Here is a 115343-nt window from a genome sequence, read left to right on the forward strand (position 1 = left end):
GATGAAGTTGCAAAGCAACCTCTCCTTCAAGAATAGCAAATATAAAAATAATTATAATCAAATAATAGGATTTTAAGACAGTACCTCAAAGCTCATAACTCACAGCTAATAACTACAAGCTTTTCTCCACCATTCTCATTATAGAATCACTATCATTTAGCTCCGCTACTTCCGAGAGTGGAATCCATTTTAAATCAGTTGATTCTGAAGAAACAATTAAATCCTCATTCATATCTGCTTCCAACAAAAACCTAACGTCGAAGTGTAAATGTACTGGAATTCCTTTTCGTTCTGGAATTAAATGAATATCAATATCAAAAATTTCAGGATTTAATACCTTAATATTTTTCAAGCCTGTTTCCTCCTCTGCTTCTTTCAAGGCAACATTTAAAACATCTGAGTCGCCATCACAATGTCCCCCCGTCTGAAACCATTGATTCAACTTTTTATGGTGCGTCAATAAAGTATATTGATGAGATTTATCCAGAATCCATGCAGAACCTGTAACATGTCCAATCATTAAATAACGCTCAAAACAAGAAGGGTTTTCCTTTACGAAAGAAATAATTTCTTCATGAAATTTAGATTCCGTTGCATTAAACGGCTGATAGTTTTCTAGCAATTGAAGTAATTGATTTCTGTGCATAGCGTTGATAGATTATGGTAATGTTTCAGAGCTCAAAGGTCTAAAAAATATCTTTTAAAAATAGCCATTGAGCGAAAAATTAAATACTGGGATTATTACTTTCTTACTTTTATGTCAAAATCTCAATTCACAATATTTTAAACACTCAACAATGAAAAAGTTATTTTTAGGCATCTGCTTTGCACTTTCGCTTTCAGCTACGGCACAAGTTCGTTTACCACAACCAAGTCCTGCGGCATCGGTTGTACAAACTGTAGGCACAACCGACATCAGTATTAAGTATTCTCGCCCAAGTTTGAAAGGTCGTGAAGTTTTTGGAGGCGTTGTAGCCTTCGATAAAGTGTGGCGTACAGGAGCAAACGTTGCTACACAAATTACTTTATCAAATGAGATTAGTTTAGGCGGACAAAAAGTAGCGGCAGGCACCTATTCTGTTTTCTCGATTCCAACGAAAGGTGACTGGACTTTGATTTTGAACAAAGACATTACAGCAACGGAACAAAGTTATTCACCAGAAAAAGACGCTTTGCGTACTTCAGTTAAAGTTGTTTCAAATGCTAAAACAGAATCTTTCACGATTGATTTCAGTGATGTTACAGATAGCACAGCCAATTTGAATATCTATTGGGCAGATAAAAAAGCAATCGCTCCTATCGCAATTGAAACTTCAAAAATGACAGAAAACGCTATCAATAAAGCGATTACTGACAATTCAAATTCGATGCGTGTAGCGGCTGAATTCTTTTTAGGAAAAGGAAAATTAAACCAAGCGTTAACTGCTGTAAATTCATCTATCGCAGGCGTTGAAACTTTCCGTAATGTTTGGGTAAAAGCACAAATTTTAGCGAAATCAAGTAATTATGCAGAGGCTTTTCCGTTAGCACAAAAAGCTTTGGCTTTAGGAAGTACAGACACTTCTGGTTCATTTAGTTTCATGAAAGATGCTATCGAAAAAGGTATTGCAGATTACAGAGCAAAATTACCAGTAGCGGCTCCTGTAACTTCAAAGAAGAAAAAAGCGATGTAGTTTTGGGTTTAAGCTTTCGGATGTCGGATTTCAGTAAGAAGGCTTTCCATGAAGAAAATCAACTAATAATTATCTCATTGCGGTTTTCTTCGGTTTTTTAATCCAAAATGTATCAAAAAGATAGGTTCTAGATACTAAAAGTATCTAGAACCTATCTTTTTTACGCAAAATACCGTAAGAATTACTCTCTATCCTATTTAAATCACGCAATTTCCCGCAAAAAATACTCGTCAGGCATTCTCAAAGTATCGACAACCTCTCTCCGAGGTAGGAAAAGCTATCTCATTAATACGGCTTTCCAAGTCGTAAAAAGTTTTTCCCAAATAACCTTAAAAATAAAAATCTCCACTTCTCATATATGTTCATAATGTATTTATAACTATTTTAATCGTTTCAAAAGCACACTTGAATAAATTCAAAATACTATTACTAAATTCACTAATAATATTTTAATTCAATGTTACAATGGACGACTTAAAAGAAAATAAGAATACGACAGAAGCATATGATAGAAATAGGAATTATGTCAACATCTCTAATGCAATGAGCGGTGCAAATGGTTACTACTGTATTGGCTGTGGTGCAGAAATGGTTGCACACAAGCCAATCTCGAAGATATCACCATATTTTAGACATCACCCAAAATTTGTTAATATTGAACGCCTTTGCACTTGGTCTGATGAATCTACTCGACACAAAAAAGCAAAAGATATTTTACAAGCAAAAAAATCTATTAAAGTACCAAAAGTTATAAAATACCCACCAGATGGAAATGGCCCTAGATATATAATACAGGAATCAAAATTTATCAAAGCATACAGCGTTGAAATTGAACTGAGTTTTTACGAAGATAGTAATGGAAATGTAAAATGGGAACGATTAAATAACTCTGAAAAATCATCTACAAAAAACTTTTTAATCCGTCCAGATGTAGCATTTTTTGATAGTAATGGAAAACCTATATTACTTATTGAAATTGATGTTACTCATAAAATTAAGGATGAAAAATGGCTGAAAATAAAACGTTTAGGTATTGATACTGTTGAGGTTAAAATACCTAGAGATAGCGAAGAATCAATTATTGAATGTTTTGATAGAACAACTTTTACTAAATGGATCTTTAACAATGAAGAACAAAACACCTCTTATTTTTCAATTTCCTCATCATTTGGAAAAAGAGTATCAACAACTGATGAATTCACAGGAGGAATTCATGAAGAAACTTTCAAGTGCCGAAGAAGCCAAATTGGAAACCTTATACGAGCATTTGAGCGATGCTTGGAACAAGAATCATACATCTCAATTAAACAACGACTTGAACTTGAAATACTTGAAGTTGAGAACAATACAGAACGAGAGAGTAAACAATTGCGAGAACTTCAAGGAGAATTTGAAGCAAGAATTAAAGGAGAGTTTGAAGATGAGGAAGAAGAGTTTAGAGGAAGATACGAAAATTTTCGAGCAGAAGAAGTCAGAGTGGAAGGACTGTATAATGAAGAACAGAGCAAGTTTGAAATTGAAACAAAAAGAATCAATTCCGAAACAAGAGAACTTGAAAAGTCAATTAAATCAGTTGAATCTCTCATTAGAGAGTATCAAGATGAAATTAGACAAATTACGGAAGATTCACAAACCATTAATAGACGAAGAGAGGACTTTAGAGGATGCCAAGAAGAAATTGAAACAAGAAGAGAAGAGCTTAGAAAAAGAAGAAAAGATATTCAATCAGAACAAAATGACATTGAAGAAGAGGAGTTTAGAGCTGAAAGAGAATTTGTTAGAAGAAGAGAAGAACTTAGCCAATCTTTTACTACAAGAAGAGATTCCTTACCAACAGAGTATGAAAAGCTTAGAACTCAGCTTAGAGAAAGAATGGATGAAAAAGAAAGAACCTTACGACCTGATTTTGCAAGAGAAGCAAGTCGAATCAGCGAAAGCTTTGATGAAAGTAAAGCAAGACTCATTGAAGGAATTAGGAGAAGAGATGGTAAAGTTGTACCCGAACTTAGACAGCGATTTGAAGGACTTCTTAATCTTGATGCAACCATCAGAGATATTGAACAAATTAAGGCGTATGGAAAAAGAGTGCGAAGAGCGGAAGAATGCTTTGAACAGAAAAATTGGAAAGCTTGGGAAGGCTGGTAAAGACTTAGAGGCATTCCTAGAAGAAATGGATAAAAATAATTATATATGATAATTAGACTAAATATGTTAAAATAGATTGCCTGATAAAGTCTTTTTTAATGGCAATCTATTATTTTTATTCACGGCTTGGAAAGCCGTGTTACTTTTTCAAATACGTAATCAATACTTTTCTAATATCATTGCGGATGTCGTTTGTGTCTTTATCGTCTGGTTCAATGATGTTTTTTACTGCTGGATTTTGAGCGGTCAAGTAGCCAAAATTGGTTTCTTTTCCTTCAATCAAAAACTTCGGCATCATTACTTGATATTCTTTATTAAGGTCCAATGCTTTGCCATCAATCAACCATTGTTTCGTTCCAGCATCATCCTGACTGATTTTATCCCATTGCAAATAACCGCCATTGCCTTTGTTTTGTAAACCTGTGTCTAAAATTTTAGCTAACAAACTTCCTTGTAGTTTTACTTCCACAATCTTACCTCCAAAAGGCAAGACACGCATAATATCCAATTGCGTAATTGCACCTACCAATTGATCGTCAATTCTCACAGAACCACTATTAAAAATCGAGCAATCTACGGGTTGAGTAGCGGCGGCAGTCATCGCTTTAGCAATTAAATCGCCCAAGTTTGTATGGCTATTTCGCATGGTAGTTTCTCTACCATCCAAAGGGATTTTTACCGTAGTCACCACATCATTTTTATTCAAACCAGCTTTTATCATGGCTTCGTCCAGAATATCCTCCCATTTTTTTACCACTACAGCTACTTCGGCATCATCTTTAATCTGCTCATTTATGGCACGTAATTCACTCTTCATCGTCAGAGATTTCGTTTTTGTATCAAAAGTCAATCGGTGAATATAAACCGTTTTAGCATTGGCATCGGCTTTGGCAATTACTACGTTTCCTTCTTTGAAAAGCATATTGTCGTGGTCGTGTCCGCCCATCAAAAGCTTTACTTCTGGTAACATTTTCGCCAATTTTTCATCATCTACTTTGTTGAGATGCGTAATCGCAACTACAAAATCGCATTGAGGCTTTAAGCTTTCATAAGCCTTTTTTGAGGCTTCAAAGAAATCATCATAATGCACAAAATCTTTTTGATTAGAAGGTACAACTACCGAAAACATTCCCATTTTTACTTCTTTACCTACTGTATTTTTAAAAGTAAGAGTGACAGTTTTAGGAAATGGAATACTCTTTCCATCAACATTTTTGGCAAAAGGCGAAAGCGTTCCTTTGTTGTTTTGCAAAGCATTACTTGCCAACCATTGAAATTTAGATTCGTCAATTCTTCTTTGTAAATCGGCTTCGTCAATATCAAATTCGTGGTTGCCCAAACCAACCCAATCAAAACCCACGGCATTCATAGCTTCCACCATTTGGCGACCTTTGATACTTTTGCCTTCATATTTGAAAGTAGCAATCAAAGAAGGATTCAAAAAATCCCCCGAAAGTAGCGTAATGGTATTCGGATTTTCCTGCAATAATTCCTTTCTGACCGTAGCCACACGAGCCATACCGCCCACTTTTCCACCTTCCAAAGGTGAAATTTCATAGACATCATTCAAATGTAAAAAAGTAACATTGACAATATTCTCAGAAGATTGCAGAGAAGTACTTTGAGAAGTTTTGCAGGAAGTAAAAATACTGGTAGCAAGTACGAGTAAGAGTAATATTTTTTTCATGGTTTGATAGATTATGAAAATGGAATCAAATATTTACACAAGATAATCAACATTATAAAACGAGCGTTTGAAATTCATTGCAGTTTAAGCAATAGCCCAAAATATATAGTAGCAACTAATCAAAAAATGTAGCGGTAACTCTTGCAGTTACCGTTTGCAAAAAGTAATGAAACAATAAACGGTAACCGTAAAGGTTCCGCTACAACAAATTTTTCTTTTAGATAGCATGAGCTATTTACTTATGTTAAACGAGATGAAATCTTACAATCATTCAATCACTAACTCACTCATTCACAATTGTTTTACTAAACAAACTAATCACCCAAGCAAACACAATTACCAATACACAGCCAATCACATTTAGCCAAAGGAAAGCTGTTAAATCTATCCACCAAGCGTAAATCACAAATACTTCTGCCAATAAAGCCGCCCAGAAAACAGCGTCTCCTTTGATAAATTTGAAGTAAAAAGCTACTAAAAATACACCTAAAATAGTTCCGTAAAACCATGAACCTAAAATGTTTACAGCCTCTATCAAACTACCAATATTTGCCGTGAATTGTGCCACAATGATACAAACAATTCCCCAGCCTAAAGTCACTAATTTAGAAGCGTTTACATAGTGTTTTTCGGTATCTTCTTTATGAATCATTCTTTGATAAATGTCCACAATCGTACAAGAAGTAAGCGAGCTAAACGCCGAAGCCATCGCCCCCATCGAAGCCAATAAAATTACCGCAATCAACAAACCGACCATACCTTGTGGCAAGTACTTGGTGACGAAAGAAAGGAAAATATAATTTGTGTCGTTGGTATTGGCATCAGGATTTGTTTTTAGCATCAAATCTTTTACTTCACTTCTTAATTTATTCGCTTTTTTGTCGGCTGCTAAAGCTTTTGCTTTCAAAGTTTCAAGCTTTTGAGCATTGAGTGCTTTTGTCTTTAAAGTACTGGCATTTTCATCTGTTTTAAGAACGGCATAGAGTTCTTCTACTGCTTTTTTCTTTTCAGTAAAAACTTCAGTATTTTTCTTGACTAATGTCTTATAAGCTGCCGTTTGTTCTACTTTTCCTAATTCAGTTTTGTTGAAAAAAAGCGGTGCTTCATGGAATTGATAAAACACAAAAACCAATGAACCTACGAGTAAAATCAAAAATTGCATTGGAATTTTAAAAATCCCATTCATCAATAAACCTAAACGACTTTCTCCAACAGATTCACCTGATAAATAACGACTTACCTGCGATTGGTCTGTACCAAAGTAGGATAATTGTAAGAAAAAACCACCAATCAAACCCGACCAAACGTTATAGCGATTGTTTAAATCAAATTTCCAATCAATCACATTTAGTTTGTCCATTTTGCCTGCTACTTTCAACGTATCTACAAAACCCATTTCTGTCGGCAATAAATGAACGACCATATAACCTGCCAAAAACATTCCAATCATCACTACCAACATTTGTTGCATTTGCGTGTAAGAAATTGTTTTTGAACCGCCGTACATACAGTAAATCGTCACAACAATTCCCGTGACAATATTTGTCCAATACAGATTCCACCCTAAAATAGTGGAAAGAATAATTGAAGGAGCGGCAATGGTTACGCCAGTAGATAAAGCTCGTGGAATCAAGAAAAGGAAAGAAGCCATTACCCTGGTTTTTAGGTCGAAACGACCTTCCAGAAATTCATAAGCCGTAAAAACTTTTAATTTTTTGAAGATGGGAATAAAAGTGATGGAAAGTACAATCATCGCTAAAGGCAAACCAAAGTAAAATTGTACAAAACGCATTCCGTCGATATAGGCTTGTCCGGGTGCAGATAAAAAAGTAATGGCACTTGCCTGTGTTGCCATTACCGAAAGCGTAACGTGATACCAAGGCATTTGGCGGTCTGCCAATAAATATCCTTCAATATTCTGTTCCTGAAATCGACCTTTCCAAAGTCCAAAACCAATAATCGTTCCTAAGGTTAAAATCAGTACCAGCCAATCAGTATTTCCCATATAAATTTTAAATAATTAAGCTTTTAAAAGAGGGTTAGAGAATTACTTTGTTTTACCAAGCAATTCTGTTCAACCTAAAACGGCAAATTAAGCCCACAATTTCTACTTAGTTGAAGTATTCGCTAAAGAGATAAAATAGGATAATCATCAACACCAGATTCCCGACAACTATCCAGTAGAGTTGTTTCCATGATTTGATGAATGGAGGCAAAGATTTATCTTTTTGTTGCATGTTTTGTGATTGAATCAGTATTGACTTTATAATTTTTAACTTAAAACCTGAACAAAGGTCGTAATAATTTCATTAAAGCTTGAAGGTTAAATTTAAGGACAAACGAAGCTATTTTCTAGCATTTAATGTTAAAAAGATAATCAAGGGAAGTAATCATTAGAGGAGTACAAATTTATCTTAAACATTGTTTAAAATAATTATTATTACACCATTTCAATAAACAACTGAAAGTCAGCAGATTAATTGAAAACATTTTCTATGCTGAAAATTATTACACTTTTTTTGAGTTTTTTTTCAAGAAAAGTTTGCAAATAAAAAATCGGCTTCCTAATTTTGCACCTCCAAAACGCAAGCGGGCGTGGTGGAATTGGTAGACATACCAGACTTAGGATCTGGCGCCGTGAGGCATGGGGGTTCGAGTCCCTCCGCCCGTACTCATTCAAAGCCCTCTCAACCGATACGGTTTTGAGGGCTTTTTTGATTTCTGATTGTTGATTTCGGAATGCGGATTTACGAAAATCAGACAAACTGAAATTTACTAATATTAAAATCTGAAATCCGCATTCCAAAATCCGAATTCATAAAGATGAACATTTCTCTCGAAAAAAGTACCCCAGTTAACGCCCGTTTGGTCGTATCTATTTCTGAGGCTGATTATAAGCCACAAGTCGATAAAAACCTTAAAGACTACCGTAAGCGTGCCAACATCAAAGGATTCCGTCCAGGAATGGTACCTATGCAAATGGTACAAAAAATGTTTGGTAAATCTATTTTAATCGACGAAATCAATTCTGTTTTAGGTAAAGCTGTTCCTAACTATATCAAAGAAAACAATTTGAGTTTAGTAGGTGACCCAATGCCATTGAATGAATTTGAAAATCCAATTGATTGGGATACTCAAACTGAATTTAGCTTTTCTTATGATTTAGGTTTAGCTGGAGAATTCACAGTTGATTTCGAAAAAATTCCAACAATCAGTACTTATGAAATCGAAGCAACTGAAAAGGAAGTTGAAGAAACTATCGAGAATTTGAAACAAAATTCTGGAGAGCAAATTCACCCAGATTCAGTTGAAGATGGTGATATGCTTTTTGGTGTTTTCACACAAGGAGAATGGACTGAAAAATCTGCGATTCCTTTCAAAGCTATCAAAGAAGAAGCCAAAGCTACTTTTATTGGAGCTACAATTGGTACAACAGTAACGTTTGATATTCAAGCTACTTTTGTTGATGAAAAATCAATTGAATTGGCTACAGGTAATAAAACTGGTTTAACTGGAGAAGTAACTTTCGCTATTGAAGATATTACTCGCAATGCTCCCGCTGAATTGAATCAAGCATTTTTTGATAAAGTTTTAGGTGAAGGTAAAGTAAGTTCTGAAGAAGAATTCCGTAAAGAAATTTTGGAAATCATCAAATCAAACTACAAACGTGAAGCTGAATATTTATTAAGAATTGATGCTGAGAAAGCTTTATTAGAAAACGTTTCTATCGAATTGCCAGAAGAATTTTTACGTAAATGGTTAATCCAAGTAAACGAAGGAAAATTCACACCTGAGCAAATTGACGCTGATTTTGAAAACGTTAAGAAAGACATTCGTTTGAACTTAATTAAAAACGAAGTAGCTACGCAAAACGAAATCAAAGTTGAATATCCAGAAGTTCTTGAAAGAACGAAAGAAATGATTCGTGGTCAATTCGGAATGTATGCACCTGCAGATAACAGCATGGACGAAATGATTGAACGTATCGCTAACGGTTATTTAACTGATAAAAATAAGCAAGATAACTTCATGAAAATGTTCAATGAAGTATATGCCGCTAAAGTTTCTGAGGTAATTGTTTCTAAAGTAAAAACTGAAAGCAAAAACATCACTGTAGATGAGTTCAAACAAGTAGTTGGAGCGTAATCTATTCCAGAATTAGTGAATTGTGATTGAGTGATTTTTTTCACTAATATCAATTCAACAAAAAAATCCCGCAAGGTCAACCTCTGCGGGATTTTTTGTTTTTATCACATCTTAAACACTACATACTCATAAACTTTAAACTCATAAACTACTAAAATCCTATTTTCTCTCGTTGTTGTTGGCTTTGAATAAGCCTGTAGGCTTCAACCAATACACGTTCTTCAAACTTACTTCGCCAGTAGTCAGATTCTTTCTTGAGTTTTTCTATTTCAAGCTTTAGTTGTTCTGTTTCACTTTCTGTATGAAGCATTATTTTCGGAGTAATTACTTCTTCTCCAAAAAGCTCCAACACATTAATATCCAATAAATTGGCTATTTTCTGAGCTCTGTTGATAGTCAGTTCCGTTTTACTTCTTTCAATATCGCCAAAAGCGGTTGTTGAGATTTGTAAAAGCTCTGCCATGTTCTCCTGAGAGTATCCTTTTAGCAGACGAGCTTGTCGTATTTTTTCTCCAATTTTCATAATTATCATCTTTTCTGATAAATTCTCTGTAAAACTGACAAGAATTATTTCATAGTTTTTGCATCTTTGCTGTCGAAGATTTTTTGAATAACACCAAAAATAATCTGATAAGTTTCAAATTTATTGCTAGAACTATTTGAGGTTTTTGAAAGTTATTAAGAAAGCATTCAGGTAATTTCCAGCTTACAGAATTGCTAAAATGGTTTATTTGATTTAATTTACCAACCGACATATTTTCAATTTTATAAAATAACGTTATGTTTCCAAAAGAATTAAGTTCAGAAGAATTCAGAAAATACGCCGTACACCACAGAGGTTTGAACGGTTTGGCAGTTGACCAGTACATGAATCAGGCAAATAATATCGGAGGTACTAGTCGTCCATTCATTGAAGATATGACTCAGTACATCATCGAAGAACGCCCAATGCGTTTTGCACAGATTGATGTTTTTTCACGCTTAATCATGGATAGAATTATCTTCATGGGTGTTCCTGTGGATGATTATATGGCGAATATCATTGTTGCTCAGATGTTGTTTATGGAATCTACGGATGCTAAGAAAGACATCATGATGTACATCAACTCGCCGGGTGGTTCTGTGTATGCAGGTTTAGGTATTTATGATACAATGCACTACATCCGTCCAGACGTTTCTACGATTTGTACTTCGTTGGCGGCTTCAATGGGTGCAGTATTATTGGCTGGTGGTACAGCAGGTAAACGTTCTGCATTGCCACATGCACGTATTATGATTCACCAACCTTCAGGTGGAGCGCAAGGACAATCTCGTGATATTGAAATCACTGCTCGTGAAATCGTTAAAATTCGTAAAGAATTATATGAAATCTTGGCTCATCACTCAGGAAAATCTTTTGAAGAAATCGAAAGAGATTCAGACCGTGATTACTGGATGCGTGCAGAAGAAGCAAAAGAATACGGTTTAATCGACGAAGTATTGACAAGAGTATAAAATCTTGAACAAAGAAGTAACATTAAATTAGCGTATCACAAAAAATGCTTATTACTTCCAGAAAAGTAGTAAGCATTTTTTGTTTTTAAATCAGTAATTTTACCACGGAAATAATGAAGGCACAATTTTGTGTGTAAAGATATGAGACAACAGCAAGCCCATTGCGTCCTTTGTGGACGAAAACAAAATGAAGTACCTTTATTAATGGAAGGTATGGATGGACACGTGTGTAACGAATGTGTAACGCAAGCTTACCAAGTAGTTCAGCAAGAATTGAATCCTGAAAAGAATAAAAAAAGTAAGAATAGTAAAGCACCAGCACCAAAATTCAATTTGGTGAAACCCATTGAAATGAAAAAGTATATTGATCAATACGTGATTGGTCAGTTTGAAGCAAAAAAACATCTTTGTGTTGCCGTTTACAATCATTACAAACGTTTGATGCAACATGATACCAAAACCATCCAAGACGATATTCAGATTGAAAAATCAAATATTATTATGGTTGGTGAAACTGGAACTGGAAAAACATACATGGCAAAAACCATTGCTAGAATGTTAGAAGTACCTTTTTGTATTGCTGATGCAACCGTGATTACTGAAGCGGGTTATGTTGGTGAAGACGTAGAAAGTATTTTGACTCGTTTACTTCAAGCGGCAGACTATGATGTAGAAAAAGCAGAAATGGGTATCGTTTTTATTGATGAGATTGATAAAATTGCTCGTAAATCTGATAATCCATCTATTACTCGTGATGTTTCTGGTGAAGGCGTTCAGCAAGCTTTATTGAAATTATTAGAAGGTGCCGTAGTGAACTGTCCTCCTCAAGGTGGAAGAAAACACCCAGACCAAAAAATGATTGCCGTAAATACTGAAAATATTCTCTTTATTTGTGGTGGTGCTTTCGACGGAATCAAACGTCATATTTCAAAACGTTTAAATACTCGTCCAATTGGTTTTAGTTCAGATGATACTTTCTTGGATATGTTTGAGGAAGAAAATGTAATGAAATTCGTTACTTCTCAAGATTTAAAATCATTTGGTTTAATTCCTGAATTGTTAGGTCGTTTGCCAGTAGTTACTTACTTAGACCCACTCGACCACGAAACATTACTTTCGATTCTAACAGAACCTAAAAATGCTATTACTAAACAATACCATAAATTATTCAAAATGGAAGGTATTGATTTAGAATTTGAAAAACCAGCATTAGAATACATCGTTAGTCAAGCGATGGAATATAAATTAGGTGCAAGAGGTTTACGTTCAATCTGTGAATCAATCATTACTGATGCCATGTTTGAACTTCCTTCACAAACAGAAATCAAAGAATTTAAAATTTCACTTGAGTATGCTCGTCAAAAATTTGAACGAACAGTTTTTCATCAAATGAAAAAAGCAGCTTAAATAACTACTCCCAGAAAAAGCCCAAAATGATGATTTGGGCTTTTTCTTTAGCAATTAATTTATTCTTCCAGCGTTTCTTAACAAAAAAAACCTAGTATTATGCAAACAATTAGACTAACTTTTGCCAGCATCATTGCTGTATTTGTAGCTGTTTCTTGTACTTCACAGAAGGCTGTAATTTCCCAAAATCAAGCTGAAAAAGCTACCATTGAAATCGCTAAAATTGAACCTCAAAGCAATACTTCAATGATTGAGGCGGCACCCAAAAAACAAAGCCCAGCCATGTATGCTTCTACTGCTGAAGTAATACAAATTGACGAAGCTAATCAAGAAACTATCAACGAAGTAAAAAAAGAAAAAATCAATGCAATTTTAGAGAAAGTCATTGCCCAAAAAAGCGAGAACAAAACAGTAACCACGCACAAAGCTAATTTTGTAGAGAAACTAATTATCAAAAAATTAGAAAAGAAAATGAAAAAATCAGCACAACCTGTTGATTTTCATAGCTGGAATCCGTTCTTGAAACTTGGGGTAATACTTTTAGGAATTGGTATCATCTTAGCCATTGTTGGCTTAGGAACAGTCGGTGGACTTGCTGCCTTCATTGGTATCTTATTTACTATTTTAGGAATTTTACAGGAAGTATAATCTTCTTAAATCTGCCATTCCTCATAATTTCTTTGTCGGATAAAGTTTTTTTTACCAAATTCGGTCTTTCTTGAAACTATTTATTCACGACCTTATGTCTTTTTTCGACAAGTTGAAATATGTTTTCCGTGGCAACACTCCTACCATCGAAAATACAAATATAGCGATACCAATCGCAGAAGAAGTATCTTCAAATGAAACGTTGGTGACAGTTACTCAACCTGCACCAACGTTTTTACATCCTATCAGTGACCAACCCGATTGGCTAATCAACGAAGATATTCTTCGAGACGAAGGCGTTATTTTCGGACTTTCGGGTTCTAATCCTGAAGAAAAGGTTTCTATTATTCGTCATTACTTCTCGCAACAAACTGCCGAAACCGATAAAGTGATTGCTCAACACCAAGAAGAAATTGGTGAGCTAAATTATTGGATTAATGAAAAAGAAAGCTTGGTAAAGGAAATTGAACTACAAATTCAAACGCTTAAAAACCAAGAATTCACAGAGCAACATCATTTATTAAGAACCGTTGTCGGCTTAACGCTTGCTACTGGCATTGCGGTTGGCAATTATTATCTTATCCGAGAATCTTTACAAGGACAATTTCAAGAAAGTACTTTTATTGCCCTCGGTGTGTTTTTAGCTGGGATGTTCAACCTTTTTGGTAGAATTTCTTTCTTGCACGACGAAAGCAAAGAAAGTACTTGGAAAAGATTATTGGAAGAAGTAGGTATGCCTTTGGCGGCTTCATTCTTTGTTTTTGCACAAATCTACGCTTCAAAACCTCCTCTTCAAGCTTGGGCTTTATTCGCTTTTATCTTCTTTTTATTTATGTTTTCAGGGAAATTATTCTTAGGAAATCTTACGATTTTCAAAGATGATTTTAGCATTTTCCAAAAGCGAAACCAATTGTATAAAGACAAAATCAAGAAAGTAGCAGAATGGGAAGCAGATATTGAAAAACATAAAGCTGAAATCGAAAAGTATCGTCAGAAAAAGCAAGATATTTTACCAGAACTCACCAGATTAAGTACTATCAATCTAAAGCTAAAAGCCCAAAGAGATATGCTGATTAAAGTATTTGAAAGTGAATATCATTTGGCACAGAACTATCGAAACAAATTGAATAACAATCAAGTGAAAACAATTTTAGGAGAAGAAGAATTGTAGTAGGAGTTGTGAATGGCGAGTGAAGAATGGTGAGTTAAAATACTGAACTCAAAAGTGACAATTTAAGTACAAAAAAGCTATTTTATTGAATGAATGATTTTTCATGTATAATAATTGGGGGTTTTACAGAAAAGTATAAGCGTAATAGAAATTATCAATATATTTTGATAGCATTAACATTGCTCTTATTTATACTTTCATGGTTCTTAGACAATTACGGTTATCCCGAAATATTAATAACCATTGCTATTAGCTGTCTATTTTTAGTCTTACTAATAAGTAGCATGCTTGACACAAACGATATCAGAAGTTACGTACAAAAAGGGGAAATTATTTTTGAAGAAGATTATATTGTAGCGGCAGGAATTAAGTATTCTATCTTAAATACAAAAAAAATAATTGTTGATATTTGGGATTACACTCAAAGTCGTGGGCGAGGGTTAAATAGTACCAATTTATATAATAGAATAACACTCATTCCATTGGAGGGACATGAACTTGAATGTCAATTCCATATAGAAAACAAAAGCAAATTTTCTAAAATATTTGATAGACTTCATACCTATCAAAAAAATGGAATGAAGGTCTTTATCATGACTTAAACATAGACAACTTATAGTTAGTAAAAGCCATAACGTACTACAATGAACAACGAAAACAAAGAACAAACACATACCGAAAATTACGATTTTCAACATGGCTATCATGGTGGTTTGGAATCGGTGGATAGAAATACTTATGAAGGTTATCTTTCTTCTCAGGTAAATTTCGAATGGCTTTCTCGTCAACTGAATGAGAAAAAGCAAGAACTAAGCGATTTAGAAAAAGTAATCGAACATATTAAGGCTCGCTCTAAAGAAGCTTTTGATGCACTACAAGCAAGAATTTTGAATGTAAATTTAGCTGGTAAAAATAGAGACCGTCTTGAAAATCAGTTAAACGAAAATCAAGAAGCGGCTAATACTTTACTCGAAAAAAGAAAAGCTGTTGCGCATAAATACTCTTTGTTTGCAGGGATTATTTACTTCTTGGCTGGGGTATCTTTTGTAGCGGGCGATTTAATTATCTCGCACGAAATCGTTGCTTATGCCCTTAACATTCGTAATAATTTTGAAGCTTGGTCTTTTGCAGTTGGCTTGGCAATGCTTTCTATTTTATTAAAACCTGCTTACGAACGTTTGATTGAATCGCCTTATAACGATGCAAACTCGCAACACTCTAAGAAAGTATATGTTTGGTTTAAAAGTATTACGGTAGTTTTTGCCGTAGCAACGCTCTTTATTTTAGGTTGGTTTAGGTACGAAGCCTACAAGACTGATAAAATGAAAGAGGGCGTAAACAAATCTATCAAACAATTACAAAACCAAAGCTTCGACCCGTTGAACCCGACGGCTCCCCTACCCGCTAATATTACTCGACAAATTGATGAAAAACTAAAGACTTTCGACCAACTGAATGAGAAATTGGTGAATAGTCCTTGGGCATTGACATCGTTTGTGTTGTCGGGTATTTTATTTGCTTTGGCTGGTGCTATTTGTTTGGGAATTGCATTTCCTGTTTTACAATGTTATTGGTCGAAATGGTTGCAGATTGACCCACGTTTGAAACGTTTAAAGAAAGAGAAACTACAATTGGTGACGCAATTACAAGAAGTTGAAAAAGACTTGGCAGAACAAATTGTTCAAAAGAATATCTTTGAAAACGATTTACAATTATTACCAAGCTTTGAATCTTTGGAAATTCAGAAGAAAAACCTTTTGGAGGAAATCAAAGAGATTGAACGTGAAACTCGTTTGGCAGAAACAGACTCAAGAATTGGTGCTTACAACGATGGTTTCGGTAAAGGTTCGATGGTGAGAGAGGTGATTAATAGCGATGAAGTAAATCAATTTGTAAGAGACATCTATTTCGACACGGCTACGCTGGCAAGTAAAGCAAAGGCTTCTTCGGCTGGTGGCGACAAAGCGATTTTCTCTAAACGTCCAAACCTTCGTCCACATCAACAATTACGCAAATTGATTTCTGAGGATTTTCAAGAAGAGTAGCTTTCTAATTTGAAAATTTGATGATTTGAAGATTTGAAAATGGAAGGACTTTTTAATTTGAAAATTTGAAGATTTGAAAATGAAATGGCTTGGTGATTTGAAGATTTGAGAATTTGAAGATTTGAAAATATTACTAAAAATGGATTGAATTCAAAAATCACAATTAATTAAATCACTCAATCACTTACTCACAATTCATTAAATCACTAACTCACAACTCACTAAATCACTAACTCACAATTCACTAACTCACTCAATGACCATAAAGATAGCCCACACTGAAGCAGAGGTTCGCAAATGTTGGTATGTAATTAGTTTACTTCGTCCACATCTTACGGAAGATGTTTTTGTAGAAACAGCTGTCCAAATGTTTAGTGAGGGTTATCAATTAGCTTATATTGAAAAAGATGATGAAGTAGTTTCTGCCATTGGTTTCAGGTATTTGCAGATGCTTTATAATGGTAAACAAATTTATATCGACGACCTCACTACTTCTGATAAAGTAAGAGGCGAAGGCTATGGAACTGCTTTGTTAGACTATGTAATAGATTTAGCCAAAGCCAACAACTACGATTGTGTCACCCTAGATTCTGGACCAACCCGCCATACGGCACATCGTTTATACCTCAACAAAGGCTTTCAGATTAGTAGCCATCATTTTGTGAAGAAGTTGTAAAATAGTTATAAATCGGCATTTTATACTCTTCAATCCTTCTTTCTTGTCAGGAATAACTAAATTTGTCTATATTTATTAGTACAACCAGTTCGACAATGGAAATTTTTGGCACAGATAATCATAAAATTATTCACGGAGATGCTTTGACAGCTTTACAAACACAAGTAGCAGATAATTCTGTTGACTTGATTTTTGCTGACCCTCCTTACAATATTGGAAAAAACTTTAGTGGACATATTGAGAAATGGGCAACGGAAGAAGCTTATTTAGATTGGTGCTATGAATGGATTGACCTTTGTTTAAAAAAACTCAAGCCTAATGGTAGTTTTTATGTAATGACTGCTACTCAGTTTATGCCTTTTTTTGATATTTATTTACGTAAAAAATTAGATATTTTATCAAGGGTTGTTTGGAGTTATGATAGCTCTGGAGTACAAGCCAAAAAGTATTTTGGGTCAATGTATGAACCTATTCTTTTTTGTGTGAAAGATAAAAATAACTATACTTTCAATGCCAATGATATTTTGGTAGAAGCTAAAACAGGAGCTAAAAGAAAGCTAATTGACTACCGTAAAGCTATTCCAACGGTTTATAATTCAGAGAAAGTCCCTGGTAATGTTTGGGAATTTCCAAGAGTTCGCTACCGAATGGATGAATACGAAAATCATCCTACACAAAAACCAATCGCATTACTCGAACGTATCATCAAAGCAAGTTCAAACGAAAACGATTTAGTTTTAGACCCCTTCTCTGGCACTTTTACTACTTGTGCTGTAGCTAAAACATTGAACAGAAAATGTATTGGTATTGAATTACAAGAAGAATATATTAAGATCGGATTAAGAAGACTTCAATTAGCCAAAGAATATAAGGGAGAAAAACTCCTAAAAGAAGTGAGAACTTTTGAAACAGAAAGATTAACAAAAAACTACAACTTAACACTCTTTGAAGAACCCAATGGAACACCTATTCACGACTAATATTAAGACAATCCTTAATCATAAATTCGGGGAACATGCTAATGATATTTTCAACAATAGTCATCTAATTCAATACATTAATTTAAAAACTCGTTCTGCCAATAAGGGTTCAAAGGCTCGCTCTAGTTTTGCTAACCTCTACGCCATTTACGTTATTCTGGAAGATTACATCGCCAAAAACTTTGAATCAACAAATACTTATTCAGAATATGAAGGAGCTGAATTCAGTAAGCTATTCACCCGTCAAAGAGAACTACCTTTTGGCAGTAAACTTCAAAATCATGCCCTCAATAATCGCATGAATGCCGAATTTCAAAAGTATTTTCCAAACGATGAAATCATTCCCATTTTAAGAAATCATGAAACCAATAGGTATTGGATTAATGAAAATCTACTTAAAGTAAGAGTGGGTATCGAAACATATAATCTAGCTGCTGTTATTCTTGAAATTATTGATGAATACATCAAAACAAAACAAGATGCTTTTCAACGTTTTGTAGATGTTTGTGAGGAATTGCAAGCAATAGAAAATTCAAAACCACAAGAAGTAATTGATTTCATTAATAGCTTATTAGCTCCAAATGTTGATGCAAGGCTTTTTGAAATAGTAAGCTATTCTATTTTAAAATATTATTATCAAGACCAAACAATATTCTGGGGTTTTGATATAGATAAACTCACAAAAGAAAATTTAAAGCTTTATAAAACTGGAAGAACGAATGCAAATGACGGTGGGATTGATTTTGTCATGCGTCCGCTGGGTCGTTTTTTTCAAGTAACTGAAACGCTTGATTTTAAGAAGTATTTTCTCGATATAGATAAAATACAGAAGTTCCCGATAAGTTTTGTTATTAAATCTGATGAATCTGTTGATGTTATCTCAAGCAAAATAGAAGAGAATGCACACAAAATATATTTAGTAAAAGCAATTATTGATAAGTATATGAACTGTATTGAAGAAATAATCAATATCCCAATACTTAAACAACGCTTTGCAGATACCATTAAAATGGGCTATCTTAATAATGTGTTGAACGAAGTTATTACCCAAAGTAAGGTAGAATTTAATTACAGTGAAATAACATCAATTAGAGAACCTGAATAATAAAATAATGTTGATTTTGATGCTATTTTTACAAAGCACTTTCTACCACAACCAATAAACCAACCAAAACCCTCTACAGTCATGTCAACTACCTCAGAATCAGGGCAAGCTAAGAACCTTGCTAATTTGGAAATCCTTATTTCTTATTGTATTAATTTTGAAGAGCGTTATAATCCTTCTCGTGAGGATTTGAAAATTGCTAATTTGCAGGCTTTGCTGACTAAAACGAAGGCGGCTTTGGCTGAACATTCGCTTAAAGTGGTGGCTCAAAATCATGCAATTAGTCAACGACAAGAGGCTTTTGCTCCTTTAAAGTCATTATCAACTAAGTTAGTGAATGCTTTCAGAATATCTGGCGTGGATGACCTAACTGTTGCAAGGGCAAAAGCTATTAACCGCAAAATTCAAGGAAAAAAGGCTTTATCTACCCTTAAAAGAATGAAAAAAGAAACGCCTGAAGAGCCTATCGTAACTATCTCTACTTCGCAACAGAGTTATAATTACTTGGTTGAACATTTAGATGCACTGGTACGTCTTCTTGCAGCTCATTCTGAGTACAATCCCCATGAAGTTCCTTTACAGATTCCTACTTTGAAGGACTACATCAATCAATTAAAAGCTTGCAACTTGGCTGTAATGAACGCCCATGTAGCATACGAGGGCAGTCGCTCGACAAAAAATATCTTGTTATATCATGATAAAACGGGCTTATTGGATATTGCTTTGGACGTAAAAGCCTATATCAAGGTCATCTTTGGTGTGAAGAGCTACGAATACGGATTAATTAAGGGCATATCTTTCAAAAGAAGGGACATCTAGGGCAATCCTGAGTACCGCAATAAAACTATTCCCTACATCTTAGTCAATATTAGCTAGTGATATTAGATTTATTCATCTGTCATTTAGATTTATGGCTTGGGCTTTTAGATATATGATTGGGGATTTAAGATTTAGAGCTTAGGCTTTGAGATATGTTATTGAGGCTTTGAGATTTAGAGCTTGTGCTTTTGAATATACTATTGTGGCTTTTAGATTTAGAATTTGGTCTTTAAGAATTATTATTGTGGCTTTTAGATTTAGAGCTTTGGCTTTTAAATATATCAGTGTGGCTTTGAGATTTACCCTTCCGTCAATCATAAATCATAGAGAATAAGCGTTAGTAAGCCGATTGTCGTTCAGATATTTTACAGGATAAAATGTCAATTTACTGTTCAATCTTCGTTAAATTAGAGTGTGATTTGTGTTAAACCAATAAATAAACCTAAATATGGGAATTTTAAATGCTATAATGGGTAATTCATCAGAGGTATCGGCTGATAAAATTGCACATGAATTTGAACCGATTTTAATAGAAGGAGAAGTAATTGTAAAATCCTTCAAGCTTATCAGAGATATGTTTGTGTTTACCAACAAACGATTGATTTTGGTGGATAAACAAGGGCTGACAGGCTCAAAAATCGACTTTATGACCATTCCATATCATTCGATTAACTATTTTACCAAACGTAGTGCGAGTTTATTAGACCTTGATGCCGAGATATTGATTTGGATAAAAGGGGCATCGCAACCTATTCAGCGAGATTTCAGAAAAGGTGAAAATATAAATGATGTTTATAAAGCACTAAGTACTTATGTATTAGCGTAAAGAGGTATAAACTTCAAAATAATCCCGCAAAGTTGAGCATAACTTTGTGGGATTATTTTTATAATAATACCATTTCCCATCGAAAAGCAATAATTTTGTAAGATTAGCATAAATTTAAACCATACAATGACCCAAACTGAAACGCAATACAGAGAGATTATTGCAATTTGCAAAGCCTTATTTCAAAAGAAAAATAAAGATTACGGTACATCTTGGCGTATTTTGCGTTTACCAAGCCTAACTGACCAAATATTTATCAAAGCACAAAGAATACGTTCTATTCAAGAAAAAGGAACACAGAAAATTGAAGACGGAATAGAAGGTGAATTCATTGGAATTATCAATTACTGCATCATTGCTTTGATTCAAAAAGAATTAGGAGCTTCTACCAAAATGGAATTTACCGAAGCAGAAATTAGTGAATTATATGATGCACAAGTAGAGAAAACTTTGGCTTTACAAAAAGATAAAAATCATGATTATGGCGAAGCTTGGCGAGATATGCGAGTAAGTTCGATGACGGATTTAATCTTGATGAAAATATTTAGAACAAAACAAATCGAAGATAATCAAGGTGTTACGTTGGTTTCGGAAGGCGTAGAAGCAAATTATCAAGATATGATGAATTATGCGATATTCTGTATGATTCATTTGAAGTTCGGAGCGTAAACAAGAGCTGTCAGCCTTGAGCTATCAGCTTTCAGCATTGAGGTAATTTAGTTTATCAATCACTAATTCACCATTCACTCAATCACAACTATACAATGAAGTTAATTGCACATTTCTCTAGACTGTTTGTCGGCATTATCTTTATCTTTTCGGGACTCATCAAGTTAAATGACCCCGTTGGAACACAAATTAAATTAGAAGAATACTTCGATGTATTTGCCACAGATTTCCCATTCATGGCAGGCTTCTGGGAATTTTGGATTCCTTATGCTTTATTGATTTCCATCTTTCTTTGTGCTTTAGAATTAGTACTTGGAGTATGTTTGTTGGTGCAATATAAGCTCAAAACGGCTTCATGGATTTTACTTGCCACAGTGATTTTCTTTGGTTTCCTAACATTTTACTCGGCTTACTACAACAAAGTAACTGATTGCGGATGTTTTGGAGAAACTATTAAGTTAAAACCTTGGACGTCATTCATCAAAGACATGGTTTTACTCTTTTTTATCCTAATTATTTTATGGCAACGTAAAGTATTTGCGGATAAAAAGACAGGTGTATTGGTGGCTGCTTCGGTAGTTTTCTCAATTGCTTTGGGTGTGTATGCTGTAAAATATTTACCTCCTTACGATGGACTTCCTTATGCAGTAGGACAAGATATTGCTAAAAACATGAAGCCTTCTGCTCCCTTACAATTCAAATATATTTATGAAAAAGGAGGCGAAACATTGGAATTAGACCAAATGCCAACCGATACAACTTATCATTTTAAAGAAATGGTCACGCTGAATCAGGATGAAGCGAAAGCTAAAATTACAGATTACAACATTTGGAAAGATGGCGATTCTACAGATTATAAAGCAGAAAGCTTTGTAGGCAAAAAACTAATGATTGTGATTCCAGTCATCAAAAAAGCAAATACTGCACATCTTGATGCAATCAGAACCTTAGCAAAAAGCCTTGAAGGTTCAGAGGTAAAAGTGTGGTTATTGAGTGCTTCCAACGAAGAAGAAGTAAATAATTTCAGACATGAATATCAATTAGCGATTCCAAGTTATAGTTCAGATACCAAAGTATTAAAAACTATTGCCAGAGCAAATCCAACTATTTGGTTATTGGATAATGGCATTGTAAAAGGTAAGTGGGCACATAGCAGCACGCCAGATAAAAACGAAATTTTAGAATCTTTAAAGTAAAAAGAAGGCTAATCAAGCATGAAAAATATTTTTCTAATAGGAATGCCCTCGTCAGGAAAAAGTACTTTGGGCAGACATCTCGCTAAACGCATTGATTATAAGTTTATCGACATGGACGAATTGATAGAAAAACAGGAATTAATGAGCGTCCAAGAAATATTTAAGTACAAAGGCGAAGATTATTTCAGACAAGTAGAAAGTAAAGTACTCAAAGAAATCCCTGTTGACCAAAAGTTAGTCATTGCCACTGGCGGAGGCGTTCCTTGCTTTTTTGATAACATAGATTACATCAAAGCAAATGGAACAAGTATCTTTCTAAACGTTCAGCCAGAAGATTTATTAAAGAGAATTCAGAAATCAGACATTAATCATCGGCCATTAATTAATAGAAATACTTCGGAAGAATCTCTTTTAAAGAATTTACAAGAACGTTGTGCTTATCGTTTACCATTTTACCAGCAAGCAGATATTCAAATTGATGGAAATATAGATGTAGATCAACTTTTATGGATTTTAGATGAAATAGAAGAAAAGTAAAGCCCCTAAAAACAAAAAGCGATTGAAGGAATTCCCTCAATCGCTTTTTTATTAACATTCCCCCTAACACTAACTTTAAACTAATATGTAAATGACGAAGGTAAAGAAGGAAGTTTTACATCGTAATCTTCGTCAGACTTTGGTTTTTTAAACAAAGCTCTGAAAGTATTAGCCATGTAGAAAATATCCTCTACTTTACTCTTAGCAATTCTCATCATGTATTGGTTTACTCCTGCGCCAATAATGCTATTGAATACATTACGTAATAATACCAACTCCTCCTCGTGTTCACAGAAGTTTTTCACAACATACATTGTAAAGCCACGGTCACGTTCGCTTGAATTATAAAGTATTAAGTTGAAGTCCATTTCTTTGATGAATGAAACAACCTTATTCTTAGAAAAATCATAAAACATATTTTTTGAATCAACCAATGAATCTAAGATTTCAACTTCATTATTGGTTATATATAGGTTATCTGTAACCTGTTGGATTTGAGTTTCTACTGTCATATCATTAAGTATTTATATCGTTTATTTGTGTACTTTCACTTAATTAATGGTTGAATTTTACGATTTAGTATAACATTTACAAGTATTTATACTTATTTTTTTCAAAGACTGATTTCTCTCATAAAAAGTCAAAAATCAACATTTTAGTGAAAAATACGATTCGTATAAAAAGAGGTTCAAAACAAAAATCAATCAGAAAAGTACAATTTATCAAAAGTGATTCATCGGAAGAGTACTTTTAAAAAAAGAGAGGTCTTTTTCTTAAAAAGGGCATTACTAGAAGATGTTTTTTGGGAAAAAACAATAATTTGGCTTAAAAACTGTGCTTTTTTAAGCTAAAGAGCTAAGGTTTAATATTTTAAGGTTTTAAGAAAAAAAATGCTAGAATCAATAAATCTAGTTGCAAAAACCAACAAATAAGATTTTCGTCTTTTTTTTTTACCCTTTCGTCTCATTATCAAAATTTTGTCAAGAAAGGGAGATAATTTTAAAAAATAACAAAGAGAAGTTTCTACTGACGTACAACAAATATCATTGTGAAAAGGCTTTTTGATAAGTAAGTGAAAGAGAAGCACATTTAGTACTTGCTTATCAGAGAGTAAAAGTAAAATATTAAAAAGCATCAAGTTGCATCTTGAAAATATTCAATTCGACAAAAAGCTCAGATGAGCATTTTATATAATCTTAATTGAGAAGTTTAAAGAGGTTTCATAGCAAAGCCACTCCGATATTCGGGGTGGCTTTCTTTTTGAATCAATATATTGGGAGAAATTTATAACATAACAATATCATCAGCATTGGCAACTAAAAAATTCTGTGTTTTTAGATTGGCAGTAATTACTTCAGACGATTCTCTGGCACGGGCAATCGCAATGACGTTTTTCTTTTCATCTAAAATTTCAAATACTTCTGCTTTTTCAAAAACACCAATTACTTTTTTGATACCTACTGCTAAAAGACTTTTTCGGTTTTCAAGTGCTAAACCTGCACCCGCATCTACTTGTACTTTTCCAGCAATTAAACTTCCAGAAGCTAACCATTTCTGACGAGCATTTAAAGCTACTTTCTGAGCGGCAAAACTTGTTCCGTTTTTATTTTCAATGGCTTTCAACATGCCGTCTTCGGATTTCATACCAAAAATAACGACTCTCGTTCCCATTCGTGTAGCCAAACGAGTGTAAGTGAGTTTTGAAATCATTCCTCCTAAACCTAAAGACGATTTATCATCATTTGCCAAACCTAAAACAGAAGCATCAACTTTTGGAATAAATGGAATGATGTTTTTCTCAGCATCTAATAAACCGCCTACAGAAGTACACAACAATAAAGTATCAGCCCCAAAACCTGTGGCAATTAAAGTGGCCAATTCGTCATTATCAGAAAATTTTAACTCCAGATTACTTACTACGTCGTTTTCGTTAGCAATTGGAATGATGCCATTGTCCCAAAGTTCTTGGTAGGTTTCTTTTAATTGTAAAAATTGATTCCTGTTGGAAAAATGATGTCTCTCACACAAACTTTGAGCTACGATAATACCATATTTAGAGAAGTACTGAGTATATTTTGCTAACAGTAAGGGATTTCCGATGGCAGCCGCCGCTTTGCGTTCGGCGATGGTTCCTTTGTATTTTTTGATAAAACTCTTTCCAGCTCCTACAGCTCCAGAAGAAACCATAACAACCTGATAATCATTGTTTAAAACAGCAACTTGGCGAGCGATTTCTTGTAAAATTTCTTCGTTCAATTCTCCAGACTTATGCGTAATTGAAGCCGTTCCGAATTTAATGACAATAATTGGTTTGGACATTTTTAAAAGTAAGCGAAATCGCTTTTGCTAAAATGAGTAATTTCAAAACTGAGGTAATTCAGCCACAAAATTACAACATTCTCAATCTTTAACAATTGAGTAACCAAATTAATCTATAGGTTTAGGCTTTTTAAATAAGTGTTTCAAATCGGCTTCGGCAAAATGACAACGTATTTCCAAAGCTTTCTTCAATGTCTTCACATAATCCGCTCTTGAAATTTCAATGGCACCGAAACGCCTGACATTATCATTAATAAACTGAGTATCCAATAACAAAAATCCTTGAGTTTTCAGAATTTCCATCAAATAGTGAAAAGCAATTTTAGAACCCTCTGGTTCTTTGTAAAACATTGATTCTCCGAAAAAAGCACCACCAATCGAAACACCATACAAACCACCAATTAAACGGTTTTCGATATACGTTTCAACAGAGTAAGCCAAGCCCATTTTGTTCAAATCGCAATAAGCCTCTACGATTTCCTCTGAAATCCAAGTTTCTTCATCTCCTTTTCTGGGCAAAGCACAATTACGCATTACGCCTTCAAAATCATTATTAATTCTAATTTCAAATTGCTTTTTATTCAATACAGGTTTTAAAGATTTTGGTGGCTTGTAAGTATCAATAGGAATGATTGCCCTAGGGTCTGGCGAATACCAATACAAAGTACCATCGGTGTCTGCCATCGGGAAAATTCCATTCATGTAGCCATAGATTAAATCATCGGCTGTAAGTTTATTCGTATTTACTTTTGGGGAAATAGACATTTTCCTTATTTTTTCTATTTAAAGATTTTGAAAGATTCTTTCTTACAGAAAAAAACTTCAATAAAACAAGATTAATTAAGTACTAATCAAAAACAAAGTTGTGATGATAACATTACTTTCATAATAAGTAAACAAAAACATCATAATTGCTAGCCAATTTTAATTAATAAAACTTTAAAATCCAAATCAAGTTGATTATTTGCCCCCATCGAGCATTATAAAATAACCGTAAATATCATTGTACAAAAAACCTCTCAAAAAGCTTCAAACAACAATATTTTAGTTTTTTTTCATTAAGTTTTCATAAAATTGAAAAAATATATTGCATCTTAAATTTAGTTTTGGTAAACTTTGCACGATTGTTCGTTTTCAAGTGTTTTAAACTCGAATAAGTACTCAAGCAAAAAATGATTTACGAAGTAAAATTCATATCATACTCATATTCTCCAATGCCTATTTTTAGGCGTTCATTCTTCCGCAGGGTCTGATGCCCTGACATATTTCTATTTGCCCATGTGGCAAATCTTTTCACTCCTTTTACATTTTGTTATATTCAATAATCTGAGGCTCGTTTTAGAGTCAGGGTTTATTATCATCTTGTTTTTCTAATTAAAACAATTTTTAAGCTAAATCTTAAAGTGGAAAAATTATCAGCTTCTGAGGTTTTAACCAACGATTATACGGTTCAAGTCGCTACGACTGAACACATTCACCTTGCCGAGGCAATTTGCCTTGAGATGGAAGAGTCAGCAAAAGCTCGTGGAACGGGCATTGCAAAACGTTCTCCACAATATCTACGTGACAAAATCAACGAAGGCAAAGCCATCATTGCGACTGACTCAGTAGGCGATTTTATTGGTTTTTGCTATGTTGAAACTTGGGAACATGGAAAATTCGTAGCCAATTCGGGCTTAATCGTAAAGCCAGAATGGAGAAAATATGGCGTAGCCAAAGCCGTAAAAGCAAGAGCTTTTGAATTATCAAGAACTCGTTATCCTGATGCAAAAATCATCGGTATTACTACGTCATTGGCAGTAATGAAAATCAACTCTGAGTTGGGATACGAACCCACAACTTTCAGTGAGTTACCAGTAAATGATGCTTTCTGGAAAGGCTGCCAGTCTTGCGTAAATTATGACGTACTTACTCGTACCGACCGTAAACACTGTTTATGTACAGGCATGATTTTCGACCCAGAATGGGAACGCAAAAAAGCCTTGAAAGAGCAAGAGGAAATTTCTTCTGAAGAAAGTGTAATGATTGAAGAAAACGCACATGAACCATGGAATTTCTTGAAAGACGTAAAAGTATTAGAACGCCTTAAAAGCATTAAAGAAAAAATGTTTTTGAAAATGGCTGAGAGAAGAGCTAATAAGTTGATTGCTAATAGAGATTAACCACTATTCCTACTGCAAAAGAAGTAGATTTTAGTATCTTTATTAGTAGATATTCAAAATAAAATCGTACTCAATATGATAAAGACTTCAGCAGTGCCATTGAATAGCAGTTATAATTTGACAATTCCGAATAACTATATTGGAAAAAAAATTGAAATTATAATTTATGCTCTTGATGAAGTAGAAGAACAAACTACTTTACCAACAAAAACAAAGCTTTCAGAGAAATACAGAGGCATACTCAGTAAAGAGCAAGGCGAAAATTTGGATAGTCATATTTCTAAAATGCGTGGGGAATAGAACGGTAAAACCGTTTCTTATTTATCATAAATAACCAAAAAGATTATAGTAACATCAAAGTTTTAAAAATTGTTATTCCTTATAAATTGTAGAAAATTGACTAAGCTGTTTTTCTCGTGCCAGTTTGGGATTTTGAAAATAGTAGGTAGAAGATTCAGAAAATAGTTGCTCGTAATTTAATAGTAATTGGCATAGTACTAATAACACCAACAAAGTTAAATAAAATGGCATATCTAACATCTTTTAATTATGGTAAACTTTGTAAGGAATTACAACTTAAAGATAATTTCAAAATAACACTTGAAGTTTTTTTAGAGCATATATTTAACGACAAAGCTTTTTTCTACATCTTCAATAAGTTGGAGTTAGAGTATCTCTTTAAATACAGAAAATTATTAGCTGATACGGATGAATTTGTATTGAAATATTACAAGGATATTCCAAATAAGGAAGATAATAAAGTTTGGGTTTTTAATAAAGGAGGTAGAACTAAATATCATTTAAGTTTAAATTGCAATCATTTAACAAATGATTTTGTTGATTTCGGAATTCCTATAGATATTAGAAAAAAGGGAAATGACGCTATTGACGAATATAGAAATTGGTTTTCAACCCAAGGATATGCTCAACAATTTAAAGAACAAAAAATAAGCAAGCAAGATATTATTGAAGCATTCAATAGCAAATACACTAAGTTAGGTTATTCGCCAATACAAGATGGTTCAAATTTGTTAGTTCTCGAATTGAAAAACTCAGGAACTGACTATGTCGAGCAGCAACAAGATGTTGATATGTTAATACTTGAATTAAATGAACTCTTACTTCTGTATCGTAATGCTTTTCCTGGACAAGGTGATAGGATAATTGCCAAACATAACTATCTCAGGAATAAAACAGATGAAGAAATTACAAAAAAAATGAAAGAAATTTTTAATGGTAATTTTTCTGGTGAAAAAGACAAATTGGAAGACCTTAGAAAACGCTTTAAACAAGCACATGAAATCACTTTTAAAATAACCCAAAAATTGATAAATTACTTTAAATGGACATATAACCTAAATGGAAAAAGTTTTGACCCAACTACCTTAGAAAATTTTGGTTTAGTTTGCTGTAAATCTTGTTCTTCTTTACAAAATTTAATTTCAATTAAAGAACTGTAAAATAGAAAATAAATTTCAAAATAATAAAACAAGAACTAAACCTTGTACAATTTTAAGATTTTTTCTCAAACAAATATAAATTCAAACCAGTATTTCTAAAAGGCATAACCCTTTTTCAATCATAAATCAAAATTTAGCATATCGCCAAAAGCGTATTGCTTAGAGCAAAAAATGAGTAAACCAAAAGTAATCTTAGCATTTAGTGGAGGGCTTGATACCTCTTTTTGTGTAAAATATTTAGCAGACGATTGTGGTTATGAAGTACATTCTGCCCTTGTTGATACAGGTGGATTTAGTGCTGAGGAGCTAAAAGACATTGAAACAAAAGCTTATGGACTCGGAGTGGCAAGTCACGTAACTTTAGATGTTGTAGAAAAATATTACAATGATTGTATCCGCTACATGGTATATGGAAATGTATTGAAAAACAATACTTATCCACTTTCTGTATCGGCTGAAAGAGTTTTTCAAGCAACGGCTGTGGCTGAATATGCCAATAAAATTGGTGCAAAAGCGATTGCCCACGGAAGTACTGGTGCAGGAAACGACCAAGTGCGTTTTGATGTGGTTTTCCAAATCATGGTACCTGATTGTAAAGTAATCACTCCTATCCGTGATATGAAATTATCTCGTGAAGCTGAAATTGATTACTTAAAAGCAAAAGGTGTTGTTCGTGACTGGACAAAATCTGCTTACTCTATCAATAAAGGATTGTGGGGAACTTCAGTAGGTGGAAAAGAAACGCTTACTTCTTATGGTTATTTACCAGAATCTGCTTGGCCAACACAGGTAACGGCAACTGGCGAAGAAACTGTAAAATTACATTTTGAAAAAGGTGAATTAGTAGGTATCAATGATGAAACATTAACGCCTGTTCAAGCCATTCGTAAATTGACGGAAATCGCTGCTCCTTATGGCGTTGGTCGTGATATTCACGTGGGCGATACCATTATCGGTATTAAAGGAAGAGTTGGTTTTGAGGCGGCAGCTCCATTATTAATCATCAAAGCTCATCATCTTTTAGAGAAACATACGCTTACAAAACAACAATTGTACTGGAAACAAACTTTAGGAGAAACTTACGGAACGATGCTTCACGAAGGACAATTCTTAGAGCCAGTAATGCGTAATTTCGAGACTTTCTTGGCTGATACGCAATCAAATGTTTCTGGAACAGTACAAATTCATTTAGCTCCATATCGTTATCAATTATTAGGAATTGAATCTAAATTTGATTTAATGTCGTCTATTTTTGGTTCTTATGGTGAAATGAACAATACTTGGACTGGCGATGATGTAAGAGGTTTCTCCAAAATTGTTTCTAACCAAACAATGATTCATAGAAAAGTTACTGAGGCAGGTTTATAGGAGTTTAAAGTTCATGAGTTTATAAGCTTATGAGTTTATAAGCTTATGAGAAAATGAGTATCGTTTCTATTATTAAAATACTTCTTCCCTAAACTTAAATTGTATGCAGAACTACAAAGACTTAAAAGTATGGCAAAAATCACACTTGAAGGTTTTAAAGGTATATCAGCTTACCAATAATTTTCCGAAGAATGAAATCTATGGATTAGTAAGTCAATACCGACGTAGTGCTGTTTCTGTATCAGCAAATTTAGTTGAAGGTTGTGGTAAATTTACGTCAAACGATATTGCTAACTTTTTTCAAGTAGCATTAGGCTCTCTTCATGAAACAGAATATTATAATCTACTTAGTAGAGATTTAGCATATATTTCTGAACATGATTACAAACTTATGGATGAACAACTAAGAGAAATTAAAGCAATGCTCATAGCTTTAATTAAAACAGTTAGAAATAAATAAAGATGTTTAAGGATTAATTTATCTGTAAAAATGGTAGTCTAACGAATAAATAGACTACCATTTTTTACACATAAACGTTAAACTCATAGACTCATAAACTTAAAATGAAAGTAGGCATAATCGGCGGTGCGGGATATACAGGAGGAGAATTATTAAGAATCCTGATTCATCACCCAGCAGTAGAAATTGTTTTTGTTAATTCAAAATCACAGGCAGGCAAACCTGTTTATAGTACTCATACTGATTTATTAGGAGATACTGATTTACTCTTTTCAGACGACCTTCATACAGATATTGATGTTGCTTTCCTTTGTTCAGGACATGGTGAGTCGAAGAAATTCTTGGAAGCAAATCCTTCTTTCAAAGGTATTAAAATCGTTGATTTAAGTACTGATTACCGTGACCAATCGGAGGGTTTTGTGTATGGTTTAGCAGAATTACAAAGAGAGAAAATCAAATCTGCTCAACACATTGCCAACCCAGGATGTTTTGCTACTTCAATTGAATTAGCATTATTGCCTTTGGCAGAGGCTGGAATTTTAACTGATGATATTCACATTTCGGCAGTTACGGGTTCAACTGGGGCGGGTCAAAGTTTATCGGCTACCAGTCATTTTTCTTGGAGAAATAATAACATTTCTATTTATAAAGCCTTTACACATCAGCATTTACAAGAAATTGGCATGGTGGTAAATACTTTACAAAGCGATTTCGACCAAAGTTTTAATTTTATTCCATATCGTGGAAATTTCACTCGTGGTATCATGGCGAATGTTTACACAAGCTTTGATGGCACTTTGGAAGATGCTAAAAAATTGTATAAAAAATATTACGAAACACATCCATTTACGCACATTAGCGATAAACCTGTGGACGTAAAACAAGTGGTAAACACCAATAAATGCCTTATTTCTTTAGAAGTACATAATGGCAATTTATTGATTTCGAGTATTATTGATAACCTAACGAAGGGAGCTTCAGGACAAGCCGTTCAAAACATGAATTTGATGTTTGGTCTTGATGAAAAAACTGGTTTAGGTTTAAAATCGGTAGGTTTCTAAACTACCGATTTTTTAATCATCATTTTTTATAATCCTTCATCAATCAATGTATAAAATCCTAACCTTTATTTTAATTACTGTTTCATTTATTTTTCCAAGTGCTGCACAAGAGATAAAACCATTAAGCAAGAAACCATATAGTCGCAAAGGGGAATATTATTTCTTTTGGGGATATAATCGTTCGGAATATGCCAAATCAGACATTACTTTTAGAGGTAAAGGTTACGATTTTACACTCCATAATGCTACGGCTAGAGATTTACCAATTCCTTTTAGTGCAGACGTTTATTTTGATATTACCAGATTATCAGTTCCTCAATATAATATTCGTTATGGTTACTTTTTTAGTGACCATTGGAGTATTTCGATTGGCTCAGACCACATGAAATATGTGATGGATGACAACCAAGTACTTGAAGTATCAGGACATATTTCAGCACAGGTTTCAGACCCATCAATTACGGTGAATCCTGAATATGTTGGAGATTTCAATCGTACTCCGAAATTGATTCGTCCAGAAGATTTTTTGCATTACGAACATACCGACGGTTTCAATTACTTGCATTTGGAACTTGACCGCTACGACCGCTTATGGAAAGCAAAAAACAATATTCAAGGCATTGATTGGTTAGTGGGTGTGGGTGCAGGAACAATTATTCCGAGAACAGATTCACACTTATTTACGATTGGACGAAACAACCATTTCAATTTTGCAGGTTATGGTGTTTCCTTGAAAACAGGTTTACGATTCGACCTTTCACGAAGGTTCTTTTTGCAGACAGATTTAAAAGGTGGTTTCACCAGATTAAATCATGTTAAGACAACTGGAAGAGACAGTGACTATGCTCAACAAAGTATTTGGTTCGGAGAATTTTATGGTGTTTTGGGCTATAAATTCGGCAAGAATAGGGCAAAGTAATTTAGCTAACAGCTTTGAGCATTGAGCAAAAGTATTAGTATAATAAGACATTTATTCTTTAACAATAAAAAGCTTTTACTGACAGCTCAAAGCTGACAGCTCGAAGCTTATCGCTAACAATGAATCTTTTTAATGTATATCCTCTTTACGACATCACGCCTGTAAAAGCAAAAGGTAGCTATTTATGGGATAAAAATGGTGTTGAGTATCTTGACCTTTACGGCGGTCATGCAGTAATTTCTATCGGACATTCGCATCCGTATTATGTAGAAAAACTCACTGAACAATTACAAAATATTGGCTTCTATTCTAACTCTGTGAATATTCCTATTCAAAGTGAATTGGCTGAAAAATTAGGAAAACTTTCTGGTTGTGAAGAGTACGATTTATTCCTTTGTAATTCTGGAGCAGAAGCGAATGAAAACGCTTTGAAAGTAGCTTCTTTCTTCAACGGACGTAAAAAAGTAATTGCTTTTTCCAAAGCATTTCACGGAAGAACGGCTGGAGCGGTTGCTGTTACCGACAATAAAGCGATTGTTGCTCCTATCAATTACGATGAACACGTTACTTTCCTCCCATTCAACGATGCTGAAACACTTACAGCGAACGTAACAGAAGAAACTTGTGCAGTAATTATCGAAGGTATTCAGGGCGTAGGCGGAATCAATGTGGCTTCTGATGAATTCTTGAAAGCCGCTCGTGAAGCTTGCGACAAAACGGGTGCAATCTTGATTTTGGATTCTGTACAGTGCGGATATGGTCGTTCGGGAAAATTCTTCTCTCACCAATTCTCAGGCATCAAACCAGATTTGATTACCACAGCCAAAGGAATGGGCAATGGCTTCCCGATTGGTGGCGTATTTATTGCACCCAAATTCAAAGCAAAACATGGAATGTTAGGCACAACTTTCGGTGGAAATCACTTAGCTTGTGCGGCGGCTGTGGCGGTGTTGGATGTAATGAAAGAAGAAGCTTTGATAGAAAATGCCGCTAAAATGGGCGAGTATTTATTTGAAAAACTAAGCAAATTAGAAGGCATCAAAGAATTACGTGGACGTGGATTGATGATTGGTATCGAGTTTGAACAACCCGTAGATAAAATCAGAGATTCTTTACTTTTTGAACATCATATTTTCTGTGGTTATGCTGGCAAACATACTTTGCGTTTGTTACCAAGTCTTGCCATTACACAAAAAGAATGTGATACTTTCTTGCAAGCTTTAGAAGAAGTTATTTCGGTAACGGCTTAGTCAGTATTTTACTCAAAATTAAGAGGCTTAAACAAAATACTTATAATGTTTTGTTTAAGCCTTTTTTGATTCATGCTATTAGTGATTGAAAAATGACTAAAATATCTTAATTTTAAAAAGCTAAAAACTTAGTCAGCACTCCCTTTAAAACAACAAAAAGACCATGTCAACTACTACCGAAACGGGACATGCTATTAATGTCCGTAATTTTTTTGACCTCATCAATGTTTGTAAAGCTTTTGGTAGCCAATACCAGCCTAGCAAAACCGCAATTCAAATTCCGGCTTTAGAGGTAACGCTTGCTCAAGCACAAACTGCTCTCAATGAAGTCATCAAATACAATACTGCTTATAATGTTGCGATTAATGCACGATTTGAACTCTTCAAAAACAATAAAACTTTAGCTACGAGACTCGTAAATGCTTTTGAGAACTCAGATGCTCCTACCGAAACGAAGAAAGATTTGAAAGGATTCAACAGAAAATTACAAGGTAAAAAAGCAAGTGAAAGGAAAAATAAAGACATTGAAGAGGATGCTCAAAATCCAAAGACAAAAACAGTTTCGTCTATCCAACTCTCCTACACTAATCAAGTAGAACATCTTCGTGCCTTGCTGAGTATCCTATCCAGCGAGACAAGTTATGCCCCCAATGAAGTAGCGCTACAAGTAAATACTATTCAGGAATTGTTGACCAATCAAATGGCAGCGAATGAACAGGTTTCATCCTGTTTTGTAGCTATAAGTAACGCTCGACTGACAAGAGATAGAATTTTGTATGGAGCAGAAACAGGCTTGTGTTCACTAAGTCTTCATGTAAAAAAATATGTAAAATCCATCTTTGGAAGCACTAGCCAAGAATACAAACAATTGAGTAGGATAACATTCAATGTGATTAAGAAATAAAAGATTAAGGGCTAAGTAAAAAAGAAATGGGGCTACTTAGGAAAGAAATATTATTACACTGAAAAGAAATAGAGCTACTTGGAAAAGAAATGTTATTACTCAAAAAGGATATAGAGCTGCTTGGAAAAGAAATGTTACTACTCAAAAAGGAAATAGAGCTACTTGGAAAAGAAATATTACTACTCATAAAAGAAAGAGAGCTACTTGGAAAAGGGAGCTTAATATTATATCCTTAGTTCTCAGCTAATATTTTAGAAAGGATTGAACTCCAACGCTCTACTTCCTCCAAATTATCTTGGTTTTCATCAACCTTTCTTTCTTCTGAACAAAGTCTGGATAGTCTTTCGTAAGTTCTTCTATTAATGGAACAACTCTCTTTCCAACAACAAATCTGTTGATTTTCAGGCTCACTAGTTTCTCCACGAAAATGCCTAGAGAGTAATATATAATCAATTTTTTTCATGCAAAAATGAAAAATAAAGGACTGCTTGCAAAGTTGAAATTTGAAGATACTACAACAATAGACTAAAGCTTGACAAATAAGTAACAAAATTTGAACAAAAATTATTAAAAGTATTATAAACTTTAATGGAATATTGAAGCTCAATTCTTTACAGGAAGCTACTACCTTAGAAACAACAAAACAAATGATAATCAATTACTTACCATACAAAAAAGTATCTCTTCAAATTAAAAAATACAAAGATTATAGTCCAATATTTAGCTAACACTCAGTCGATTAAGCATAAATGCACAAAGTACATCATCATTCACATTTTGATATTAGCCAATAAAGTAATTATTTTGCGTTTCTTTTGGGTTCCCTAGAATCTATCAGAAGATTAGTATCACATTGTAATTTCTTTATCAAAAACCTTGTCTTTGATGCTTTGGAGCTGATAGATAGCGAAAAACAATAACTTAATATTTAAAAATGGCATTAATTACCAAAATCAGAGAAAAGTCGGGGATTGCGGCGGCGGCAATCGCCATCAGTTTAATTCTCTTTCTTATCGGAGGAGACATTTTTCAAGGTCGTTCAAGTTTCTTCGGCGGTGCAAAAGACGCAGTTGGTGAAATCGGAGGAGAAACGATTAAATACCAAGATTTTCAAAATAAAGTTGACGAAATTACGCAACAATACCAACAACAGTCTGGTCGTAGCCCTGGAGAACAAGAAGTATCGATGATTCGTGACCAAGTTTGGAATCAATACATCTTGGATTTAGCTTATGGCAAAGAATACGAAACATTAGGACTTACAGTTTCTCCTGCTGAATTGGTTGATATGGTTCAAGGAACAAATATTCACCCTTCAGTTCGTCAGCAATTTACAAATCCACAAACAGGACAGTTCGATAAGAATTATGTAATTCAGTTTTTGAAAAACTTCAAAACACTTCCTGCAGCACAACAACAAGCTTGGGTTAATTTTGAGAAATCATTGAGCCAAGACCGTTTGAGATTAAAGTATGAAAACCTTTTGAAGATGTCAACATATACAACAAATGTTGAAGCTCAAAAAGACTATGTTGCACAAACGTCAAAAGTAGATGCACGTTATTTGTACGTACCATTCTATTCGGTAGCAGACTCTACGATTAAAGTAACAGATGCTCAGTTAGAAGAATATTTATCATCGCACAAAGATTTATTCCAAGGACAAACTACACGTTCTATTCAGTACGTAACGTTCCCAGTTATTCCTTCTAAATTAGATACTGCATCTTTCTACAACGATTTAAAGCGTTTGGCGAAAGAATTAGCGATTGCTAAAAATGATTCGGCATTTGCGATGATGAATTCGGATGTTAAAACTCCTTATTATTCAACATTAGCAGAAATTCCTGAAGCTGTAAAAGGACAGTTAGGAAACATGACTCCAGGAGGTATTTATGGCCCATTCAAAAATGGTTTGACTTACTCAATCTATAAATACGGCGGTATCCAAAAAGATTCTTTATTCACAGTTCGTGCTAGTCATATCTTAATCAATGCTCCAAAAGATGCTTCTGATTCAGTAAAAGCAACAGCTCGTAAGCGTGCAGAAGGTATTTTAGCACAAATTAAAGGTGGAGCAAGCTTTGAAGCAATGGCTCAACAATTTGGTACTGATGGAACTGCACAACAAGGAGGAGATTTAGGTTACTTCAAAAACAATGGTGGAATGGTAAAACCATTTGAAAACGCTGTTTTCGCTTTCTCTGGAACAGGTTTATTGCCAAGTATTGTTGAAACTGATTTTGGTTACCACATCGTAAAAGTAACAGAAGCTAAGACAAACACTCGTTATAAATTAGCCGCTATCAACCGCACGATTGCACCAAGTCAATCTACAATGGATGAAGTATTGCGTAAAGCAGATGCTTTTGCAGCAGAAAATACTACGAAAGAAGCTTTTGAAGCAAGTTTGAAAAAAGACAAAACATTGTTGATGCTTCGTGGAGATAGAATTCCAGAAGGAGCGTCAAGTTTCAATAACTTACAAAATGCACGTGACATTGTTCGTTGGGCATTTAATGATGATACTAAAGTAGGTTCGGTTTCAGATGTCTTCCAAAATGATAACCAATACATTGTTGCTTTAGTAACAGGAAGTACTGATAAAGAAAAAGTGAAAGTAGATGATTTCAGAGAAGAATTAACAGCAAGAGTTAAAGGAGATTTGAAAGCAGAACAAATTGAGAAAAAATTAGCGGGCATTTCAGGTACTTTAGAGCAAATCGCTCAGAAATACGGAGCAGGAGCTTTAGTAGAAACGGCAACTGATATTACTTTAGCACAAGGTGTATTAACTAGTGCAGGTGCAGATCCAACAGCAATTGGTAAAGCATTCGGTTTGAAAGTAGGAAAACGTTCTAAGCCTTTCAAAGGCGAAGGTGGTGTTTTCATTATGGAAACAACTAAATCTACTCCAGCACCAGCAATAGCGGATTTAACACTTTATAAAAACACAGCAAAAATGATGGCAGGACAAAGAACATCATTCTATATCAACGAAGCAATCAAAGAAAATGCGAAAGTGGTTGATAACAGAGCTAAGTTCTTTTAGTCAATATGAAAGCAACAAAAAAAGCACTTCTTCGGGAGTGCTTTTTTTGTTTGAGATGATTATGTTGAAAATAAAATCTTTTCAGGTAAACCTACGTTAGTAGGTTATCAATTTATTTATTAAACCAATTTTCAAATGACACATTTAAAATTTACTGTATTATCTTTTTTACTTATATTTTTAATCTTTAGTTGTAAAGACGACAAAGCTACAGTTACGCTCAAAACTAAAACAGAAAATCTTACAAGTACAGTTTGGCAAGTACAATCAGCTTCGGCCTCTGGGGGATTGGTTGTTGTTTATTCAAGAGATCAAGCAAGTAACGGTTATGATTTATCGAAAGTAAGACTAAGCTTTAAAACGAATGGAACAGTTACTGCGATTGATAACAATGGAAATACCTCAAGCAATGGTACTTGGAAATTCACAAATAATGAAGCAACAATTGAAATTACAGGTATAAATGTAGCAGGACTAAGTGCTGGAAGCCTAACTGTGGTTCAACTTACTGATAAAAATTTCGATTTCAACAGCAAAGCTTCTTTTCCACAATTAGGCATTTCAGATGTTGATGCTACAGTAAAAATGACTCCAGCACCATAAATTAATTATAAATCCCCCAATTGCGGACGCATTACAATTTCTTCTAAAACAGTAGTCACTGGCAAAGCATTGGCTGCCCAAATTACATCTGCAATATCATCAGAGGCGATAAATCTTTCTGTGGGTAATTCTACACCAGCCCAAGAGTTGGTAAAAGTTGCCCCCGGAAGGATACTTGTAACACGCACACCATGAGGTTTTAATTCTTCTCTTAATACTTTGCTCATTCCCAACATCGCAAATTTAGAGATACAATACGAACCACCATTTGTATAAGCTACAATACTTGCTACTGAACAAATATTGAAAATATAACCTGCTTTTTTATCAATCATATCTTGAACTAAAGCCCTTGTAAGATGATAAGCACTGTATAAATTGGTTTCAATCATGGCTTCCAAAGTACCCTCAGCTTCGTTATGAATTTGTCCAGGTAAAAAGAAACCAGTATTATTAACCAGTATATCCACTTGCGAAACGGAAGCTTTTACAAAATCAGCAAAAGCTAATACTTCTGTTTTTTTAGATAAATCAGCTTTGAAAAAAAGTACATTTTCAGGAAACTGTTCATCGTTGGTTCTTGCACAAGTAATCACTTTGAAGCCTTCATTGGCAAACTTATTGACGATGGCTCTGCCAATACCTTTTGTACCACCTGTTACTACTATCGTTTTGTTCATTATCTTTGTTATATTATGTCTAAATTTAAAAATGATTTAATCGTAAAAAGGTTTAAACATTTTTCTTAGCTAAGTAATTTCAATCGTGAAAAACCTCAACAAAGAATGTCTATAATAGGTAAATATTTTATTTTCTTAGGAAAACTCTTCACAAATAGAGAAAAATTCAAAGTATATACAAGATTAACTATTGATGAAGCCGTACAAATTGGGATTGGCTCATTATTAATTGTTTCAATTGTTTCTTTCTTTTTAGGTGCAGTTACTTGTGTACAAACTGCGGCTAATTTAGATAACCCATTTGTTCCACATTATATCATTAGTTTAATTGTTCGAGACTCAACCATTCTTGAATTCGCTCCAACCATTACAGGAATTGTTTTAGCAGGAAAAGTAGGTTCAAATATCGCTGGTGAACTAGGAACAATGAGGATAACAGAACAAATTGACGCATTAGAAGTAATGGGAATTAACTCTACTTCTTATTTGGTACTCCCAAAAGTAATTGCTTCAATCATAGTTTTCCCGATGTTAGTTACTTTAGCCGCATTTCTTTCTATTTATGGCGGTTATTTAGCGGGTTGGTTAACAGGGGCAATTTCTCCACAAGAATATATTCAAGGTATTCAGTTTGAATTTAATGCATCCAATGTTCCTTTTGCTTTAATCAAATCTGTTGTTTTTGCCTTTTTGATAGTCTCTATTTCCGCTTTCAAAGGTTACTTCACTGGCGGTGGTGCTTTAGAAGTTGGTCAAGCAAGTACAGCTGCCGTTACAAATAGTTGTATTGCTGTTTTGATTGCAGACTATTTATTAGCACAATTGCTAGTAACCGCTTAATATTCAAATTAGCTTGAGTGACAATTTTTCACTCAAGCTAATTTACTTCTACTTCTCCCCTATCGTCAACAAATCCACTAATTTTACCGCTTCAATCGCTTCCGCAACATCATGAACACGTAAAATATTTGCACCTTTCATTAAAGCAATCGTATTCAAAACAGTAGTAGCATTAAGTGCTTCGTTGGCTGTGATGTTAAGCTTTCTCCAAATCATTGATTTTCTGGATACTCCTACCAACATCGGGCAGTTCATTACTTCAAAATCTTTTAAATGATTTAATAATATATAATTTTGGTCGGCTGTTTTAGCAAATCCAAAACCTAAATCAATAATAATATCTTTTTGACCGAATTGGCGTAATTGCGATACTTTCTGTTGTAAATCGTCCAGAACATCAACTACTAAATCGTCATAATCCGTCATTTGTTGCATGGTTTCAGGAGTGCCTCTGCTGTGCATCAATACATAAGGTATATTTAAACTGGCTACAGTTTCAAACATTTTATCATCCAATAATCCGCCTGAAACATCATTCACCATAACGGCACCAGCTTCAACACATTTTGAAGCTATTTCCGAACGAAAAGTATCAATAGAAATTAACGCTTCTGGAAAACGTTTTAAAATACTTTCAACTACAGGAATTACTCTTGATAATTCTTCTTCAGCACCAACTGGTCTAGCACCTGGTCTGGTCGAATGGCCACCAATATCTAAAAAAGTAGCTCCTGCTGAAAGCATTTTTTCAACCTGAATCAATACTTTCGACAAATCATCATAACGACTATTCGCATAAAATGAATCGGGAGTAATATTTAAAATACCCATGATTTTAGGTACAGACAAATCAATAAGTTGACCACTACAATTGATGTTCATATATTTTTATTGAAATATTTTAAGGATTTAAGCCTTCAAAGATAAATAAATTGTAGCGTCATACTTGTTTCAAAATACAAAGCCTTGAAGATAATATTTCTCTTCTGTGAATTTTATCAGAATAGGAATTCAAAAAATATAAATTATCTTTCCAGTATTTAATCAATCAGCATTCATCATGAAACTAAAACTATTCTTTGCTCTCTTTCTGGGACTTATCAATGTTACATTTTCCCAAAGCAAAATCAAAGCCATCAAAGCTGGCAAATTGATTGACGTGATTTCAGGAGAAATACTTAAAAATCAAATCATTTTGATTGATAGCAATACCATCGTTGGAATTGGTTCAAACATCAGCATTCCTAAAAATGCAGAAATTATTAATTTGAGTAATGCAACAGTTTTACCAGGTTTGATAGATTGTCATACCCATATCACAAGTCAGCCAAGTGGTGATTATTATGCCGATATTTTCAGAAAAACGCCAATGGATTATGCCGTTACCGCTCATATTTTTACGAAAAGAACTTTAGAAGCTGGTTTTACCGCTTGTAGAGATGTCGGTGCTGCGGCTTTTGTGGACGTTGCTTTAAGAAATGCGATTAATAATGGTGAAATTGTTGGGCCAAGATTAAAAGTCGCTACTTTGTTTATTGGTTCTACTGGTAGTCATGGAGACTTGAATGGATTTTCACCTTTTTTATCATCCCAATTTCCTAAACAAATGTCTGGCGTTGCCGATGGTGTGGATGAACTCCGAAAACAAGTCCGTTACAACGTAAAGTACGGAGCAGATGTCATTAAATTTGGAGCAAGTGCTGGGGTTTTATCAGAAGAAGAAAGCGTCGGTGCGCCACAATACACTCAGGAAGAAATGAATACCATTGTAGAAGAAGCCAAAGTTTGGGGACGAAAAACTTGTGCTCATGCTCATGGTGCAGAAGCCATAAAAATGGCTGTAAAAGCAGGTGTTGCTTCAATAGAACATGGAAGTTTTGTTGATGAAGAAGGCATACAACTCATGAAAAAGTACGGCACTTACTTAGTTGCTGATATTTATAATGATGATTATATTTTGAGTGAATATGGGAAATTGGGTTATCCACAAAAAATCATTGAAAAAGAAAGATTGGTAGGAAGGCTACAAAGAGAAAATTTTGAAAAAGCCGCTAAAGCTGGCGTAAAAATAGCTTTCGGCTCGGATGCAGGTGTGTATCCACATGGTTGGAATGCCAAACAGTTTTTTTATATGGTAAAATTCGGACTAAGTCCTATTCAAGCTATTCAAGCAGCTACTATTAATGCTGCAGATTTATTGGATTGGAAAGATAAAATCGGGTCAATTACCAATGGTAAATTTGCTGACATCATAGCTGTTGAGGGCAATCCACTAGAGAATATTACAAGTTTAGAAAAAGTAAAATTTGTAATGAAAGACGGTGTCGTTTACAAAAATGAAATCAAAAAATAAACAAAAAAAGCTTTCTGCAATTTACTATTAGCGTATGTAGAAAGCTTTTTAATAACACTGAGTAGTAATATATACTCAATATATGTTAAAGGAAAGCCGAAATTAAAAGTATTCCTTGTTATATAGAACCAATTACAATAATTTAGCATTTAACTTTTAACGTTAAAACATTTTTATTCTTACAAGCGAATATATTAACACATGTTCACTTTTGCTGACTATCTCTATCCTTTTTCATGTATTACCTCGACTATTTTATCAATGAAATATGTAAAAATCTTTCAGCTATTGGCATTGTCATTGCGCTGATAACTTTTCCGTATTTAAAAAGTAAAAATAAGTCTAATATATTCCTATCATCTTATTTTTTGGTTTCTGCAATTTATGCGTTACTTCATTATAACTTAATTAATAACGGTAATCCTAATATTGTTGCCTCACTATATGCTACAACTGCTCCTTTAATATATCTGTTTCGTCCGCTTTCTTACTGGTATGTGCGGTCGATGATTACCAAAAAGATTGAATTCAAGCACTGGGATTATCTACTTATTCTTCCTTCATTATTATATGTGATAGATATTACACCTTACTCACTTACTTCTTTTGATTATAAACTAAAAATTGCTCATTTAATCATTGAAGACCAAAATAATATATTTAGATATCCAGTAACATATTTCGGGACACCTCAATTTCACTTTAATTTCAGACCAATTTTCAGTTTGACTGTTTCTATAGCAGAAGTGATTATGCTCTATAAACATTTTAGAGATAACCCAAATCATAAAGTTAATTTCCCGACTACTTATCGCTGGTTATGGACTTTTTCCATAATTGGTTTTATGATTACGTTGGCATTATCATTGCTATCTATTTCAATCAACAGTCTAAATCATCAGATAAAAATCAGCTATGATAATGCTGTTATCTTAGCGAATGCGACTAATTTCTTATTCTTGAGTTTAAACATTTCAGTATTCCTATTTCCCAAAATACTTTATGGTTTGTACAACGAATCAGAGCAAGAAAGGTTAAATAACTATCCTGAAATAATAGTAGCCCATAACAAATCTGATGACTATGTAAAAGCCTCATTCAAAATAGAGGAAACTAGGTTATCTGAAATAGAAGTAATGATTCAAAATTACTTTGTTCAGGAAAAACCTTATTTAGATGATAGCTTCAGTATTAATAAACTCTCTGAATCACTAAATATTCCAATTCATCACCTTAGTTATTTTTTTAATTATTATCTTTCAAAGAAATTCTCTGATTATAAAAATGAATGGCGAGTAAATTATGCCATTCAATTATTAAAAGAAGGTATTTTAAAAAAATACACTATCGAACAGCTTTATCAAGAAGCTGGATTTTCCACAAAAAGTAATTTCTACAGAGTATTCCGACTACACACCGGTAAAACACCAATTGAATTTTTGGAAGAGATTAACTCCTAATACACACTTCATTAAGCCTTAATATTAAACTTACAAAACAGAAATTAAACACTTCACCTAGAAGTGTTTAACAGTTGTTTCGCTAAAAGAGCATTTACTGATATTGAAATTTTATTAGTTAATATTAAAATATATCAATATGTTTAGACCTATTTCTCTCAATTGCTGTAAATAGAATCAGAGAATAACTAATGTATTACATGGAATATTTAAAAAATGAAATTGTCAGGATTGTGTACATCATAGGCATAATTGTGGCTATTTTTAGCTTCCCATATTTAAAGAGTAAAAATAAAGCTAACATATTTTTATCCCTTCATTTTCTTACGATGGGTATTTTTGCTTTGTATTACCTTAGTGCTTTAAAAAATAAAAATGAATTTTTGATTTCATTTTTCTATGGCATAATTCTTCCAATATCATTACTGACTCGTCCTTTTGCTTACTGGTATGTAAAATTCATGCTTCTGAAAAAAATACGCTTCAATAAATGGGATTTACTTATTGTCTTGCCCGGATTATTATGTTTTATTGACATTATTCCACAGTTATTTTCATCAAATGAGCACAAACATCAAATTGCAAAATTGATTTTAGAAGATATAAATAATATTTTCATTTATACTCCTACCTACTTTTTTAACTTTAAATTTTACTTTGTCTTAAGACCCTTCCTAAATTTAACTTTAAGTGTTGCACAATTATATTTACTCTACAGGCATCTTAAAAGTCATTCTTTTCAGAAAATAATATTCACATCTACCATCAAATGGTTATGGATTTTTTCAATTCTGAGTGTTCTACTTACAATTACTTTAACTACACTTACGATATTATTCAGTAATAATTATAAGCTATCTGAAAATATTGGACTTTTTTTTAATGATTTGATGGATTATGCCATTTTTGTATATTTCATATTAAACATTTCTATCTTCTTTTTTCCAAGAGTTTTATATGGAATTTCTGATGAAGGAGAGGAACTTTTTATTGAAGAGAAACTGACTGAAGTAAAAACCGAAAAAAGTAATAAACCAAATTTTAAGTTAGACGATGCTAAACTAGCGGAAATAAACTCAATCATTGAGAATTACTTTTTGCACGACAAACCCTATCTTAATGATAACTTTACTATTATTGAGCTTTCAGAATCCTTAAATATTCCTATTCATCATCTTAGTTATTACTTCAATTATCATCTTTCCAAGAAGTTTTCTGATTATAAAAATGAGTGGCGGATTAACTATGCCATTCAATTATTGAAAGACGGTATTTTAAAAAAATATACAATAGACCAATTGTATCATGAAGCTGGTTTCTCTACAAAAAGTAATTTTTACAGAGTATTTAGATTACACACTGGAAAGACTCCCATCGAATTTTTAGAAGATTTAAAGCATTAACTTAGGTTTATCAGTACTCTATGTAAATCTTACACTCTTTTTAGAGAAGCAATTATATTTTGAATGTATTTCCAATATTCTCCATTTTTCCAAAAAAAGCGTCAAATTTGTTCCAAAAAATGGATAATTGGTTCTGTTTTCTAAAATACTACTAAAACATACTTCTTCAGTTGATGTTTTGATGCCTATTACTCCAATATTTGCATAGGCGTATATCAAATGTCAATTTTCCCAATGCCTCAATTGAGCTACTTAGGTAAATAAAAAATATATTACTAACATACCCAAATAAATATACCGTTCAATTATACTTTGCTTAAAGTATCATCTATAAGTTACATCTTATCATATAAAGATTTTTACGTCGATGTTAAGCACTATAACCACTTTAGATATTGAATCAGTTGAAATCCTAGCGATTAAAATAACTGAAGAACTCTTGAAAGGAAAAAATACTTTCAAATCAGAAACGATTGCATTGAAAGTTAAAATTAAAGTGGGAATCCTTAGAACCATCTCACATCAGAGACTTTCTATGAATCAAGAAAAACGTAAAAAACACCTTAAATCTAACCAAGCTTTACATCAAATAAGTCATTAAAATTCTACGATACAAGACAAAAACAATCCGTCTAAGAAAAAAGCCCTTAGCTTTGTTTAAAGCTAAGGGCTAATTATTTTCAAGCGAAAATTATCTTAATAAGACTTTGCAAAGATTACTCTCTTCGACGAAGGGTTACCCGTCAAGATACATTTACCTTCTTCTTCAACAGCCTCTAAAGGGATACAACGAATAGTAGCTTTCGTTAGCTCTTTGATTTTCTCTTCTGTTTCAGGAGTTCCATCCCAGTGTGCCGCAATAAAGCCAGGATTCTCTTCTAAAATCTTTGTAAACTCATCCCAAGTATCTACTTGATGAGTATTCTCAAATCTAAAGTTTAAAGCTCTTTGATAAATATTTGTTTGAATATCTTCAAGAAGATTACTTACAGTTTCAACGATTTCGCTGATTGCATAAGTTTTTTTCTCTTTAGTATCTCTACGAGCTACCTCTACAGTACCATTTGCCAAATCTCTTGCACCAATCGCTAATCTTATAGGTACACCTTTCAATTCATATTCAGCAAATTTAAAACCTGGAGATTGTTTATCAGAATGATCAAATTTAACAGAGATTCCTTTTTTCTTTAATTCAGCTACAATTGGTAAAACTGTTTCAGAAATTAAATTCAATTGTTCTTCCCCTTTAAAAATTGGCACAATTACTACTTGAATAGGTGCTAATTTTGGCGGAAGTATTAACCCTTCATCATCTGAATGAGCCATAATTAATGCTCCCATTAAACGAGTAGAAACGCCCCAAGAAGTACCCCAAACATAATCTTGTTTGTTTTCTTTAGATACAAATTTCACATCAAATGCTTTTGCAAAATTTTGTCCTAAAAAGTGTGAAGTTCCTGCTTGTAATGCTTTACCATCTTGCATCATTGCCTCGATACAATAGGTATCTTCTGCACCTGCAAAACGTTCATTAGCTGTTTTCTTTCCACGAATTACTGGCACTGCCATAAATTCTTCTGCAAAAGTAGCGTACACATGTAACATTTGCTCGGTTTCTGCAATTGCTTCTTCACGAGTAGCGTGTGCTGTGTGGCCTTCCTGCCAAAGGAATTCTGCGGTACGAAGGAAAAGACGAGTACGCATTTCCCAACGAACAACGTTTGCCCATTGATTGATTAACAAAGGTAAATCACGATAAGACTGAATCCAGTTTTTATAAGTACTCCAGATAATTGCTTCACTGGTAGGACGAACGATTAGTTCCTCCTCAAGTTTAGCTTCAGGATCAACCATTAATTTCCCAGGCTTATCTGGATTATTTTTTAAACGATAGTGAGTTACAACGGCACATTCTTTGGCGAATCCTTCAGCATTTTTTTCTTCTGCCTCAAACAAACTTTTTGGGACAAACAAAGGGAAGTACGCATTGGTATGTCCAGTTTCTTTAAACATATCGTCTAAAGCACGTTGCATTTTCTCCCAGATTGAATAGCCATAAGGTTTTATTACCATGCAACCACGCACAGCAGAATTTTCGGCTAAATCAGCCCTTTTCACGAGTTCGTTATACCACTCAGAATAATTTTCGCTACGTTTTGGTAGGCTTTTGCTCATTTCGTATAAATTGGTAATTGAAAAAATAAATAATTATTCGCCATTATTTACGTTCTTGAATAGGGGTAATTATTTCGTTAATTGTCATGTATAAAATGGCTAATTTTGCCAAATACAATCTCATTATCAATATTTTATATTGAAACTTTCCAAGAAATAATTTTGTTAATGACGTAGCTAACTTGTTGCAAAGATAAGTTTTTGTTGTAAGTTTGACACAAAAATTAAGCTGATTGTTTCTTGTTTTTAGTTTCTCGTCTGGTTTTCCAGTGTTTAGTACTAAAATCATCTACCTAAATCATTAACAAGAATCTTAAACGATAAAAGACATGAACATTCTAAAATCCATCAAACTCTTCTCAGCCTTAGTGTTGTCAAGTGTCGTTTGGGGATGTAGCTCCTCAAAACAAGTCGCAAATTCGTCTTCTTCAGGGGTCTATGATGATCTCTACGCTTCTGCTAGTGAAGCTCGCCCTGCTTCATTATTAAGCAAAGAAAGTTTGTATTATTCTGAAACTGAAGAAGAATATGCAAATCGTAATCCTGAATACAGAAATAATAACAATAACACCCAAAGTACTGATGAGTATTATTCTCAAAATTGGATGAACTCTCGTAGTTATTACCAAAATCAAACACCTTACAGTAATTACAACAATTACAATAATTATGGTGTAAACAATTGGTATAACAACCCAGGCATAACATTTGGTTTAGGCTATGGATATAGTGCTTGGAGTCCATTTGGTTATGGTTATAGCCCGTATTCGTCACCTTATGCCTACGATTCTTGGGCATTCGGAGGTAACCGTTGGGGATATGGTTTGTACTCTAGCTTTGGCTACAGTCCTTGGGGATATAACTCTTTCGCTTACAGTCCATTCGGCTACAGTGGCTATTATGATCCTTGGGGATATAATTATTATGGTGGCAGAGGCTACGGAAATACTTACGTGTATAATAATTATGGTTATGGCTCAGTGGTTACAGGTGCTAACAGCGGATATTCAAATGGTGGTTATACAGCTCCTGTAAAACGTACTCGTGAGTCTTACTCTCAGTCGTCTTACAATGGCAACTTTAATAACAACAATAGTGCTTCTGGTAGCCAAAGAGGTGCAAGAACAAATTCAAGTTATTCAAGTAATAACAATGATGGATATTATTCACGACCACAAAGAGCTACGAATTACAATTCATCAAGTTCGTCTGGAAGTAATACATCAACTAATCGTAGTACTAACAATAGTTCTTGGAACTGGTCTAATAATAACTCTTCATCGAACAATGCTAGCAGAACAACTACAAACACTTCATCTTGGGGAGGTTCTTCAAGTGGTGGCTCTAGTGGTGGAAGTAGCAGTGGAGGATCAAGTTCTGGCGGATCTCGTGGTCCACGTTAATAAATCATTTCAGCATTCATGATTCACAATAAGCCTCACAGAGATGTACTTTGTGGGGCTTTTTAACGTTTTCATGAAAATATTCTTCAAAAGAAATGAGGGCATTTGTAATTATGGCTGTCTTATATTTATCTTACTGATTAGTTTACTTAATTTCGATTGAATTGTTTATCCAATAAAGCAATAACATCTTAAAAATTATTAGATATGAAAATCCCTATTCGTCTAATTTCTGCATTATCGATTTTTACAATTTTATCGGCAAATGCACAAGACAATAATTTCGACGCTTTAGCAAAATTATTCGGACAAACCGCTCCTACTGGTTCGGCACGTTTTCAGGCATTAGGAGGAAATCATGCTGCCTTAGGAGCAGACATTGGCTCTGCCTCAGGAAACCCAGCAGGTTTAGGCTTTTATACTCGTTCTGAATTTAACTTCACTCCTGCTTTTCAAAATACTTCAAATAATTCCAATTATATCAGCACCAATACAAAATCAAGTGAAAGTAATTTCAACATTGCTAATATCGGTGTTGTATTTGGTGGAAGTCAGCCTCAGTACAAAGAAGGTTGGAGAGGTTCTTGGTCAATTAACTATTCTCGCCAAAATACATTTTACAATAATATCAAGTTTGGTGATAGAAATAATACAAGTTCAATAGCCGATGCTTTTGCCCAACAAGTAAGTAGAGAAGCCAGTGACTATAACTTAGGCGTAAGTGATTTTGTTGATGCGGTTGTACAAGCACCAAATTTTGATTTAACTAGAAATCTCTACTATTGGTCGTTTTTAATTAGCCCTGACCAAAATAATTCACAAAATTTTAAGGCAACAGAACAATCTTTCATTTCAGACCAAAAATATTCATTCGAATCAACTGGACGTTCAAGCCAATGGACTATTGCTTATGGTGGCACACCTAATGAAAAAACATATATTGGTTTCTCTTTAGGCATTCCAAGTTTTAGATATGAAACACGTTCACAATACAGCGAACAGTATGTTAACAATACTGCTTTCAACGGACTTACTCAATCAAAATTTTATTCAACAAGTGGTAGTGGGATTAATTTAACCTTTGGAGCAATCGTCAAACCAAATGAAATGATTCGTTTTGGTGCATCTATCACAACCCCTACTTGGTATGATGTTGATGAAACATTAAGTTCAAGCCTAAAAGCAGATGTAAATAGTGCTAATGCAGGAAAAGCTGGCTTGGGAGTCGTATTACCAAACGGAACGGACAGTGAAACGGTTGGAATTATTAACCGCTTAAAAAGCTCAGGGTATGGGATTCTGGAAAAAGATGGTTCTCGCTATTTAACGAATGTTCCTTTATTGACAACTACTCCATTTAGCGATAACTATCAATTAAGAACTCCATTAAAAGCAAACATTGGTATAGCTCTTTTCTTTGCTAAAAAAGGTTTTGTTTCGGCAGATGTTGAGTATTTAGCTTATACAAGTACTAAAATGAGTACTACAACCAATGACCAATATTTAGCTGATGATTTGGATTACTATACTCAAAAATTGCGAAGAGATTTAAAAAATGTTTTCAATTTAAAAGTTGGAGCTGAATATAGACTAATGAGTATGGTAAGTTTAAGAGCTGGTGTAAATTATCAACCTAGTCCATATTCATTTAATTATGACCAAGGTTCAAATGCCATCAATCGTTCTACGTTAATTTATTCAGCAGGACTTGGTTTTCGAACTAGCGATTTTTATGTTGATTTCACTGGATTATATGCAGAAACGACTCAAGCATTTAATCCTTATGTTTTGAATAATACAAAAAGCTTTAGTTCAGCCATTATCAACAATAGTTATTTGAAAGGTGTTGTTAGCTTTGGAATATTTTTCTAAGCACATCTTTTCAATAAAAAAGGTCTTTACTCGATGAGTAAAGACCTTTTTTATTGAAAAATCAGTATGACTATTTTTTCTTAACCAATTCCTTAACTTTTGCTGCTCTACCTTGTTTGCCACGTAGATAGAATAATCTAGCACGACGAACTTTACCTCTACGCAATACTTCGATTTTATCGATGTTTGGTGATAATAAAGGGAAGATTTTCTCAACACCGATACCGTTTGAAATTTTACGTACTGTAAACATTTCACCAGCACCGCTATTACGACGTTGGATTACAGTTCCTTGGAATACCTGAATACGTTCTTTAGCACCTTCACGGATTTTGATAGAAACATTGATGGTATCACCTGCTGAAAACTCGGGCAATTCTGCACGGCGTGCAGCATTTTCAGCTTCTACGAATTTAATTAACTCGTTCATTTCTTGATTATTTTGCTGTTAAATTCTTAAATAATTTATCCAAAAGACAACCAGCGGTAACTTTAAAGGTCTGATAAACAATTGCTTGCTTCATACAGATTGCCCAGCCACATAATTGCTCTTTAATTGGGGTGCAAAGTTAAGGAGATTTTTCTAAATAGCAATATTGAAATTTAAAAATTATCCATAAAAAAAGAGTCAGACTTCATCATAATGAAATCTAACTCTTTTTTTGAGTTTAGGGTTTATGAGTTAAAAGTTTAAAGTACAATAATGCAATAGAATTATTTACTATAGCTTTTCATAAGCTTTAAACTAAATGAATACTAAAACTAAACTCCTCAATCCTAAACTTTAAACTCATAAACTCTAAACTCATAAACTACTATAAATATTGATTTGCATTAGCTGCGTTCAAATCTTCAAAAGCTAATTTTAAACGGCTTACAAAAGTATCTTCGCCTTTACGTAACCAAACACGTGGATCGTAATATTTCTTATTTGGTGAATCTTCTCCTTCTGGGTTACCAATTTGTCCTTGTAAATAACCTTCTTTCGCTTTGTAGTATCCTAAAATACCTTCCCAGAATGCCCATTGTAAATCTGTATCAATGTTCATTTTGATAGCTCCATAAGAAAGTGCTTCACGAATTTCCTCACGAGAAGAACCAGAACCACCGTGGAATACGAAGTTGATTGGTTTCTCAGCAGTTAAACTGAATTTTTCTTTCACAAATTCCTGAGAATTATGAAGAATTACTGGAGACAATTTCACGTTACCTGGTTTATAAACACCATGTACGTTTCCGAAAGCAGCAGCAATTGTGAAACGGTGAGAAATTTTGCTCAATTCTTCATAAGCATAAGCTACTTCAGAAGGTTGAGTATATAATTTTGAAGAATCAACGTCCGAGTTATCAACACCATCTTCTTCTCCGCCTGTTACACCTAATTCAATTTCTAGCGTCATGCCTAATTTAGCCATTCTCTCAAGATATGTTTTACAGATTTCGATGTTCTCTTCGATTGGTTCTTCAGAAAGGTCAATCATGTGTGAAGAGAATAATGGCTTACCATGTAAAGCATAAAACTTCTCGCCAGCGTCCAACAAACCGTCTAACCAAGGTAACAATTTCTTAGCACAGTGGTCAGTATGTAAAATTACCTGAACACCATAAACTTCTGCTAATTGGTGAACGTGGTGAGCACCTGAAATAGCACCTGCAATTGAAGCTTCTTGTTTTCCGTTTGGTAATGATTTACCTGCGTAAAACTGAGCACCTCCGTTTGAAAACTGAACAATAACTGGTGAATTTACGGCTTTTGCTGCTTCTAAAACGCCATTTACTGTATCTGTTCCCGTAACGTTTACGGCTGGTAAAGCAAACTGGTGCTTTTTAGCGATTTCGAAGAGCTCTTGCACTGCATCTCCGTGCAATACACCTTTTTGAGAAGATAAACTTGACATAGTTTAATTTTTTCTTGTTAAAAACTTATTTCAACTGATTTTTTGGATAAAAGAACCCAAAAATAATTATTTTAATTGGCTTTGTTAAGTTTTACAAAATAATATTTGGCTATTAATCATTTTTTCAAACTTTTATATAAAACCAATAAAATGGTATCAATACAAATATACAAATGAAATATCGTTTTTACAGTTTTCCAATAAGTACTTCATTGTCAAAGACCGAATGTTAAAAAATCTTAATATTAATCATTTCAAAAATACTAAATCTCGTCGCTCGTTCTCAACAAAACATTAATTGCACAAACGATGAAAATATTTCTTTTACTTTTTTGCTTTTTTTTTGAAATCACTAATCTTTTCGCTCAGAAACTTCCTGATAAAAAAACAGGAGATACTTCGCTGTCTTACTTTACAAATGACTGGCAAAACCCGAAATATACATTTTCATGAAGGAAGTTATATTACGTTCAAATCATTTTCCACGAAGAAAAAGCAACACCTTAAAATTATCGAATTGACCGATAGTTCCTTTTTGTACTTTCCTTACGAAAACCAACATTCTATTTTTGACCTTCAAGAAGTAAAATTCAAGGATATAAAAAAGATTTATGCTGGTGGAAAAAAAGAAGTGCTAGGCATGAAAGGCGTGAGTGCTTTAGGTGGTGCAGGTGTTTTCCTTATTGCATTTGATGTTTTGAACCAAATCAGTAAACCTTCTGTAAAGATAAATTCCACCATTGCTATCATTAGTGCCAGTTTAATTGGCGTAAGTTATATCATCAATACGCTACAACATCCTGTTTACAGAATCAATAATAAACACTCTTTAAAACTCTACCATATCGAAAACCCTAAATTACATCCTTAAAAATACTTTTTAATGGCCATCGGAAAATCTGGAATAGCAATTTCAGGCTCTTGGATTTCGGGATGCCAAAGTTTTTCCCATTCAAAACTATAAAAACCTTTGTAGCCACCTTTTGATAAAACTTTCACAGCCTCCGCAATTGGAGCTTCGCCTTTGCCCAGAAGTACGTATTCTTCTTTGCCATTCAATAAATTGGCATCTTTGATATGCGTATGGCGAATGTATGGATGAAGTTTTTGATAGACGAAAGTTGGGCTTTCTTTCGTAATCGACCACATATTGAAAATATCCCAAACCATTCCAACATTGGGATGTTCTGAGGCTTTCATGATTTTCAAGAGTAAATCCGTCTGAATTACTTTTCCGTGAGATTCCAATAATACCGAAACAGACGAACCTTTGGCGTAATCGCCAAGCTCCAACAAGCCTTTGATGATTAAATCTATCGTTTGGGCTTCGTCTTGGTCTTTGGGCAAATCATTGGGAAATACTCTGATAAAAGGACAATCTAATTTTGCAGCTAAATCAATAAAGCGTTTGGCTTCGTCCAATTGTGTTTTTCTTTTACTTAAATCTGCATGATGCAATTCTGCTGAAGAACCCAAATCAACAATTTTTAGCTTGTTATCGGCTACTTTTCTCTTAGTTTCAGCAATATTGAAGGAAGAAAACTCTGGACATTTAGTTAAATCCAATTGCTTTTGAATACCTCTTATTTCAATGCCATCATAAGCATTATCAACTGCGTATTTCAGAATGGTATCAAAAGACCAATTCGGACAACCTAAAGTTGAAAACGACAATAAGGGTTTTGCTTTTTTGAAATCCAAAGAAGTTTCAAGCATCGCCAAACTGGCAAAAGCTAAAGTATTTTTAAGAAAAGTACGTCGTGAGTTTGGATTCATGAGTCTTTAATTGTGAGTTAGTGAGTTGTGAATTAATGTTTTTTTGAAACTCATTTACAATGAAAGTACTTTCTTGTCACAACTTTCATAATCTATTTAATTTCTTGATTCTTACGTCTAATCTCTTGCTTCTTACAACCTCATTGCCTTCATCTGTTTTACCGCATAATCAACCGCCCGTGCGGTAAGTGCCATATAAGTAAGTGATGGATTTTGTGTGGCAGTGGAAGTCATACACGCACCATCCGTTACAAATACATTTTTACACGTATGAAGCTGATTCCATTTGTTCAACAAAGAAGTTTTTGGGCCTTTTCCCATTCTTACGCCACCCATTTCATGATTTTCTGAACCAGGCATTCGATGAGTTTCATGCAACTGAATGTTGGTAAAACCAGCTTTAGTGTACATTTCAGCAAATTGTTCATGAAAATCTTTCATCATTTTGCGGTCGTTTTCATCAAACTTTACAGAAATTCTTAACTGCGGAATGCCGTACTTGTCTTTCAAATTTTTATCTAAACTTACCGTACTTTCTTCTTTCGGAATCGTTTCGCCCATCATGTGCGAGCCGACTTGCCATAAGCCTAAATCATTGCTCAATAATTTACTTTTCAAGTTTTCACCCATTTCATCATAAGGTTGAACGGGATTGCGAGAAGCTGAAAAACCTGCTGCGTAGCCTCTTAAAAAATCAGTTTCTTGCTTAAAAACATTTCTAAATCTTGGCACGTAGCTTGCATTCGGTCTTCTCCCATCGGTAGTTGAATCTAAATATCCATCATACTCTGCTGAAATTCTACCTTGATAGGTATGAAAAGCGATAAACTTTCCCAACAAACCATTATCGTTTCCTAAACCATTAGGGAAACGATTTGACGTAGAATTCAATAAAATCAGGTTTGAATTGATAGCTGAGGCATTCAAGAAAATGATTTTTGCATAAAATTCTATCATCTCTCCAGAAAGAGCATCTATTACCCTTACGCCTATGGCTTTGCCTTTTTTATCATCATAAATAATTGAATGTACAACAGAATGCGGACGTAATGTAAAGTTTCCCGTTTTTTCAGCCCATGGTAAAGTAGAAGAATTACTGCTAAAGTATCCACCAAGTGGGCAACCTCTTTCGCACATCGTGCGGTGCTGACATTTACTTCTTCCTTGTTTTTGATGAATCGCTTTGGTTTCGGTAAGATGTGCAGCCCTGCCAATAATTACATGACGACCTTTTCCGTAATTTTTTGATACTTGTTGTTTAAAATGTTTTTCAACACAAGACATTTCGTGCGGAGCTAGAAATTCGCCATCTGGTAATTCGGGCAAAGCGTCTTTATTGCCTGTAATTCCAACAAATTTTTCTACATAACTATACCAAGGTGTAATATCGGCGTAACGAATGGGCCAATCTACCGCAAAACCATCACGGGCTGGGCCTTCAAAATCAAAATCACTCCAACGTTGGGTTTGTCTTGCCCAAAGCAGTGACCTTCCTCCTACTTGGTAGCCACGCATCCAAGTAAAAGGAGCATCCTGAACATATTCTTGTTCGGCATCTTTCACTAAAAAATGTAAAGTACTTTCTCCAAAAATATAATGACTTTTAGGAATTTTATATTCATCATGAAGAGCCAAAGGAATTTTTCCATGATGTGGAAATTCCCAAGGATTCATCATGGCTGTAGGATAATCCGAAATGTGCTTTACGTCTCTTCCTCTTTCCAAGACTAAAGTTTTCAAGCCTTTCTCTGTCAATTCTTTAGCTGCCCAACCTCCACTAATGCCTGAACCAATTACGATGGCATCGAAAGTATTTTTCTTTTGACTTTCTATATTTATGTATGTCATAAACTGAACTGAAAAATTATAATTTAAAAAGCTATTTTTTAGGTTTAACTACTTAAAACTAAGCAATAGATTTCTTATCTTTATCCTGCTAAGTTAATCTACTTTTTTGATGCAACGTTCTGCATTAAGTCCTTGTCTTACAGAATAACTACTCCCCCGTTTACGCTCAGAATAATCTCGTCATCAGTTAAACGATAACTACTTGCTATTTCCCGAAAATTTATGCGGTAATTTTTTCATTAAAGATTTTCCCTAATCCACTGAAATGCAGAAAATTTTATTGTTTAGTATCCTTTTCGTGTCTTTGAATTTCAGCAGTTTTGCACAAACTGACTGTACAAATATTGGTTTTGAACTAGGAAGTATAAGTGGTTGGACTGTTACGACTGGTAAAATAACGAATGGAGGAACTTCTACCATTTACGGCCCCGAAGAACCTGGATATATGTATCAAATCACCAACATTGGCAGCGGAAATGACCCTAAAGTAACGAACGAAAAAATTCTGATGGTTGCTCCAGGAAGTAATTTTGCTATTCGACTAGGAAATACTGATGATGCAAATTCAGGAGGGTTTTATCATCGTTTAAAAACTTCTTTTATAGTTACACAGGACAATTCTTTGTTTCAATACAAATTTGCGGTTGTACTTCAAAATGACAATAACCATTCTGACGCTCAGAAACCTAGGTTCAATATTCAAATTACAGACGAAAACGGTAATCCATTAAATTGTAGCAACTTTAATATTCAACTGTCACGGTCTGGAACAGCTTCAAATTTTAGTATCCAAAGCTATAACAATAGTGGAAATATTGAATACCGAAACTGGACTATTGGTTCAATTAACCTACTGAGTTATCTTGGTAAAAAAATTAACATAGAAGTAACTGCTCATGGCTGTACCGAAAGAAGACATTTTGGCTATGCCTATTTTGATGCACAATGTTTAAAATCGGAAGTAAAGCCAACGGCAGCTTGTCCTGATGAAAATGGTTATATGGTATTGAGTGCCCCAAGCGGTTTTGAAAAATATACTTGGAGTAATGGCGAAACAACTTCTTCAATCAAAGTACTAGCCAAGTTAGGCGATAAGTATTCTGTGAAAATATTGCCTCTATCAAGTTTAGATGCTTCTTGTGAATTAAAACTTGATTATACCATCAAGTATCAACATCCTTACAATAACATCAATGCCAAAATTTGTGAAGGAGAAAAATATAAATTAGGAACTAGGGAATATACAACCAGTGGTACTTTTATCGAAAATATACAAAGAACTGACATTTGCGACAGTACGGTTACTTTGAATCTTACCGTAAATCCGCTTCTTACCAAAAGTCAAGAAATCGCTATTTGTGCTGGAACGACCTTTAAAGTTGGCTCTGAAATTTATAATGTTACTGGTTTATACACAACAATCATTAAAAATGTAAATCAATGCGACAGTGTTATTACGACCAATCTAAAAGTAATAGATTTTGATGTAACGCTCCAAAATCAGGATTTTGATATTCTTTCAGGAGATAGTGTGTTACTGAAAGCCATCGTTTTAACAACTGGTAATTACTCCTACACTTGGCAACCTGCTTTAGATTTAAGCTGTGCTTATTGTGCTGAAACTTGGGCAAAACCTAGCACAAGCAGACAATACACAGTTTATGTAAGTAGCCTAGATGGCAAACCATGCGAGAAAGTAAAAGTGGCTAATATTTCAGTAAGAAATTGTGGTTTGGTATTTATTCCTGACGCTTTTTCGCCCAATAATGATGGTAAAAATGACACTTTCTATGCTTTTGCCTCAGGCTGTGTAAAACAAATTAAAAACATGAAAGTATTTGATAGATGGGGCGAAGTAATTTTCTGGAAAGAAAACATTACTCCTTCAACAGCATCAAATGGTTGGGATGGTACTTTTAATGGTTTACCAGCCGACGTTGGTATTTATGCGTATAATGTAGAAGTAGAATTGAATGATGGGACAAGTTACACTACACAAGGAAGTATAACACTTATGAGATAACACTTCATTAATTCCATTTTAATCGGCAATATGTTACCATAATTACTAGTAGTTTTTGCCTATTTTATAGGCACATTGAGTATTTTAAGGCTTTTTTATTCCTTATAATTAGTATCAGAAGTAATTAATTCTTACTTTGTTTTACTAATTAATCGCAAGCGTCGTCGTACTTATTTGGTTTTTAGCTAAAAAGACGACCATTATCCAATTTTAATACACATGAAAAAATTACTCCTTACTGGAATAATTGGGCTAAAACTGTGCACTTCGTTTTCCCAAGTCATTTTCGAACCTCTTCAGTATCATTGTTTCAAAAGTAATGAGCCTTTAAAAATTGACGGTAAACTTTCTGAGTCTTCTTGGCAAAAAGCAAAATGGACAAGTCTTTTTATTGACATTGAAGGCGACAAAAAGCCAAAACCTCTGCAAGCCACAAAAGCCAAAATGTTATGGGACGATAAGTATTTGTACATCGCTGCCGAGTTAGAAGAGAAACATATTTGGGCTTATCAAAACAAAAAAGACCAGATAGTTTTTCTTGAAAATGATTTTGAAGTTTTTATTGACCCAGATGGAGACGCTCATAACTATTTTGAATTAGAAGTAAATGCTATCAATAACACTTTTGATTTATTCCTTCCGAAACCTTACAGAAATGGTGGAAATGCACTTATTAATTGGGACATAAAAAACCTAAAAACGGCTGTAAATATTGAAGGAACATTAAACAACGCCAATGATACAGACAAACATTGGACGGTAGAAATAGCCATTCCCTTTTCTTCAATAAGTTTAGACAATAATCTCTTAAAACCTCAAGATTTATCTTATTGGCGTATCAATTTCTCAAGAGTAGAATGGAATCACGATGTAAAGGCGGGGAAATACAGTCGCCAGAAAAATGCAAATGGTGAAGGTTTTTTACCAGAGTACAATTGGGTTTGGTCATATCAGGGAAAAATAGATATGCACATGCCAGAAAACTGGGGTTACTTGGTATTTGCTGATAAAAAAGTAGGTGCTGAAGATTTCGATTTCCCTTTGCCAAACATTGAAAAAGTAAAGCAAATTGCTTGGGATATTTATCACAAACAAAAAGCCTATTTCGCAAAAAATCAGCACTATGCTAAAGATTTGGCACTTTTAGAACTTGACACGAATCTCCAGCAAAGTAAAGCATTCATTCAAAATATTGACTTAGAAGCCACCAGTCAAACATTTTTAATCAGTATTGTTGACAAAGAAGGATTGAACAAAATTACACTCAATCAGGACAGCCTACTCAAGACAAGTAAAAACAAGTCTTTATAATTGTATCTTCTTCAACAATAAGTTATAATATGGAAAAACGTACCTTTTTAAAACAAATGGGTTTAGGTGTACTCGCAGCTGGTCAAAGTACCAATTTGCTGAATGCTCATCCTTTAATTCCTGCCAAAAATAGTAGTCAATTAAAAAATTGGGTTTGGATAAATCCAGACCATAAAGAAACTGAAACAGTATTAATTGAGCGTTATAAAAAATACAAGGCACACGGTATTACAGGAATTTTCTTTGAAGCTGACGACGAAAAACACTTTACCATCGCTAAAAAACAAGGACTGACTACTCATCGTTGGATTTGGACTTTGAATCGTGGCGAAGAAAGTCTTTTGAAAGCACATCCAGAATGGTATGCAATCAACAGAAAAGGCGAATCTTGTGCAACCAATCCTCCTTACGTAAATTATTACCGTTGGCTTTGCCCTTCTCGTCCAGAAGTACGTGATTACTTAGAAAAAGCAGTTAAAACAGAATTGAGTAAACCTTATGTAGATGGTATTCATTTAGACTACGTGCGTTACTCGGATGTGATTTTAGCCGTAAATCTTTGGCAAGTGTATGGCATCAAACAAAATCAAGAATTACCTGAGTACGATTTCTGTTACTGTGATGTTTGCCAAGCAAAATTCAAGGAATTAAAAGGAATCGACATCAGAACTTTAGAAAACCCTGACCAAAATTTATCTTGGCGTAAGTTTAGATATGATAATGTTACTCGTCTGGTAAATCATTTGGCTAAAACTGCTTCAAGTTTCAAAAAGCCAATTACCGCTGCCGTTTTTCCAACACCAGAAGTAGCCAAAAGAATTGTTCGACAAGACTGGGTAAATTGGAATCTATCAGCAATTTGTCCGATGATTTATCATAAATTTTATAAAGAAGATGTAAGTTGGATTGGCGATGCCGTAGAAGAAGGCGTTAAAGCATTGCATGGGAAATTTCCATTATATGCTGGTTTGTATTTACCAGATTTTGATAATAATGACGAAATTGTTCAAGGTATAAAATTAGCCATTAAAAATGGTGCAGCAGGTATTTCGCTATTCGGAAATGTAAATGATGACGTTCTAAAAGCCTTAGTAAAAGGCACAAGCAAAGCATAAAATTCGGAAATATCAATAAAGAAACGGGCAAAAGTAATATTTTTGCCCGTTTTAGTTCAATATAAAATATATTTCTTAGCCTTTTAACAACTTTTTTCTACTTACTATACTCGTACTTCGCAACTATAAAAAAGAATACTCCTCAGGATAAGTTTTGTCATTGCAAATAGTATTCCTTTTATTTAAATTGCCTTGATTTATTTTCAGGTTTTATATCAAAGCAAAAACTGTCAACTGCTTTAACAACTTCAAATAAGCCATTTGGCAAAGGAAGTACCTTCACTTTAAAGTTACCTTACTGAAATAATAGGCTGAATCTTTGATAAATACAAAAATAATCGTACATTAAATCACCTTTTTCCAAATATGATTCTTACTAACTATAAAGTTATTTATTGTACATAAATACCACTATGAAAACTAAAATACTATTTGTTGAAGACGACGTTGTTTTGAGGAACAATTACGTTGAAATTCTAGAATTATTTGATTTTACCGTCATTCCTGCGGAAGATGGCGTTGAAGCAATGGAAATACTTCAACATCATGACTTCGATGTAATTGTTTCTGATATAAGAATGCCCCGCATGAACGGTTTAGTTTTTCTGAAAAATGTCCGTGCTGATGTAAAATTAGTTAATACTCCATTCATTTTACTTTCTGCTCATGCCGAAAATACCGACTATGAAAATGGCATTAAAAGTGGTGCTAACGAGTACCTCACCAAACCAATCAGAGGTAAAGACCTTGTAAACGCTATTCAAAACGTAATAGCTGTAGTGTAATAATTTATTTAGGGTTAAAAAATCTATGTTATCATGCCTTCTAAATGATAAAATAATCACTAATAACCAATGGAAGATAGTCGAATTCCTTCAAATGAAATCCTTCGTTTAGCAGCCTTGAAGGAATTGAATATACTAGATACTCCTGCCGAACAAGATTTTGAAGATATTGTTACACTCGCTATTCAGATAAGTGGAGCTTCCATCGCTATAATTAGCCTGATGGATTCGAACAGACAGTGGTTCAAAGCTAAAATTGGTACAGATTTATGTGAAATATCAAGAAAAGACTCCTTCTGTGAACACATGATTCAAAACGATTCTTTTCTAATCGTTGAAGATACTACAGCAGATGAGCGTTTTAAAAATAATAAATTCGTTACTGGTTCACCCAATGTTCTTTTTTACCTTGGTGTGCCCATCAAAAACCAACAAGGTTATATTTTAGGCTCTTTATGTATTCTTCATTCAAAAAAATTAGCGTTAAATCATCAACAAATCAAGAGTTTAGAGATACTGGCTCGCCAAGCTGCATCGCTTTTTAATAAAAAGTCTGAATTAATTTATTCCGAAAAAATACTTTCAACGTATGTTAATAATACCTTAGATTCCATCATTTTATTAGACAAGGATAAGAAAATCATTGATTCAAATAAAGTATTTCAAGAAAGAGCTAAAAAACTACTCAATAAAGAATATCGCAAAGGCGAAAGTATTTTTGAATACTCACATCCATCTATCCATCCTCTTATTGAAAAATATTTTGCAATAGCAATCCTTGGAGAAGAAGTAGAAACTGAACTTTTCATCCCCTTTCAAACCGCTCAAAATTGGTACAAAGTATTATTTATTCCTTCTAAAAGCTTGTCCGATGAAGTAGTCGGTGTTGTAATTACACTAACTAACATAACCAAGCAAAAAAAATACGAAAAACAGTTACAAGCACTGAATGAGGAGCTTAACTTTCATTACACCAATTCGCCTTTGGCGGTGATAAAATGGGATAGTGATTTAATCATAAAAAGCTGGTCGGGACAAGCTGAAGTAATTTTCGGCTGGGAAGCATCAGAGATTGTAGAAAAATCATTTAATGAAATCAATTTGATTCATGAAAGTGATTTAGAGCATGTAAAGGTTTACGCCGATGAAATGCTCAGTGGAACGATTAGCAGATTAACATCCAAGAATAAAAATATTACAAAATCAGGTGAAGTCATTTATTGTAATTGGCACAATTCAATTTTGATGGACGAAAATGGGAAAGTTATTTCTATTATATCCTTGGTTGAAAACGTTACCGATGTTATCAACATCACGAAAGCCTTGGAAATAAAAACCAATAATTATGAAGCCCTCATTAACAGTACTGATGATATAATTTGGAGTATCGACACGGATTATCTATTAATGACAGCCAATAATGCTTTTATTCAAAATTTATTGGCTGATTCAGGAGAGTTATATCGTATTGGCGATTCTGTCTTTAAGGAGAGCATACCTGAAGCTATTTCGATTTTCTGGAAAGAAATTTATGATAGAATATTTCTTGGGAAAAGTTTTGCTACAAACTTTTCTGTTCCGAATTCCAATCCTAATGTACCCGATAAGAGCTTTGAAATAAAAGCAAATCCAATTTTCAAAAACAATGTTGTTGTAGCTGCGGCTTTGTCTTTGAGTGATGTTTCTGAAAAAAGAATAGCCGAACAAAAACTTTCGGAATCTGAAGCAAACCTTCAAGCTATTTTTGAAACAACCGACACTGGTTATATCCTTATCAATAAAAGTTTAGAAGTATTATCATTCAATAAAATCGCTAATGATATTTCTTCCCAAAACTTTTTTAATGTTGGTAAAGTACCTACAAATGGTACTCCAATATTAGATTACTTCCCAATTGAAAGAAGACCCATTCTTCAAAAAATGATGCAAGAAGTACTAAATGGGAAAAGGCTGGAATATGAAATTTCATTTCTACAACCCAATAATACTACCAATTGGTATTTTGTAAGATTATATCCAATTCTCAGCAAAAAAGACCAAAATTATGGCTTAGTAATGGCTTTATCAGACATTACAGAGCGTAAACTAGCCAATGAACAGCTAAAACAAAGTGAAATGATGTTTAGTGATTTGGCAAAAAACTCTCCAGGTATTGTTTTCCAATTTTGTGTTGAACCCGACGGCTCTTCTTATTTTTCTTACATCAGCGATAAAGGAAAGAAAACTTTCGGTTTTCAGGTAAATGATAAAAATTGGCAGCAAAATGGTAGAATTAATCAAAAAGAAAGAAATGCTTTTTTTGAATCAATTAATCAGGCAATTATTCATCAAAAAGACTGGAACTATGAAGGTGAAATGGAAACAAAAGATGGTAAAAGGAAGTGGTTTCAAGGCTTAGCAAGTCCAACCATCAAAGACGGTAAAATTATTTATAACGGCATTTCATTGGATATTACCGAGCGAAAAATTGCGGAGGAAGACCGCAAAAATTTAAGAAAACTGGAACTCTCACTGGCAAAAGAAAAGGAAATTAATAACCTAAAATCAAGGTTTATTTCATTGACTTCGCATGAATTTAGAACACCGATTACAGCCATTGTATCAAGTGTGGATATATTAGACATACATTCAATCAAGATTGGTAATCAAGAATTACAAAGTAAAATTAAAGAACATATTAACAAAATTTTATTCCAAACTAGCAGACTAGACACGATGTTGAAGGATATTTTGACCATTGAGAAAACAGCTGGCGGAAAAATATTAGTAAAACCACAACCACTTGACCTACATAAATTTTTGTACGACCTAAATGAACAGTATTACGTTGACAGAAAAGATGGAAGAAAGTTAAAGTTAATACTGCCTGAAAAAATCAGGGAAATCATGACAGATCCTTCATTGCTAAGCCATGTAATTAGCAATTTAATCAATAATGCCTTCAAATATTCGATAAAAGCACAAAACCCTGAATTACTTGTTGAATACCATACTGATTTTTATAGCATTACTATAAAAGACTATGGAATTGGGATTCCGCTGGAGGAGCAAGAACATTTATTTGAAACATTTTTTAGGGCAAATAATGTACAAAATATTGAAGGGACAGGACTTGGATTAACAATCACAAAAGAATTTACGCAAAAACTAGGTGGAAATTTGAGCTTTATCAGTAAGCCATTTGAAGGAAGTGCTTTTACAATCAAGCTTCCTTACAATTTGTAGTTTTTAAGAAGCCAACTTTGCTGGAATTTTTAAAGTAACCTCAAACATATTTTGGTTGGTACTTACTTCTAAACTTCCTTTTTGTTTCTCAACCCATTCTTTTACAATATATAAACCCAAACCAGAACCATTCATATCTTTGGAATGATGTGCCTGGAAAAAAGGCTTTATCATACTCGTACTCATTGTATAATTACCTTTATAATGATTTTTAATATTTATTACTATCATCTCATTTTCAAAGTAATTATTTGAGGTAATTTCAAATTTAGGATCTGAATACTGAATAACATTTTGTAGTAATTCTGTTATCATTTGTTCGAGCGATTCTCTATCAAAAGCAAATAAGTAAAAATCTTCTCCTTGAATATTAAAATCAAACTGACTATTGGTGCTATTTTTCAAAAAATCAAAAATACCACGCTGTAAGTCTCCAACATTTAATTTAGATTTATTGGTATTGCCCCAAGGACTTATTCCATTTACTAATTGATTATGCCATAATAACTTACGAGTTACCCTCAACATTCTTTGCCCTGAAACCTGAATTGCTTTTACGATATTACTAGCATCTGCCATATCATTTTGGCTAATCATTTCTTCAAGGAGCTTTCCGAAATTAATAATTCCATTCAGAGGAGTAAGATATTCATGTGTAGAAATTTTATAGAAAACATCAATGGCATTTTTCTTTGTTTCAATCTCAGCATTTACTCTTTTTGCTGAACTTATTTCTATTCTAGCTTGTATGGTTTCAATTAAATCCTTAGAACTGTAGGGTTTTGTCAAAAAATCATCAGCACCTAAATTCATCCCTTTCCTTTTATCTGTCAAATCAGCTAAGCCAGACAAAAAAATAAAAGGTAAATTGATAAACCCTTTTGATTGTCTAATAGCTCTAAGAACATCAAACCCGTCCATAGAATCTAGCATTATATCACAAACTACTAAATCAGGATTAATCTCTTCAATCAGTAAAATGCCATCTTTACTACTGTTAGCTACAAAACATTCGTAGCCATGTAAACTCAGAATCAAGCTAGTATTTTCTGCAAGAAGCAAATCATCTTCAATAAGTACTATCTTAGACATATTTTCAATTGTTTATTCAGTAGATTATTCAACCATTTTGGGTTAAAGCTCATTCTCATTATGGAAAGAATTAGTTTCAATAATTTTCGGAACCGATACTTTAACACAGCTTACTAAAAATAATAAAATTATCTCTTTATTACTATTTGTGATACTACTTTTTTACAAGTTATTATTATTAAACTAAAAAATGAAAAGTATCTAATAATCAACAATTTGGAATCTCTCAATTTAGCAACAACAACAATAAAGTACAATATAATATTTCAAAAGTTCAACGCTAATACCAACTCTAAAAATATTTTGTATTAAAACAATACATCCCTTCCATTAAGATAACGAAAGGGATGTATTAGTAATGGAATTTAGCTAATCAAACGGTAGCTTTGAAATATTCATTTGCTTCTAAAATCACCTCATAAAGTATTTCTTTCCCTACAGGTTTGGGAAGATACTTTAGAATTTCAGCATGTGGTGCATTTTTTCTAAAAATAGTATAATCGCTTGCTGAAACTACAACTACTAATATTTTCTTATCTCTAAATTCTAAGTAATGATTTGCTAAATACTCTAAAAATTCATAGCCATCCATTACAGGCATATTCAAATCTAGCAAGACAACGATTTTATCATGTGTTGTTTCTCTAAGAAACTCAACAGCTTCTTGACCATCAGTAGCCTCAGCAAATGGAACGTCATAAGTCTGTAAATACTTTCTCATCAAAAAACGATTGAGGTGCTCATCGTCAACAATTAAAGTTATGGCGTTATTAAACATATTAATATGTGCTAGTTCAAAATCGAATACTAGTTTTGGTTAATGATAGACGATAAAATAATTCTAATAAAGTTTATATTTTTTATATCTAAACCCTTAATTTATAAAATTAATACTTTTGGAGAAACTGTATTAGAACATTTGAATGTAAGAAAACTAACAAAAATCATATTTATCATTTTTATTTCTAAACAAATGATTTTTTTGAGTTTTTATAGTTTCCGAACTTTGTTTCTATACAAAGAATAAGCCGCAATCTTCATTCCATTTTTTTAGAAATCTAGGTATCTTATCCAATCTCTTTGAAATAAACAATTATAACTAAGATTAGTTAAACATTTCAATCAAAACTACTCTTTTACCAAAGGCAAAAATAACATTTGTTAATTCAAATGCTACTCCTCATCTAAAATCTTTCTCACTATTTCATCATTTTGATGATGAAAATTTCTAAAGCCAAGAAAAGTAAAGCCGCAATGATAAAATACTTCCAAAGTGCTACACCAAAATTCTGCTCCTTAAAAGTACTTACAAAATCAGCATCATCTAATCTATCAAAAACCTGAATATTCTTCTTCTGAGCTAGAAGGTTTCTCAATTCAGACACACTGTAAAAATCCATCATAGATTCTTTGTGGTCGTGATTGAATGCCAACACTTTTTGTACTTTTCCAGCTAAAAGCAATTCATAATATCCCGATTCTAGTAATTGGTTTTCATTTAATTGATTCGCTTTGGGCAATTCAATCGTTAACACATTTCCTACTAAATGCTGTACGGGAATAAACTCCATTTTGTTGCGTTTCAATGTAAAAATGGGTTGACGAACATTTACTTCAGCTTTTACTTCATCCAAAACAACTGAAATTGTATTTGATTCAAAGGAGAAAGCCGTTTGCTCTTGTACTACGCTTTGTGCCGCAATTTTATACATAATGGGTACAAACAAAGCATTTCTGGCAAATTCGCCAAATTGAACATCCAAGGGTGCGCCTAACAGATATACTCGTCCACTAGCAACCATAGAAACCGTTAAAAAAGGTTGATTGTTTCTAAAATTCAATAATTTTTCGCCTACAGCTTGCCAAGTAATTATGGCATTCTGATTAGGCATTTGTATCATTTCCTTTTGTGTAGAATTATCAAAAATATCTACAAAAAATGATGAAGATTTCACAGGTTCAGCCAATGGCGTTGCTTCAGCAGTAATTGATTTTTTATCCTGAATATTTCTTATATTGAATGCACTCAAAAAGCCATTGTAACTACTTAAATCAGGTGATTGATTCGGAATGAGCATCAAACTTCCTCCCGATTTCACAAAATCTTCTAAAGCTAATTTCATCGAACCTTCAATAATTGGTAGTCCTTCTAAAATGATAAAATCAACTGTTTTAAAAAGACCAACATCAACGTTTGAAGCCGCATAATTCCTGTAAGCAAAAACACTATCGTTCGCAAAAACCGCAGGCAAATATTTTCCAGCAGTATTTTGTCCTGACAAATGTAAAACCTTAATTTTCGGAGCTACATTCAACACAAAGAAATAATCGTTATCAAAAGTAATGGGCGTATCATCAAACGAAATATTTGCTTTTTTAAAGCCTTTACCTTGAATATTAAAAGAGAAAGTATCCACCGTTGAAGATTTTGCAGGAATAGTAGCAATCGTTGACGAAACCTGAACACCATCAATCAATAATTTTACGGGTAAATTTTCAACGGTATTTTCACCCGTGTTAAATAACTTGACCGACAATTGATTCACCTGCATTTCACGCACAAAAGGCGTATTCAACCAAACAGAATCCACAAAAACATTTTGAATTGCTTTTGATTGAACTGGCACTAAAAAAAGCCTATCGGTTGAATCTAAACTAAGTTTTGATAAATTTCCTGCGGTAGATTTTTGAAAATCTGAAAACCATATATATTGATTTCCACCTTGTGAATTATGCTTAGACGCTAGATTTTTCTGGCGATTTAATACTTGTTCTAAAGTACGTGGACTATGCGTAAACTTGATGGAAGTAGTGCGTTCTTTGATTTGCTGCGTATTACCAACAGCATGTTCATCGGCAGAGAAATCATTGGTAATTAATTGTAATTGAGAACCTTGTGGGAATGAAAGTAGAAGTTCTTCTACTTTATTAATAGCTTTATCGAGATACGTTTTTTTATCTAATTCGTTCTGCATCGACAATGAATTATCAATGTATAAACTACTTATTCCTCCTACTTTTATTCCAACACCTGTTTTAGACGGAAAAAAAGGTTGTGCAAAAGCCAGTACCAAAGCGATGATAAAAGCCATCCTCGCAGCCATAATTAGCAAATGCTTTAGCTTACGAAATGACGAAGTAGTTGTATTAACAGCCCTCAAAAAAGCCACATTGGTAAAATATACTTTCTTGGTTCTTCTAAAATTAAAGAGGTGAATAATCAAGGGAATCGCAGCGGCTAAAAGTCCCCAAAGGAAAAATGGATATAGAAATTGCATGAAAAAGTTCTTCGTTTTGTTCAAGTCACGCTAAAATAATGAGCTCTTGAAATTTCATTAATGTATAAAACTACAAAAAAAAGCCATCATTGATTAAATCAACGATGGCTAATTCAAGATTTGTATAACAATCTGTTCTCGAAAAATAGAAATTCAAAAGATTATCTATTTTCTAACGAGATATTTCTAGAATTTCAAATTCTAATTTACCAGCAGGTGCTTGAATTTCAGCAGTATCTCCCACTGATTTCCCGAATAACCCTTTTCCAAATGGTGATGAATTAGAGATTTTACCAGCTTTCAAATCAGCTTCTTCTTCCGACACGATAGTATAAACTACTTCCATCCCATTTTTCTTATTCTTGATTTTTACTTTTGATAAAATCGAAACTTTTGAAGTATCAATATTAGTTTCATCCAATACACGAGCATTGGCAACGATTTCTTCCATTTTAGAAATCTTCAATTCTAATAAACCTTGTGCATCTTTTGCGGCGTCGTACTCCGCATTTTCACTTAAATCTCCTTTATCACGAGCTTCAGCAATTTGCTTTGCCATATCCGAACGCCCCTGCAATTTTAAGTATTGCAATTCAGATTTTAATTCCTCAAATTTTTCAGGAGTATAATACTGTACTTTTGCCATTGTTTTATTTTTTACAAAGTGATTCAGTAAATTGAGGTAAAATCATAGATAAGGCTACTATCACTTTTTAGCTACAATTACTGCATATCACTTCTTTGAGTTGATACAAAAAAAATTACTGACATCGCTGCCAGCAAGTGAAATTCTTATTCTGAAAATATTTACTCAAACTCTTTACAAACAAAAAGAACGGCTTTCGACCGTTCTACAAGATTTTTTATGACCTTTGCAGAAATTTCGAAGCTAATTAAAACTGCTTGATTGAATCTTTCGTTGCATATTTTACTGAATTGAGCTAGCAAAGATAATAAAACAGATTTCGATTTCAAAGAGAAATTTCAAATTGTGTTTTTTTTAGAAAATTTATATTGAATTCACGAAGTACTAAGAAATAAGCTAAAAGTATCAAGCACCAATAATTTATATTCAACGATTTTCCTTGATAAGAAATACTACTTAAAAACAAAAAAAGCCATTTTAAACAGCCTTTACGCTGATAAAACTGATCTTAATCTAATGAAAATAATCTTTATGGGTACTCCCGACTTTGCCGTTGAGAGTTTAAGAATTTTAGTTGAAAATAACTGTAATGTTGTAGCAGTCATTACTGCACCAGATAAACCGATTGGTCGTGGATTAAAAATGGGAATGTCAGCCGTGAAAGAGTACGTTTTGGCGAACGCTCCACATATCCCAATTTTACAGCCCGAAAAATTAAAAAATCCTGATTTTTTAGAAGAACTAAAAAGTTATGAAGCCGATTTACAGATTGTAGTAGCTTTCAGAATGCTTCCTGAAGCCGTTTGGACAATGCCAAAATTGGGTACTTTCAATTTACATGGTTCGCTTTTACCACAATATCGTGGGGCTGCTCCTATCAACTGGGCAATTATCAATGGCGAAAAAGAAACAGGCGTAACTACTTTTTTCTTGAAACATGAAATTGATACTGGTTCAATTATTTTTCAAGAACATGAGCCAATTGCTGAAACGGATAATGTTGGCGATGTTTACGTCCGTTTGATGCACATTGGTGCAAATTTGGTTTTAAAAACCGTGAGAGCCATCGAAGCGGGAGATTATCCTCAAGAGCCACAAGTAGAATCTGATGAGATAAAACACGCTCCGAAAATTTTTAAAGAAACTTGTGAAATTGATTGGACAAAGTCTGTGAAGTCCGTTTATGATTTCATCCGTGGACTTTCGCCTTACCCTGCCGCTTGGACTACTTTGAATGGAAAGGTTTGTAAAATCTATCGCACCTCAAAACTAAGCGACGAAAGTATTCAGTTTGAAGAAGCCTTTAAAAGTGATGGCAAAAAATACTTGTACTTCAAATGTGCCGACGGCTATTTAGCTATTGAAGAACTACAATTAGAAGGCAAAAAACGCATGGGAATTGAGGAGTTTTTGAGAGGGTATAGGTTGTAATGAGATTGTAAGACTTTAGGACTTTAGGACTTTAAGATTTTTGTTCTCTATTATCACCTCCTAAATTTGACAATTAATATACTTTATACAGCAAAGTTGTCAATTTTTAGGAGGTGATATTTATATCAACGATTCTCCAACTTGTACCATTGAAGATTTTTTAATAATTCACGTCTATTCAGCTTTTGCTGAGAAGCCATTTTTGGGGAATAATACTTCTCTAAATAATCTAATACTACTTTTTCAGATTCTCCTAAATCCCATAGTTTATGGTTTTTCTGCATCCACCTGATTTTATCTTTCCAGCCTTCACGAGTAAAACGGTGTTGCTGAATCAACTGTGTATTATGGCAAGCTGTGCATTGTGCCTTTACCATCATCAAATTGGCATCGTTGATTAAGCCTGTTTCTGAATCAATCGTCAATGAATCAGACACATTTAAGTTTGGAGTGCGGAGTGCGGAATGAGGAGTATTAATTTTAATTTCTTCTGACTGCTTGAAGGCAAGAAAAGTAATCAGTATCGTTCCGACTAATATATATACATTAATAATTTTCATCTTGATCTGATTTACACGATTTTCACCGCAATTCTATGACAAGCATTATTCAAATATCCGCCCGGATTCCATTGTGGAATTACCATGGGTTGCGTAATTCCTTTACTATCGGTTGCCTTTACCCATACTTCAAAATAGCCTTTTTGTGAAAAATCCAAGGCTAAAGACCAATGTTGCCAAGCCAAACGATTTTTGGGAGCCTCCAAATTACATTTCTTCCAAGTAACGCCATAATCAATCGAAAGCGATACTTCTTTTACTTCCAAATCACCTGCCCAAGCGTGTCCACGCAATGTAAGCGTTTTGCCAGCATCAATTACTGCTCCCGTTTTAGGATAAGTAATCAAAGATTTCACTGGCATCGCTCCGATAATTTTGAAATTTTCGGGTGTTTCAGCTAATTTTTCTCCCGGTTCAATCGGATGAATCGGTACTCTGTAACTATGACCACTCATTTTTTCGCCATCGTGTTCTTTGTTTCTGACCACAATTTTATCTAACCATTTTCCAGAAACCGATGCAGGCCAACCACCAATCACCAAACGAAGTGGAAAACCATGTTCCAAGGGAATGTCTTTGCCATTCACCGCCCAAGCAATGAGCGTTTCATCTTCTAAGGCTTTTTTAATGGGTACTCCTCTCGAAATAACCGACTTATTTGGTGTTCTACTCAAATGAATGTCTTTGCCATAATAACCGATATAAACGGCATCGTCTTTCAAACCAACATCTGCTAAAATATCTTTTAGGCGAACGCCTGTCCATTCTGCACAACTTACTGCTCCTTGCTCCCACTGGTTTCCAGACGTTTGTGGAAAATATCCCGAACGTCCATTTCCGCCACATTCTAAAGTAAGTTGATAAGTATAATGTTTAAATTTCTCCTTTAACTCTTTGATTTTGAATGTTTTTGTCGTTTTTACAGATTCTCCACCGATAGTCAAAGTCCAAGTATTAATATCGATATTGCCTTCTGGAATCAAGCCGTTATTACGAATAAACATTTTTTCCACTGGCGTTACTTTATCGTCTAATAAATGTGGGGGTGTTTCAACGTTCCAAGGTTTATCAGAAAGAATAATCAATTCTTTATTTTTCCAGTCGGGCAAAGTACCTTCAGCTGGTTTTAATAAAATTTGAGGAGTTTTTTGGGCAAAAGGAACGTTGGGAATGATTAATCCCAACAAGGTAGAATAAGTGCTTTTCTTTAAAAAGTCTCGTCTGTCTTGAATCATTTTTTTATTGTTAATTTGTCTTACAATAATGTACTAAAGTTTAAATCGACATTTTTAGCAAATCAGGTGGTTTGATTCTTCACTACAAAGTTGACTTATTTTAACATATTTAAGGCAAGATATTCAGTAAAATTAGTATTTCTATCTGCTTTTGGTACTTTAGCCTTTTAAAACAGAAACAACATTTAATATGAAAATATACAAAACTAAACAAGGAATTATTGTAGAATCGGCTGATAAATTTTATTTATCTACTGAAAGTAATTGGGATGTTTATGTAAATCGTGATGATTTATACGAACAAATAAGCAAAGAAATAGCAACACTTACAAGTATTGAATGGACTAAAAATGACATTCTTGCCCCAATTAGTCAACAAGAAATTTGGGCATCTGGTGTGACTTATATGCCTAGCCGTGAAGCTAGAATTGAAGAATCAAAAGATGCTGGTGGTGGGGATTTTTATGCTCGTGTATATGATGCCGAACGCCCAGAGATTTTCTTTAAATCATCTGCCAGTCGTTGTGTAGGAACAAACGATTTTGTCCGTATTCGTAAAGATTCAGCTTGGAATATTCCTGAACCAGAATTGACGCTTTTTGCTACTTCAAGTGGAAAAATTGTAGGTTATACCGCAGGAAATGACATGAGTTCGAGAGATATTGAAGGCGAAAATCCATTGTATTTACCTCAAGCCAAAAGTTATGACAAAGCCGCTGCCATTGGGCCTTGTTTGTATGTAACAGAAGGAGAAATTAGTCCTGAAACTTTAATTTCACTAGAGATTTTAAGAGATAATGTTTCACAATTTCAAGGAAGTATTGCCATCAATCGCATGAAACGTAAACATGATGAATTGATTTCATTCTTGTTCAGAGAGATGTCTTTCCCACACGGAGCATATTTGATGACAGGAACAGGCGTTGTGCCACCAAATGAGTTTACTTTAGCTGTTGGCGACGTAATCAATATTACGATTGAAGGAATTGGAACATTGACGAATACTGTGGAGCAAAAAGCGTAAAATTTTGTTTACTTGGTAGATTCTGACGGAATCTACCAAGTAAACTTCTACAAAAACATTTCCTGCAAAGCCTTCCAAAGGGCTTTTTTCTTTTCTACATCATTCTGCAATTCACTCAAAGCATCTGAAAACAAAAAGCGAATGTTTTTTATTTCTTTGGTTTGATACGAATTAAGGGGAATCTCAAGCTTTATTTGCTGTAAAGCCACCCCAAAAGTGATAAAATGACTGATTAGGTTCTGAGAAAAAGCCGTTCTAGCATTCATCTGGCTCAAATCTGCCAAGCGAACTAAATCCACCTGATTAAGATTTAATTTCACTGCCGTAAGGATTTTCCCCAATAAAGCTTGGTCTGCATCGCTACAATCATCTACCAAAATAACCACTCTATGGTTGGGTACAAAATGTAAAAGTTCTTGTACTTTTTCAACTTTTACTTCCGCTACAACTTGTTCTGCAATCGGTGCTACAATCAGTTTTTTTTCTATAGATACTTCATCTTTTTGCACAGTTTTTTCAGGAATTACATACAATTGTTCTCCTGCAAAAAGTTGTTGAAAAAGTATGGCATTATTCTCAGGCATTATCTCCTACAATTAACATTTTAACAAAAACTTCCCTACAAATTTTAAGCAATCTTCTGGCTCTTCAACCATTCCCATGTGTCCTACTTCATCAAGAATTGAAGATGAGAAAAATTTAGGAACCATAATTTGTGCTTTGGCATCTGCTGGGTTCACACTTTTATCTTTTTCCCCGATAATAAACATCACTGGGCAACGCAAAGATTTTAATACATGCTTACGGTCGGGACGGTCACGCATGGCTGTCATACCAGCAATCAATGCTTCTACAGGCAAGGTTGAAGTAGCTTCAATATGCTTTTGAATAATTTCAGGATACTTCTTTGCAAAAGCTTCCGCATACAAATTAGGTGTTGATACTTTGATAAAAGCTTCAGCACCATGAGTTTTCAAAAACTCAACATTCTTGTCTCTAGCGGCCTTTTTTTCATCCGAATCTGCAAAAGCCGTAGAATGAAAAAGCCCTAAACCCAATACTTTCTCTGGATATTTCTCAGCAAAAGCTAAAGCAATATAACCACCCATTGAATGACCAATGATAACACATTTTTCAAATCCTTTTGAAGTAACTTCTTTTTCAACAAAATCGGCATAATCTTCAATGGATTTCAAATTACTCAGTCGTGCATATTCTGGAACAATCATGTAAAAATCCTTCTGTAAAAAAGGTACATAACCACTCCAAATGGTAGCATCTTCACCAAAACCGTGTAATAATACAACTGCTTTTTTCATAATATTCATTCACGAATCTCAACACAAAAAAGGTTTCATTCGTTTTATTTTAATGATTTTTTGGGATTTCTCTCCCTCTAAATTTTAGTAAAAATCCAAGTAAACACACCACCAAACTTCCAAAAAACAATATACTTAACCACTGATTATAATATATGATAGCAAACATACATACGACAGACAAAACGAGGGCAATTAAGGGGAAATATGGGTAAAATGGTGCCATAAATGGGCGGTCAAGTGTTGGTTCTTTTTTACGCAAAGCTAATAAACTCAACATACTCATCGCATACATTACCACAGCACCCAAACCCGACATGATGATAATTTTATCAGTCGTTCCCGTAAAAATAGCGATTGCTCCTACAAAGCCCCCTGCAATCAAAGCCCAATGTGGCGTATGATATTTTCTGTTGACAACTGATAAAAATTTAGGCAAATAACCCGCACGAGCTAAAGCAAAGATTTGTCGAGAGTAACTAATCGTGTTACAATGAAACGAAGCAATCAAACCAAAGAGTCCTAAACTAGCAAATATTTTCGAAAGACTATTATTTTTCCCCAAAGCCATTGAAAGTGTTTCGGGCAAAGGATAGTCAATATTACTTAAAGTTCGCCAATCGCCAACGCCTCCGCTTAAAATCATTACACCCAAAGCCAAAATCACTAAAGTAATAATACTTGAAATATAAGCTTTTGGAATGGTAGTTCGTGGTTCTTTTACTTCTTCTGCTACCATTGCTACGCCTTCAATCGCTACAAAAAACCATATAGCAAAAGGTATTCCAGCAAAAACACTATTCGCAGTAACCGTCGGAGGATTATGTGCCAAAAAGTTTTCTGTTTTATAAAAAGGAAAAATAACCGCAATGAAAATTATTAATTCTACAACAGACAAAATTGTAACAAACAGGGAAAAGCGGGCAGATTCTTTAATGCCGAAAAGATTAATCGTGATAAAAATCACATACATCCCAATAGCCGTTGGCACAACTGGAATAGCGGGATGTAAAAAATGCACATAGCTTCCTAAAGCATAAGCGATAGCTGGAGGTGCTAATAAAAAATCAACCAAAGTGGCAAAACCAGCGATAAAACCTCCTACTCTTCCAAAAGCACGATGAGCGTAATCAAAAGCACCACCCGCATGAGGAATAGAAGTAGTGAGCTCTGTATAAGAAAAAATAAAAGTAAGGTACATCACCGTTACCAATAAAGTAGCGATTAAAAAACCAATTGTTCCAGATGAAGCCCAGCCATAATTCCAGCCAAAATATTCACCCGAAATCACTAGCCCCACTGCAATTGCCCATAATTGAGTGGTGTTAATTACTTTCTTTAAGGTTGGTTGATAATTTTCGGCAATCGGATGAGGGCTGTCGGTTGTCGGCATAAGTTTATAATATTAATAAGGATTAAAATATTGATGAATTGATGAATTGATGAATTGATGAATTGTGATTAGAAAATAGTCTCAAGTAATCTTGAAAAATTAGTTTATACTTACAAATTACTCTATTGATATTCAGATACTTAATCTAAAAATTCAGCACTCACAACTCAGCACTCATACTTAATGCTGTTTATATTTAATAATATGCTTCAATATATCTTAAATGAAGCCTTTCATGGATGATAATTCCTTTAAAATAAGGTCAATTTATAAAAATTGATGACCGAAAGCTGACAACTGACAGCCATTTTACAATTGGCAATTAAACAAATATACAAAAGGCTCAGAGAATCTCTGAGCCTTTTGTATTAAATTCTAAATAGATAATGCCTCTTACTAAGCTGTTACTTTCAGAATACTTATCAGTTTGTCCACTACATAATCAATCTCTTCTACCGTATTATATTTTGAAAACGAAAATCTCACAGAAGGTCTTTCAGGAGAAACATTCAAAGCTGTTAAAACGTGTGAGCCAATATCAGAACCGCTTGTACAAGCACTTCCGCCCGAAGCTGAAATTTTGTTGATGTCTAAATTGAACAAAAACATATCCGCTTCTTCCGAAGGAGGAAAACTTACGTTTAGCACTGTATAAAGACTTCTTTCTAAATTAGCAGAATCTCCGTTGAATTCGATGCCATCTAATTCAGTACTTAGTCTATGAATCATTCTGGCTTTCAATGCTTCAACGTGCTTTCTATGCTCGTCCATTCCTGAATAGGCAATTTCTAAGGCTTTAGCTAAACCTACGATTCCATACACATTTTCAGTACCGCCACGCATATTTCTCTCTTGTGAACCACCGTGAATAAAAGGCGTGATTTTACTTTTTGCATTGATATACAAAAATCCAATTCCTTTTGGCCCATGAAATTTATGTGCTGCCCCCACTAAGAAATCTATTTTCAATTGTTGCAAATCATGGCGATAATGTGCCATCGTTTGAACAGTATCCGAATGAAAAATTGCACCATAATCTTCACACAATTGTCCGACGATATTCAAATCTAATAAATTACCAATCTCATTATTTCCGTGCATTAACGACACCAACGTTCTTGGATTATCACGTAGTAATTCATCTAAATGTGTTAAATCAATGTGACCTTTATCGTGAAGTTCAACATAACTTAATTTGATTTTTCCTTTTTTAGCCAAGTACTCCAAAGTATGCAAAACAGCATGATGTTCTAAACGAGAAGTAATGGCATGAGTAATTCCAAAGTCTTCAACAGAACGAACGATAGCCGTATTGTCAGCTTCTGTTCCACCAGAAGTAAAGAAAATTTCAGCAGGCGAAGTATTTAATAAGCCAGCGATTGATTTTCTAGCACGTTCAATCGTGTTACGCACTTCACGACCATGAGTATGGATTGATGATGGATTTCCAAAACTGGATTCCATCATGGGTAACATTGCATCGATAACAGCTCTATCCATCGGAGTTGTTGCTGCATTATCTAAATAAATTCTATTCATTGAATTAACTTGGAGGTTAACGAAGTGTTTAAATGATAAACAGTAATTTAAAAGTCTATCACTTCTCTATAACAAATGGGTATTTTATAAAACTAAAAATGCCAGACCAAAGCCTGACATTTTCAAAACATGTAATTATTCTTTTAAGTTTTATCTTGAAGCTACTACTTCTTTAATATCACTTATCAATTTCTTGGCTAAATTCGCTGCCTTTGTAATAGAATCTGATTCAGAGTATATTCTAATGATTGGTTCTGTGTTTGATTTTCTCAGGTGAACCCATTCTTTATCAAACTCTATTTTCACCCCATCAATATCGTTAATTGGGTTCTTAGAGTACTTCTTTTTAATTGCATCTAATACTCCATCAACATCAATTTCTGGCGTTAATTCAATCTTATTTTTAGAAATATAATATTCTGGATAACCTTTTCTGAGTACGGAAATGCGTTTCCCTGCTTTAGATAAATGTGTTAAAAACAACGCTATCCCAACCAAAGCATCACGACCGTAATGCAATTCTGGATAAATAATTCCTCCGTTGCCTTCACCACCGATTACAGCTTTTGAAGACTTCATCAAGGTAACAACATTTACTTCACCAACTGCCGAAGCATAATACTTTCCGCCAGCTTTCTCTGTAACATCACGCAAAGCACGAGTTGAAGAAAGATTAGAAACTGAATTACCTTTATTATTTTGTAAAATATAATCGGCAACAGCTACTAAAGTATATTCTTCGCCAAATGGTGAACCATCTTCACACATGAAACAAAGTCTATCAACATCAGGATCAACAACGATCCCTAAGTCGAATTTACCTTTTTCCATTGCGTTGGTTATATCTGTTAAATTTTCAGGCAATGGCTCAGGATTATGAGCAAAATATCCTGTTGGCTCGCAATGTAATTTAGTAATTTGTGTGACACCAAGTGCTTCCAACAACATTGGTACAGCTATTCCTCCAGAAGAGTTAACTGCATCAACAATTACTTTAAAATCTTTATTTTTAATTGCTTCAACATCGACCAATGGTAATGCTAAAATCAAATCTATATGCTTTTGAAGCCAAGTATTGTCTTTGGCATAAGTCCCCAATTTCTTGACATCTACAAAATCAAAATCTTCATTTTCAGCAATTTGAAGCATTTCTTCTCCATCGTTTCCAGAAATAAATTCACCAGTAGCATTCAATAATTTGAGTGCATTCCATTGAATTGGATTATGACTTGCCGTTAAAATAATTCCTCCAGCCGCTTTTTCAGCAGGTACTGCCATTTCAACGGTTGGTGTTGTAGAAAGTCCTAAATCAATTACACTTAACCCTAAACTTTGTAGCGTACCAGTTACTAATTTGGAAACCATGTCGCCCGAAAGACGAGCATCACGCCCTACTACAATTTTAAGTGTATCGGGGTTTTTCCGCTTTAACCAAGTGCCAAAAGCTGCTGTAAATTTAACAACGTCTAAAGGTGTTAAGGCTTCTCCCGCTTTTCCACCTATAGTTCCTCTGATGCCTGATATTGATTTGATTAGTGTCAATTGCTTAATAAAATTTTAAAGAGATAGTTAAATTATTAAAAACTAAAGTTAATATAAAAATGCCTGTTTCTTGAAATAAACCCTAATTGTATCACTTTAATTGTCCATAAATTTATCTAACAGTAATTTTTTATTTTTCTTAATGCCTTTTTTAGCCAAATAAGCCTAAAAGCAAATATTCTTCTTTGGGAAAAACGATATTAACATAAAAGCCTTCAAACTGTAAAGTCTGAAGGCTTTTGTTAACCGACATGGATTCGAACCATGAATGACAGTACCAAAAACTGTAGTGTTACCATTACACCATCGGTCAATTTAATTCTTTTTTGATTTGACTTGTTAATGAAAGATTTCTCGAAACATTGTTTCAAGAAATCTTTTGTTAACCGACATGGATTCGAACCATGAATGACAGTACCAAAAACTGTAGTGTTACCATTACACCATCGGTCAATCGCAATTGAATTGTGGTGCAAAATTAGTAGTATAATTTGGTTTTGTCAAGCTCTTTTTTCAAAAAATTAATTATTTACATTCTTTCAATTGTCTAAGTAATTGAATATTTGCCCATTAACGTTTCAAAAAATTCCGAATTTATCTTCAAAAATACTTTTATAATGAAACTCCACTTGTTTCTACCGTTGGAGCAATCTTTTTCACTAAACCTTGTAATACTTTACCTGGTCCACATTCTACAAAAACTGTTGCTCCATCTTCAACCATATTTCTTACAGATTGCGTCCAACGAACAGCACCTGTCAATTGTGAAATAAGATTCGCTTTAATCGTCTCAACATTTGTTGAAGGTTGAGCATTTACATTTTGGTAAATCGGACAAGCTGGTTGTTCAAAATGAGTAGCTTCAATGGCTGCTGCTAATTCTTCACGAGCGGATTCCATCAATGGTGAGTGGAATGCACCGCCTACTGGTAATAATAATACTCGCTTCGCTCCTGCTTCTTTCAGTTTCTCGCCAGCTTTTGCAACGCCTTCGTTTGAACCTGAAATAACTACTTGACCTGGACAATTATAGTTTGCCGCTACAACTACTTCGTCTGTAATAGCAGCACAAATTTCTTCGATTACTTCATCTGATAAGTTTAAAACTGCTGCCATCGTCGAAGGATTATTTTCGCAAGCTTTTTGCATGGCTAAAGCACGTGCTGAAACTAATCTCAACCCATCTTCAAAACTTAAAGCACCTACCGAAACCAAAGCAGAAAATTCCCCTAATGAATGTCCAGCAACCATTTCTGGTTTGAAATCAGCCGTTTCTTTGGCTAAGATAACTGAATGTAAGAATATAGCTGGTTGTGTTACTTTAGTTTGTTTGAGTTCTTCATCAGTTCCTTCAAACATAATATCTGTGATACGAAAACCTAAAATTTCGTTTGCTTGCTCGAATAATGCCTTAGCTGATGCTGAATTATCGTAAAGATCTTTACCCATGCCCTTAAATTGAGAGCCTTGACCAGGGAAAACGTATGCTTTCATTTGAATAATTAAATGAATGTGAGTAAAATAAGTAAAAAGAGTATAGCGTTTCTAATACTCCAAAAGTCCGCAAAATTAACTATTCAAATCAACTATTTACTATCCGTTCAGAGAAATCTTTCTTTTAAATCAGGACTTGGCATTCTACAAACCTCTGATTTACCGAAGAATTTGTAACGATTTTTAGCAATCAAATCATAAAAAAAATCAAGTATAAAAGTAGGTAAAACACTAAAAATTGACAAATACTTCCAAAGACCCGACAACTCTTTGGCTATTTCTAAAGCAGCTTTTGATTTAATGAATAAGCCGTTATCTTTCAATAGAATTACTGAATCAAAATCAGAAGTATTTCTATGATGCTTTTTCAGTATTTCACGACCAAGGTCTGATTGTAAAGAAGCAAATTTAAAACGCTTTTGTGGGTCATGGTCAATGACAAAATTGATGGAAGCATTGCAAAAATTACATACGCCATCAAATAATATCACTTGTTGCCCATCAACTATTGTATCTATATTTTCCATTTAAATGAATTATTAATCTCCGATTATCCCCTTAATAAATATCTAAACAAAAATATCGGCATAAAAGTCTTCTTTTCAAATAATATGTCTGTAGATTGTATTAACTGCCTTGATTATGATGTTTGGGTTAATCAATACCACCCAAAATGAACAAAATCAACAAGAGTAGATGTTAGCAAGTTAATTGTTCAAATTATTACTCTCTAAAAAATTGTTCAGAAAATACTTACCCAAAATCATGCTAACCATCATTATAATTGTTGCCTTCATTGGAATTGGCACCTATACTTTCATGCAACAAAAAGTTTTTGGTGTAAATCCTTCTGGTAGTCGTTTAGCACGCATCGAAAAATCTCCAAACTATAAAGATGGTTCTTTTCAAAATCTTTCAGTTACTGAAGTAATGCCTAAAGATGCGTCTTATTGGGGATTACTTAAAGATTTCCTGAATAAACCTAAAACCGTAGAACCAGCACAAGCTATTCCTTCTATCAAAACAGATTTAAAAAATTTAAAAGCTGAAAAACCTACAATCGTTTGGTTTGGTCATTCTTCTTATTTGATTAAATCAAAAAGTGTCAACGTTTTGGTTGATCCCGTTTTTAGCGGTGCGGCTTCTCCTATTTCATTTTTTGGAAAAGCATTCAATGGTACTGATGCGTATGAAGTAGAAGATTTCCCGAATATTGACATCCTCATACTTTCGCATGACCATTACGACCATCTTGATTATCTGACTATCAGCAAATTACTTCCAAAAGTAAAGAAATTCTACACAGCCTTAGGCGTTGGTGCACATCTTGAACATTGGGGAGTAAAACCTGAAAATATTGTTGAACTTGATTGGTGGGAAAGCCAAAAAATAACCGATAACTTAATCATTACTTCAACACCAGCAAGGCATTTTTCAGGACGAGGTTTTACTCGTGGAAAAACACTTTGGTCTTCATTTGTCTTGAATATTGATGGCTACAACATTTTCATTGGTGGAGATTCTGGTTATGATTATCACTTTAAAACCATTGGCGAAAAATTCGGCCCATTTGATATTGCTTTATTAGAAAATGGGCAATATGGAAAAGATTGGCCATTAATTCATACAACACCCGAAGAAACCGCCAAAGTAGCCGAAGAGTTAAAAACGAAAGTATTAATGCCCGTACATTGGGCAAAATTTGTATTAGGTTATCATCCTTGGAACGAACCAATCAATCGTTTAACAAAAAGTTTAGCTAAAACAGACATCAAACTGACAACTCCAATGATTGGCGAACCAGTAGTTTTGGATAGTATTTATCCACAAAAAGTCTGGTGGAATTTTGAGTGATTGATTTAATATAGAGCCATACATACTTTCTGATTCCTTCTCTTATATTTGTCGAAAGTACATTGAAAAATCTAAATATTAATCAAAACTATGAAAAGAAGAGATTTCACTAAAAACATCATTGCTGGTACTGGTTTAGCTACTTTGCCTTCATTCGCAAAATCTGCTGACCAAGTAAACTTAGTAACTCCTCAACCTGCCTTCAAACTAAAATACGCTCCGCATTTTGGCATGTTCCAAAATTCTGCGGGGAAAGATGAAATCGACCAATTGAAATTTATGCACGAAATGGGTTTTCGTGCTTTAGAAGATAATGGCATGATGGGCAGAAGCCCTGAATTACAAAAGAAAATAGGCGATACCATGGCTAAATTGGATATGTCTATGGGTGTTTTTGTAATTGATGGTGGTGATAACTGGAAAACCTCTTTAGCAACAGGCAAACAAGAATTCAAGGATGTTTTTGTGAATACTTGTAAAAAAGCGGTTGAAGTAGCCAAACGTTGCAATGCCAAATATATGACGATAGTACCCGGTTATTTTGAAAGAAATCTTCCGATTGGTGTACAAACAGCAAATGTGATTGATGCTTTTAGGAGAGGTGCTGAAATTTTTGAACCGCACGGCTTAGTGATGGTAATGGAACCGCTTTCGGATAATGCAGATTTATTTTTACGCCATTCAGACCAATCTTTTTTAATTTGTAAAGCGGTGAATAGTCCTTCATGTAAAATTTTATTCGATATGTGGCACATGCAACGTAATGAAGGACGAATGACACAACACATGGATTGGGTTTGGGATGAAATTGCGTACTTCCAAATTGGTGATGAACCGGGTAGAAAAGAACCAACAACGGGTGAGATAAATTATAAATTCTTATTCAAACATATTCACGAAAAAGCAAAAGCGACCAATAGAGGCGAGTTTATTTTGGGAATGGAACATGGAAATTCTATCGGAGGTAAAGAAGGTGAGATGAAATTAATTGAAGCTTACCGTGCATCAGATTTAGCCTAAATATAATTTATCAATAGGATTGTAGTTAAAGGACAATCCTATTGATAAAAAACTTTAAAATCTATTTCCTACCATAATCAGCAGGATTTTCGCCCCAAAATTCGGTTTCCCATTTCAGGATTTTATTGCTGTATTTATTATTCTGCAACCAAAGTATTCCTCTATCTACTAATTGAAAAAGTTCTTCATTTTTAGCATTTCGTTCAAGCTTCGTTTTCACAGCTTTATTTTTTATCCAGCTAATTGCCGTTTTTGAATCTGAATAGATTGGTAAAGTTGAATTATGCTTCTGCAAAAAAGCTAAACCGTGAACAATCGCCAAAAACTCGCCAATATTTACTGTTCCTTCAGGAAATGGCCCCATCGCAAAAAGTACTCTTTTAGTACTTGTTTCAACACCTTGATATTCTAATTTCCCAGGATTTCCAGCACAAGCGGCATCAACCGAAATACTTTCTTGCAAAGGTTTTCCAACTAAAGCCGCAGATTTACTTGATTTCCCAGTAGCACCGTTTTGTGTTTTCTGAACCGACTGCCAATAGTTGCCTTTGAAAGCATCGTCAGCTTCTTTTCTGCTTTCAAAAGATTTATATTGAGCCGTCTCAAAACCTTTTACTTGTTCTTCAGCTTCTGCCCAAGTTTCAAAAACGCCTGTTTTTCGTCCTTTCCAGACTACATAAAATTTTGGTTTCTTTGCCAATGTCAATAAATTCTTTAAATTCTCACTAAAAACAATTATCCAATTCTTGATTTAATAATTTTAATAGAAATTGCTAATAAAATTACTCCAAAAACTTTTCTTAAAACGTTTGCTCCTACTTGTCCCAAACGGTTTTCTATCCACTGCGAAGCTCGCAAAACGGTATAAATAAATACTAGATTCAGTAAAATTCCAACCAAAATATTGATTTCATCAAACTGAGATTTCAAAGAAAGAATCGTAGTCATCGTTCCTGCACCTGCAATTACTGGAAAAGCCAATGGTACAATTGAAGCGGCTTTAGCTCCACCCGTAGTTTCTTCTGATTTAAAGATATTTCTACCAAGTGTCATTTCTAGTCCAATCAAGAAAATAATTAAAGCCCCAGCAATAGCAAAAGAATTAATATCAACGCCAAAAAGGTTAAGAATAGACTTTCCAACATATAAAAACCCAATCATGATTCCACCTGAAACCAAGGTTGCTTGCTCGGCGTGAATGTCGCCTGTTTTTCTACGAATATCAATAATGACAGGAATTGAGCCTAAAATATCAATGACTGAAAAAAGAATGAGTGAAACCGAAATGATTTCTTTAAAATTTAATTCCATTGTTATGATTGTAAAATTTCTTTGAGTTTACTTATTTCAAACGGTTCTATAGCTGGGAAATTAGCAATCCTAAAAGTTGTATTTTTCCAAGTACCGTAGCCATTTCCCAACGTAATCCCTGCTTGTTTAGTTCGCTCCTTAATGGCTTTGATTTGTTGTTCGTCACCTTGTACAGCAACCACAGTATCTGACTGTATTTCAATATTTTGCACTAAACAATTTAAACCAAATTTATCAGAACTATTAAAGAAATCATACCAATCTTTCGCTTGTTTTTTAATTTTTTCTGAAATCACAGAAATATTAGAAATATCACTTAAAACTTTATTCAACAAATAGATACTTAGTACATTTGGCGTGTAATGTGTTTGAAATTTGGCAAAATTTTCATGCATGAACAAAAGGCTATTATAGTATTTTCTATCATTAATTTGTTCGGCTTTTGCCAAAGCTTTTGGCGAACAAATCATGATACCCATGCCAGCAGGCAAGCCCAAACACTTCTGAACTGAAGCAATCCACACATCTCCATTAGCCCAATCCAATTCAATTCCACCCAAAGATGAAGTAACATCAACTGCAATGATACTTTCTGAAAAAGCTTTTCTGAACGGACTAAAATCTTTGATTTGCGTACCATTAGAAGTTTCATTTTGTGTCAGGCAAAGTACTTCTACTTCCGCATTCAATGCTAAATTGACCGATGGTTTTTCTGTTAATGAAAATGGAATCCTATCTGTCTGCTTTACAATTTTACTACTATAATCTGCCCATTTTTCACCAAAAGCTCCATTATAAAAATGTGTTGTTTTTTGAGAAGTAAGCGACTGAGCAATAATTTCCCAAGCCTCTGTTGCCGAAGAAACAAAGTAAATAGAATAGTCTTTGGGGATATTCAGTTTTTCATGCAAAAGTTGAATCGCACTTTTCGTGATTTCCATACATTCTGCACTCCGATGATTGATACTCAAAACGCCTTCTTCAAAAGCATTTTGCATGTATTTTGCAACCTGTGGATATACTTTTGAAGGACCAGGATAAAAGGTTATCATTTACTTATTGTTATCCGAAATCGGTTAACCGTTAACAGTGTTAATTGGCGTAATCCATCCTTGAGTTTTACAATACTCACGCCTATCCAATTTTATAAAAATGTTTGAATCGCAAAATCATAACCACGTAAACCAAATCCAATAATAATTCCGATAGAATTTTTACTGATATAACTATGATGACGGAATTCTTCACGCTTGTGAACATTTGAAATATGTACTTCAACAACAGGTGTTTTCACGCCAGCAATGGCATCAGCCAAAGCAATCGAAGTATGTGTAAAAGCACCAGCATTCAAGACAATTCCATCGTAAGAAAAACCAATTTCATGAATTTTATCAATCAAAAAACCTTCATGATTCGACTGAAAATATACTAAATCTACTTTATCAGAATACTTATCTTTTAATACTTCAAAATATTGCTCGAAAGTTTGGTGACCATAAATTTCTGGTTCACGTTTGCCCAATAAATTCAAATTTGGACCATTGATGATGATGATTTTTTTCTTTGACATTGTTTTTCTACATGAAAGGTTATTCCAAATCTGTAAAGCAATACTTCACAAATGGTTTTTGACTATCTTTGAACGAATTCTGCAAAATTAAAGTCATTGTTTCCTTTTTAACTCAAATTTCTAATAAATCCCCAGCAATAATATTTATGTTATGGCAAAGCTATCTAAAAAATTTCAAAAGCTATCTTACTTTAGAACGTTCTCTTTCTGAAAATTCCATAGAAGCTTACCTTCGTGATGTTCATAAATTATGGCAATACCTTGAAATTGCTGGCGAAAATGATATTAATCCTGAAACCGTCAACGATAAGCATATTTTTAATTTCTTTACTTACATGGGCGAATTGGGCTTAGAAACTACTTCTCAGGCTCGTATTTTATCAGGGCTGAAAGCATTTTTTAAGTATCTTTTATTGGAAGATGTCATCAAAACAGACCCAATGGATTTGATGGCTTCCCCAAAAATTGGCAGGAAATTACCTCCTACTCTTTCTTTTCCTGAAATAGAAAAAATATTATCAGTCATCGACCTTTCTACACCTGAGGGAACAAGAAATCGTGCTATTTTAGAAGTACTTTACAGTTCTGGCTTACGAGTTTCTGAATTGGTTGAAATGCAATTAACCGAATGTTTCTTAGACATCGGCTTCATCAGAATTATCGGAAAAGGAAATAAAGTAAGGCTTGTGCCAATTGGCAGAGATGCCATTCATTATCTTGAAATTTACTTAGAAAATATTCGGAAATATCAGGTAATAAAAGAGGAAGCAGGTAATTATGTTTTTTTAAATAGAAGAGGAAACAAACTTACTAGAGTAATGATTTTCCTGATTATCAAAGACTTAGTCGCTCTAGCAGGTATTCATAAAAACGTAAGTCCGCATACTTTTAGGCATTCTTTTGCTACACATTTAATAGAAGGCGGAGCAGATTTGCGTGCCGTTCAGGAAATGTTGGGACATGAATCAATCACAACAACCGAAATTTATACACACTTAGACCGTGAGTATTTACAACAAACAATTGTAGATTTTCATCCAAGAAGTAAAAAACATCTTAAAGTTTAATATGATTTCGGATACGACTCAAACTATCGGGATGAATACCTAAATAGGAGGCTAAATCTTTGATAGGAATCTGCCGCAAGGCATCTGGCTGGTTTTCAAGCAAATATAAATATCGCTGTTCTGCATTTTTGGAAATTAATGAATAAGTACGTTTGCTTTCACGAACATACAATTGTTCAGCAATCAGTCGATGAAAACGTTCGGCATTTTTAGATTTTTCCATCAATTCCAACACTTTCGGGTAATATAAACGAAAAGCATTTACTGCCGTTACCGCCTGAATTGAAATATGAGAAGCTTGCTGAGATAAACAAGAAGCAAAAGAACTAACAAAATTACCTTTGAAGCCTAAATCAACACAAATTCCTTTTCCATCTTGCGTAAATGCTTCATATTTAACTGCTCCTTCAATGATGAAGTAAGCATATTTTTCTACCTCTCCACGAACCGTCAACAATGCTTTTTTAGGAAATGATACTTCTTCAAGCAATTGTTTATAAAACGCCCATTCTTCAGAAGAAAAATTTGCAAGCTTAAAAATAGATTCTTTGACTAGATTCGTTTTATCGAAAGGGAAATAAACCATATGCTGATTATCTTAATTCAATACCAAAAAAAATGCTGAGTTTAGTTTATAACTACACTCAGCATTCAACAAAGTTAAAATATTTCTGGTTTCAATTGAATTTTTAATTCCACATCAAATAAGTAACCAAGTCGTTATCTCTTTCTACTTCTTCAATGATTTCTAGTGGATAATCAAATTTAATTTCTTTTGAATCCGTTTGAGTAAAAGTAATTACGTAGCCGTTCGATTTTACATTAACAACTACACCGTCTCCATAATCCGTATGACGAATACGAGAGCCTATGCCTAAGATTGGGTTTAACATGATAATTATATTTTTATGATTAAACTTGCTTATTTCTCTATACAAACTAAACCAGCCGACTTCAGAAATAAGCTTAGTGGTTGAGCTTGTAAAGTTAATAAACGTAATTTAATATTCACATAATATACATATAATTATTTTTTTTATAAATATTCCCATATTTCATGTTTACGTCAATCAGTTTTTTTCATCGTCAATCCTCAGGAAATGGAATATAGATGAAACTTGCAAAATCTCTATCTAGTACAAAAAGACAGCAGTATTCGTCTGCGTCTTTGTAACTTGACTGAAAAACCTCTAAATTTTCTTCTGCAATAATTTCTCTTTGAACAAATTCTTCAGCAAATGAGGCGTGATAATTCCAAGTATTTCCACTCATTTCATGAATACCAATTAGCTTTTGTCCGATTTGAACTGGATTTTGTGAAACTGCAAAAATTGGAAATTTAGAGAATCCTCTCGTTCTAATCTGGTATGATGCTTCTTTCAAAAATTCTGCGACTAATGCAAAATCCGCTGAAATAATTCCCAAGTATTTCCCATTCAAATCTGGAGAATTGGGTGCATTCGATATGGCTGTATAATCTTCAATCATTGTTTTTTTATTTTGTGGACTTTAGGACTTGAAGACTTGAGGATTTTAGAGTTAGGACTAAAAGACTTGAGGACTAGAAGACTAAAGGATTTTTAAAGTTGAAGATTTAAAATGCTTCTTTTAAGCATAAAGTCTAAAACTGGGAGACTACAGGACCAAAATCTTCAAATCTTTCAGTCATAAAATCAAAATCCATTATCCCAAAATCTTCAAGTCCAACAATCATAAAGTCTAAAAACCCTAAAGTCTTCAAGTCCTAAAGTCCTCTAGTCTTATAAACTAAAATCTTGCCGCAGACAGCAAACTTAAATCTTTATAATTCAAACCAAATTTCTTGGCGATATTGGCGTTTGTCAAACTTCCTTTGAAAGAATAAACTCCTTTCATAAATGCTTTGTTGGCAAAAATTGCTTCCTCTATGCCACCAGTTTTACCAGTTTTCAATAAGAAAGAAGTAAAAATATTACTCAATGCCTGACTTGCAGTATGTGCTACTCTTGAAGGAATATTCGGCACACAATAATGTATAACGCCGTATTTTCTAAAAATGGGCTGGTCGTGCGTGGTAATTTCTGAAGTTTCAAAACAGCCTCCTCTATCAATACAAACATCAATAATGACGGAATCAGGTTTCATCATCGAAACCATTTCTTCAGTAACAATACAAGGAGTAAAACCATCTTCTGCACGCAAAGCACCAATTACAACATCGGCATCACGAATGGCTTGGGTTAGCACATTAGAATCAATAATACAAGTATAAATATTTTGACCAACCGAATATTTCAATCTTTGTAATTTAAAAATATCCTTATCAAATACTTTCAAATCTGCACCCAAACCAATGGCGATTCTTGCTGCGTATTCTGAAACAGTTCCCGCTCCTAGAATTACCACTTTAGTAGGCGGTACTCCAGTAATTCCACCTAAAATTACGCCCATTCCATTATTAGCACTGCTTAAACATTCGGCAGCAATGAGCATTACTGTACTTCCTGCAATTTCAGACATGGCTCGAATAATAGGAATTCCGCCAGCATTATCTTCAATGTATTCATAACATAAGCCCGTTATTTTCTTGCGATTCAACTTTTCGAAATATTCTTTCGTCAATTTCGACATATTTAACGAAGAAACTACCGTTGCACCATGTTGTAAATACTCTATTTCATCATCCGTCAGCGGTTGTATTTTTACAATTACATCTGCTTTGAAAAGCTCTTCTGTTGAATAAACTATTTGCGCTCCTGCTTCTGAATATTGATTATCAGTAAATTTCGCACCATTCCCTGCTCCTGTCTCAATCAATACTCTATGCCCATTTCTGATTAATAATCCTACTGCATCAGGTGTTAGCGAAATCCTATGCTCTTGCATCGATACTTCACGAGGAAGACCTATGAAAAGGCTTTTGGCATTTTGTTTTGTCCAAACCAATGCCTCTTGCGTCATTAATCCTGACTGAGCAAGTACTTCTTTAAATCCTGAGGGTTGAGCCATTTTGATTGCTTAATTTCAATTATGATAAGCTGGATGCTTGAAGACAAACATCAATGCTAACACTAAACTTTTAACAAAGTTATCACTCTTTTACCATTTTCATCTACCTCAATATTTACTTTCAAATGTTTGGAAGGTAAAAGGTTTTCTACTTTAGATGGCCATTCAATAAAACAAAAGCCACCAGAATAGAAGTAATCTTCAATACCAATATCCATTGCTTCTTCCTCACTCTTGATTCTATAAAAATCAAAATGATAGATATTTTCGCCTCGTGTAGTAGCATATTCATTTACAATAGAGTATGTTGGACTTTGCACGTGGCTGTTTACCAACATACATTCACAAATAGCTTTGATTAATGTTGTTTTACCAGCACCCATTTGTCCTTCAAAAAGCCAAATAGGAGTATTTTTCCCAAAAGCAAGAATTGCTTGAGCTGCTTTATTGATGTCTTTCAGCGAAGAATATTCTATGGTTTTGGTATTGACTTGATTTTTACTCATTTTATTGTAGCTGTTAGCTTTCAGCAAAAAGCTTTGAGCTTTTATTAATAATTCTTCAAAGGGTTTTACAAAATATTATGAGCTATAAATTATTATCTATAGCTCATAATCATTATTGGTATTAGTTTAACCCAAAAACTGACTTAAATAGTTTCTTGCTGTTAAAATTGCACTTTCTACATTTTCTACTGAACCTTCATAGGCTTTGTCTTCTACTTCAATCACCACTGGTCCACGATAACGAGCATCGTTCAAAGCAGAAAAGAATTTCCCCCAATTAATATCTCCTAAACCCGGTAATTTTGGTGAATGGTACTCTAAAGGGTTTGCCATGATACCCACTCTGCTTAGTTTATCATAATATACTTTTGCGTCTTTCAAGTGAATATGATGCAGGCGGTCACGGTAATCATACAATGGACGAGTATAATCCATCATTTGCCAAACCAAATGCGAAGGGTCATAATTCAAACCCAAAGTAGCAGACGGAATAATTTCAAACATTTTATCCCAAATAGCTGGCGTGGTTGCCATATTTTTTCCACCAGGCCATTCGTCATTTGTAAAAAACATGGGGCAGTTTTCGATACCAATTTTTACGCCTAAAGTTTCTGCAAGTTTGACAATATCCGTCCAAGTTTCTTTGAATTTATCTAAGTTGTAAGCAATATTTTTAGAAGAATCTCTACCGATGAAAGTATTCATCACAGGAATTTCCAATTTTGCCGTTGCTTGAATAATTTTCTTGATGTGGTCAACATAAAAATTCGCTTTATTCACATCTGGGTCGAGTGGATTAGGATAATAGCCTAAACCTGAAATAAATACTCCTTTTTCGGTAGTATAATTCTTGATGTGAGCAATCTGAGCTTCATCTAGTGCTTCCACATCAATATGTGTAACACCCGCATAGCGACGAGCGTCGGCATTTCCTGCTGGCCAGCACATTACTTCCACGCATTTAAAATTCTTTTCTGAGGCGAAATCTATTACTTCTTCAAAAGTACGCTCCGCTAAAATAGCACTGACAAATCCTAATTGATGCATTGTTGTTTTGAAAGATATAAAATTGGATTTTGAAATTTTAAGTAAAAATAGGTAATCCGTTTAAGAGTTAGAAGTAATCCGTTTTGATTTGTGTTTTAAAATGCTGGAACAAAAAAAAGGTCGCTGTTCAGCGACCTTTTTTGAAGTAAAAAAAATTCAAACCTATTTCAATGTTAAAACTTCTTGAACAATACGTGGAGCGGCAACATTATAAGAATAATGCAGATGGAAGCTCTTTGTAGCTGGGTCGTAGTAGTTTTTAGAATAACTTTGGTTGATGTTTGGCGTTGCACCAGAAGGAGTTACAGTAACACTATTATCTGAGTTAACAGTCAATGTCATTGTATAACCCGAAGCACCTAAGTCTCCTAATTCTGTGGTAACGCTATTAGCTGTTAAAGTAACTACATCTTTCATTCTATCAATATCTCTTGGGCCAGCAGTTGGGTGAGTAAAAACACCTACTGCTTTGTATTTCCCATGATATTTATTTTTAGCGATAATTTGGAATAAAGCCGAACCCAATCCACTTCTTACTTTGTAATCGCCAGCACTTACAACCGATACACCTAAAGCATATTTCTTTGTAGGATCTAATTTAGTTGGGTCAAAAGTAATCGCAACATTTTTGCTAAATTCTCCTACACCCATTTTAATATCAGTTCCTGATAGCTTATAAAGACTAGCTGGTAGGGCATCAAACAATGGTTTTTGAGTTTTTTCATTCTCTGGTTTCGCATTATAAACCTTAGCTTCTGCATTATACTTAGTAATCAAAGCATCATCAGCTTTGATGGTAACATTTACTTCAGAATTTAATTGTGAAGAGCTATTTACGTCTCTAATAATTTCAAGAAATTCTGTTGTTTTATCCCCTGCTACTAAGTCAACCCCTAAAAGAGTTGTTTCTTCACCTCCGGCTGGGAGCCTAACAAAGTTAGAACCCATGCCTTCAATCATATCTTTACCTTCTGGTACACAGGCTGTTGCTAAAACAACGAGACCTAATATTAAGGCTTTTATTGATTTAATATATTTTTTCATTTTTTTCTCATTTAAAATTAAAAACATTTTTCAAAGGAAGAATACTGCCTTATTTATCCCACCAGATTTTAGCATCCTGTGTGTTTCCTCCAGATAATCTACCAACAGCAGCCTTGAAGTTATCACCATTTAATGTAGCTTCATTTGCTCCATAAACATATCTACGAGGAATTGCCTTAGTTGCATTAGTGGCTTTAGGAGTTGCTACTAGTGCAGGAACTCCTGTTCTTCTCCATTCTGACCAACCCATGTGTCCGTTTGGATAGAATGCAACATAACGTTGTAATTGGATTTTTGTAAGAGGGCTAGTAGCAAGTGATACATTATCAGAACTGATAAAAGTATTGAATTTAGCTTGATCAAATACTCCCCATTGTTTCCATGACATTTCGATACCTTTTGAATACATGCTTGCAGCATTCTCGGTAGTCCAACCTAATTGTGCTGCTTCAGCTCTTGCTAAATAAGCGTGCGAAGCAGTAAGAATTTGGCTTGTAGATGTTGCCTGACGCAAAGATTGTTCAAAAATGAAAGAATAATCTGAGTTACCATTTGCAAAAGTAATAGCATCATCACGAGTTAAGCCGTAAGGGAATGCAACGATTTCTCCAGTACTATTCGGTTGAGCCATAGCATTAATCCTAGGGTCTTCATTACTTAGCATAATATCTGCAAATACATCACTAACAGCATAATCTTTACGACCATCGTATAGATTAAACCAAGGGTTTTTATATGCTCCACCAGGATAAGTAAGTGCTGTGTTGTCTTCATTGGCATCAATTACTCCACCTGTAGAAGCCAAAGCATCAAGAAATTGAGTTTTACCAGTAGCAGGATCAACTTTTGAAATACGTAATGCCATAATCATACGTAAAGTATTGGCAAATTTTCTCCATCTCGTCAAATTTCCATTGTGTACAATATCTCCTTTGGGAGTATCACCAGCGTCAAATTGAGCGATAGCCTCCTTCAATTCTTTGAAAATTAGATTATAAACCTCTTGTTGAGTATCGTATTTAGGCTTTACATTTTCAAGAAGAGCCTCAGAAGCTGGCATGTCACCCCACAAGTCAGTCATTGTTAACAATCTATATGCTTTAAGAATTCTAGCTAACGCAATTTGATTGTTATTTGAACCATTCAGTGCAGCATAAGTAGCTGTTGCTGCATTTGTATTGTTATTAATGATATTTTGTAAATCGTACAAACCTCCTGCATATATACCGTCCCATGCAATTTGAGGTGTAGCATACAATGATGTTTCTGTATATTGTGTTTCAGCAAAGTACTGACAATATAAAGCCCCATTTAAACTTCCTGTTGAAGAAGGAGTACCAAAATCTAGTAATGCGTTTGTCAACAACGACGAAGTAACTGGCACCAAAATTGAGTTTGGGTTTTTATTAATATCTCCAAAATCGTCCAGCTTGCAACTTGATGCTCCTATCAACAAACTCGTTGCAGTTAATACTTTTAGTATATTTTTTTGAAATTTCATATCTTTAAAATTTATATCAGAAATTAGAAACCTAATTTAACGTTAACTCCGAAAGAACGTGTTCCAGGGAATTGACCATTTTCACCATAGATATTTGATAACTCTGATGGGTCAAAATCTCTATTTTTTGCATAAACTAACCAAGGGTTACGAGCAACAAACGAAACTGTGGCATTTTGCAAAAATTTAGAACCTTTCAAAGGAATTCTATAACCAAGGCTAACCTCTCTTACTTTGATAAAATCTAAATCATAAACATGTTCTTCCGCAATATTACTTCCTCTGAATTGATGATAATAAGTTTGAGCATCTACATAAGTATTAACATCTTCGCCAGTTGCAGTTACACCAACTACATGTACACCACCACCATCAGCAACAGGATCACGCAAAGGATTTCCTTTGTCATTTAAACCAGCTGTTCTTTCAAACAAACCTGAGAATGAACCCCAGTGATCAGAAAGAGAGAAGTATTTACCTCCTTTAGAGAATTCGACGTTTGCTGTTAAAGTGAACTTTTTGTAAGTCAGTTGATTAGTCCATCCACCAGTAAAATCAGGAAGTACGCTACCTAAATATTTATTTGGTGTTTGCACAAACATTCCGTCAGCAGTAACTACTCTCTTACCATCTTTGTAAGTAAAACCACCACCTCTGATTTGTCCCCACTCTTCTCCTTTTTGGTGAACAATTGTAGCGCCTGAGGTAGAAGCGAAAGCACCTGAAGTAACAACAATTGCATCAACGCCTTCTGCTAACTCAATAATTTTAGAAGTATTTTTTGCGAAGTTAAGCGTTGAATTCCAAGCAAAATCAACAGTTTTTATTGGTGTTGCATTGAATGAAATTTCAAGACCGTGTCTATTTAATTTACCAGCGTTGATTAATTTATTAGTAAATCCACTTGCACCAGTAATTGGCACACTGATAATTTCATTTACTTTATCTTCATTGTAATACGTTACAGATAAACCGTATTTATCTTTGAAGAATCTCAAATCAATACCAAGTTCGTAAGAAGATGATAACGATGGTTTAATGTTAGGGTCAACGATGGTATTTGGAGTTCCCATCAAAGTGTTACCATTGAATTTATCATTAGCCAATGAATAATTTAGTGCTAATTGATATGGAGATAAGTCAGAACCTACTTGTGCCCAGCTTGCTCTTATCTTACCAAATGATAATGAAGGTACTTGATCTTTAATCAATTCACTAAATACTAAGCTACTCCCAAACGATGGATAAGTATATGAATTACCTCCAGCAGGCAAAGCAGAGCTGTTATCATTACGTACTGAACCTTCTAAAAAAACAAGGTCTTTGTATCCAAATGAACCACGAGCATATAAACTTCTTACTTCTTTAAATGACCTTGACGAAGAAGTAACAACATTTGATACAGAGTTACTTAATGAAAAATAATCTGGAACAACAAGACCATCTACAGTATTTGCCGACATCACTCTGAATCTATCTTTACGAATATTACCCCCTGCAATTACGTCAATGCTAAAATCGTTACCAATTTTCTTATTGTAAGCAGCAGTAACTTCATAATTAGTTTCATTTGGAGACCAGTTATTGTTGACTTGGTTACCTATATATTGAGCAGTAGCGTAAGATGCTTTTAATCCTGTTTGTGAAGCACTTGTTTGAAGGATACTTGGCACTCCGTTTTCAATAGTTCCTGTACCATTATTCAATCTTGCAAAACCAGAAATCTTAAAATTATCGTTCAACTTGTATGTCAAATTAACATCTCCAAATAATCTTCTGCGATTCTCAGTATATTGAATTTTTTCAAAGTAAGAATAAAAGTTATACCAGTAGTTTGCACCATAGAAATTCACAGGTTTGGTAGCATCATAAGCACCTGGGTTGTTATGGTTCCAGCTTCCTAAAATTCCTTCAGGAGAAGTAAGGTCTTTCAACTCTTTCAATTTGTCAAAATCTAAATCTCTGTGAAACCAAGAGTTAAATGAGCCTGATGAGTTATTTGAATAAGCATCATCAAACTGTCCTTTAATAGTATAATCAACATAGTTGATATTTGCAGAAGCAGTGAAGTGCTTCCCTAAATCTATTGTTGTTTGCGAAGAAATTGTATATTTTGCTCCATTTGAGTTATACAACATACCATTTTGATTCTGAGCAGTAAATGATAAACGAGTTGTATAATTATCCCCTGCTTTAGAGAAGTTCAAGTTTGTATTAGTGGCAACTTGCGACTGATAGAAACTTCTGATATTATTTGGTTGAGGTAATAATTTTGCAGTTTTACCAGAATATTGAGTTCCTTCATACCAAGCATACCATGGTAAATAATCTTGACCAACCATTCTAGGTCCCCAAGAAGCATCATCAGAATAGTCGTGGTAATATTTACCATTCATTGCTTGCCAAGATGCAGGCATACCAGCTTCCCAATTAAATTTAATTAAATCAGGCGAACCGCCACCCGCATAAGAGTTTTGGTATTTAGGAAGGATATAAACATTATCAACAAATGTACTTTGGTTGATTTCTACACCAATACCTTTTTTACTAGTACCTTTTTTTGAAATCATAATAATAACCCCAGCATCACCTCTTTGTCCATATAATGCAGTTGCACTTGGTCCTTTCAAAACAGTAACAGACTCAACATCGTCAAGGTTAATATCAGATGAACCAATTGGGTTACCATCAAGAATGTACAAGGGAGCTTTGTCTGAAAGAGAACCTGCCCCTCTAATTCTGATTGCAGCATCTCTACCCAATGCTACAGAAGACTGGCTTCTTACTTGAATACCAGCAACCTTACCAGCTAAAGCATTGTTCAAGCTTGTCTGACGAATCGTGTTCAATTGCTCGTCTTTAACGGTTTGTGCAGAATATGTCAATGACTTTTCTGAACGTTTGATACCTAGAGCTGTTACTACTACTTCCTGAAGTTGTGAAGTGTTTGCTACCAAAGAAACATTTACAGTAGATTGGTTGCCAACCTCAATAGTTTTAGCATTAAACCCTACAAAAGAGAAAGTAAGAGATGATGAAGCACCTACACTGATTTTGTAAACACCTTCAGCATTTGTTGAAGTACCTCGTGTAGTTCCTTTTAAAGAAATACTTACTCCGGGAAGTGGAGAACCGTCTTCAGTAGCTGTCACTTTACCAGTGACTACCCTGTCTTGTGCATAAGTTTGCCCGATTAAAGCAAACAGAAACACGGAGGTAATGAGTAGAAATTTTCTCATTTCGTTGATTAGTTTTGGTTGATAAAAATAGAAATATTACAAAAAGATTGTAATCAAACTTCAGCAAACCTATACAGGTTTGTATTTATTAATGAAATCTAAAAAAACAGAGAAATGCAAGAAACAAGCTTCTATTATAAAAAGAAGGCTTTGTTCCTGAAAAGGAGCAATGGATATTAGTTTTTTTAGTTTTGGTTGATGATGTATTGACCTTTAAAAAGTTAATACAATGTTAAAATTAGTTAATTTTTTCAATAAACAAGCTAGTGAGCAAAAAATTTTCTCCATCGAATAATCCAAAGTCTGATAATTTTAAGTTAGGAATCACTAAAAGTGCCATAAACGATAGACTCATAAAGGGAGAATTCAATGTACATCCTAAATCTTTGGCAAATCTATCAATAGCAGAATATTCTTTGGCAATCAAATAGCCGTCTTCACCCGACATAATGCCTGCAATTGGCAATTCTAATAGGTTTTTCACACCATTTCCTGAAATTGCAGCTACTCCTCCCCTTGCTTTTATAATCATATTCACTACTTCAGTAATAGACTCGTCATCTACCCCCACTACGATGATATTATGGGAATCATGTGCTACAGAAGATCCTATTGCACCTTGTTTTAATCCAAAATTTTTAATAAATCCTATCGCTGGTGGAGCATCATGATAACGATTCACCACTGCTATTTTTAAAACATCATTCGCTAAATCAGATACAACCAAGCCATCTTTTATCAAAGCTGGGCATTCTAACCTCAATGTAATCAGTTGTCCGTCTAACACTTCTATTACTTGTATTTTTTCTCCTTGTGCCTTTACTTGGAACTGTTCAACACTTTTAAAATTACAATCAAAATGATTGACTATTTCGCTTGATAAATTAGGAATTTTTGAAACACCCTTTTCAGCAACTATTTCGCCTGAAATATACGTTTGAAGTACTTCAAAGTTTTGGATATTTTCTATCAAAATAAAATCTGCGTTATCCCCTTCACGCAATAAACCTACTGGAAGTTGATAATGCAAAACGGGATTCACACAAGCGACTTGAAGAACCTCAAATAAAAGTGAAGGAAACTTCTCTAAAGCTCTTTTTACTAATAAGTTGATATGACCTTCCACCAAATTATCAGGATGCTTATCATCAGAACAAAACATTAGTTCGTTATAATATTCAGGTAATAGACCAATCAATGCTTCAAAGTTTTTAGCAGCGGAACCTTCTCTGATTAAGATTTTCATGCCATACTTTAGTTTATCCAAAGCTTCCTCTTCAGTAAAACATTCATGGTCGGTTTGGCAACCTGCTTCTATGTACTTTCTGGCAGCCTCTCCTCTTAATCCGGGAGCGTGTCCGTCAACTGGTTTATTATATAATTTTGCCAAGGCTATTTTTGCAAGCATATCTTCATCGCCGTTTAATACTCCAGGAAAATTCATTACTTCTGCCAAATAACCTATTTCATCATATTGTTGAAATAATTCTTCAATATCATTAGGGGTAATAATCGCTCCTGCGGTTTCAAAAGTAGTAGCGGGAACGCAGGATGGAGCTCCAAAACAAAACTTAAAGGGCGTATGTCGAGCATTGTGAATCATATATTCGATTCCAGCTTTCCCTAAAACATTACCAATTTCATGTGGATCAGAAACAGTTGAAACCGTTCCATGCACCACGGCCAAACGAGCAAACTGTACAGGTGTAAGCATAGAGCTTTCTACATGTACGTGAGCATCTACAAAACCCGGTAAAATATAAGGAGTATTGGACGCAACTTCCTCCGCTAATATTTTTATGGATGCAATTTTTCCATCTTGAATTTCAATACTTCCATACTTAATCGTTTTTTCAAAAATGTTGATGATATTCCCTGTTACTTGCATAATTCTTATTTTTTTGAAAGTCAATTATTTAAACTAAAATGCGTTCAAACTGAAAATTTAATCTGTATATTTAAACATTCAGCAGGCTGCCATACTGCCCATTTCAGTATCTTTGTTTATATTTAACTATTGCTGGCTTGTTTTTTATCGGACGAATAAAGCAATTTATCTTATCATTCTATCATTTTATCCTCGAAAATTATCTTTCAATGAGAAAAGTCATTATTGCTCTTGACGGGCATTCGAGTTGCGGAAAAAGTACTACCGCCAAACGTGTTGCGGCTAAATTAGGTTATGCTTTTATTGATACTGGAGCGATGTATCGTGCTGTAAGTCTTTACTTTCATGAAAACCATGTTACTTCCACAAACCCTAAAGAAGTAGAAAAAGCCCTTAACGAAATACATATTAGTTTTCAATTTAATGAACAACGTGGTGCAAGTGATGTTTATCTAAATGGACTGAATGTAGAGAGTGAAATCAGAAAAATGTATGTTTCAGAAATGGTTTCTGAAGTAAGTGCAATTACTGCTGTTAGAAAAGCAATGGTGGCACAACAACAGCAAATGGCTAAACATGGTGGTGTAATTATGGACGGAAGAGACATAGGCACAAAAGTTTTTCCAGATGCAGAAGTAAAAATATTCATGACTGCCGACCCCGTAATTCGTGCAGAAAGACGACAAAAAGAATTACTTGATAAAGGTGAATTGGTTGACTTAGACGAAATCATTGAGAATTTAAAGAAAAGAGACATTATTGATTCTACTCGTGAAGAAGGGCCACTTGTTCAAGCTGAAGATGCCGTTTTAATGGATACTTCATTCATGACTTTAGAAGAACAAGTGAATTTTGTAATTGAGTTACATCAAAATGTATTGGAAAGATTGTAACATTTTAATTTTATCAAATAGTAATAACACCTCAAGAAATGATGAATAAAGAATCGGCTGATATAGATTTTGTAATTGTTGGTCAAGGTTTGGCGGGCTCTTTGCTGGCTTACTTACTTCTTCAAAAGGGAAAACGAGTACAAATTTTTGATGCTCCAGAAATTCCTTCTTCATCAAAAGTTGCCGCAGGAATTTTCAATCCTGTTACAGGTAGAAAATTAGTTAAAACTTGGATGGCAGACGAATTATTCCCATTTCTTGAACAATTTTATTTAGCACTTGAAAAAGAATTACAAACAAAGTTTTTTCATCAAGTCTTAATTTATCGTCCATTTCCCAATCAAGAAGTACAAGAATATTTTAAAAGGAATGTTCTTCCTGAAAATTTCTATGATTTTGCAAGTCTTGAATTTGAAAATATCAAGTACAAAAACTTAGTAAAAAGCGAATGGGGTGGTGCAACAACCAAACAATCGGGTTGGGTAGATTTAAAAATACTTTTGGATACTTTTAGGGTTTATTTTAAAGAAAAAGGGATACTCATCGAGGAAAAATTTAATCCAGAAACAGCCATTTCTCAGCCTTACAAGACTATTTTTTGTGAAGGTTTTCAGGGAAAATTCAATCCTTTTTTCAATTATTTACCCTTCAATCCTGTGAAAGGGGAAGTATTAGATATTAGCATTGATGGAATTAATTTGGAGGAAATCATTAGCCAAGGTGCTTTTGTTGTTCCTTTATCGCAAAATACTTTCCGACTGGGAGCAACTTACTCTTGGCATGAACTCGACTTTAGTCCCACTCCACAAGGAAAAAAAGAGCTAATAGAGAAATATCATAAATTAATGAAGCCAGATTTGATGGTTGTGAATCATTTAGCGGGTGTTCGTCCCGCTACTAAAGACCGCCGCCCATTTGTAGGAATGCACCCTGATTTACAACAAATCGGTATTTTTAATGGTTTGGGCTCAAAAGGAGTATCATTGGCACCATATTTTGCCAATCAATTTGCTGAATTTTTAGTAACTGGAAAAGAACTTTCTTCGGAAGTCAATATAAATCGTTTTGCTTCGTTATATTTAGGGGCTGAGAATTCGTAATGGCTTATTTCGTTGCTTTTAGGAAATTCAATTAAATATGCCATTCGTTTCCTTTATAAGTAATGATTAATTTACGAAGAAATGCCTTTTTAACTTCGTCCTAAAACAATGAGAAAATTATTACCAATAATATTTATTCTGACTACATTTTGTACATTAGCTCAGAATTTTTTACCTACACAAGAACCATTCGGCAAAAACCGTATTCAATATCGGCCGTTCAAATGGAAAGTATTGGCTTCCCAAAACTTTGAAATTTACTTCTACGAAGGCGGACAACAAACCGCCACGTTAGCGGCACAATTAGCGGAATCAGAATTCGATAGAATTACTGAAATATTAGGTTATTCTCCCTTTACAAAAACCAAGATTTTTGTTTACAACGCTACGCAAGACCTCAACCAAAGCAATGTAGGCTTACATCTTTCAAGTGAAAGAGAAATTAGAGAAGAAAATCTTGCAAAATCACGCATTGAAATTGCCTATTCTGGTAATGCTGAAAGTTTCAAAAAAAATATCACAAAACAAGTAGCACATGTGTTTGTTCATGATATGCTTTATGGTGGAAGTATTAAGGAATCGCTACAAAATTCGTTGCTATTGAGCGTCCCAGAATGGTACATGACAGGTATTACCGCCTATATTTCTGATGGCTGGAACACAGAAATGGACACCTACATGCGTGATGCCATCAGTAACAAATATCTAAAAAGACCAAATCTTGCAAACGGAAAAGAAGCTGAATTGGTGGGACAATCTATCTGGAATTACATCGCTGAAAAGTACGGAAAAGACAATATTGCAAACATATTGAACCTCACCAGAATTATCAGAAATGAGCAGACGTCAATTTCAAGTACAATTGGTATGCCATTCACAAGGTTTTTAAAAGACTGGAGAGAATATTATTCTGTAATGAATGATGCCATCAACAATGGTAATTATCAAACACCAAAGTATGATTTTAAAATAGATGAAAGTAAATTCAATAGCTTTGATAAAATAAGTAAGTTCAAAATCAGTCCAGATGGTGCTTTTATTGCTTATTCAAGAAATGAATTAGGAAAATCAAGCATAGAAATTTTAGATGTTAAAACAAAAAAGAAAGTATTATTACTTACTTCTGGTTATAAAACTTTAAAACAATCTGTTGATTATAACACACCTTTACTTTCTTGGACAAAAGGCGGAACATTAGCCGTAATTTATGAAAATCAAGGCGATGTTGTACTTTCTATATTTACAGATATTACCGAAAAAGATTTGACGGGTAAATTTGCTACCAGAAAAATATTAAGCAATTTCGACCAAATTCAGGATTTTGATATTTCTGATAATGGAACGACAATTGTGCTAAGTGCCATCAGTAAAGGACAAAACGATTTATTTTTGTACGAAATCTCAAGAGGAAGAGTACAGCAATTAACCAATGATTTATACGATGATTTGAGCCCACAATTTGTAGGGAATGCAGGCAAAATCATCTTTACATCAAACAGATTAAAAGATTCTTTAGAGATTGATAAAGGAACTTACAAAAATGTAAATAATCGTTTCAATTTATTTCTACACGAAGGAAAAGCCAAAGAAGCGATTGTAAAACGTTTGGTGGATTCTTTAGGAACAATTTCAAGACCAATCGTTTCAGATGGAAGTACTGTTTACTTTTTAAGTGACGAACGTGGTATTAATAATATCTATCGCCTTGTTGCTGGCGATTCTGTTGTTACACAAGTAAGTAATTTCAAAAACGATGTTGAAGATTTTGACTTTGCAGGAAGTACGAACAGTTTGGTTTATAAGTTTTTAGAAAAAAGTCAGGAAACAATTGCTTATCAAGCACAAGCAGATTTTGAAACAAAAAATAATGTTCCATATACGCTTAGAAATGTAAGACTTTATGGAATGAGACAAACAAACAATAATCCTGCTCAGACTAAAACAGAAATACCCAAAACCATTACAGAATCAGCAACAACTGTCGTAAAAACGCCAAAAATAGTCCTTGAAAAAGGTGAAATTGATACCAACGATTATACTTTTGATATTACAACGATTTCTAAAAATGCTGGTCAAAGTGGAACAGAAGTACCTAAAAACGATAAAAGAAATAAAGTAGAAAAGATAATTTTAGCGAAGCAAAGTCGTAAGGAAAATATTAAAATTAAAGCTCCGACAGACTACAATAATCCTTTCGTTGTTAATAATACCGATCTTGATTTTATGGTTGATCCACTTCCACAAAGAGGGTTTGGGTTAAAGGGAACAATTAATATGAATGACTTACTTGAAAATCATCATCTTCAGGGAGGCATATTTCTTACTCCGAACCTAAAAAATGCTGATTTATGGGGCGAGTATTCTTACTTAGCTAATAGAGTTGATTACAGCATTAGATTTGACCGCAGATCACTTTCTGAAGAAACAGAATCAACCATCAAAAAATATCACTTTAACAGACTTTCTGTTTCGGCTTCATATCCAATCAATACTAATACTCGTGTTATTGCAACGCCTTCCTTTACGGCAAATAGATTTTTAGATTTAAGAAGCCTAGCCGCTCCAGATGGCGTTTCTACATACTTAGGTGGAAAGGTTGAATTTGTTTACGACAATACTATCAGTCATGGTATCAATATGCTTGAAGGCACGAGATTCAGAGCTAGAATAGAACATTACTCTGGTTTATCGAATTCAATTGATGGTTTCAATCGTGTATTTATTGACCTTCGTCATTACATAAAACTAGGAAGAGGTACAATTGTAGCTGGAAGGTTCTCTGGCGGACATTCTTTTGGAAATGCACCCAAAGCCACGGTGATGGGTGGTATGGATAATTGGTTGGGGATTCAATATCAAGATAGAAGTGGAGATATGAATAATCCTTTTAATCCAACAACAGCCGATACCAAAGTTCCTATTGCCGATAATAAAGATTTGTTTTTACTAGATTTTGTTACTCCTTTACGTGGTTTTAATGTGAATAGATTATCAGGAACAAGTCATTTTCTTTTAAATTTGGAAGTAAGATTTCCTATTGCAAAGTATTTGTACAATGGCCCTATTTATAATAATTTTTTCAAAAACCTTCAATTAACGACATTTACCGATGTGGGTTCTGCTTGGACGGGTGCAAGCCCATTCTCAAGAAGAAATGGTTTTAATACTATAGTAAAAGGTCCATCAACAAATCCATTTCAAGCTTCAGTAACAGATTTTAGAAACCCGTTTTTAATTGGTTATGGAGTTGGTGCAAGAACTACCATACTAGGATATTTTGTAAAGTATGACTTGGGCTGGGGGTTAGATAATAATGAAGTGAAAAGTCCAATTTCTTATATAACTTTAGGATATGATTTTTAAAATATCCTAAAATTTATATGAATAAAACAATTTACGTCTTGATATTACTGTTAGGTTTTGGTATTTATTCAGTAAATAGCCAAAGCCTAACAACTTCAAATCTTCCTATCTTAAAAGTCAATACGCAAGGAAAAAGTATTGTTGATGAACCCAAAATTTTATCGACGTTTGAATTGATTCATAAAGGAAATGGCTTGCTCAACAACATCAATGATCCTGCAAATATTTACAAGGGTTTTGCTGGTATTGAACTAAGAGGCTCGTCATCTAAAGATTTATTCCCTAAAAAACCTTATGGCTTTGAAACTTGGAAAGATAGCCTTGGCAACGACCAAAAAGTAAGTCTTTTAGGAATGCCAGCAGAAGCTGATTGGGTCCTAAATGCTACTTATAATGACAAAACGCTGATGCGTGATGTACTCACTTATGACTTAGCCAATAAAATGGGGCGTTATGCAACTCGCACACGTTACTGTGAAATGATTTTGAATAATGACTATCAAGGAATTTACATCTTGATGGAAAAAATCAAAAGAGACAAAAACAGAGTAGATATTTCAAGCTTAAAAACGACAGATAACACTGGTGAAGATGTAACTGGTGGTTACATTATTAAAATTGATAAAACGTCTGGCACTCCTTCCAAAAATTGGACGAATAGCATCTCCACTCCTTTCGGCAATTACAAAACCTTCTTTCAAGTAGAATATCCCAAAATTACAGATATTACACAGCCTCAATTTGAATATATCCAAAAATATGTGAACGACTTTGAAGCAGCTTTACTTTTACCTGATTTCCAAAGTCCACAAGCAAAATGGCGTGAAATGTGCGATTTGGATACTTTCATTGATTATTTCTTGATTACAGAATTTGTAAAAAATGTTGATGGCTACAGATTGAGTACCTTTTTTTATAAGGAAAAAAGTAGCAAAGGTGGAAAACTAAAAATGGGACCTGCTTGGGACTATAACTTAGCTTTTGGTAATGCAGATTATTACGATGGTTACAAATCTACAGGTTGGCAATACAAAATCAACGATATTGCTTTGCCTAAAAATGACCTTTATCCTGCACCATTTTGGTGGCAACAATTGACGCAAGATTCTATCTTTAAAACTAAAACCGTAAAAAGATGGGAAGTACTTCGCAAAACTATTTTCAATCCTGATAATATTAACAAATGGATAGATTCAACAGCTATGGTTTTAGAGCCTGCGATGAAAAGGAATTTCAACAAATGGCCAGTTTTAGGAAAATATACATGGCCTAATTATTATGTAGGAAGTACTTATCAAGATGAAACCAATTGGATGAAAGAATGGATAAGAACCCGTACATTATGGTTGGATAGTCAATTCCAAACATTCGCACTTACGTTGGGCAATGAAGATTTTTTAGAAAAAGAGAAGCCTATTAAAGTATTTCCAAATCCTGTAGAAAGCGAAACTACTATTGAATATCAAGTATTTAAGAAAGGAAACGTTTCCATTATGCTACATGATATAAATGGAAAAGTAATCAAAACATTGGTTGAAGAATTTCAAAATACTGATACTTACCAAATCCCGTTAAATTTAGGCAACCTAAGTGCTGGAAGTTATATTTTGAATTATCAATTAGATGGAATTCCTATTGAAAGAATTAAACTTTTCAAAAAATAGGTTTGTAGGAAAACACAGATAATCTAGGCTGGCACTTAAACATCAAAGTTTGAATGCCTTCAGAAAGTTTATCCAAATTTTCATCTAAAGAAATTAAATAATGTCCTTCCCAAATATCAATTAAAGACATCAAAGGCGTATAAAAAGTAATGCCAATTTCATGTGCGTTTTTATCCTTTATATTTGAATCAATAATATCCATCTTACACTGATTGAAAGGCATAAAATTATTTCCAAGATTATCTCCTAAATGGTAAATTTTCCCTTTCCATTGTAAAATATAGGGATGTGCAGCCATACTTACTAAAAAATGCAATTGTTCAGCCTTTTCATTTTTACTGAGTATTTCTTTGAACGTAAGTAATGGAGCTGTCTTATCATTGAAAAGTTGAGATTGCATCAAGAATTCTTGATAAGTACTCTCCCAAATATACTTCTCCCAAGCTGTACTTGAATGCTGATTGATAACAATCCTAAAAGCGAATCTAACTTGTCCTTGTGGCATTTTCTTGAAATAATTTAAAAAGAGGTTTGAGAAAATCATATCCTCAAACCTCTTTTTGATAGTTTACAGACTATTAACCTTTTACATAAATTGTATGAGTAAGTACATAACCAGCTGCTACGCTTCCAGTTACTGTTGCTAATTCAGTTGCAAAACCATCTCTAAAAATATTATCTGTCGCATTTTTCGTATCTGCCTGTCCATGACTAGCATATACGCCTTGTGCATAAACTACCGCACTGACATCTTCTGGAAAAGCAATTTGTGTAACCAATAAAGAAGTACCAGAAGCATTGTAAATATGAACGTGAATATGAGGTGCTCTACCTGAGTACCAACCCGGATAAATACTCGTGAAAGCAGCAACTCCAGTTGAATCGGTTGTCTGGCGTCCTCTTAAAAAATGAACAGAAGTATAATTTGTACTTTGCATACCTGTTCCACCGTACTCAGAATAACCTCCAGCTGCATCGCAATGCCAAATATCTACAATGGCATTGGCTAAAATATTACAACTATTATTGACATTTCTGATAACAATATTAATTGTCAAAGGTGTGCCTTTTCTATCGGTAGTAATGTCTTTTCTAATCAAAGTGGCAGGTTCTTTTGTGGGAAAAGGACCTGCAGTTTCTGTATTCGTTACCGAACAGCTTGACGGAGTAACAGAAGTATCTACTCCTCCAGTGGTTGGTGTGGTAGCATCTGCTATTACTTCATCTTCTTTACACGAAGCAAGTAACGGAGCAGATACAGCTAATGCACCAAGTGAACCAAAGCTTTTTCTTAAAAAATCTATTCTTTTCATTTCATTGAGGAATTTAGGGAGTTCTTTCAAGAATACAAGTATAGTTAACAATGTATTGCCTCAACGAATAAAAACATTGAAAAATTAAATATGAATTTCAGCTAATAATATCATTGCACCATTAGAAAGTGCTTCAAATTCTACCTTCGCATCATCCGTAAAATTCCATAAAGCCAAAGCATCTTTGGTTTCTAAAAGTCTATTTTGAACTTCAAATGCACCTTCAATGATCAATACAAATAAGCCATTTTTCGGATTTTTTAATTGATAGAATCCCTCTTCTCGCCCTTCATATTGCCCAATAAAAAAGTTATTTTCTTTTGAATTGAGTGAGATTAATTGATTTTGTTCATCAAGATTTAACTCCTTAATATCAAACTTTTCAGTTTCACTTTTTGCTTCTTTAAGCTGAATTTGTAAAAAACTGATTGTTTCATCTGCGTATGGATTTGCTATTTCATAAGTATCACCAGCTTCTCCTGAAATCATAAACGACTGACTAGCAACGATATACTCTTTTTCATTTGAATTAAAAGTAAATAAAAAACCTCCCACTAATGGCAAAAGTATCAAGGTCGTTGTTTCTTTTAATGTCAGTGTCAGACGCTCTCCTGCACCCAATATTTCTTCATTCAATACTTTTAAGTCTCCAAATGGTTTTCTGCTTTCATCAAAATATAGTTCGTCGTTGAAAGTATGAAACCTTTTGAAGGTTTTCCCAAAAGTTAATCCTCTTTTTTCGGCAAGATAGATTCTAGCTTCATTTTGCTCTAGCATAATTTTGTCTGTTTAAAGAGAATACAATCATTCTGGAAAAATATTGCTTTGTACTTTGTGCTGAAACTAAAAAAGGTAACAAAAGCTACCCTTCAAAAGCGATTTTCACATGAGAACCATCACAATATGGTTTATTTTTTGAAGCACCGCATCTACAAAATGCCGTCGTCTGACTTTTCATCGTTTCGTTGCCGTCTTTATCTTTTACTTTCAAATTTCCATAAATTAATAATGGGCCATTTGCCAATACTTCTACTACAGTATCTTCTAACACTTGGCTTTCATGGTTTTTTTCATCATTCATAAAATAACTTAAAGCACCTGAAGGACAAGCTTTTATTTGTTCAATGATAGTTTTTGTTTCTTCCTGTTCTAAAGTTATCCAAGGGCGTTTCTTGGGGTCAAAAACAGAAGGAAGCGTTTTAAAACAGATAGCAGAATGAATACATTTTGAAGGTTGCCAAACCACCGTTACTTCTCCGTTGCTATATTTCTTTTTGATTTCCATGAATTTATTGAGCTTTGTTCAGACGATATTACAAAAAATCTGAATACATTCTAAAAATGTTTGCGAACTTTACATTGAATTTTGTTAATCAGAAAAACAATGGAACTTGAAACATTAACGCTTCCGAAAACTATTATTCCACTTTTAGAGCAGACGCAGGCTGCTTCTGCGGAAATGAGACGTTTGACGGACGAAAAGAAAAAAGCCATTCTGAACCGTTTGGCTGTGGTTTTAGTAGAAAACAAAACTCAAATCATTGCTGAGAATCTGAAAGATTTAGTCCGCATGGATTTATCCGACCCCAAGTATGACCGTTTGGTTTTAAACGAAAGTCGCATCGACGCATTGGCTGAAAGTATTCAAGAAATAGCGGTACTCCCCGACCCCACTGGAGCAACTTTATTAGAAAAAACTTTAGATAACGGTTTAAAAATCAAAAAAATAGCCGTTCCGATGGGCGTAATAGGTGTCATTTACGAAGCCCGCCCGAATGTAACGGTTGATGTAACGGCTTTGTGCATTCGCTCTGGAAACGCTGTGGTTTTGCGTGGCGGTTCGGATGCTTTTGACACAAATTCGTACTTGGTCAATTTGATTCACCAAGTATTACAAGAGTTTGGCATCAATACAGCTTGCATTACTTTGTTGCCAACAGACCGTGAATTGGTGAAAGAATTATTAACAGCAACTCGTTTTGTTGATTTAATTATTCCTCGTGGTTCGGCTTCTTTGATACAGTTTGTACGTACTCATTCTTTAGTACCAACGATTGAAACAGGTGCAGGCGTTTGTCATACTTACGTGGAAACTTCGGCAGATTTGCAAAAAGCAAAAGCGATTGTTGCTAATGCCAAAATTTCAAGACCGTCGGTTTGTAATTCTTTAGAAACTATTATCGTTGATGAAGCGGTTGCAGATACATTTTTACCATTAATTATCGAAGATTTTGCCAAAGCTCAAGTAGAGATTTTTGCAGATGAAATATCTTTTGAAGTATTATCTAAACATCAATATCCTTACTTACAAAAAGCTCAGGAAAGTGATTTTGGTAAAGAATTTACAGATTTTAAATGTTCAATAAAAACCGTGAAAAATACGGATGAAGCTCTGGAACATATCCGTAAACATTCTACTCGCCACTCGGAAGCCATTATTACGACTAATGATGAATTAGCTGAAAAATTCATAACCGAAGTAGATGCGGCGGCTGTTTATACCAATGCTTCAACCAGATTTACGGATGGAGGACAGTTTGGTTTGGGAGCTGAAATCGGAATTTCTACGCAAAAACTTCACGCTCGTGGACCTTTTGCTTTAGAAAAATTAGTGACAGAAAAGTGGCTAATTACTGGAGACGGACAGATTAGATAGTATTCCAATAGCGGTATTTCAAAGAAAATAAATAAAGGGACGCAGCGATTCGTCCCGCTATGATTATGAAAATTGAAGCCTACCAAGTATCAGAAGTCATCAACCTTAAAAAGTTCAGAAACGAGTACACCAACGAACCGTTACTTTTTAATAATTCTGAACTTTTTTACAAGCAAGAAGAAAACAAATACTGCTATTTGTTGAGCTATGGCGTAGTAGTTTTTGGAGGATTTAATGATTTAGAAAAAAGTGCTTTTCTGAAATTCGTAAAAACCTTTGCGGAAGATCTTGTTTCTGCCAAATTTGAAGAAAATTTCGACCTTCAAACAGATGCCCAAACCGCACTTATTCTTCGCTATAACTCGATTACCATTCCCGAAATCACTGAAGATTCTATCAGAATTGTGATGTTGAATATCGGTCAATCCGTTTCTTTAGACTATTATGAATTCTTGACTTTAGAGATTTTTCAAGATTCACAAAAATTCACAGACGAACTCGAACAAACAGGTACGTTTAGCCATTCTAAGAAAGATTTACTAAAATTTATCGGAAGAACCCTCAACATCAAAAATTCAATTATTGATAATCTTTACATTTTTGATGCACCAGATGTTGTCTGGGAAAATGAACATTTAGAACGCATCGACAAAGGTTTGAAACGAAACCTTGATTTAAAAATGCGTTATCAAGATATTGATTACAAATTAAAAATCGTTCAAGAAAATCTCAAACTTTTTACAGATTTACTTCAAAACAGAGAAAGTACTCGTCTGGAATGGATAGTAATTATTCTGATTTTGATAGAAGTTTTTGACATTTTGGTGAAGAAGTTTTTTGAGTGAATTACCGTTTAATAAAAAATAATCTCCATAACAATCTACTAATCAATAACTTAAAAAAAGTATTAAAATATTAAAATTTGATAGTATTTCTTAATATATTACTTTTACACTCAATAAATAAACACTTTAATTATACACAAAATGAACAAAAAAATTCTACTAATTCTTAGCTTAGTTGCGTTTTCCTTAGCCTCTAAAGCTCAAACTCGCCTTGGTTTCAAAGGTGGTGTAAATTTTGCTAATGTTACTTTTTCTGCAAGCGGATTTTCAATTTCGCCAAGCTCTATCACTTCTTTCCACGTCGGTGGTGTACTAGAATCAAGATTATCTGATAGAATTGTTGTACAGCCTAACTTATTATTTTCACAAAAAGGTTATTCGGCAGAAATTAGTGGATTCAGTTCTACAAAGGCTACTCTTAATTATTTAGAATTACCGGTAAACTTTTTGTACGAAGCTAGCGATTATTTCACAATAGGTGCTGGACCATATTTAGGTTATGCACTTAGTGGAAAATCAGTTAGCAATGGCGTTTCTACTGACGCTGAATTTGGAGATGGTGGTCAGTTGAAACGAGCAGATTTCGGTTTAAATTTTGTTGCTGGCTATGAAGTCCTTGACGGACTGATAATTAGTGCAAATTATTCTTTTGGTTTAGCCAACATTAGTAATGAAGCTAATTCAACTGTAAAAAACAAAGTAATTGGTATTTCTATCACGAAGCTTTTCGGTGAAAGATAGATAATCTATTATAATTACGACTTAAATCAAAAGCTCAGCAAATAAACTGCTGGGCTTTTTGATTTAAAAAATTATTCAGACATAATTTCTATTTAATCAACCATAAGCATGACTAATAAAATCTTACTAGCTTTAGTTTTATTATTTTCTATATTTACTTCAAAAGCCCAAACACGTTTTGGTTTGAAAGGTGGAGTGAATCTAGCCAATGTTTCCATCACTTCAGGTGGAGTAACAGTTACCCCAGATGCACTTACTTCCTTTCATGCTGGCGTATTATTAGAAACCAGATTAACTGAAAGAACGCTACTTCAACCCAATTTGCTTTTCTCTCAAAAAGGCTATGAGAGCCAATCACCAAGTAGTAAGTCCACAGTCAACTACATTGAAATACCCATCAATTTACTTTATGAAGTAACTAATGATTTTACAATTGGCGGTGGAATTTATGCTGCTCATGCTATCAATGGCAAAGTAGTCATTCAAGGAAAAAGTAATGACTATGATTTCAGTGCTGGAAAAGCGAATCGTTTTGATATGGGTGTAAATCTAATCGCTGGCTATGAAGTAGTAGAAGGACTGAGAATAAGTATCAATTATACGCTTGGCACAGCGAATATATTAGATAATACTTACCTGAAAGAAACTAACAAAGTTTGGGGTTTTTCATTGACCAAATTTGTTGGTGAAAGATAAATTTTGCTTTGCCACAGCAATAAGTTTAGCAAAACCTGCTAAACTTATTCTTTTTTAGCCTACTATAATAAAAGCGACATCGCCCTATCTTGATTTGCCAAATCGTACACTTGTACCTACATTTGTGTATGGAAAACTTTGTCGTTTCAGCCCGAAAATATCGCCCGCAATTATTTGATTCCGTCGTTGGTCAGTCGCATATCACTACAACGCTCAAAAATGCTATCCGTACCAATCACTTAGCACAGGCATTTTTATTTTGTGGCCCTCGTGGTGTAGGAAAAACTACTTGTGCCAGAATTTTGGCAAAAACTATTAACTGTCAGAACCTTAGCGAAGAAGCCGAAGCTTGTGGAGAATGTGAATCTTGCCGTTCTTTTCAGAATAATGCTTCGTTTAATATTCACGAATTGGATGCTGCTTCAAACAATTCGGTTGATGACATTCGTAGTTTGATTGACCAAGTGCGTTATCCTCCGCAATCAGGAAAATATAAAATTTATATTATTGATGAGGTTCACATGCTTTCAACAAGTGCTTTCAATGCCTTTCTGAAAACTTTGGAAGAACCGCCTTCGTATGCGATTTTCATTTTAGCCACTACCGAAAAGCATAAAATACTTCCAACGATTCTTTCTCGCTGTCAGATTTTTGATTTCAATAGAATTCAAATTAATGACATGACGCAGCATTTATCAAAAATTGCTTTGCAAGAAGGCATTGAAGCGGATAACGATGCACTGGAATTAATTGCCCAAAAAGCCGATGGAGGATTGAGAGATGCTCTTTCAATGTTTGATTTGAATGTTACTTTTTCAAAAGATAACATCCTGAGGTATTCGGAAGTATTAGATAATTTGCACATTCTGGATTATGATTATTATTTCAGAATGACCGACGCTTTGGTTAATGCAAACATTTCGGAATCGCTTCTATTATTCGATGAAATCTTGAAAAAAGGTTTCGATGGACATCAATTTATTGTTGGCTTATTAGAACATTTCCGAAATCTTCTGGTTTGTAAAGACCCCGTCACAGTCAGGTTATTACAAGTTTCTGAATCTGTTCAAGCAAAATATTTAACGCAATCTACCAATGCACCCTATTCATTTTTAGCGTCAGCTTTAAGTATTGGCTCGGCTTGCGATTTGAATTATAAAGCTGCCAAAAACCAGAAATTACATGTTGAAATTTGCTTGTTGAAACTAGCTAATATTTCTAAAGTATTGAATTTAGCCAACTTACCAGCAACGGAGGGCGATGGCTTGGGAAAGGATTTAGGGACTAAGGAAAACGACACGAAGGTACACGAAACTACAAATGTAAGTTCGGATACTACTTCGGTGAATATTCCCCAAATCCCAATCAGCAATCCACAAATTGGTAAATTAAGAAGTACTGCAACGCTTGGGAAACCAGTTACTCAAGCTCAAGAACCACAGAATATCGTTACTCCAAAAGCTACAGTTCAACAGAATAAAGCATTTACGCTGGAAGAACTCCAAGTGGTTTGGAACGAACAAATAAAACATTTA

General features: G+C 34.1%; 102 protein-coding genes and 3 tRNA genes (1 of these 105 running past the window's edge). 57 read left to right on the plus strand and 48 right to left on the minus strand.

The genetic code is table 11. From position 1 onward, the window contains the following. Positions 1–112: 112 nt before the first annotated feature. The gene (locus tag HNP25_RS09120) at positions 113–646 is read right to left on the minus strand and encodes an NUDIX hydrolase (RefSeq protein WP_184133507.1); all 534 of its coding nucleotides are present in this window, start codon (positions 644–646) and stop codon (positions 113–115) included. A gap of 151 nt (positions 647–797) precedes the next feature. On the opposite strand from HNP25_RS09120, the gene HNP25_RS09125 reads away from it, so the two are divergent. Both HNP25_RS09125 and HNP25_RS09130 read left to right on the plus strand, forming a co-directional pair. Continuing rightward, the gene (locus HNP25_RS09125) at positions 798–1673 is read left to right on the plus strand and encodes a DUF2911 domain-containing protein (protein ID WP_184133509.1); all 876 of its coding nucleotides are present in this window, start codon (positions 798–800) and stop codon (positions 1671–1673) included. 465 nt (positions 1674–2138) lie between these two features. Further along, complete coding sequence (locus HNP25_RS09130) at positions 2139–3818, plus strand: coiled-coil domain-containing protein (protein WP_184133511.1); 1680 nt, start codon at positions 2139–2141, stop codon at positions 3816–3818. 139 nt (positions 3819–3957) lie between these two features. Here the strand turns inward: HNP25_RS09130 and HNP25_RS09135 are convergent, their stop codons facing one another. Both HNP25_RS09135 and HNP25_RS09140 read right to left on the minus strand, forming a co-directional pair. Then, positions 3958–5505, minus strand: coding sequence for a bifunctional metallophosphatase/5'-nucleotidase (locus HNP25_RS09135; protein WP_184133513.1), 1548 nt, complete (start codon positions 5503–5505; stop codon positions 3958–3960). A 283-nt stretch (positions 5506–5788) separates the two neighbouring features. After that, complete coding sequence (locus HNP25_RS09140) at positions 5789–7510, minus strand: sodium:solute symporter family protein (RefSeq protein ID WP_184133514.1); 1722 nt, start codon at positions 7508–7510, stop codon at positions 5789–5791. 584 nt (positions 7511–8094) lie between these two features. Here HNP25_RS09140 and HNP25_RS09145 point away from each other — a divergent pair. After that, positions 8095–8176 (plus strand) — tRNA-Leu (locus HNP25_RS09145). Positions 8177–8328: 152 nt separating this feature from the next. Next, positions 8329–9651, plus strand: coding sequence for a trigger factor (locus tag HNP25_RS09150; protein ID WP_184133516.1), 1323 nt, complete (start codon positions 8329–8331; stop codon positions 9649–9651). Between the two features lie 151 nt (positions 9652–9802). Here HNP25_RS09150 and HNP25_RS09155 read toward each other — a convergent pair whose 3' ends face one another. Then, the gene (locus tag HNP25_RS09155; RefSeq protein WP_229202826.1) at positions 9803–10174 is read right to left on the minus strand and encodes a helix-turn-helix domain-containing protein; all 372 of its coding nucleotides are present in this window, start codon (positions 10172–10174) and stop codon (positions 9803–9805) included. Positions 10175–10431: 257 nt separating this feature from the next. Here HNP25_RS09155 and HNP25_RS09160 point away from each other — a divergent pair, with 257 nt between their 5' ends. The 14 genes from HNP25_RS09160 to HNP25_RS09225 all read left to right on the plus strand — a co-directional run bounded on the left by HNP25_RS09160 (position 10432) and on the right by HNP25_RS09225 (position 23224). Further along, positions 10432–11145, plus strand: coding sequence for an ATP-dependent Clp protease proteolytic subunit (locus tag HNP25_RS09160; protein ID WP_262887504.1), 714 nt, complete (start codon positions 10432–10434; stop codon positions 11143–11145). A 141-nt stretch (positions 11146–11286) separates the two neighbouring features. After that, positions 11287–12552 (plus strand): ATP-dependent Clp protease ATP-binding subunit ClpX, encoded by a 1266-nt coding sequence (clpX, locus tag HNP25_RS09165; RefSeq protein ID WP_184133520.1) that lies wholly within the window; start codon positions 11287–11289, stop codon positions 12550–12552. Positions 12553–12651: 99 nt separating this feature from the next. Continuing rightward, on the plus strand, positions 12652–13200 hold the full coding sequence (locus HNP25_RS09170; RefSeq protein WP_184133522.1) for a hypothetical protein: 549 nt from the start codon (positions 12652–12654) through the stop codon (positions 13198–13200). Positions 13201–13270: 70 nt separating this feature from the next. Next, positions 13271–14371 carry a hypothetical protein gene (locus HNP25_RS09175; RefSeq protein WP_184133524.1) on the plus strand — a complete coding sequence of 367 codons (1101 nt, stop codon included), beginning with the start codon at positions 13271–13273 and terminating at the stop codon, positions 14369–14371. An 89-nt stretch (positions 14372–14460) separates the two neighbouring features. After that, entirely contained in the window at positions 14461–14973 is a 513-nt protein-coding gene (locus HNP25_RS09180) for a hypothetical protein (protein WP_184133526.1), read from the plus strand. 42 nt (positions 14974–15015) lie between these two features. Further along, positions 15016–16416, plus strand: a complete 1401-nt coding sequence (locus tag HNP25_RS09185; protein ID WP_184133528.1) for a hypothetical protein — start codon at positions 15016–15018, stop codon at positions 16414–16416. A gap of 256 nt (positions 16417–16672) precedes the next feature. Further along, positions 16673–17092 carry a GNAT family N-acetyltransferase gene (locus HNP25_RS09190; RefSeq protein ID WP_184133529.1) on the plus strand — a complete coding sequence of 140 codons (420 nt, stop codon included), beginning with the start codon at positions 16673–16675 and terminating at the stop codon, positions 17090–17092. Positions 17093–17187: 95 nt separating this feature from the next. Beyond that, the gene (gene yhdJ, locus HNP25_RS09195) at positions 17188–18072 is read left to right on the plus strand and encodes an adenine-specific DNA-methyltransferase (RefSeq protein ID WP_184133530.1); all 885 of its coding nucleotides are present in this window, start codon (positions 17188–17190) and stop codon (positions 18070–18072) included. After that, positions 18050–19177 (plus strand): restriction endonuclease, encoded by a 1128-nt coding sequence (locus HNP25_RS09200; RefSeq protein WP_184133531.1) that lies wholly within the window; start codon positions 18050–18052, stop codon positions 19175–19177. Before yhdJ ends, HNP25_RS09200 begins: the two co-directional genes overlap by 23 nt. A gap of 81 nt (positions 19178–19258) precedes the next feature. Beyond that, positions 19259–19996, plus strand: coding sequence for a hypothetical protein (locus HNP25_RS09205; RefSeq protein ID WP_184133532.1), 738 nt, complete (start codon positions 19259–19261; stop codon positions 19994–19996). A 448-nt stretch (positions 19997–20444) separates the two neighbouring features. Further along, on the plus strand, positions 20445–20822 hold the full coding sequence (locus HNP25_RS09210) for a PH domain-containing protein (protein WP_184133533.1): 378 nt from the start codon (positions 20445–20447) through the stop codon (positions 20820–20822). A gap of 126 nt (positions 20823–20948) precedes the next feature. After that, positions 20949–21491: a DUF1599 domain-containing protein gene (locus HNP25_RS09215; RefSeq protein ID WP_184133534.1), complete on the plus strand. Its 543-nt coding sequence runs from the start codon at positions 20949–20951 to the stop codon at positions 21489–21491. A gap of 95 nt (positions 21492–21586) precedes the next feature. Beyond that, positions 21587–22687, plus strand: coding sequence for a BT_3928 family protein (locus HNP25_RS09220; protein WP_184133536.1), 1101 nt, complete (start codon positions 21587–21589; stop codon positions 22685–22687). 18 nt (positions 22688–22705) lie between these two features. Then, positions 22706–23224, plus strand: a complete 519-nt coding sequence (locus tag HNP25_RS09225; protein WP_184133538.1) for a shikimate kinase — start codon at positions 22706–22708, stop codon at positions 23222–23224. 80 nt (positions 23225–23304) lie between these two features. Here the strand turns inward: HNP25_RS09225 and HNP25_RS09230 are convergent, their stop codons facing one another. The 3 genes from HNP25_RS09230 to aat all read right to left on the minus strand — a co-directional run bounded on the left by HNP25_RS09230 (position 23305) and on the right by aat (position 26308). Next, a complete protein-coding gene (locus HNP25_RS09230; RefSeq protein WP_184133539.1) occupies positions 23305–23736 on the minus strand; it encodes a hypothetical protein in 432 nt (143 codons plus the stop codon). A 772-nt stretch (positions 23737–24508) separates the two neighbouring features. Beyond that, a complete protein-coding gene (proB, locus tag HNP25_RS09235; RefSeq protein WP_184133541.1) occupies positions 24509–25543 on the minus strand; it encodes a glutamate 5-kinase in 1035 nt (344 codons plus the stop codon). A 108-nt stretch (positions 25544–25651) separates the two neighbouring features. Beyond that, on the minus strand, positions 25652–26308 hold the full coding sequence (aat, locus tag HNP25_RS09240) for a leucyl/phenylalanyl-tRNA--protein transferase (RefSeq protein ID WP_184133543.1): 657 nt from the start codon (positions 26306–26308) through the stop codon (positions 25652–25654). Between the two features lie 638 nt (positions 26309–26946). On the opposite strand from aat, the gene HNP25_RS09245 reads away from it, so the two are divergent. From HNP25_RS09245 to HNP25_RS09290, 10 genes are all read left to right on the plus strand, one after another. Continuing rightward, a complete protein-coding gene (locus HNP25_RS09245; RefSeq protein WP_184133545.1) occupies positions 26947–27705 on the plus strand; it encodes a GNAT family N-acetyltransferase in 759 nt (252 codons plus the stop codon). 75 nt (positions 27706–27780) lie between these two features. Further along, a complete protein-coding gene (locus HNP25_RS09250) occupies positions 27781–28005 on the plus strand; it encodes a hypothetical protein (RefSeq protein ID WP_184133547.1) in 225 nt (74 codons plus the stop codon). 224 nt (positions 28006–28229) lie between these two features. Continuing rightward, positions 28230–29165, plus strand: coding sequence for a hypothetical protein (locus tag HNP25_RS09255; RefSeq protein WP_184133549.1), 936 nt, complete (start codon positions 28230–28232; stop codon positions 29163–29165). A 171-nt stretch (positions 29166–29336) separates the two neighbouring features. Next, positions 29337–30533 (plus strand): argininosuccinate synthase, encoded by a 1197-nt coding sequence (gene argG / locus HNP25_RS09260; RefSeq protein ID WP_184133551.1) that lies wholly within the window; start codon positions 29337–29339, stop codon positions 30531–30533. Between the two features lie 103 nt (positions 30534–30636). After that, a complete protein-coding gene (locus HNP25_RS09265) occupies positions 30637–30993 on the plus strand; it encodes a four helix bundle protein (RefSeq protein WP_184133553.1) in 357 nt (118 codons plus the stop codon). A gap of 104 nt (positions 30994–31097) precedes the next feature. Continuing rightward, positions 31098–32054 carry an N-acetyl-gamma-glutamyl-phosphate reductase gene (argC, locus tag HNP25_RS09270; protein WP_184133555.1) on the plus strand — a complete coding sequence of 319 codons (957 nt, stop codon included), beginning with the start codon at positions 31098–31100 and terminating at the stop codon, positions 32052–32054. Positions 32055–32100: 46 nt separating this feature from the next. Then, the gene (locus tag HNP25_RS09275; RefSeq protein WP_184133557.1) at positions 32101–32973 is read left to right on the plus strand and encodes a hypothetical protein; all 873 of its coding nucleotides are present in this window, start codon (positions 32101–32103) and stop codon (positions 32971–32973) included. A 119-nt stretch (positions 32974–33092) separates the two neighbouring features. Then, positions 33093–34223: an aspartate aminotransferase family protein gene (locus HNP25_RS09280; RefSeq protein WP_184133559.1), complete on the plus strand. Its 1131-nt coding sequence runs from the start codon at positions 33093–33095 to the stop codon at positions 34221–34223. A 163-nt stretch (positions 34224–34386) separates the two neighbouring features. Then, positions 34387–35127 carry a hypothetical protein gene (locus HNP25_RS09285; protein ID WP_184133561.1) on the plus strand — a complete coding sequence of 247 codons (741 nt, stop codon included), beginning with the start codon at positions 34387–34389 and terminating at the stop codon, positions 35125–35127. Positions 35128–35216: 89 nt separating this feature from the next. After that, positions 35217–35363 carry a hypothetical protein gene (locus HNP25_RS09290; protein WP_184133562.1) on the plus strand — a complete coding sequence of 49 codons (147 nt, stop codon included), beginning with the start codon at positions 35217–35219 and terminating at the stop codon, positions 35361–35363. On the opposite strand, the gene HNP25_RS21710 is transcribed toward HNP25_RS09290, so the two are convergent. Further along, positions 35360–35590 carry a hypothetical protein gene (locus HNP25_RS21710; RefSeq protein WP_221432435.1) on the minus strand — a complete coding sequence of 77 codons (231 nt, stop codon included), beginning with the start codon at positions 35588–35590 and terminating at the stop codon, positions 35360–35362. The genes HNP25_RS09290 and HNP25_RS21710 overlap by 4 nt on opposite strands. Positions 35591–36061: 471 nt before the next feature. Between HNP25_RS21710 and HNP25_RS09295 the strand changes: the two genes are divergently transcribed. Next, positions 36062–38179, plus strand: coding sequence for a peptidylprolyl isomerase (locus tag HNP25_RS09295; protein WP_184133564.1), 2118 nt, complete (start codon positions 36062–36064; stop codon positions 38177–38179). 135 nt (positions 38180–38314) lie between these two features. Continuing rightward, the gene (locus HNP25_RS09300) at positions 38315–38782 is read left to right on the plus strand and encodes a hypothetical protein (RefSeq protein WP_184133566.1); all 468 of its coding nucleotides are present in this window, start codon (positions 38315–38317) and stop codon (positions 38780–38782) included. A 5-nt stretch (positions 38783–38787) separates the two neighbouring features. Here HNP25_RS09300 and HNP25_RS09305 read toward each other — a convergent pair whose 3' ends face one another. Further along, positions 38788–39462 (minus strand): SDR family oxidoreductase, encoded by a 675-nt coding sequence (locus HNP25_RS09305; RefSeq protein WP_184133568.1) that lies wholly within the window; start codon positions 39460–39462, stop codon positions 38788–38790. A gap of 105 nt (positions 39463–39567) precedes the next feature. Between HNP25_RS09305 and HNP25_RS09310 the strand changes: the two genes are divergently transcribed. Further along, entirely contained in the window at positions 39568–40302 is a 735-nt protein-coding gene (locus HNP25_RS09310) for an MlaE family ABC transporter permease (RefSeq protein ID WP_184133570.1), read from the plus strand. 48 nt (positions 40303–40350) lie between these two features. On the opposite strand, the gene folP is transcribed toward HNP25_RS09310, so the two are convergent. Then, positions 40351–41184, minus strand: coding sequence for a dihydropteroate synthase (folP, locus tag HNP25_RS09315; protein WP_184133572.1), 834 nt, complete (start codon positions 41182–41184; stop codon positions 40351–40353). A 178-nt stretch (positions 41185–41362) separates the two neighbouring features. Here folP and HNP25_RS09320 point away from each other — a divergent pair, with 178 nt between their 5' ends. From HNP25_RS09320 to HNP25_RS09335, 4 genes are all read left to right on the plus strand, one after another. Further along, positions 41363–42655 (plus strand): Xaa-Pro dipeptidase, encoded by a 1293-nt coding sequence (locus HNP25_RS09320; RefSeq protein WP_184133574.1) that lies wholly within the window; start codon positions 41363–41365, stop codon positions 42653–42655. A 236-nt stretch (positions 42656–42891) separates the two neighbouring features. Continuing rightward, complete coding sequence (locus HNP25_RS09325) at positions 42892–44115, plus strand: helix-turn-helix domain-containing protein (RefSeq protein ID WP_184133576.1); 1224 nt, start codon at positions 42892–42894, stop codon at positions 44113–44115. 200 nt (positions 44116–44315) lie between these two features. After that, positions 44316–45518, plus strand: coding sequence for a helix-turn-helix domain-containing protein (locus HNP25_RS09330; RefSeq protein ID WP_184133578.1), 1203 nt, complete (start codon positions 44316–44318; stop codon positions 45516–45518). Between the two features lie 367 nt (positions 45519–45885). Next, entirely contained in the window at positions 45886–46119 is a 234-nt protein-coding gene (locus HNP25_RS09335) for a hypothetical protein (RefSeq protein ID WP_184133580.1), read from the plus strand. A gap of 95 nt (positions 46120–46214) precedes the next feature. Here HNP25_RS09335 and proS read toward each other — a convergent pair whose 3' ends face one another. Next, the gene (proS, locus tag HNP25_RS09340; RefSeq protein ID WP_184133582.1) at positions 46215–47693 is read right to left on the minus strand and encodes a proline--tRNA ligase; all 1479 of its coding nucleotides are present in this window, start codon (positions 47691–47693) and stop codon (positions 46215–46217) included. Positions 47694–48022: 329 nt separating this feature from the next. Between proS and HNP25_RS09345 the strand changes: the two genes are divergently transcribed. Both HNP25_RS09345 and HNP25_RS09350 read left to right on the plus strand, forming a co-directional pair. Further along, a complete protein-coding gene (locus tag HNP25_RS09345; RefSeq protein ID WP_184133584.1) occupies positions 48023–49096 on the plus strand; it encodes a hypothetical protein in 1074 nt (357 codons plus the stop codon). A gap of 207 nt (positions 49097–49303) precedes the next feature. Next, complete coding sequence (locus HNP25_RS09350; protein WP_184133586.1) at positions 49304–50968, plus strand: PorV/PorQ family protein; 1665 nt, start codon at positions 49304–49306, stop codon at positions 50966–50968. A gap of 70 nt (positions 50969–51038) precedes the next feature. Here the strand turns inward: HNP25_RS09350 and rplS are convergent, their stop codons facing one another. Next, complete coding sequence (gene rplS / locus HNP25_RS09355; RefSeq protein ID WP_184133588.1) at positions 51039–51398, minus strand: 50S ribosomal protein L19; 360 nt, start codon at positions 51396–51398, stop codon at positions 51039–51041. A 385-nt stretch (positions 51399–51783) separates the two neighbouring features. Further along, the gene (gene fbaA / locus HNP25_RS09360; RefSeq protein ID WP_184133590.1) at positions 51784–52866 is read right to left on the minus strand and encodes a class II fructose-bisphosphate aldolase; all 1083 of its coding nucleotides are present in this window, start codon (positions 52864–52866) and stop codon (positions 51784–51786) included. Between the two features lie 418 nt (positions 52867–53284). On the opposite strand from fbaA, the gene HNP25_RS09365 reads away from it, so the two are divergent. Beyond that, positions 53285–53737, plus strand: a complete 453-nt coding sequence (locus HNP25_RS09365; protein WP_184133592.1) for a hypothetical protein — start codon at positions 53285–53287, stop codon at positions 53735–53737. On the opposite strand, the gene HNP25_RS09370 is transcribed toward HNP25_RS09365, so the two are convergent. Next, positions 53734–54642, minus strand: coding sequence for a sugar phosphate isomerase/epimerase family protein (locus HNP25_RS09370; RefSeq protein WP_184133594.1), 909 nt, complete (start codon positions 54640–54642; stop codon positions 53734–53736). The two genes, HNP25_RS09365 and HNP25_RS09370, sit on opposite strands and share 4 nt — an antisense overlap. A 132-nt stretch (positions 54643–54774) precedes the next feature. Then, on the minus strand, positions 54775–56490 hold the full coding sequence (locus HNP25_RS09375; RefSeq protein WP_184133596.1) for an FAD-dependent oxidoreductase: 1716 nt from the start codon (positions 56488–56490) through the stop codon (positions 54775–54777). A 265-nt stretch (positions 56491–56755) separates the two neighbouring features. On the opposite strand from HNP25_RS09375, the gene HNP25_RS09380 reads away from it, so the two are divergent. The 5 genes from HNP25_RS09380 to HNP25_RS09400 all read left to right on the plus strand — a co-directional run bounded on the left by HNP25_RS09380 (position 56756) and on the right by HNP25_RS09400 (position 64949). Next, a complete protein-coding gene (locus HNP25_RS09380) occupies positions 56756–58513 on the plus strand; it encodes a T9SS type B sorting domain-containing protein (protein WP_184133598.1) in 1758 nt (585 codons plus the stop codon). Positions 58514–58732: 219 nt separating this feature from the next. Beyond that, positions 58733–59824 carry a carbohydrate-binding family 9-like protein gene (locus HNP25_RS09385; protein WP_184133600.1) on the plus strand — a complete coding sequence of 364 codons (1092 nt, stop codon included), beginning with the start codon at positions 58733–58735 and terminating at the stop codon, positions 59822–59824. Positions 59825–59853: 29 nt separating this feature from the next. Further along, entirely contained in the window at positions 59854–60939 is a 1086-nt protein-coding gene (locus HNP25_RS09390) for a family 10 glycosylhydrolase (RefSeq protein ID WP_184133602.1), read from the plus strand. A gap of 413 nt (positions 60940–61352) precedes the next feature. After that, positions 61353–61724: a response regulator gene (locus HNP25_RS09395; protein ID WP_184133604.1), complete on the plus strand. Its 372-nt coding sequence runs from the start codon at positions 61353–61355 to the stop codon at positions 61722–61724. Between the two features lie 69 nt (positions 61725–61793). After that, positions 61794–64949 carry a PAS domain S-box protein gene (locus HNP25_RS09400; protein WP_184133606.1) on the plus strand — a complete coding sequence of 1052 codons (3156 nt, stop codon included), beginning with the start codon at positions 61794–61796 and terminating at the stop codon, positions 64947–64949. Positions 64950–64952: 3 nt separating this feature from the next. Here the strand turns inward: HNP25_RS09400 and HNP25_RS09405 are convergent, their stop codons facing one another. The 4 genes from HNP25_RS09405 to greA form a co-directional block, all read right to left on the minus strand. Then, the gene (locus tag HNP25_RS09405; RefSeq protein ID WP_184133608.1) at positions 64953–66041 is read right to left on the minus strand and encodes a hybrid sensor histidine kinase/response regulator; all 1089 of its coding nucleotides are present in this window, start codon (positions 66039–66041) and stop codon (positions 64953–64955) included. 373 nt (positions 66042–66414) lie between these two features. Continuing rightward, positions 66415–66819 (minus strand): response regulator, encoded by a 405-nt coding sequence (locus HNP25_RS09410; protein WP_221432436.1) that lies wholly within the window; start codon positions 66817–66819, stop codon positions 66415–66417. A 421-nt stretch (positions 66820–67240) separates the two neighbouring features. Then, positions 67241–69319, minus strand: a complete 2079-nt coding sequence (locus tag HNP25_RS09415) for a vWA domain-containing protein (RefSeq protein ID WP_184133612.1) — start codon at positions 69317–69319, stop codon at positions 67241–67243. A 172-nt stretch (positions 69320–69491) separates the two neighbouring features. Beyond that, positions 69492–69965 (minus strand): transcription elongation factor GreA, encoded by a 474-nt coding sequence (gene greA, locus HNP25_RS09420; protein ID WP_184133614.1) that lies wholly within the window; start codon positions 69963–69965, stop codon positions 69492–69494. 516 nt (positions 69966–70481) lie between these two features. Between greA and fmt the strand changes: the two genes are divergently transcribed. Continuing rightward, positions 70482–71396, plus strand: coding sequence for a methionyl-tRNA formyltransferase (fmt, locus tag HNP25_RS09425; RefSeq protein WP_229202827.1), 915 nt, complete (start codon positions 70482–70484; stop codon positions 71394–71396). A 125-nt stretch (positions 71397–71521) separates the two neighbouring features. Here the strand turns inward: fmt and HNP25_RS09430 are convergent, their stop codons facing one another. After that, positions 71522–71956, minus strand: a complete 435-nt coding sequence (locus tag HNP25_RS09430) for a hypothetical protein (RefSeq protein ID WP_184133616.1) — start codon at positions 71954–71956, stop codon at positions 71522–71524. An 11-nt stretch (positions 71957–71967) separates the two neighbouring features. After that, positions 71968–73191: a sulfite oxidase gene (locus HNP25_RS09435; protein WP_184133617.1), complete on the minus strand. Its 1224-nt coding sequence runs from the start codon at positions 73189–73191 to the stop codon at positions 71968–71970. Between the two features lie 190 nt (positions 73192–73381). Between HNP25_RS09435 and HNP25_RS09440 the strand changes: the two genes are divergently transcribed. Continuing rightward, positions 73382–74215, plus strand: coding sequence for a fumarylacetoacetate hydrolase family protein (locus tag HNP25_RS09440; protein ID WP_184133619.1), 834 nt, complete (start codon positions 73382–73384; stop codon positions 74213–74215). Positions 74216–74262: 47 nt separating this feature from the next. Here the strand turns inward: HNP25_RS09440 and HNP25_RS09445 are convergent, their stop codons facing one another. The 9 genes from HNP25_RS09445 to HNP25_RS09485 form a co-directional block, all read right to left on the minus strand. Further along, on the minus strand, positions 74263–74799 hold the full coding sequence (locus HNP25_RS09445; protein ID WP_184133621.1) for a DNA polymerase III subunit psi: 537 nt from the start codon (positions 74797–74799) through the stop codon (positions 74263–74265). A gap of 12 nt (positions 74800–74811) precedes the next feature. Next, complete coding sequence (locus tag HNP25_RS09450) at positions 74812–75534, minus strand: alpha/beta fold hydrolase (protein ID WP_184133623.1); 723 nt, start codon at positions 75532–75534, stop codon at positions 74812–74814. A gap of 49 nt (positions 75535–75583) precedes the next feature. After that, entirely contained in the window at positions 75584–76927 is a 1344-nt protein-coding gene (eat, locus tag HNP25_RS09455; protein WP_184133625.1) for an ethanolamine permease, read from the minus strand. Positions 76928–77323: 396 nt separating this feature from the next. Then, positions 77324–78466: a cysteine desulfurase family protein gene (locus HNP25_RS09460; protein ID WP_184133627.1), complete on the minus strand. Its 1143-nt coding sequence runs from the start codon at positions 78464–78466 to the stop codon at positions 77324–77326. Positions 78467–78616: 150 nt separating this feature from the next. Continuing rightward, entirely contained in the window at positions 78617–80008 is a 1392-nt protein-coding gene (glmM, locus tag HNP25_RS09465) for a phosphoglucosamine mutase (protein WP_184133629.1), read from the minus strand. Between the two features lie 242 nt (positions 80009–80250). Continuing rightward, positions 80251–80321 (minus strand) — tRNA-Gln (locus HNP25_RS09470). Between the two features lie 69 nt (positions 80322–80390). Then, positions 80391–80461: transfer RNA gene (locus HNP25_RS09475), tRNA-Gln, on the minus strand. 159 nt (positions 80462–80620) lie between these two features. Continuing rightward, positions 80621–81502 carry an ACP S-malonyltransferase gene (gene fabD / locus HNP25_RS09480; protein ID WP_184133631.1) on the minus strand — a complete coding sequence of 294 codons (882 nt, stop codon included), beginning with the start codon at positions 81500–81502 and terminating at the stop codon, positions 80621–80623. Positions 81503–81609: 107 nt separating this feature from the next. Continuing rightward, positions 81610–82029: a thiol-disulfide oxidoreductase DCC family protein gene (locus HNP25_RS09485; RefSeq protein WP_184133633.1), complete on the minus strand. Its 420-nt coding sequence runs from the start codon at positions 82027–82029 to the stop codon at positions 81610–81612. Positions 82030–82267: 238 nt separating this feature from the next. Here HNP25_RS09485 and HNP25_RS09490 point away from each other — a divergent pair, with 238 nt between their 5' ends. After that, positions 82268–83356 carry an MBL fold metallo-hydrolase gene (locus tag HNP25_RS09490; RefSeq protein ID WP_184133635.1) on the plus strand — a complete coding sequence of 363 codons (1089 nt, stop codon included), beginning with the start codon at positions 82268–82270 and terminating at the stop codon, positions 83354–83356. A gap of 90 nt (positions 83357–83446) precedes the next feature. Then, a complete protein-coding gene (locus HNP25_RS09495) occupies positions 83447–84376 on the plus strand; it encodes a hydroxypyruvate isomerase family protein (protein WP_184133637.1) in 930 nt (309 codons plus the stop codon). A gap of 61 nt (positions 84377–84437) precedes the next feature. On the opposite strand, the gene HNP25_RS09500 is transcribed toward HNP25_RS09495, so the two are convergent. The 4 genes from HNP25_RS09500 to aroQ all read right to left on the minus strand — a co-directional run bounded on the left by HNP25_RS09500 (position 84438) and on the right by aroQ (position 87257). Continuing rightward, positions 84438–85076, minus strand: a complete 639-nt coding sequence (locus HNP25_RS09500) for a ribonuclease H1 domain-containing protein (protein ID WP_184133639.1) — start codon at positions 85074–85076, stop codon at positions 84438–84440. A 35-nt stretch (positions 85077–85111) separates the two neighbouring features. Next, positions 85112–85687: a MarC family protein gene (locus HNP25_RS09505; RefSeq protein ID WP_184133641.1), complete on the minus strand. Its 576-nt coding sequence runs from the start codon at positions 85685–85687 to the stop codon at positions 85112–85114. A 2-nt stretch (positions 85688–85689) separates the two neighbouring features. Continuing rightward, positions 85690–86739 (minus strand): aminotransferase class V-fold PLP-dependent enzyme, encoded by a 1050-nt coding sequence (locus HNP25_RS09510; protein ID WP_184133643.1) that lies wholly within the window; start codon positions 86737–86739, stop codon positions 85690–85692. A 92-nt stretch (positions 86740–86831) separates the two neighbouring features. Continuing rightward, positions 86832–87257, minus strand: coding sequence for a type II 3-dehydroquinate dehydratase (aroQ, locus tag HNP25_RS09515; protein WP_184133645.1), 426 nt, complete (start codon positions 87255–87257; stop codon positions 86832–86834). Positions 87258–87403: 146 nt separating this feature from the next. Between aroQ and xerD the strand changes: the two genes are divergently transcribed. Next, on the plus strand, positions 87404–88324 hold the full coding sequence (gene xerD, locus HNP25_RS09520) for a site-specific tyrosine recombinase XerD (RefSeq protein WP_184133647.1): 921 nt from the start codon (positions 87404–87406) through the stop codon (positions 88322–88324). On the opposite strand, the gene HNP25_RS09525 is transcribed toward xerD, so the two are convergent. The 10 genes from HNP25_RS09525 to ade form a co-directional block, all read right to left on the minus strand. Then, positions 88314–88910, minus strand: coding sequence for a Crp/Fnr family transcriptional regulator (locus tag HNP25_RS09525; protein ID WP_184133648.1), 597 nt, complete (start codon positions 88908–88910; stop codon positions 88314–88316). The genes xerD and HNP25_RS09525 overlap by 11 nt on opposite strands. A gap of 103 nt (positions 88911–89013) precedes the next feature. Continuing rightward, positions 89014–89217: a hypothetical protein gene (locus HNP25_RS09530; RefSeq protein WP_184133650.1), complete on the minus strand. Its 204-nt coding sequence runs from the start codon at positions 89215–89217 to the stop codon at positions 89014–89016. 193 nt (positions 89218–89410) lie between these two features. Beyond that, a complete protein-coding gene (locus tag HNP25_RS09535; protein WP_184133652.1) occupies positions 89411–89812 on the minus strand; it encodes a hypothetical protein in 402 nt (133 codons plus the stop codon). A 279-nt stretch (positions 89813–90091) separates the two neighbouring features. Next, positions 90092–91312, minus strand: a complete 1221-nt coding sequence (locus HNP25_RS09540; protein WP_184133653.1) for an alanine dehydrogenase — start codon at positions 91310–91312, stop codon at positions 90092–90094. A 62-nt stretch (positions 91313–91374) separates the two neighbouring features. Next, positions 91375–91818 carry a tRNA (adenosine(37)-N6)-threonylcarbamoyltransferase complex ATPase subunit type 1 TsaE gene (gene tsaE / locus HNP25_RS09545; RefSeq protein ID WP_184133655.1) on the minus strand — a complete coding sequence of 148 codons (444 nt, stop codon included), beginning with the start codon at positions 91816–91818 and terminating at the stop codon, positions 91375–91377. A gap of 126 nt (positions 91819–91944) precedes the next feature. Continuing rightward, positions 91945–92865 (minus strand): sugar phosphate isomerase/epimerase family protein, encoded by a 921-nt coding sequence (locus HNP25_RS09550; protein WP_184133657.1) that lies wholly within the window; start codon positions 92863–92865, stop codon positions 91945–91947. A gap of 162 nt (positions 92866–93027) precedes the next feature. After that, positions 93028–93909 carry a BT_3044 domain-containing protein gene (locus HNP25_RS09555; protein ID WP_184133659.1) on the minus strand — a complete coding sequence of 294 codons (882 nt, stop codon included), beginning with the start codon at positions 93907–93909 and terminating at the stop codon, positions 93028–93030. A gap of 49 nt (positions 93910–93958) precedes the next feature. Further along, positions 93959–95410 carry a SusD/RagB family nutrient-binding outer membrane lipoprotein gene (locus tag HNP25_RS09560; RefSeq protein WP_184133661.1) on the minus strand — a complete coding sequence of 484 codons (1452 nt, stop codon included), beginning with the start codon at positions 95408–95410 and terminating at the stop codon, positions 93959–93961. Positions 95411–95433: 23 nt separating this feature from the next. Next, complete coding sequence (locus HNP25_RS09565; RefSeq protein WP_184133663.1) at positions 95434–98649, minus strand: SusC/RagA family TonB-linked outer membrane protein; 3216 nt, start codon at positions 98647–98649, stop codon at positions 95434–95436. Positions 98650–98887: 238 nt separating this feature from the next. Beyond that, the gene (ade, locus tag HNP25_RS09570; protein ID WP_184133664.1) at positions 98888–100537 is read right to left on the minus strand and encodes an adenine deaminase; all 1650 of its coding nucleotides are present in this window, start codon (positions 100535–100537) and stop codon (positions 98888–98890) included. A 209-nt stretch (positions 100538–100746) separates the two neighbouring features. Between ade and cmk the strand changes: the two genes are divergently transcribed. The 4 genes from cmk (at position 100747) to HNP25_RS09590 (ending at position 107557) form a co-directional block, all read left to right on the plus strand. Then, on the plus strand, positions 100747–101430 hold the full coding sequence (gene cmk / locus HNP25_RS09575; protein ID WP_184133666.1) for a (d)CMP kinase: 684 nt from the start codon (positions 100747–100749) through the stop codon (positions 101428–101430). A gap of 38 nt (positions 101431–101468) precedes the next feature. Then, entirely contained in the window at positions 101469–102530 is a 1062-nt protein-coding gene (locus tag HNP25_RS09580; RefSeq protein ID WP_184133668.1) for an NAD(P)/FAD-dependent oxidoreductase, read from the plus strand. Between the two features lie 108 nt (positions 102531–102638). Continuing rightward, on the plus strand, positions 102639–105893 hold the full coding sequence (locus tag HNP25_RS09585) for a hypothetical protein (RefSeq protein ID WP_184133670.1): 3255 nt from the start codon (positions 102639–102641) through the stop codon (positions 105891–105893). A 17-nt stretch (positions 105894–105910) separates the two neighbouring features. Continuing rightward, positions 105911–107557 (plus strand): CotH kinase family protein, encoded by a 1647-nt coding sequence (locus HNP25_RS09590; RefSeq protein WP_184133672.1) that lies wholly within the window; start codon positions 105911–105913, stop codon positions 107555–107557. On the opposite strand, the gene HNP25_RS09595 is transcribed toward HNP25_RS09590, so the two are convergent. The 4 genes from HNP25_RS09595 to HNP25_RS09610 all read right to left on the minus strand — a co-directional run bounded on the left by HNP25_RS09595 (position 107547) and on the right by HNP25_RS09610 (position 110155). Next, on the minus strand, positions 107547–108101 hold the full coding sequence (locus HNP25_RS09595) for a hypothetical protein (RefSeq protein WP_184133674.1): 555 nt from the start codon (positions 108099–108101) through the stop codon (positions 107547–107549). The genes HNP25_RS09590 and HNP25_RS09595 overlap by 11 nt on opposite strands. 34 nt (positions 108102–108135) lie before the next feature. After that, positions 108136–108870, minus strand: coding sequence for a dioxygenase family protein (locus HNP25_RS09600; protein ID WP_184133675.1), 735 nt, complete (start codon positions 108868–108870; stop codon positions 108136–108138). Between the two features lie 84 nt (positions 108871–108954). Next, positions 108955–109647 (minus strand): pirin family protein, encoded by a 693-nt coding sequence (locus HNP25_RS09605; RefSeq protein ID WP_184133677.1) that lies wholly within the window; start codon positions 109645–109647, stop codon positions 108955–108957. Positions 109648–109732: 85 nt separating this feature from the next. After that, complete coding sequence (locus tag HNP25_RS09610; protein WP_184133679.1) at positions 109733–110155, minus strand: (4Fe-4S)-binding protein; 423 nt, start codon at positions 110153–110155, stop codon at positions 109733–109735. A gap of 99 nt (positions 110156–110254) precedes the next feature. Between HNP25_RS09610 and HNP25_RS09615 the strand changes: the two genes are divergently transcribed. The 5 genes from HNP25_RS09615 to HNP25_RS09635 all read left to right on the plus strand — a co-directional run. Then, positions 110255–111526 carry a glutamate-5-semialdehyde dehydrogenase gene (locus HNP25_RS09615; RefSeq protein WP_184133680.1) on the plus strand — a complete coding sequence of 424 codons (1272 nt, stop codon included), beginning with the start codon at positions 110255–110257 and terminating at the stop codon, positions 111524–111526. A gap of 65 nt (positions 111527–111591) precedes the next feature. Further along, positions 111592–112371, plus strand: a complete 780-nt coding sequence (locus HNP25_RS09620; protein ID WP_184133682.1) for an RMD1 family protein — start codon at positions 111592–111594, stop codon at positions 112369–112371. 141 nt (positions 112372–112512) lie between these two features. Then, positions 112513–113112 (plus strand): porin family protein, encoded by a 600-nt coding sequence (locus tag HNP25_RS09625; protein ID WP_184133684.1) that lies wholly within the window; start codon positions 112513–112515, stop codon positions 113110–113112. Positions 113113–113220: 108 nt separating this feature from the next. Continuing rightward, a complete protein-coding gene (locus HNP25_RS09630; protein WP_184133686.1) occupies positions 113221–113808 on the plus strand; it encodes a porin family protein in 588 nt (195 codons plus the stop codon). Positions 113809–113936: 128 nt separating this feature from the next. Continuing rightward, on the plus strand, positions 113937–115343 hold the 5' portion of the coding sequence (locus HNP25_RS09635) for a DNA polymerase III subunit gamma/tau (RefSeq protein WP_184133688.1). It continues 309 nt past the right edge of the window; the window shows 1407 of its 1716 coding nt (coding positions 1–1407); its start codon is at positions 113937–113939; its stop codon lies beyond the right edge, outside the window.

Origin of the sequence: Arcicella rosea (genome assembly GCF_014204325.1) — a bacterium.
Lineage (GTDB): Bacteria > Bacteroidota > Bacteroidia > Cytophagales > Spirosomataceae > Arcicella > Arcicella rosea_A.

What these genes read in the sequence shown, in the direction of transcription:
- HNP25_RS09320 (WP_184133574.1), top strand. Translation starts at nt 41,363, where the DNA reads ATGAAACTAAAACTATTCTTTGCTCTCTTTCTGGGACTTATCAATGTT.
- HNP25_RS09335 (WP_184133580.1), top strand. Translation starts at nt 45,886, where the DNA reads ATGTTAAGCACTATAACCACTTTAGATATTGAATCAGTTGAAATCCTA.
- HNP25_RS09600 (WP_184133675.1), bottom strand. Translation starts at nt 108,870, where the DNA reads ATGAAAAGAATAGATTTTTTAAGAAAAAGCTTTGGTTCACTTGGTGCA.
- HNP25_RS09405 (WP_184133608.1), bottom strand. Translation starts at nt 66,041, where the DNA reads ATGTCTAAGATAGTACTTATTGAAGATGATTTGCTTCTTGCAGAAAAT.
- proB (WP_184133541.1), bottom strand. Translation starts at nt 25,543, where the DNA reads ATGTCCAAACCAATTATTGTCATTAAATTCGGAACGGCTTCAATTACG.
- HNP25_RS09585 (WP_184133670.1), top strand. Translation starts at nt 102,639, where the DNA reads ATGAGAAAATTATTACCAATAATATTTATTCTGACTACATTTTGTACA.
- HNP25_RS09485 (WP_184133633.1), bottom strand. Translation starts at nt 82,029, where the DNA reads ATGGAAAATATAGATACAATAGTTGATGGGCAACAAGTGATATTATTT.
- HNP25_RS09200 (WP_184133531.1), top strand. Translation starts at nt 18,050, where the DNA reads ATGGAACACCTATTCACGACTAATATTAAGACAATCCTTAATCATAAA.
- folP (WP_184133572.1), bottom strand. Translation starts at nt 41,184, where the DNA reads ATGAACATCAATTGTAGTGGTCAACTTATTGATTTGTCTGTACCTAAA.
- proS (WP_184133582.1), bottom strand. Translation starts at nt 47,693, where the DNA reads ATGAGCAAAAGCCTACCAAAACGTAGCGAAAATTATTCTGAGTGGTAT.
- HNP25_RS09280 (WP_184133559.1), top strand. Translation starts at nt 33,093, where the DNA reads ATGAATCTTTTTAATGTATATCCTCTTTACGACATCACGCCTGTAAAA.
- HNP25_RS09180 (WP_184133526.1), top strand. Translation starts at nt 14,461, where the DNA reads ATGAATGATTTTTCATGTATAATAATTGGGGGTTTTACAGAAAAGTAT.
- HNP25_RS09450 (WP_184133623.1), bottom strand. Translation starts at nt 75,534, where the DNA reads ATGAAAAAAGCAGTTGTATTATTACACGGTTTTGGTGAAGATGCTACC.
- cmk (WP_184133666.1), top strand. Translation starts at nt 100,747, where the DNA reads ATGAGAAAAGTCATTATTGCTCTTGACGGGCATTCGAGTTGCGGAAAA.
- HNP25_RS09510 (WP_184133643.1), bottom strand. Translation starts at nt 86,739, where the DNA reads ATGATAACCTTTTATCCTGGTCCTTCAAAAGTATATCCACAGGTTGCA.
- HNP25_RS09390 (WP_184133602.1), top strand. Translation starts at nt 59,854, where the DNA reads ATGGAAAAACGTACCTTTTTAAAACAAATGGGTTTAGGTGTACTCGCA.
- HNP25_RS09400 (WP_184133606.1), top strand. Translation starts at nt 61,794, where the DNA reads ATGGAAGATAGTCGAATTCCTTCAAATGAAATCCTTCGTTTAGCAGCC.
- aroQ (WP_184133645.1), bottom strand. Translation starts at nt 87,257, where the DNA reads ATGTCAAAGAAAAAAATCATCATCATCAATGGTCCAAATTTGAATTTA.
- HNP25_RS09590 (WP_184133672.1), top strand. Translation starts at nt 105,911, where the DNA reads ATGAATAAAACAATTTACGTCTTGATATTACTGTTAGGTTTTGGTATT.
- HNP25_RS09300 (WP_184133566.1), top strand. Translation starts at nt 38,315, where the DNA reads ATGACACATTTAAAATTTACTGTATTATCTTTTTTACTTATATTTTTA.
- HNP25_RS09410 (WP_221432436.1), bottom strand. Translation starts at nt 66,819, where the DNA reads ATGTTTAATAACGCCATAACTTTAATTGTTGACGATGAGCACCTCAAT.
- HNP25_RS09130 (WP_184133511.1), top strand. Translation starts at nt 2,139, where the DNA reads ATGGACGACTTAAAAGAAAATAAGAATACGACAGAAGCATATGATAGA.
- HNP25_RS09555 (WP_184133659.1), bottom strand. Translation starts at nt 93,909, where the DNA reads ATGAAAAAATATATTAAATCAATAAAAGCCTTAATATTAGGTCTCGTT.
- HNP25_RS09125 (WP_184133509.1), top strand. Translation starts at nt 798, where the DNA reads ATGAAAAAGTTATTTTTAGGCATCTGCTTTGCACTTTCGCTTTCAGCT.
- HNP25_RS09325 (WP_184133576.1), top strand. Translation starts at nt 42,892, where the DNA reads ATGTATTACCTCGACTATTTTATCAATGAAATATGTAAAAATCTTTCA.
- HNP25_RS09365 (WP_184133592.1), top strand. Translation starts at nt 53,285, where the DNA reads ATGACTGGCAAAACCCGAAATATACATTTTCATGAAGGAAGTTATATT.
- HNP25_RS09595 (WP_184133674.1), bottom strand. Translation starts at nt 108,101, where the DNA reads ATGATTTTCTCAAACCTCTTTTTAAATTATTTCAAGAAAATGCCACAA.
- rplS (WP_184133588.1), bottom strand. Translation starts at nt 51,398, where the DNA reads ATGAACGAGTTAATTAAATTCGTAGAAGCTGAAAATGCTGCACGCCGT.
- HNP25_RS09440 (WP_184133619.1), top strand. Translation starts at nt 73,382, where the DNA reads ATGAAAATATACAAAACTAAACAAGGAATTATTGTAGAATCGGCTGAT.
- HNP25_RS09275 (WP_184133557.1), top strand. Translation starts at nt 32,101, where the DNA reads ATGTATAAAATCCTAACCTTTATTTTAATTACTGTTTCATTTATTTTT.
- HNP25_RS09415 (WP_184133612.1), bottom strand. Translation starts at nt 69,319, where the DNA reads ATGCAATTTCTATATCCATTTTTCCTTTGGGGACTTTTAGCCGCTGCG.
- argC (WP_184133555.1), top strand. Translation starts at nt 31,098, where the DNA reads ATGAAAGTAGGCATAATCGGCGGTGCGGGATATACAGGAGGAGAATTA.
- HNP25_RS09255 (WP_184133549.1), top strand. Translation starts at nt 28,230, where the DNA reads ATGGCATATCTAACATCTTTTAATTATGGTAAACTTTGTAAGGAATTA.
- HNP25_RS09610 (WP_184133679.1), bottom strand. Translation starts at nt 110,155, where the DNA reads ATGGAAATCAAAAAGAAATATAGCAACGGAGAAGTAACGGTGGTTTGG.
- HNP25_RS09285 (WP_184133561.1), top strand. Translation starts at nt 34,387, where the DNA reads ATGTCAACTACTACCGAAACGGGACATGCTATTAATGTCCGTAATTTT.
- HNP25_RS09620 (WP_184133682.1), top strand. Translation starts at nt 111,592, where the DNA reads ATGAAAATTGAAGCCTACCAAGTATCAGAAGTCATCAACCTTAAAAAG.
- HNP25_RS09530 (WP_184133650.1), bottom strand. Translation starts at nt 89,217, where the DNA reads ATGTTAAACCCAATCTTAGGCATAGGCTCTCGTATTCGTCATACGGAT.
- HNP25_RS09580 (WP_184133668.1), top strand. Translation starts at nt 101,469, where the DNA reads ATGATGAATAAAGAATCGGCTGATATAGATTTTGTAATTGTTGGTCAA.
- HNP25_RS09490 (WP_184133635.1), top strand. Translation starts at nt 82,268, where the DNA reads ATGCTAACCATCATTATAATTGTTGCCTTCATTGGAATTGGCACCTAT.
- HNP25_RS09550 (WP_184133657.1), bottom strand. Translation starts at nt 92,865, where the DNA reads ATGCATCAATTAGGATTTGTCAGTGCTATTTTAGCGGAGCGTACTTTT.
- fabD (WP_184133631.1), bottom strand. Translation starts at nt 81,502, where the DNA reads ATGAAAGCATACGTTTTCCCTGGTCAAGGCTCTCAATTTAAGGGCATG.
- tsaE (WP_184133655.1), bottom strand. Translation starts at nt 91,818, where the DNA reads ATGAGTAAAAATCAAGTCAATACCAAAACCATAGAATATTCTTCGCTG.
- HNP25_RS09225 (WP_184133538.1), top strand. Translation starts at nt 22,706, where the DNA reads ATGAAAAATATTTTTCTAATAGGAATGCCCTCGTCAGGAAAAAGTACT.
- HNP25_RS09525 (WP_184133648.1), bottom strand. Translation starts at nt 88,910, where the DNA reads ATGGTTTATTTCCCTTTCGATAAAACGAATCTAGTCAAAGAATCTATT.
- HNP25_RS09430 (WP_184133616.1), bottom strand. Translation starts at nt 71,956, where the DNA reads ATGAAAATTATTAATGTATATATATTAGTCGGAACGATACTGATTACT.
- HNP25_RS09505 (WP_184133641.1), bottom strand. Translation starts at nt 85,687, where the DNA reads ATGGAATTAAATTTTAAAGAAATCATTTCGGTTTCACTCATTCTTTTT.
- HNP25_RS09375 (WP_184133596.1), bottom strand. Translation starts at nt 56,490, where the DNA reads ATGACATACATAAATATAGAAAGTCAAAAGAAAAATACTTTCGATGCC.
- HNP25_RS09535 (WP_184133652.1), bottom strand. Translation starts at nt 89,812, where the DNA reads ATGATTGAAGATTATACAGCCATATCGAATGCACCCAATTCTCCAGAT.
- HNP25_RS09330 (WP_184133578.1), top strand. Translation starts at nt 44,316, where the DNA reads ATGGAATATTTAAAAAATGAAATTGTCAGGATTGTGTACATCATAGGC.
- HNP25_RS09120 (WP_184133507.1), bottom strand. Translation starts at nt 646, where the DNA reads ATGCACAGAAATCAATTACTTCAATTGCTAGAAAACTATCAGCCGTTT.
- HNP25_RS09565 (WP_184133663.1), bottom strand. Translation starts at nt 98,649, where the DNA reads ATGAGAAAATTTCTACTCATTACCTCCGTGTTTCTGTTTGCTTTAATC.
- HNP25_RS21710 (WP_221432435.1), bottom strand. Translation starts at nt 35,590, where the DNA reads ATGAAAAAAATTGATTATATATTACTCTCTAGGCATTTTCGTGGAGAA.
- HNP25_RS09380 (WP_184133598.1), top strand. Translation starts at nt 56,756, where the DNA reads ATGCAGAAAATTTTATTGTTTAGTATCCTTTTCGTGTCTTTGAATTTC.
- HNP25_RS09445 (WP_184133621.1), bottom strand. Translation starts at nt 74,799, where the DNA reads ATGCCTGAGAATAATGCCATACTTTTTCAACAACTTTTTGCAGGAGAA.
- HNP25_RS09290 (WP_184133562.1), top strand. Translation starts at nt 35,217, where the DNA reads ATGTTATTACTCAAAAAGGATATAGAGCTGCTTGGAAAAGAAATGTTA.
- HNP25_RS09265 (WP_184133553.1), top strand. Translation starts at nt 30,637, where the DNA reads ATGCAGAACTACAAAGACTTAAAAGTATGGCAAAAATCACACTTGAAG.
- HNP25_RS09210 (WP_184133533.1), top strand. Translation starts at nt 20,445, where the DNA reads ATGGGAATTTTAAATGCTATAATGGGTAATTCATCAGAGGTATCGGCT.
- eat (WP_184133625.1), bottom strand. Translation starts at nt 76,927, where the DNA reads ATGCCGACAACCGACAGCCCTCATCCGATTGCCGAAAATTATCAACCA.
- HNP25_RS09385 (WP_184133600.1), top strand. Translation starts at nt 58,733, where the DNA reads ATGAAAAAATTACTCCTTACTGGAATAATTGGGCTAAAACTGTGCACT.
- HNP25_RS09615 (WP_184133680.1), top strand. Translation starts at nt 110,255, where the DNA reads ATGGAACTTGAAACATTAACGCTTCCGAAAACTATTATTCCACTTTTA.
- HNP25_RS09625 (WP_184133684.1), top strand. Translation starts at nt 112,513, where the DNA reads ATGAACAAAAAAATTCTACTAATTCTTAGCTTAGTTGCGTTTTCCTTA.
- HNP25_RS09305 (WP_184133568.1), bottom strand. Translation starts at nt 39,462, where the DNA reads ATGAACAAAACGATAGTAGTAACAGGTGGTACAAAAGGTATTGGCAGA.
- greA (WP_184133614.1), bottom strand. Translation starts at nt 69,965, where the DNA reads ATGGCAAAAGTACAGTATTATACTCCTGAAAAATTTGAGGAATTAAAA.
- ade (WP_184133664.1), bottom strand. Translation starts at nt 100,537, where the DNA reads ATGCAAGTAACAGGGAATATCATCAACATTTTTGAAAAAACGATTAAG.
- yhdJ (WP_184133530.1), top strand. Translation starts at nt 17,188, where the DNA reads ATGGAAATTTTTGGCACAGATAATCATAAAATTATTCACGGAGATGCT.
- HNP25_RS09140 (WP_184133514.1), bottom strand. Translation starts at nt 7,510, where the DNA reads ATGGGAAATACTGATTGGCTGGTACTGATTTTAACCTTAGGAACGATT.
- HNP25_RS09185 (WP_184133528.1), top strand. Translation starts at nt 15,016, where the DNA reads ATGAACAACGAAAACAAAGAACAAACACATACCGAAAATTACGATTTT.
- xerD (WP_184133647.1), top strand. Translation starts at nt 87,404, where the DNA reads ATGTTATGGCAAAGCTATCTAAAAAATTTCAAAAGCTATCTTACTTTA.
- HNP25_RS09370 (WP_184133594.1), bottom strand. Translation starts at nt 54,642, where the DNA reads ATGAATCCAAACTCACGACGTACTTTTCTTAAAAATACTTTAGCTTTT.
- HNP25_RS09160 (WP_262887504.1), top strand. Translation starts at nt 10,432, where the DNA reads ATGTTTCCAAAAGAATTAAGTTCAGAAGAATTCAGAAAATACGCCGTA.
- fbaA (WP_184133590.1), bottom strand. Translation starts at nt 52,866, where the DNA reads ATGTCAAGTTTATCTTCTCAAAAAGGTGTATTGCACGGAGATGCAGTG.
- HNP25_RS09220 (WP_184133536.1), top strand. Translation starts at nt 21,587, where the DNA reads ATGAAGTTAATTGCACATTTCTCTAGACTGTTTGTCGGCATTATCTTT.
- HNP25_RS09630 (WP_184133686.1), top strand. Translation starts at nt 113,221, where the DNA reads ATGACTAATAAAATCTTACTAGCTTTAGTTTTATTATTTTCTATATTT.
- argG (WP_184133551.1), top strand. Translation starts at nt 29,337, where the DNA reads ATGAGTAAACCAAAAGTAATCTTAGCATTTAGTGGAGGGCTTGATACC.
- HNP25_RS09295 (WP_184133564.1), top strand. Translation starts at nt 36,062, where the DNA reads ATGGCATTAATTACCAAAATCAGAGAAAAGTCGGGGATTGCGGCGGCG.
- HNP25_RS09605 (WP_184133677.1), bottom strand. Translation starts at nt 109,647, where the DNA reads ATGCTAGAGCAAAATGAAGCTAGAATCTATCTTGCCGAAAAAAGAGGA.
- HNP25_RS09350 (WP_184133586.1), top strand. Translation starts at nt 49,304, where the DNA reads ATGAAAATCCCTATTCGTCTAATTTCTGCATTATCGATTTTTACAATT.
- HNP25_RS09560 (WP_184133661.1), bottom strand. Translation starts at nt 95,410, where the DNA reads ATGAAATTTCAAAAAAATATACTAAAAGTATTAACTGCAACGAGTTTG.
- HNP25_RS09395 (WP_184133604.1), top strand. Translation starts at nt 61,353, where the DNA reads ATGAAAACTAAAATACTATTTGTTGAAGACGACGTTGTTTTGAGGAAC.
- HNP25_RS09460 (WP_184133627.1), bottom strand. Translation starts at nt 78,466, where the DNA reads ATGAATAGAATTTATTTAGATAATGCAGCAACAACTCCGATGGATAGA.
- clpX (WP_184133520.1), top strand. Translation starts at nt 11,287, where the DNA reads ATGAGACAACAGCAAGCCCATTGCGTCCTTTGTGGACGAAAACAAAAT.
- HNP25_RS09230 (WP_184133539.1), bottom strand. Translation starts at nt 23,736, where the DNA reads ATGACAGTAGAAACTCAAATCCAACAGGTTACAGATAACCTATATATA.
- HNP25_RS09435 (WP_184133617.1), bottom strand. Translation starts at nt 73,191, where the DNA reads ATGATTCAAGACAGACGAGACTTTTTAAAGAAAAGCACTTATTCTACC.
- HNP25_RS09310 (WP_184133570.1), top strand. Translation starts at nt 39,568, where the DNA reads ATGTCTATAATAGGTAAATATTTTATTTTCTTAGGAAAACTCTTCACA.
- aat (WP_184133543.1), bottom strand. Translation starts at nt 26,308, where the DNA reads ATGTCTATTTCCCCAAAAGTAAATACGAATAAACTTACAGCCGATGAT.
- fmt (WP_229202827.1), top strand. Translation starts at nt 70,482, where the DNA reads ATGAAAATAATCTTTATGGGTACTCCCGACTTTGCCGTTGAGAGTTTA.
- HNP25_RS09155 (WP_229202826.1), bottom strand. Translation starts at nt 10,174, where the DNA reads ATGAAAATTGGAGAAAAAATACGACAAGCTCGTCTGCTAAAAGGATAC.
- HNP25_RS09540 (WP_184133653.1), bottom strand. Translation starts at nt 91,312, where the DNA reads ATGGCTCAACCCTCAGGATTTAAAGAAGTACTTGCTCAGTCAGGATTA.
- HNP25_RS09150 (WP_184133516.1), top strand. Translation starts at nt 8,329, where the DNA reads ATGAACATTTCTCTCGAAAAAAGTACCCCAGTTAACGCCCGTTTGGTC.
- HNP25_RS09250 (WP_184133547.1), top strand. Translation starts at nt 27,781, where the DNA reads ATGATAAAGACTTCAGCAGTGCCATTGAATAGCAGTTATAATTTGACA.
- HNP25_RS09205 (WP_184133532.1), top strand. Translation starts at nt 19,259, where the DNA reads ATGTCAACTACCTCAGAATCAGGGCAAGCTAAGAACCTTGCTAATTTG.
- HNP25_RS09190 (WP_184133529.1), top strand. Translation starts at nt 16,673, where the DNA reads ATGACCATAAAGATAGCCCACACTGAAGCAGAGGTTCGCAAATGTTGG.
- HNP25_RS09495 (WP_184133637.1), top strand. Translation starts at nt 83,447, where the DNA reads ATGAAAAGAAGAGATTTCACTAAAAACATCATTGCTGGTACTGGTTTA.
- HNP25_RS09215 (WP_184133534.1), top strand. Translation starts at nt 20,949, where the DNA reads ATGACCCAAACTGAAACGCAATACAGAGAGATTATTGCAATTTGCAAA.
- HNP25_RS09135 (WP_184133513.1), bottom strand. Translation starts at nt 5,505, where the DNA reads ATGAAAAAAATATTACTCTTACTCGTACTTGCTACCAGTATTTTTACT.
- HNP25_RS09345 (WP_184133584.1), top strand. Translation starts at nt 48,023, where the DNA reads ATGAACATTCTAAAATCCATCAAACTCTTCTCAGCCTTAGTGTTGTCA.
- HNP25_RS09170 (WP_184133522.1), top strand. Translation starts at nt 12,652, where the DNA reads ATGCAAACAATTAGACTAACTTTTGCCAGCATCATTGCTGTATTTGTA.